The organism is Klenkia marina, assembly GCF_900101025.1.
Lineage (GTDB): Bacteria > Actinomycetota > Actinomycetes > Mycobacteriales > Geodermatophilaceae > Klenkia > Klenkia marina.
This window is the reverse complement of the sequence record NZ_FMUH01000004.1, coordinates 114,053-227,307: the sequence shown is the minus strand read 5'-3', so window position 1 is coordinate 227,307 and position 113,255 is coordinate 114,053. Positions and strand designations below refer to the sequence as shown.

Sequence of the window (113,255 nt, the reverse complement as noted above, 5' to 3'; positions counted from 1 at the left end):
CGGCCACGCGGTCCAGGGCCGGGTCGGCTACCCGGCCGACGACACGTCGATCAACGTCGAGACCCAGGCCGACTGCTTCGCCGGGGCCTGGACCCGCTGGGTGGCCGAGGGCAACGCCTCGCACGAGTCCATCCGGGCCCCCGAGCTCGACGGCCTGCTGGTCGGCTACTTCATCGTGCGCGACCCCCCCGGCACCGGCGCCGAGGAGGACCAGGCGCACGGCTCCTACTTCGACCGCGTCTCGGCCATCCAGGACGGCTACGACGGCGGCGCCGCGGCCTGCCGGGACAACTACGAGTCCGACCGTCGCTTCACCCAGGCTGAGTTCGACGACCAGGAGGACTTCGACAACGACGGCAACCTGCCGCTGGCCCAGGTCCCCGACCTCATCGCGCAGTCGCTTCCGGCCTACTACACGGACTCGTTCCCCGACGACCTCGGCGTCGACTTCACCGAGCCCGCCATCGAGACGTTCGACGGCACCGCCCCGACCTGTGACGGCATGAACGCCGACACCAACGCCGGCTTCTGCCGGGACCAGGACACCGTCTACTACGACCAGACCGACCTCGCCGAGCCCGCCTACGAGATCGGCGACTACGCGGTGCTCACCGCCGTGGCCATCCCCTACGGCATCGCGGCCCGCGACCAACTGGGCCTGTCCACCGAGGACGAGGACGCCATCCGCTCGGCGACGTGCCAGGCCGGCGCCTTCTCCGGCGCCGCGCTGAACCAGGAGGTCCCGACGATCTCCATCTCGCCCGGCGACTTCGACGAGGCCATCCAGTTCCTGCTCACCTACGGCAAGGACCCGACGGTCTTCCCCGACGTCGGCCTGTCGGGCTTCCAGCTGGTCGATGTGTTCCGGCAGGGCTACCTGTACGGGCTCACCGCCTGCGGCCTCGAGGCCTGATGAAGGACCCCCGTGCCCCCCACCACGAGCGAGCTCGCGGCGGGACCCTGCACGGGGGCCGTTCCAGGGCTCAGAAGAGGGCGGCGGACAGCTGACGGCGGGCGGCGCCGACCCGCGGGTCGTCGTCGCCGACCACGCCGAACAGCTCCACCAGGTGGACCCGGGCGGCGTCGCGGTCCGCGCCCGAGGTGCGCCGGACGACGTCGAGCAGGCGGGCGAACGCGCCATCCACGTCGCCGGTGCCGAGCAGGAAGTCCGCAGCCCGCGTCTGCGCCGCGACGTCGTCGGGGGCGGCGTCGGCGGTGTCCAGCGCGTTCGGGCCGGCCTCCTCGGCGCGACGGAAGAGCTGCACCTGCTTGATGGCCACCGAGGCGACCGGGTGGGCCGGCTCGACGTCGAGGATCTGCTGGTAGGCGGCCTCGGCCCCGGCCAGGTCACCGGCGTCGAGCGCGGCCTCGGCGGCGTCCAGCCGCGGGTCCTCGGGCTCCTGCGACTCGGCGTCGCCCTGGGCGCCGGGCACGGCGCCGCCGGTGGTGGCACCGACCAGCTCGGTGACGAACTGCCGGGCCTGCTCCTCGGGGATGGCACCGGTGAACTCGGCCACCAGCTGCCCCTGCCACACGGCCTTGACCGCGGGGATGCCCTGCACGCGCAGGCCCTGCGACAGGTTGGGGTTGGCGTCGACGTCGACCTTGGCCAGCACCCACGAGCCGCCACCCTCGGCGGCGAGCTTCTCCAACACCGGCGAGAGCTGCTTGCACGGCCCGCACCACTCGGCCCACAGGTCGAGCACGACGGGCACCTGGAACGACCGGTCGATGACCTCCGTCTGGAACGTGGCCTCGTCGACGTCCACCACCGCTGCGCCCGGCGCACCGGCCGGTGCACCCGGTGCCGGCGGCGGGGCCGCCGCTGCCCGGGCCGCAGCGTCCGAGCGCGCCTTGACCGCAGCCAGGTCGACCGCACCTGCCAGCGAGGCGGCCATCTGCGCCTGCTGCGCCGCGGCGCGGGGATCGGTGGGCTGACCGGGTCGAGCGGGGCGGTTCGGCTGCATGACGTCCATGATCCCACCGCCGGGAGCCGGTCGCCGCGCCGTCCTGCCCCACCCCGCCCACCGGCGTGACCCTGCTCACCACCTGTTGCATCCCCCCGCGGGGCCGTGCGTACGTTCGGGCGGTCCGGTCGACGGGGCCCCGCCCCGCCGACGACCTCCGCCGGGAGGGGCGCCGTCCGACGAGGACGGCGACCAGGGTCCGGCCGGGCAGTTCGGCCGGGACCGCGCGAGGCGGCCGGCCGATCCAGGATGCGCCGGAGCGCAGCTGCCCCCGACCCACCCGGTCCCCCGCCGCACCACGGCGTCGCGGGACCAGCACCCCGCCCGGCGACCGACTTGTCGAGAGGACGGCCTGCCACCCATGGCGACCAGCCCCCGCACGATCTCCAGCAGCACCACCACCAGCACCACCGCCGCCGTCGACCAGCCGGTCGGCCGTCTGCGCCGCCGCTTCGGCCAGGTCGTCGTCACCGGCGCGGCAGCCGCGCTCGCCGTCGGGTTCCTGCCCGGTGCCACGGGGACGGCGCAGGCCGCGCCCGCCGCCGTCACCGCGCCGGCCGCGGCGTCGTCGGGCATCGTCGCCCCGACCCCGGCCACCCAGGTCGCCGTCGACCACGCGATGGCCCAGGTGGGCAAGGGCTACGCGTACGGCGGCAACGGTCCCGACGCCTACGACTGCTCGGGGCTGACCACCCAGGCCTTCGCCGCCGCCGGTGTCGAGCTGCCCCGCCGCAGCGCCGACCAGGCCACCGTCGGCACCCCGGTCGACCGCGCCGCCCTGCAGCCCGGTGACCTCGTCTTCTACTACTCCCCGGTGAGCCACGTGGGCATCTACATCGGCAACGGCCAGATGGTGAACGCCCTCAACTCCGACACCGGTGTCGTGGTGAGCAGCGTCGACATGCCCGGCTACGCCGGCGCCTCCCGCGTCGCCTGAGGGCCTACTCCACCGGAGTCCGTCCTCCGCCACCGGATCCGGTGGCGGAGGACGGACGTCCCTGCACCCCCCTGATCCAGGCTGCGGGCGCCGGGGGTCAGGACGGCGGGGCGGGGCGGAGCGGGGGGACGTCCCGGACGCCGAACACCTTCCGCAGGGCGACCCGCGCCGCGTTGTCGCCGCACATGCCGTGCACGGCCGGGCCCGGCGGGGTGGCCGCCGACGCCAGGAAGACGTGGTCCATCGGCGTCGAGTAGGTGTTCCACCGCGGCACCGGACGGGCCAGCATCTGCCGCAGCGAGGCCTCGCCGTTGGAGATGTCGCCGCCGATGTTGTTGGGGTTCCACTCCTGCATCTGCGGCGCCGTCTTGGTCGCCCGCGCCAGCACCGTGTCGCGGAAGCCGGGGGCGAACCGCTCGATCTGCGCCTCGATCTGCTCGGTCATGTCGACCGTCGAGGCGTGCGGCACGTGCACGTAGGCCCAGAACACGTGCTTGCCCTCGGGCGCCCGCGTGGGGTCAACGACGGTGGGCTGCACCGCGAGCACGTAGGGCCGGTCGGTGAGCCGCCCCGCGGCCGGGGCGGCCTCGCCGGCGATGGTCTCGGCCAACGTGCCGGCCACGTGCACGGTGCCGGCCCGGCGGACGTCGGGGTTGGTCCACGGCACCGGGTCCGACAGCGCCCAGTCGATCTTGAAAACCCCGGGCCCGTGCTCGTACCGGTTCACCCAGCGCGCGTAGCCGCGGGGCAGCCGGTCGCCGGCCATCTGCACGAAGGCGTCGGGCGAGGTGTCCAGCAGCACCGCCGGGACGCCGTCGAACTCGCGCAGGTCGGTGACCTCGTGGTCGTACTCCACCTCGCCGCCCTGCTGCTCGAGGGCGGTGACCATGGCGTCGGCCATCCGCTGGGTGCCGCCCTCGGGCAGCGGCCAGCCCCGGTGGTGGGCCAGCATCGACAGCACCATGCCCAGGCCCGCGGTGAGCGGGCGCGTGAGGTCGAGCATCCCGTGCGCGGCGGCCCCGCCGATCAGCGCGCGGGCCTTCTCCCCGTCGAACGCCCTGTGCGCCAGCCACCGCACGTTGGGCAGCGCGTTGAGGGCGAACCGGGTGATCGCCGGGATGCTGCGGGTCGGCAGCCGGCGGAAGGCCGAGGACAGGAAGAAGTCGATGACGTCGTCGCCGTGCTCGACCAGCTGGGCGAACAGCATCCGGTAGGCATCGCCGTCCTCCCCCAGGCCCGCCGCGGTCTGCTCCAGCGACCGGAACGCCAGCGCGGCGTCGCCGCCGTCCAGCGGGTGGGCGTAGGCGATCTCGGGGTGCAGCATGCGCACCCCGCGCGAGGCCCAGTCGAACTCGCGGAAGAACGGCGACGCGACCCCCATCGGGTGCACCGCCGAGCAGATGTCGTGCGCGAAGCCCGGGAGCGTGACCTCCTCGGTGCGCATCCCGCCCCCGGGCCGCGACGCACGCTCGACGACCCGCACCCGCAGCCCGGCGGCCGACAGGCGCAGCGCGGCAGCCAGCCCGTTCGGTCCGGCTCCGACGACGACGGCATCCGGTTGCGAGCTCATACGGGCAGTCTCCCCCGAGGCCCCTCAGAGCCGCCCGACGAGCTCGTCGGCCGCGGCGTAGGGGTCGCACTCCCCCGCGACGACCCGCTCGGCGAGTGCGTCGATCGCCGCCGCGCCGCCGACGTCGCCCATCCGGCGGCGCAGCTCACCGACCGCGATCGCCTCGATCTCGCGGGCCGCCCGGACCCGTCGGCGCCGGTCGCCCTCGCCGGAGGACGCCAGCCAGCTGCGGTGCTCCTCGACCCGGGTGAGGACGTCGTCGACGCCCTCACCGGCCGAGGCGACGGTGCGGACGACGGGCGGCCGCCAGCCGGTGTCGGCGGCCATCGTGAGCATCGCCCGGAGCTCGCGAGCCGTGCGGTCGGCGCCCTCGCGGTCGGCCTTGTTGACCACGAAGACGTCGGCGACCTCGAGGATCCCGGCCTTGGCCGCCTGGATGCCGTCGCCCATGCCCGGCGCGACCAGCACGAGCGTGGTGTCGGCGAGCGACGCCACCTCGAGCTCGGACTGACCCACCCCGACGGTCTCCACGACCACGACGTCGCAGCCCGCCCCGTCGAGCACCCGCAGCGCCTGGGGGGTGGCCCACGACAGCCCGCCGAGGTGCCCGCGGGAGGCCATCGACCGGATGTAGACCCCCGGGTCGTCGGCGTGGTCGCCCATGCGCACCCGGTCGCCCAGCAGTGCGCCCCCGGAGAAGGGGGACGACGGGTCGACCGCGAGCACCCCCACCCGCAGGTCGCGGGCGCGCAGGCCGCGGACCAGGGCGGTGGTGGTGGTCGACTTGCCGACGCCGGGCGACCCGGTGATGCCCAGCACCTGCGCCCGGCCGGTGTGCGGCGCGAGCGCGGCGGCGACCTCGCGCAGCGCCGGGCTCTCCTGCTCCACGAGCGAGATCAGCCGGGCGACCGAGCGGGGGTCGCCGTACCGGGCGCCGGCGACCAGCGCGCCGACGTCCGGGGTGCGGCGACCCACGGTCAGGCGGCGGGCACGTGCACGACCAGGGCGTCGCCCTGGCCACCACCACCGCACAGCGCGGCGGCACCGGTGCCGCCGCCGCGGCGCTGCAGCTCCAGCGCCAGGTGCAGCACGATGCGGGCCCCGCTCATGCCGACCGGGTGGCCCAGCGCGATGGCGCCGCCGTTGACGTTGACCTTCTCGGGGTCGAGCCCGAGCTCGCGGGTGGAGACGATGCCGACCGCGGCGAAGGCCTCGTTGATCTCGACCAGGTCGAGGTCGGCGGGGGCGATGCCCTCCCGGGCGCAGGCTGCGGCGATGGCCCGGGAGGGCTGCTGCTGCAGGGTGGCGTCGGGACCGGCGACCACGCCGTGGGCGCCGATCTCGGCCAGCACGGTGCAGCCGAGCTCGGCGGCCTTGGCGGCGCTCATCACCACGACGGCGGCGGCGCCGTCGGAGATCTGCGAGGCGGTGCCGGCGGTGATCGTGCCGTCCTTGCTGAAGGCGGGCTTGAGCCGGCCCAGGGACTCGGTGGTGGTGTCGGCGCGGATGCCCTCGTCCTCGCGGAACTCGATCGGGTCGCCCTTGCGCTGCGGGATGGACACCGTGACGATCTCGTCGTCGAACAGGCCGTTCTTGTGCGCCGCGGCCGCGCGCTGGTGGCTGGCCGCGGCGAAGGCGTCCTGCTCCTCGCGGGTCAGCTCGTAGCGGCTGTTGGCCTGCTCGGTCAGCAGCCCCATGGCCACCTGGTCGAAGGTGTCGGTGAGCCCGTCGTGGTTCATCGAGTCGACCAGCGCGGTGTTGCCGAACTTGACGCCGGTGCGGCTGGTGGGCAGCAGGTGCGGCGCCTGGGTCATCGACTCCATGCCACCGGCGACGACCACGTCGAACTCCCCGGCCCGGATGAGCTGGTCGGCCAGCGCGATGGCGTCGATGCCCGACAGGCACACCTTGTTGAGGGTGAACGACGGCACGGTCATCGGGATGCCGCCGGCGACCGCGGCGGGGCGGGCCGGGTTCTGGCCGGCCCCGGCCTGGATGACCTGGCCCATGATCACGTACTCGACCTGGTCGCCGCTGATGCCGGCCTTCTCCAGGGCGCCCTTGATGGCCACGCCACCGAGGTCGGCGGCGGAGAAGTCCTTCAGCGAGCCGAGCAGCCGGCCCATCGGGGTGCGGGCGCCGCCGACGATCACGGAGCGGTTCGCGGCCGCGGGCTTGGTGGTCTGGGTCATGCGGGGCCTCCAGGGGCGCAGGCCACCACCGTTGGTGGCCGAGCAGACGGGCTGGCGCCGAGCTTAGGACGACGGTGGCCGACGCACCGGGGCCACGTGAGGCAGGTCACCACCCGGAACGGTGCACACCCCAGATGCATTGGGCACGACTGAACCTGCGCGAGCCCACGACCCCGAGCGACAGGAGAACGCACATGGCCACGGTCACCGTCGGCACCGAGAACTCCGCCCCGATCGAGCTGTACTACGAGGACCACGGCGCCGGCCGCCCGGTCGTGCTCATCCACGGCTGGCCGCTGTCGGGCAAGTCGTGGGAGGCCCAGGTGCCCGCGCTGGTCGAGGCCGGCCACCGCGTGGTCACCTACGACCGCCGCGGCTTCGGCGAGTCGTCCAAGCCCTTCGACGGCTACGACTACGACACCTTCGCCGCCGACCTCGACGCGCTGCTCACCCACCTCGACCTCACCGACGTCACCCTGGTCGGCTTCTCCATGGGCGGCGGCGAGGTCGTGCGCTACATCAGCCGCTACGGCACCGACCGCATCCGGTCGGCCGTGCTGGCCGCCGCGGTGCCGCCGTACCTGTACAAGAGCGACGACAACCCCGACGGCGGCCTCGACGACGCCACCATCGAGGCCTTCCAGACCGGCGTCCGCACCGACCGCCCGGCCTTCCTCGAGGACTTCACCGAGAACTTCTTCGCCGCCGGGGACAAGAACGACCTGGTCAGCAGCGCACAGAAGGCCTTCGCCCGGCAGATCGCCAACGTGGCGTCGCCGAAGGGCACCCTGGACTGCATCACCGCCTTCGGCCGCACCGACTTCCGCGACGACCTCACGAAGGTCACCGTCCCCACGCTGGTCATCCACGGCGACAGCGACGGCGTGGTGCCCTTCGAGGTGTCGGGCAAGCGCTCGGCCGAGTCGATCGAGGGCGCCGAGCTCGTGGTCGTCGAGGGCGGCCCGCACGGCGTCAACGCCAGCCACCCGCAGGAGTTCAACGCCGCCCTGCTCCAGTTCCTCGCGAAGTAGCGGACCCGACTGCCCCCCCCGCGCCACGCTGCGAGGCACGGGCTCCTGCAGCCGGGCCGTACCGGAGCCCGTCGTCCCCCAGGGACGGCGGGCTCCGCTGTGTCCAGCGTCACCCCCCTCCACCGGGTGCGCGGTACCGCGGGTAACGGCAACATGCCCGCATGAGCGTCGACGGAGCCGCACTGCCCACCGAGCTGTTCACCACCATCGACCACGTCGGGATCGCCGTACCCGACCTCGACGAGGCGATCGCCTTCTACGACCGCGCGTTCGGCATCACCTCGGTCCACGAGGAGACGAACGAGGAGCAGGGCGTCCGCGAGGCCATGCTCGCGGTCGGGTCGGGTGACACCCGCATCCAGCTGCTGGCCCCGCTGACGCCGGAGTCCACGATCGCGAAGTTCATCGGCCGGTCGGGCCCGGGCCTGCAGCAGCTTGCCTTCCGGGTGGTCGACGTCGAGGCGGTCAGCGCCACCCTGCGCGAGCGCGGCCTGCGACTGCTCTACGACGAGCCCCGCCGCGGCACCGCCGGCAGCCGGGTCAACTTCGTGCACCCCAAGGACGCCGGCGGCGTGCTCGTCGAGATCGTGGAACCGGCCACACAGCACTGACTTCCTGGCTACTGGCCAGTAACATCCTCACCCGCACTACCGAGCCAACGACGACCCGGGAGCACAGCGTGAACGAGATCAGGGACGCCATCCTGTCCGACCAGCTCAGCGACATCGGGGGGCTGGGCGTGCCCGACTCCTACCGCGCGGTGCTGGTGCGCAAGGACGAGCAGGACATGTTCGAGGGCCTGGCCACCAAGGACAAGGACCCCCGCAAGAGCCTGCACGTCGAGGAGGTGCCCACCCCCGAGCTCGGGCCGGGCGAGGCCATCGTGGCCGTGATGGCGTCGTCGGTGAACTACAACACCGTGTGGACGTCGATCTTCGAGCCGGTGAGCACGTTCGGGTTCCTGGAGCGCTACGGACGGCTGTCCGAGCTCACGAAGCGGCACGACCTGCCCTACCACGTGGTGGGCTCCGACCTGGCCGGCGTCGTCCTGGCCGTCGGGCCCGGCGTGAACAAGTGGAAGGCCGGCGACGAGGTCGTCGCGCACTGCCTGTCGGTGGAGCTCGAGGACCCGGCCGGCCACGACGACACGATGATGGACCCCCAGCAGCGCATCTGGGGCTTCGAGACCAACTTCGGCGGCCTGGCCGAGCTCGCCCTGGTCAAGAGCAACCAGCTGCTGCCCAAGCCGGCCCACCTCACGTGGGAGGAGGCCGCCGCGCCCGGACTTGTCAACGCCACCGCCTACCGGCAGCTGGTGAGCAAGAACGGCGCCAACATGAAGCAGGGCGACACCGTGCTCATCTGGGGCGCCTCGGGCGGGCTGGGCTCCTACGCCACCCAGATGGCCCTCAACGGCGGCGCCATCCCCGTCTGCGTGGTCTCCAGCCCCGAGAAGGCCGAGATCGTGCGGAGGATGGGCGCCGAGCTGGTCATCGACCGCTCCGCCGAGGGCTACAGGTTCTGGAAGGACGAGAAGACCCAGGACCCCAAGGAGTGGCAGCGCTTCGGCAAGAAGATCCGCGAGCTGACCGGCGGCGAGGACATCGACATCGTCTTCGAGCACCCCGGCCGCGAGACCTTCGGCGCCAGCGTCTACGTCGCCAAGAAGGGCGGCACGATCATCACGTGCGCCTCGACCTCCGGGTACATGCACGAGTACGACAACCGCTACCTGTGGATGAACCTGAAGAAGATCCTGAGCTCGCACTTCGCGAACTACAAGGAGGCGTACGAGGCCAACCGGCTGATCGACAAGGGCCTGATCCACCCGACGGTCTCGAAGGTCTACCCGATGGAGCAGGTCGGGCAGGCCGCCCGCGACGTCCAGACCAACACCCACCAGGGCAAGGTCGGCGTGCTCACCCTCGCCCCCGAGGAGGGCCTGGGCGTCCGCGACCAGGACAAGCGCGCCAAGCACCTCGACGCGATCAACCGTTTCCGCGGCCTGTGAGCATGCTGCGGACCGGCTCGTCACACCCGATCCGGTCCGCAGCTTCTGGAAGGATGGAGCCATGAGCGACCCCCACGCCGAACTGCTCCCGCTGCGCGAGGCCACCTACTCCTTCGAGGTGGTCCGCAAGGGCTACCACCGGGACCAGGTGGCCGAGGCCATCGAGCGGTTGGACGCGGATCTGCGGGTCACGATGGCCGACCGCGACGCCGCGGCGTCGCGCGCCTCCGACCTGGCCGCCCAGCTGTCGGCGCTGCACCAGGAGATGGAGAGCCTGCGCCGCAAGGCCGCCTCCGCCGGTGCGCCCACCTTCGAGAACATGGGCGAACGCATCTCGCACATGCTCCGGCTGGCCGAGGAGGAGGCCGCCGAGGTGCGCCGCAGGGCCGCCGAGGAGGCCGACGCGATCCGGCAGCGCATCACCGCCGAGGAGAACGCCTCGGTGCAGCGCCAGGCCCAGGCCGGCGCCGACGCCGAGCGGGTGCTCGCCGAGGCACGGCACGAGGCCGAGCAGATCGCCGCGAAGGCGCAGGCCCGGGCCGACGAGCTGGTCGCCAAGGCCCAGGAGCGGGTCGCCCAGCTCGACGCCGATTCGCAGGCCCGCCGCACCAAGATCGAGGAGGACTTCGAGATCGCCCAGCGGGCGCGGCGCACCGAGGCCGCCCGGCTCGAGGACGAGCGCGAGAAGAGCTCGGTCGCCGCCGCCCAGCAGCGGGTCGCCGCCGCCGAGCAGCGTGCCGCCGCCACGGTCTCGGCCGCCGAGGAGGAGGCCGCCGCCCTCCGGCGCACCCGTGACGAGCTGGCCACCCGCCTGCACGAGGTACGGCGCCTGCTCGGGCAGCTTCCCGACCTCGCCGACGCCCCGGCCACCGCCGCCCGTCCCGCCCAGGACCAGGACACCGCCGGCGACCGCGCGGTCGACGGCACGAGCGCCGACGAGGCTGCCGGGAAGGGTGCGGGGCAGGACCGGCCCCGGTCGTCCGGGACGGCCACCACCGCGGCCCCGACGACCGCCGCAGCCCCCGCGGCGCCCACGGCACCGGGTCGACCCTCGGGTGCTCCGCAGCCTCAGCCGGCCGCACCGCCGGCAGCCGCGCCCGCTGCTGCCCGGCCCGCAGGTGCCCAGCCGTCAGGTGCCCAGCCGTCAGGTGCCCAGCCGTCAGGTGCCCAGCCCGCAGGTGCTCAGCCCGCAGGTGCGCAGCCCGCAGGTGCTCAGTCCGCGGGCACCCGGCCCGCGAGCGACCCGCCGGCGGGCGAGCAGCCGGGCGGCTCCCCGCAGCCCGCGCGCCCGGCCCCCACCCAGGGTCCGGCCACCGCGGTGCAGCCCGCCGTCCGGTCGGTCCCCACCGGCAGCCAGCCGGCCCAGAAGGGCGGGGGCGCCGAGCCCCGCTGATCCTGCGCCGCCTCCCGAGGCGGTAACTGCCCGGCCGTGCTCCCGGGCGAACGCGGTGACTGGCCGGTCGTGACGGTGCGTGCCACAGTGCCCACCGGGGTGTGAGGTCGTTCCGTCGACGCTGGGGGGTGCCGCTGTGTCCGCGACCAGCAGCACCCGCGCCCGGCACTCCTCGGGGACGACCAGCCGGGTCCGCTGGTCGGTGCTCGCCCCGCTGGCCGCGCTCGCGCTGGCTGCGGCGGTGTCCGCCCGCGCCCTGCGCAGCACACCACTGGCCGACGACGGTGCCCTCACCGCGCCCGCCTGGGCCTGGGTCCAGGGCGGATCGGCACCGGACCCGCTCACCCCCGAGGGCCTGGCCGTCGTGCACACCGCGGGGTGGGCGTGGGTCACGCGGGCGTTCGAGCGGCACGGCGGCCTGGCCGCGGCGGGCCGGGAGCTGCTCTGGGTCGCCCTGCTGGTGTCGTGCCTGCTCCTGTGGCGGGTGGCGCGGCGGGCCCGGCTGGGTGACGCCGGGGCCTGCGTCGCCGTGCTCGTGCTCGGCGCCGTCCCGGGGCTCGTGCTCGTGCACGCCGTGAGCTCGCCGGCGGCGTGGGCGGTGCCCTGGATGCTGCTGGCAGCCTGGCTCGGGCTGGGCCGCCGCCGGCCGGTCGTGCGGGCCCTGGCCGTGCCCGCGCTCGTTCCGGCGGTCGTGCTCGCCCCCGACGTCGCCCTGCTGCTCCTGGCCGGCACGGCCGGCGCCCTGGCCACCGGACGACTGGGTCGACGGTGGTCGACCCGCACGCGCACGGTGCTCGCGGCCCTGCTGGCCCCGGTCTTCGTCGTGCTGGTGCTGCTGCTGCCGCGCTGGGATCCCCAACCCGACGTCCTGGCGCCCTGGGCGGCCGGCGAGGCCCGTTCGGTCCTGCTCACGGCCGGCCTGCTGGCGGTCGGGGCGCTCGCCGCGTGGGTGCTGCCCCGCTGGCGACCGCCGGCCGGCGCCCTGGCCGTGACCACCCTGGCCGCGATCGCCCCGCCCGGCCGGTTCTCCGCCCTCGTCGTCTGCCTGCCCCTCGGTGCGCTGCTGCTCGGGGCACTGGTGCAGGAGCTGGTGCGCCACCCGGCGACGCGGCCGCTGCGCCCGGCCCTGGCCACCGCCACGGCGGTCGCGCTGGTGGTCTCCCTGGGGGTCGGCGGGGCCGCGCTGGGCACCGCCCGGGCCGACGACTTCGGCGCCGCCGACCGCCGCGCCCTGGTCTCGTGGCTGACCGACCAGTTCCCCGCCGGCACCCCCGTGGCCGCCGACGGGCTGCTCGCCGAGGACCTGGAGCGGGCCGGTGTGCCGATCGAGCCGGGCGGGCTGCAGGTCAGCCGCGGCGAGCCCGCCGGCCCCGGGCCGGTGGTCGCGCGCTTCGGCGACGAGACCACCGGTCTGGCCGTCGTCGACCCCCGGTACCGCGCCCCCGACGCCGACGACCGCGCCCTGCGCCGACAGCTGGCCGGGGCCCTGCTCACCAACCCGACGACGGCCGACTCCGGCCAGGTGACGGGGGCGCTGCTCTCGGGCGACGTCGACCCGCGACTGCTCACGCTGCTGGCCGGCATCGCGGCGCAGTACGGCGTCGGGGTGACCGCGATGCCCACGGTCCCCGGCGAGGTGGGCACCGCCCTGCGCTACGCGGTCGTGGACTCCGTCGGCGGCACCCGGCTGGCCGACGACCCGGCGCTGGCGGACCAGGTGCAGGGCTGGCTGGTCGCGCAGCTGCCGCCCTACGCCCCGAGCACCGTGGAGGTGGTCGACGACGGCCTGCGCGTGGGCTTCGGCTACGCCCCCGCCCCCGACGAGCTCGTCGCCGCCTCGGCCGGGTGACCACCACCGGTCCGGGTGCCCGGCCCGTGACGGACCGGTACGGTTTGCCCGCAGTAGTCGTCCCGTCACCCAGGAGGCCAGCCGTGGCACACCGGCGCACCGCTCCGTCGCTGATCACCGGCCTCCTCACCGGCCTCGTCACCGGCATGGCCGTCCTGCTCGGTCTGCTGGCCCCGGGCATCGCCGGCGCCGCCGACACCGGCATGCTGCGGCTCGCGCACCTGAGCCCCGACACCCCCTCGGTCGACGTCTACGTCGACTCGGTGTCCTCCCCCGACACCGGCATCGTGCTCACCGGTGTCGGCTACGGCACCGTCTCGGACTACCAGTCCGTGCCGGCCGGCACGTACACCGTCTCCATGCGGTCGGCCGGTGCGCCCGCCACCTCGGCCCCGGTGCTCTCGACCACCGTGACGGTGGCCCCCGGCGACGCCTACACGGTGGCCGGTGTCGGCACCTTCGCGCAGCTGGGCCTGACGGTGCTCGACGACGACCTGTCGGCTCCCCCGGCCGGCGACGCCCGCGCCCGGGTCATCAACGCCTCGCAGACGCTGACGCCGGCCGCGGTCGCCCTGGCCGGCGGCCCGACGCTGTCCGGCGACCTGGCCTTCCCCGACCGCACCGACTACGTGGCGGTCCCCGGTGGCTCCACCACCCTGCAGGTGAGCGGCGCCGGCGGGACGCCCACCGACCTCCCCGTCGACCTGGCCGACGGCTCGTCCTACACCGTGCTGCTGCTCGACGGCGACTCCGGCGTGCGGGTGCAGACGGTGCTGGACGCCGCCAGCCCGGGCGTCGTGCCCGCCGGCGGGGTCGAGGCCGGTGGTGGTGGCGCGGCCGGGTCGTCCTCCCCGCTGCTGTACGTGCTGGGTGGCGTGTCGGTACTGGCGCTGGCCGGGGGCGTGCTCGCCTCGGGCCGCCGGCTGCCGCGGCGCGGGTCCGCACCCCGCCACGCCGCCTGACCCCCGGTGGCCGGTCACCGGCACCGCGCCCCGCACCGCGGACTGACCAGGCTGCGCTGGCTGCTGGCCGCCGTCGCCGTCGTCAGCGGTGCGGTCGCCGTCCTGGCGGGGAGTCCGCCCGCCCCCGCCGTGGCCGGTTCGCCACCGGCACCGGTGGTGCAGGCGGCCACGGACGAGCCCGTCGCCTCGGTGGCACCGGTGTCCGTAGCGGTGCCCAGCGTCGACCTGGCCAGCAGCCTGGTGCCGATCGGGGTCGACGGCAGCGGCGCCCTCGTGCCGCCGGCCGACTACGCGCAGGCCGGGTGGTTCGACGCCGGCGTGGCGCCCGGGCAGGTCGGCCCGGCGGTCCTGGCCGGCCACGTGGACTCCCGCTCGGGCCCGGCGGTCTTCTACCGGCTCGAGGAGGTCGCCGTCGGGGCCCAGGTGCTGGTCGGGCAGGCCGACGGCAGCACGCTCACCTTCGAGGTCACCCGGGTCGCCGAGTACCCGAAGTCGGCCTTCGCCACCGACGAGGTGTACGGCCCCACCGTCGACGCGCAGCTGAGGCTGATCACCTGCGGTGGCGAGTTCGACCGCTCGCGGCGCAGCTACGTCGACAACGTGGTGGTGTACGCGTCGCTGGTTCAGTGACGACGCGAGCGGGCGCGCCAGCACGCGGTGTGCCAGTGCCGGCGCAGGTCGATCGAGGACTCGGTGTCCCACGGGTCGAGGTCGGAGTCGCGGGCGTAGACCGGCCAGGCGACCACGTGCGGCGTGCCGGGGCGGATCTCCTGGTCGCAGCCCGGGCAGCGGTAGGCCCGGGTGCTGGCCGACCCGGTGACCGGGCGGACCACCCAGTCGCCGTCGTCGGCGGTCTCCACCGGTGGGGTGCGGGACAGCGGCGGGCGTGCACCTGCGTGCGGCCGCCGCCGTCCCCTGCCCATGACCCCGCCGAGGTTACCGGCGGGCGTGCTCCCGGAACCCGCGGCCGGTCTTGCGCCCGAGGTACCCGGCGGTGACCAGGTGCTCGAGCAGCGGTGCAGGGGCGAAGCCCGGCTCGCGGAACTCGGTGTACAGCTCGCGCTCGATGGCCAGCGAGACGTCCAGCCCGACGGTGTCCAGCAGCTCGAAGGGGCCCATCGGGTAGCCGCAGCCGACCTTCATGGCCGCGTCGATGTCGTCGGCGGTGGCGTAGTGCGCCTGCAGCATGCGCACCGCGTCGTTGAGGTAGGGGAACAGCAGGGCGTTGACGATGAAGCCCGAGCGGTCGGTGCAGGAGACCGCGTGCTTGCCCAGCTGCCCGCACACGGCGTGCGCGGTGGCCGCGACGTCGTCGGAGGTGGCGACGGTGGAGACCACCTCCACCAGCTTCATCACCGTGGCGGGGTTGAAGAAGTGCAGGCCCACGACGTCCCCGGGGCGGGCACTGGCCTTCGCGCACTCGATGACCGGTAGCGACGACGTCGTGGTGGCCAGCACCGCGCCCGGCTTGCAGATGCGCCCCAGCTCGGCGAACAGCTCCTGCTTGACCGCCAGGGACTCGACCACGGCCTCCACCACCAGGTCGACGTCGGCCAGGTCGGCCCGGTCGGTGGTGCCGGTGAGCCGGGCCAGGACGGCGGCCTTGCCGTCCTCGTCGAGCTTGCCGCGGGTGACCTGCTTGTCCAGGCTCTTGGTGATCGCGGCGAGCACCCCCTCGACCTTCTCGGGGGTGCGGGCGACGAACACGGTGTCGTACCCGCCCTTGGCGAACACCTCGATCATCCCGGTGGCCATCGTCCCCGAGCCGACCAGCCCGACCGTGTGCACCGGGCGGGCGCCCTCGGCGGCGCCGCCCGGGGTGGGGGTCTGCGCGTCCGCCACCACCTCGGCGGAGTCGCGGCCGGCGTAGGTGTAGAAGCCGCGGCCGGTCTTGCGGCCGAGCAGCCCGGCGGTCATCAGCTGCTTGATGATCGGGCTCGGGGCGTGCAGCCGGTCGCGCGACTGCTTGTACATCGTGTCGAGGATCTCGTAGGCGGTGTCGATGCCGATGAGGTCCATGAGGGCCAGCGGGCCCATCGGCAGGCCGCAGCCCAGCCGCATGGCCGCGTCGATGTCCTCGCGGCTGGCGTACTTGGCCTCGTACATCGAGACGGCGTGGTTGAGGTAGCCGAAGAGGAGGGCGTTGGCGATGAAGCCGGCCTTGTCGCCCACGGTCACGTCGGTCTTGCCCAGCCGCTCGGCCAGCGCCTCGACGTCGGCGATCACCGACGGCTCGGTGACCACGGTGCTGATGACCTCGACCAGCTTCATGACCGGCGCCGGGTTGAAGAAGTGCATGCCGATGACCTTGCTCGGCCGGCCGGTGGCCACCGACAGCTCGGTGACCGACAGGCTCGACGTGTTGGTCGCCAGGATCGTGTCCGGTGGGCAGATCTTGTCCAGCGCCGCGAAGACCTCGGTCTTGAGCTCCATGCGCTCGGGGATCGCCTCGACCACCAGCTCGGCCTCGGCGAGGTCGTCGAGCGAGGTCGACCAGCGGATGCGCCCGAGGATCGCGTCGCGGTCGGCGGCGTCGAGCTTGCCGCGCTGCACGGCCTTGTCGGTGGACTGCTCGAGGTGGCCGCGGCCGCGCTCGAGCGCCTCGGTCGAGACCTCCACGGCCGTCACGTCCAGGCCGGCCCGGGCGAGCACCTCGGTGATGCCCGCGCCCATGGTGCCGAGCCCGACGACCCCGACCTGGCTGAGTTCTCTGGCCACGTTGCCACTCCCTCGTCCCGGCGCGACCTCGTCGTCGCACCCTGGTCCGGCGAGTCTGCCAGAGCTGGTTACCCGCGGGTAACCACCGGCGGGCGTGAAGCAGGTCTCAGAACAGGCGCTGAGTGGGGTCGTCGGTGCCCTTGAGCACCGCGTAGTCCACCGTCACGCAGTCGATGCCGCGGTCGCGGGCCAGCACGCGGGCCTGCGGCTTGATCTCCTGGGCGGCGAACACGCCCTTGACCGGGGCCAGCAGGGGGTCGCGGTTGAGCAGCTCCAGGTAACGGGTCAGCTGCTCGACGCCGTCGATCTCCCCGCGGCGCTTGACCTCCACGGCCACCGTGGTGCCCCGCTCGTCGCGGCAGAGCAGGTCGACCGGGCCGATCGCGGTCGGGTACTCGCGGCGCACCAGCTGCCACCCGGCGCCGAAGGTCTCGACGTGCAGGGCCAGCAGACGCTGCAGCTCGGCCTCGACGCCGTCCTTCTGCAGGCCGGGGTCGACCCCGAGCTCGTGCCGCACGTCGTGGAACACCTCTTCGATGGTGATGACGAGCTGCTCACCGGCCTTGTTGGTGACCGTCCAGGTGCCCGATCCGTCGACGAGGGCGTCCTTGAGGGTGCAGGGCGGGGTCATCCAGTTCAGCGGCTTGTAGGCGCGGTCGTCGGCGTGCACCGACACCGAGCCGTCGGCCTTCACCAGCAGCAGCCGGGTGGCGGTGGGCAGGTGGGCGGTGAGCCGCCCGACGTAGTCGACGGAGCACGTCGCGATGACCAGGCGCACGGGCGCCGACGCTACCGCGCCGACGCCCGTGCCCGGCGACCGCGTCAGACGCGCTCGGGCTCGCGGGTCTCGCCGAGGGAGCGGATCGGGTCGACCGTGGTGGTCGAGTCGTAGCGCTCCTGGTCGAGGATGCCCTCGCGCTTGGCCACGATGGTCGGCACCAGCGCCTGGCCGGCGACGTTGGTCGCCGTCCGGCCCATGTCGAGGATCGGGTCGACGGCCAGCAGCAGGCCGACGCCGGCCAGCGGCAGGCCCAGCGTCGAGAGCGTCAGCGTGAGCATGACCACCGCGCCCGTGACGCCGGCGGTGGCGGCCGAGCCGACGACCGAGACCAGCGCGATGAGCAGGTAGTCGGTGATCGACAGGTCGACGCCGAAGAACTGCGCCACGAAGATCGCGGCCAGCGCCGGGTAGATCGCCGCGCAGCCGTCCATCTTGGTCGTCGCCCCCAGCGGGACGGCGAACGAGGCGTAGGACCGCGGGACACCCAGGTTGGCCTCGGTCACCCGCTCGGTCACCGGCAGCGTGCCGATCGAGGAGCGGGACACGAAGCCCAGCTGGATGGCCGGCCAGGCACCGGCGTAGAAGCGCTTGGGCGAGAGGCCGTGCAGCTTGAGCAGCACCGGGTAGACGACGCCGAGCACCAGCACGAGCCCGCCGTAGACGGCCGCGACGAAGACGCCGAGCGAGCCCAGGGACTCCCAGCCGTAGGCGGCGACGGCGTGCCCGATGAGGCCCAGCGTGCCCAGCGGCGAGAGCAGGATGACCCACCACAGCACCTTCTGGACGATCGCCAGCGCCGAGCGGGTGACGGTCAGGAACGGCTCGGCCGCCTCGCCGACCTTCAGCGCGGCGATGCCGACCGCGACCGAGACGACGATGAGCTGCAGCACGTTGAACGACAGCGAGCCGTCGGTCGAGCCCTCGAGGCCGAGGATGTTGCCGGGCACCAGGCCGGTGAGGAAGTCCCACCACGAGCCGCCGGTGCCGCTGTAGTCGGCGGCGGACTCCGCGACCGAGCTGTTGCGACCCGGCTGGGTGATCAGGCCCAGGCCGATGCCGATGGAGACCGCGATCAGCGCCGTGATCGCGAACCACAGCAGGGTCTGGCCGGCCAGCCGGGCGGCGTTGCCGACCTGCTTGAGGTTGGCGATGCTGACGATGATCGCGGTGACGATCAGCGGGATGACGATGACCCGCAGCAGCCCGACGAACGTCGAGCCGATGGTGTCCAGCGTCGAGGTCAGCCAGTTCTGGTCGGTGCCGGCGACGAGCTCGCCGTCGACGTAGCTGCCGGGGACGGTGCCGATGGCGCGGGCGACGAGCCCGAGGGCCACGCCCAGCACGAGGGCGATCAGCACCTGGGCCGCGAAGGGCACGCGGCGGAGGCGGGAGAGCACGGAGGAGGCCTTTCGCAGGAGGGAGGGACGGCGGGGCTGCGCCGTCGTCAACCCTCGGTGGTCGCCCGACCGAAGTCGACGACCCTCCGCTTGGTCAGCCACAGAGTGCGCACAGGAGTGCCAACCGTCCCCGTCCGCGCCTGTTCCCGGTGTGATGCGTCAGTCGGTCCAGACCGCCGGACGCTTGCCGAGGAAGGCGGCCACGCCCTCGCGCGCACCGTCGAGCTGCGACGCGGCGGCCATGGTCTGGACCGCCTGCAGGTAGGCGTCGGCCTCGGGCCGGTCCAGCTGGGCGTACATCGCCTGCTTGCCCCACGCCTTGGACGCCCGCGACCCCCGGGTCGCCCGCGCCACCAGGTCGGCGACCGCGTCGTCGAGCTCGGCATCGGGCACCACCCGGTTGACCAACCCCCAGTCCAGGGCGGTGCGGGCGTCGACGACGTCGCCGGTGAGGGCCAGCTCCATCGCCCGCTTGCGGCCGACGTTGCGCGCGATCGGCACCATCGGCGTGTGGCAGAACCAGCCACCCTTGCCCCCGGGCGCGGCGAACCCCGCGGACTCGCCGGCCACCGCGAGGTCGCAGGAGGCGACGAGCTGGGCGCCGGCCGCGGTGGCCAGGGCGTGCACCCGGGCGACGACGACCTGCGGCACCTGGTGCAGGGTCTGCATGAACTCGGTGCACAGGGTCAGCAGCGACCGGACCTCGGCCATCGGGGCCCCGTCCATGTCGGCGAAATCGTGCCCGGCGCTGAACACCGGGCCCTCGGCCGCGACGACGATCGCCGTGGCGTCGGTGGCCGCGATCTCCCGCACGGCGGCCAGCAGCTGGGTCAGGTGCTCCCGGGACAGTGCGTTGCGCCGGGAGGGCCGGCACATCGTGAGGGTGACGACGTCGTCGGTGCGCTCGACCCGGGGTGCTGCCAGCTCTGCCATGCACCCGACCCCACCACGCGCACGTCCCGGTGTCGAGGGACCCGACCCCGGGCATGCAGGGACCCGTGCACCCAGAACCGGTCACCCCCACCGCGCCGCGCCCGATCGGCGCCACGGTCTTCACCCAGGGCTGGGCGGACCTCGCCTTCCTGCACTGGGCCGTCGACCCGGCCCTGGTCGCCCCGCACCTGCCGCCGGGCACCCGCCCCGACACCCTGGACGGCGCGACCTACGTGGGGCTGATCCCGTTCCGGATGCGGCGCATCGGCTTCTTCGGCCTGCCCGGGCTGCCCTACCTCGGCTCGTTCGCCGAGACCAACGTGCGGCTGTACTCCGTCGACGAGCAGGGCCGTCGGGGAGTGGTGTTCTCCTCGCTGGAGGCCGACCGGCTGCTGCCGGTGCTGGCCGCCCGCTGGGTGGCCCGGCTGCCCTACACGTTCGCGAGGATGCGGGTGCGCCGCGACGGCGACGTGGTGACCTACACCTCGCGGCGGCGCTGGCCGGCGCCGCGCGGCGCGCACAGCCGGATCGCCGTGCAGGTCGGTGAGCGCATCGCCGACCCCGCGCCGCTGGACCGCTTCCTCACCTCGCGGTGGGGCCTGCACCGCGGGTTCCTCGGCCGCACCGCGTACTGGCCCAACGAGCACCCGGAGTGGCCGCTGCACCGGGCCTCGGTGGTCGAGCTGTCCGAGGACCTGACGGCCGCGGCGGGCGTGCCGGTCGCCGGGGAACCGAACAGCGTGCTGTGGTCCCCCGGCGTCCCGGTGCGCTTCGGCCCGTGGGTGAGATGACCCGCTGGAACGGCCCCCTCGCAGGGACCCACGGCGCGCGGAGCGCGTCGTGGGGGGCGTCGTGGGGGGCGAGGGGGTCCTCCTAGAGCGCGTTGGCCTCGCGGACGACGTCGACGATCTGGCCCATGATGTCGGTCATCCCGAAGTCCTTCGGGGTGAAGACCCGGGCCACGCCCTGCTCGCGCAGCCGCCGCGCGTCGGCGTCGGGCACGATGCCCCCGACCACCACGGGGACGTCGTCCAGGCCGGCGTCCTTCAACCCCTGCAGCACCGCGGGCACGACCTGCAGGTGCGAACCGGACAGCACCGACAGCCCGACGACGTGCACGTCCTCCTCGACCGCGGCCGACACGATCTGCGCCGGGGTGAGCCGGATGCCCTGGTAGACGACCTCGAACCCGGCGTCGCGGGCCCGGACGGCGATCTGCTCGGCGCCGTTGGAGTGCCCGTCGAGCCCGGGCTTGCCCACCAGCAGCCGCAGCCGCCCGCCGAGCTCCTCGCCGGTGGCGCGCACCCGCTCGCGCACCTCGGTGAGCGAGCCGTCGGCCTCACCGGTGCTGGCCGCCGAGACGCCGGTGGGCGCCCGGAACTCGCCGAACACCTCGCGCAGCGCGCCGGCCCACTCCCCCGTGGTGACCTTCGCCCGCGCGCACGCCAGCGTCGCGGCCATCAGGTTCTCGTCGGTGCCCGCGACCCGCTTGAGCTCCTCGAGGGCCTGCGCCACCGCGGCGTCGTCGCGGTCGGCACGCCAGGCCCGCACGGCCTCCTGGGCGGCGGACTCGACCGCCGGGTCGACGGTCTGGATCGCCGTGTCGAGGTCAGCGGTCAGCGGGTTGGGCTCGGTGGAGTCGAACTTGTTGACGCCGACGACGACGTCCTCACCGCTCTCCATCCGGCGCCGCCGCTCGGCCAGGGACCCGACCAGCTGACCCTTCATGTAGCCGGACTCGACGGCGGCCACCGCCCCGCCCATCTCGGCGACCCGCTCCATCTCGGCACGGGCCCCCTCGAGGAGCTCGGTGACCTTGGCCTCGACCACGGTGGAGCCGGCGAACAGGTCGTCGTACTCGAGCAGGTCGGTCTCGTAGGCCAGCACCTGCTGCAACCGCAGCGACCACTGCTGGTCCCAGGGCCGTGGCAGGCCCAGTGCCTCGTTCCAGGCCGGCAGCTGCACCGCGCGGGCGCGGGCGTCCTTGGACAGGGTGACCGCGAGCATCTCGAGCACGATGCGCTGCACGTTGTTCTCCGGCTGCGCCTCGGTGAGGCCCAGCGAGTTGACCTGCACGCCGTACCGGAAGCGGCGGTGCTTGGGGTCCTCGACGCCGTACCGCTCGCGGGTCAGCTCGTCCCAGAGCCGGGTGAACGCGCGCATCTTGCACATCTCCTCGACGAAGCGCACCCCAGCGTTGACGAAGAAGGACATGCGGGCCACGACCTCGCCGAAGCGCTCCTGGGGCACCTGCCCCGAGTCGCGCACCGAGTCCAGGACGGCGATCGCGGTGCTCATCGCGTAGGCGATCTCCTGCACCGGCGTGGCCCCGGCCTCCTGCAGGTGGTAGCTGCAGATGTTGATCGGGTTCCACTTCGGCATCGTCGTCACCGTGTAGGCGACCATGTCGGTGATCAGCCGCATGCTCGGCGCCGGCGGGAACACGTAGGTGCCCCGCGACAGGTACTCCTTGACGATGTCGTTCTGCGTCGTCCCGGCCAGCTTCGTGACGTCGTGGCCGTGCTCCTCGGCGACGGCCTGGTAGAGCGCCAGCAGCCACATCGCCGTGGCGTTGATGGTCATCGACGTGTTCATCTCGTCGAGCGGGATGCCGTCGAACAGCGCACGCATGTCGCCGATGTGGCTGACCGGCACCCCGACCTTGCCCACCTCGCCGGTGGCCAGCTCGTCGTCGGGGTCGTACCCGGTCTGGGTGGGCAGGTCGAAGGCCACCGACAGGCCGGTCTGGCCCTTGGCCAGGTTGCGGCGGTACAGGGCGTTGGACTCGGCCGGGGAGGAGTGGCCGGCGTAGGTGCGCATGACCCACGGGCGGTCCCGGTCCTTCGGCGCTGAAGGGAACGGCATGTCCGGGGAGTGTAGGGCTACCGGTCAGTAACCACAGTGTCGAACGCCTCACGCGGTGGCACACTCGGTTGCAGTCCGCACATCCTGGAGGAGCGCCCGTGCCGATCGACGCAGGCAGCCTGCACTACGCCGTGGGCCCGGCGATCGCCATGGCGATGCTGGCGATCCTCGCCGTCTTCCTGCGCTGGGCGTTCGCGTCGTCCGCGCCGAAGGCGACCAAGCGCCCGTCCGCCGAGGACGGCCTGCTCACCCGGGTCGCCACCCTCACCCGCAAGGACTCCGCGCTCGCCCTGCGGGCGGTGCTCTCCGACGCCGGCATCCGCTCGACCGTGCGCTTCCCGGCCCCGCACCGCGCCGACGTGCTGGTCTTCCCCGAGGACGCCGACCGGGCCCGCAGCCTGGCCGGGACGTTCAGTCCCTGATGCCCTCGCGGGTGGTGCGCTCGACGGTGGCGCCCAGCCCCCGCAGCTGCTCCACGAAGTCGGGGTAGCCGCGGTCGACGTGGTGCACGTCGGCCACCTCGGTGACACCGTCCGAGCACAGCCCGGCCAGCACCAGACCGGCCCCGGCCCGGATGTCGGTGGCCAGCACCGGAGCGCTCGACAGGCGCTCGCGCCCGCGGACGACGGCGTGGTGCCCGTCGATGCGGACGTCGGCACCCAGCCGCACGAGCTCGTTGACGAACATGAACCGGCCCTCGAACACGTTCTCGGTGATGAGCGCCGTGCCGGTGGAGACCGCGGCCAGCGCCACGGCCATCGGCTGCAGGTCGGTCGGGAACCCCGGGAACGGCAGCGTGACGACGTCGACGCCGGTGGGCCGCTCGGCCATCGCGACCCGCAGCCCGCCCTCGACCTGCTCGACGGTGGCCCCCGCCGTGCGCAGCTTGTCCAGCGCGACCGACAGGTGCTCGGGGGCCGCCCGCTCGACGACCACGTCGCCGCGGGTCATGACGGCACCGATCGCCCAGGTGCCGGCGACGATGCGGTCGGGCACGGTGGTGTGGGTGACCGGGTGCAGCTCGGTGACGCCCTCGACGGTGATGGTCGAGGAGCCCGCCCCGCTGATCCGGGCGCCCATCTCCGACAGCATGGTGCAGATGTCCACGATCTCGGGCTCGCGGGCGGCGTTGTCGACCACCGTGGTGCCCTCGGCGAGCACGGCCGCCATGACGAGGTTCTCGGTGGCACCCACCGACGGGAAGTCCAGCCAGATCGAGGTGCCCACCAGCCGCGGGGCGGTGGCGATGAGGAAGCCGTGCTCGCTGTGCACGGTGGCACCCAGCCGCTCCAGCCCGGCCACGTGCATGTCCAGCCCGCGTGACCCGATGGCGTCGCCGCCGGGCAGCGCCACCTTGGCCTGCCCGCACCGGGCGACCAGCGGGCCGAGCACGCTGATCGAGGCACGCATGCGGCGCACCAGGTCGTAGTCGGTCTCGCTGGAGGGCATGTCGGGCACGTCGACGACGACCCGCCCGCCCCCGCCGCCGCGGCCGTCGGTGTACTTCTCGAACTCCACGCCGCAGCCCAGCCGGCGCAGCACCTCGCTCATGATCGCGACGTCGAGGATGTCGGGGACCTCCTCGATGGTGGTGCGCCCGCTGGCCAGCAGCGCGGCCGCCATCAGCTTGAGCGCGCTGTTCTTGGCGCCGGTCACGCGCACCCGGCCGCGCAGCGACGTCCCGCCGATCACCTCGAAGCAGTCCACCCGGCTGACGGTACTTCGGCCGTAGGGTGCGGGCATGACGGTCCGGCTGACGCGCATCTACACCAAGACCGGCGACGCCGGGCAGACCCACCTCGGCGACATGAGCCGGGTGGCCAAGACCGACGTGCGGCTGGCCGCCTACGCCGACGTCGACGAGACCAACTCCGTCATCGGGGTCGCGCTGGCCCTGGGCGCGCCCTCCCCCGAGCTGCTCGAGCTGCTGCGCAGCGTGCAGAACGACCTCTTCGACATCGGCGCCGACCTCTGCAACCCGATCACCGAGGAGCCCGAGTTCCCGCCGCTGCGGGTGACCGCCGCCTACACCGAGCGGCTCGAGGCGGCCTGCGACGAGCACAACGCCCAGCTGCCGAAGCTGACCTCCTTCATCCTGCCCGGCGGCACGCCCCTGGCGGCGTTGCTGCACCAGGCCCGCACGGTGGCGCGGCGGGCCGAGCGCAGCGTCTGGGCCCTGCTGGAGGCCGACGCCGAGCACACGAACGAGGAGACGGCCAAGTACCTCAACCGGCTCTCGGACCTGCTGTTCATCCTGTCCCGGGCGGCCAACCCCGGCGGCGACGTGCTCTGGGAGCCCGGCGCGCACAGCGGTGTCCACGCCCAGCGGGCCGCGCGGGACAGCTCCAGCTGAGCGTGCGGCCCCGCTGCTAGCGGCCCAGCGGCGGGGCCGACTCGATCCAGGAGAGGAAGCCGGTCACGGTCGAGGAGTCCATGGCCAGCTCCTGCGGGCCGGCCCCGGTGCGGCAGATCAGCACCTGGCTGTCGGCGGGCACCGCGCCGTCCTCGGGCGTGGGGCGCCGGCGGCCCTCGACGTGGAACTCGGCGCGGCACAGTCGCTGGGTCGGGCGCACCGACAACGACAGCGCGCGGTACCAGAGCAGCTCACCGCCGGCGTACCAGGCCACGCCCACCGACCAGCGCGGAGCGCCGACCGGCCGCAACCACATGGTGACCGCGCCGAGCCCGGAGAGCAGGAAGTGCCGGCGGAGCAGGAAGGTGGCGACGAGGGCGACGAGCAGGACCGCGACGACGACCAGGACGGCGGTGCTCAACGTCTCACCCCCGCCCTCGTGGCCCCGCCTGGCTCAGGCGGCCTGGCCGGCGGCGCGGAGCCGGGACTGGGCGCGACGGGCGGCGGCGAGCGCCTCCTCGTCGTCGTCGGCGGCGGACTCGGCGCGGCGCAGGGACTCCCGGGCGCGCTCGACGTCGATCTCGGTCGAGATCTCGGCGGTCTCGGCGAGGATCGACACGCCGCGTTCGGTCACCGAGAGGAAGCCACCGTGGGCAGCCACGACGAGGTCCTCGCCGTCGGCCACGCGGATGGTGACGACGCCACCGGGCGCCAGCTCGCCGAGCAGCGGGGCGTGGCCGGGCAGGACGCCGAGCTCACCCTCGGTGGTGCGGGCGATGACCATCGAGGCCTCACCGGACCAGATCTTGCGCTCCACGGCCACGAGCTCGACCTGCAGGGTCGCCACGACACTCCTCGGGGTCCACCGGCGGGCCGGTGCTCAGGTCACCTGACGGCGACGGGTCCGTCCCACAATAACCGCAGCTGGGACGCCACCCCCGCCGCGGGTCGCTCAGCCCCGGCGGTAGAGCAGGGTCCAGCGGCCCATCCGGACGAGCGGACGCCGGACGACCGAGCTCGGCGCCCACTCCTCCAGGTCGAAGCGCGGCACGTCGGCCGGCGGCGGCGGGGCGTAGGGCGGCCAGCACCAGTCGGACTCGTCACCGGTGCCCGTGAGCGGCAGCGGGCCCGACGGGTGGTCCGCGGTCGGCTCACCGGTCGGGGTCAGCAACGGTGCGGCGCCGAGCACCGGAGCGGGTCCGGTCTGCTGGCTGTCGTCCACGCTGCTTCTCCCTGCCGTGCCCGGTGGGTCGTCCGGGCTCTCGCGGTGATCTTCGGCCCCGGCCGACCTCGGGGTGAGGTCGGGCGCCCACGACCACCCGAAAGGGTGGGGTGGTGGGGGACGGCCGGTTCGCAGCGCCGCGGCCCCGACCGCCCGCGATGCTATCGGGGGCCCTCGGGACCCCGCAGCGCGGACACCGACGCACGTGAGCCGATCCACTCGACCGTGCCGGCCAGCCCCTCGGCCAGGGGCACCTGCGGGGTCCAGCCCAGCACCGCCCGCGCCCGCCGGGCATCCAGCGCCGAGCGCTGCAGCTCCCCCGCCCGCGCCGCCGCGGTGGCCGGGCGGTCGGGGGCGTCGCAGAGCCCGGCCAGCAGCGTGTGCAGCTCGCGCACGGAGGTCTCGACGCCGGTGCCGATGTTGAGCCGGCAGTCCTCGGCCAGCTCGCCGGACGCGGCCCGGAACGCGGCCGCGACGTCGCCGACGTGGACGAAGTCGCGGGTCTGGCTGCCGTCCCCGTAGATCGTGGTCGACCGGCCGGCCAGCAGGGCGTCGGCGAACAGCGAGATGACCCCGGCCTCGCCCGCCGGGTCCTGCCGGGGTCCGTAGACGTTGGCCAGGGCCAGCGCGGTCCAGCGCAGCCCGTGTAGCCGGCGGAACGTCTGCAGCCACAGCTCGGCCGCCGCCTTGCTGGCCGCGTACGGCGACTCGGGGGCGATCTCGGCGTCCTCGGCCACCGGAGGCGGGGTGGCGGCGCCGTAGATGGAGCCGCCCGAGGAGGCGAAGACCACCTTGCCGACCCCTGCCGCGACGGCTGCCTGCAGCACGGCCACGGTGCCCACGACGTTGCGGGTGGCGTCGGCGACCGGGTCGGCGACCGAGGCCCGGACGTCGATGGCCGCGGCCAGGTGGCACACGACGCCGGCGCCCACCGAGCGCAGCACGTCGACCAGACCGGGGGCGGCGACGTCGGCGACCACGAGGTCGACCTCGGGCACGCCGACCAGGTTGTCGGCGGACCCGGTGGACAGGTCGTCGACGGCCACGACCCGGTGCCCGGCCTCGGCCAGGGCGGTGCAGACGTGCGACCCGATGAACCCCGCGCCACCGGTGACCACGACTGCGGGCAGTCCGCTCACGACGCCGCCCGCCCGACCAGCAGGTGGTGCGGGTGTGCCCGCCCGCGGTCCAGCCGCCGGCTGCGCACGTCGACCAGACCGGCCGCGACCAGCCAGCGGGCGCGCTCGTCGGGGGGCACGAAGTCGAAGTCGCGCGAGCCCTCGGTGATCCCCAGCAGCCGCACGGACACCGTCTCCTGCAGCGCGTTGACCCGGGCCTTCCAGAGCGGGGTCACCGCCATGTCCTTGACCACCAGCACCCCGCCGGGCGCCAGCCGCGCCGCGCACTCCTCGAGCAGGGCACGCTGGCCCGCGGCGTCGAGCAGGTACAGCACGTCGACCAGCACGACGGCGTCCCACGGACCCGCGGGCACCGCACCGGAGGGCGCGACGGCGAACGAGCGCCGGTCCCCCGGCCGGGTGCTGGCCGCGGCGACGGCGACCTTGTCCGCGTCGATGTCGACCCCGTGGACGGCGAGGCCCGGCGACCGCTCGGCCAGGTAGGTGCTGAACAGGCCGTGCCCGCACCCGACCTCCAGCACCCGGCCGTGGGTGGGCAGGACGTCGACGAGCGGGGCGAAGGGGCAGGTCACCCAGCGGACGAGCAGGTGCGCGCGGTGGCCGACCGGAGCGTTGCGGTAGGCCGCGAAGGCACGGCGGGCCGCCCGGTCGGGCAGCCGGCTCACGCCGCCACCAGGTCGGCGAAGGTGCCCAGCCGGAAACCGTGGGCGATCACCAGCCGGCGCGTCACCGGGTCGGTCAGCATGGTCGTCTCGTCCGCCCATCGGTAGTCCCAGTCGAACCGGGCCAGGTCGGGGTCGCCGGCCTCCCCGGGGTGCGCGTTGACCTCGAGCGACCCGACGTCGGCCCGCGCGGCCCGGCGCAGGGCCACGTCGAGCCCGCGGGCGTCGAGCCGGCCGGCCTCGTCGAGACCGGCGTAGGCCTCCGTCGTGGCGACCCCGGCCGAGGCCAGCCGCTGCCGCAACCGGCCGGCCAGCACCCGCACGCCGGCGCCCAGCGGGCCCCGCCGGGCGCTGCCGGGCAGCCGCACCGCCCCGATGCCGGCCTCCCCGGCGAGGTCGACCACCACGTCGGCGACCGCCGGCCACAGGTGGGTGTGCTGGTGGGTGTCCAGGTGGGTCACCGGACGGCCGATGCCCCGCACCCGCTCGATCTGGGCCCGGAACTCGCGAGCCACGTCGGCCGGGTCGATCCGCCCGGCCACCCCGCGGGCCACCACGGTGCGGTAGGACAGCGGGAACCTGCCCGAGCGGTCGACGAGGGTGGGCACCTCGCGTGCGGTGAGCAGCGGCGGGTCCTCCCCCACGATGGCCAGGTGCGCGCCGAGCCCGAGCTCCTCGTTGTCCTGCAGCACCGCGGCGGCGTCGTCGAACGCCCGACCCACGGCCAGCACCGACGTCGAGGTGACCACACCGTCGGTGTGCGCCAGCGCCACGGCACGGCAGACCCCGGCGGTCAGGCCGAGGTCGTCGGCGTTGACCACGAGCAGCCGGGTCACCGCTTCCTCGGGGCCAGTTGGTCGAGGTCGCTGCGGAGCTCGCGCATCTCGGTGAGCATGCGGCGGATGACCGCCGGCGAGCTCAGCGTGGACACCCCGCGGGTGCGGGGGAAGTAGTCGACGCCGATCTGCACGATGTGGAAGCCCAGCCGCTGGGCACGGATGACCAGCTCGGCATCGATGAAGGAGCCCTCGCTGACCGGCCGGGCGGCCTCGAGCACGCTGCGGCGCACCAGCTTGAACGCGAAGTTGATGTCGCGCACCCGGGTGCCGAACAGCCGGGCGATGAGCCCGTTGTAGACGAAGGAGTAGACCGCGCGGCGCGGGCCCTCGCCCGTGCGGTCGAGGCGGTAGGCGGAGACCATGTCGGCCTCGTAGTGCCGCAGCACCCGCAGCGCGCGGCCGAGCTCGAGCATCTCGAAGGGCAGGTCGGCGTCGGTGTAGAGCACCACGTCCCCGCGGACGGAGGCGAACCCGGTCTTGATGGCCCCGCCGAGCCCCCGGTTCACCGGGTGGTGCACGACCCGGACGCGCGGGTCTGCCGCAGCGAGGTCGTCGGCGATCTGCGGGGTGCCGTCGGTGGAGGCGTCGTCGATGATGACGAGCTCGTACTCGGCGATCTCGTCCAGGCCCTGCAGGCGCTGGCACTCCTCCTCGGCCGCGCGCACGGCCCGCTCGACGTACTCCTCCTCGTTCCACATGGGGAAGAAGACCGACAGCAGCTGGACAGGCGGTGCGCCCTTCACGAGACCTCCACCCCGTGAACATAGGCCACGGTGGCGATCACCAGACCGACCCCGAGCACGGCCAGCACCGCCGGAGCCAGCCACCGCGGACGGCGATCCCCGGTGAGGACGACGGCGGCCGCGGCGAGCAGCGGGAAGGCGGCCAGCACGTAGCGGCCACCGCCCATGAAGTCCTTCGTGCCGATGATCGGGATGGCGATGGAGACCACCGCGAAGGCGGTGTAGCCCCAGCCGAACCGCTTCCAGCAGGTGCGCACGAGCAGCACCGCCAGCCCGCACATGAGGGCCTGCGGCACGATCAGCACCAGGACGTCCCAGTCCAGGGACAGCACGCTGCCCACGAACGGTCCCTTGAACCAGGTGAAGGGCCCGCTCCCCTGGTTCCAGCCCGGGGCCCCCTGCACGGTGGCGAAGGCCAGCGGGTCGCCGAAGCGCTCGCCGAGGTAGACCATCCAGCCGACCAGACCGGCGACCGAGACCAGCAGGCTCACCTCGCGCCAGCCCACGTCGCGCAGCGCGGCCACCAGCGCGCGCAGCGGGACGGGCCGGCCCGGCGACCCGGCACCGGCCCGGTCGGGATCGGGGTCGGGGTCGGGGTCGTGCTGTGCCGTGCGGCGCTGGGCCAGCAGCTCCAGCGCGCGCACGGCCAGACCTGCGGTGACCGCGATGCCGATGGGGCGGCCCGCGGTGGCCAGGATGCCCACCAGCCCGGCCAGCACGTACTGCCGACGCTCCAGCAGGGCGAACGCCCCCAGCGCGGTCAGCAGGAACAGCGCGTCGCTGTAGCCGCTGCCGTAGAGGAAGAAGCTGTACGGGTAGAGCAGGAGCAGCCCGACCGCGACGACGGCCGTGCGGGGGGCGACCCGGGTGCGGATCCAGGACGCGAAGAGCACGGTGACCGCGCCGGCGAACACCAGGGTCAGCACGCCCGCCGCCGTGGAGAAGTCACCACCCATCAGCTCGCCCAGCAGGTGGACCGTGACGGGGTAGGCCGGGAAGAACGCGATCGGGGACTGCACACCCGGGGTGTAGGAGTACCCCTGCGACGCGATCGAGAAGTACCACCCCGAGTCGCCCTGGAACAGGGCGTCCAACCACCACGGCCCGTCGAGGCCGAGCTCCGGGCGGCCCGGGTAGGCCAGCGAGGCCACCACGCCCACGACGACCGCCAGCAGCAGGAAGGCGGCCAGCGCGAAGGCCGGCAGCCTCCGGACGACGAGGCCCTCGGCGCGGGCGGGTGCATCGATCACGGCAGGCACCCTAGGGGGCCGACCTGGCAGATCGGTGAACAGGCGCGTGTCGGTAGGGTCCCCGGGGCCCACGGGACGGACGTGACGTGCGTCGCCCCGCTCGCCGACCCCGGAGGTGCCCGTGCTGGTGTCCGCCCTCGCCCTCGTCGCCGCCGCGCTGTGCTCGGGGGCCGCGGCGGTGCTGCAGGCCTCGGCGGTCGGTCGGTCCTCGGCCGAGCGCGTCGCCGGCTTCCTGGGTGGCCTGGCCCGGGACCCGCGCTACCTGGTCGGCACCGCGCTCGTCGGGGTGTCGTTCCTGGCGTCCCTGGTCGCCGTCCGCGCGCTGCCGCTGTTCCTGGTGCAGGCCGGTCGCGCCAGCAGCCTGGGCGTGACCGCCGTGCTGGCCGCGGTGCTGCTCGGCTCGCGGTTGCGCGCCCGCGAGGTGGTCGCCCTGGTGGCGCTCGCCGGCGGCCTGGTGGGCGTCGCGGTGGCCGCGCAGCCGTCGGTGGCCGAGCAGGTGCCCACGTGGGTGTCCTGGTGCGCGCTGGCCGCGGCGGGCCTCAGCGCCGTCGCGGTGGCCGTGGGGACCCGCCTCGGGGCATCCGGCGCCGCGCTGGGCGTGCTGGCCGGGGTCGCGTTCGGGGTGCTGTCGCTGGCCGCCCGCGTGCTGGCGCCGGTGACCGTGCCCGGCGTCCTGGGCGACCCGGCCGCGTGGGCCGTGGGGGTGGCCGGCCTCACCGGGCTGGTGGCGGGCGCACTGGCCCTGCAGCGGGGCGCGGTCGTCGTGGTCACGGCGACGATGGTCGCCTCGGAGTCGGTGCTCGGCGCGGGGCTGGGCCTGGCGGTCGGCGACCAGACGGTGCCCGGCCTCGGGTGGCTGGCCGTGCTCGGCTTCGTCGTCACCGTCGGCGCCGCGATCTGCCTGGCCCGGTTCGGGGTGCCCACCGTCCCGGCCGACGAGCTGCTCGACGAGCACCACCGGCAGTAGGCACCCCGGCGCGCTGCCCGCACACGCCGGCGGCCGGCCACCCCGGGAGGGGTGACCGGCCGCCGGTCAGGTCGTGCTGCGGGTCAGCGCTTGAGCTTGGCCGCGTTCGCCTCGAGGTCCTCGAGGCCACCGCACATGAAGAAGGCCTGCTCGGGGACGTGGTCGTACTCGCCCTCGGTCAGCGCCTTGAACGCCTGCAGGGTCTCCGACAGCGGCACGAACGAGCCGGGCTGACCGGTGAAGGCCTCGGCCACGAACATGTTCTGGGACAGGAAGCGCTCGATGCGACGGGCCCGGTTCACGGTGACCTTGTCCTCCTCCCCGAGCTCGTCGATGCCGAGGATCGCGATGATGTCCTGCAGCTCCTGGTAGCGCTGCAGGATCCGCTTGACCTCCGACGCGATGTCGTAGTGCTCCTGGCCGACGTACTGGGCGTCGAGGATCCGGCTGGTGGAGTCCAGCGGGTCCACGGCCGGGTAGATGCCCTTCTCCGAGATCGGGCGCGACAGGTTGGTCGTCGCGTCGAGGTGGGCGAAGGTGGTGTGCGGTGCCGGGTCGGTGATGTCGTCGGCGGGCACGTAGATCGCCTGCAGCGAGGTGATCGACCGGCCACGGGTCGAGGTGATCCGCTCCTGCAGCTCGCCCATCTCGTCGGCGAGGGTCGGCTGGTACCCCACGGCGGAGGGCATGCGGCCCAGCAGCGTGGAGACCTCGGACCCGGCCTGCGTGAACCGGAAGATGTTGTCGATGAAGAGCAGGACGTCCTGGTCCTTCTCGTCGCGGAAGTACTCCGCCATCGTCAAGGCCGACAGCGCGACGCGCAGGCGGGTGCCCGGCGGCTCGTCCATCTGGCCGAAGACCAGCGCGGTCGAGTTGATGACGCCGGACTCGGTCATCTCGGTGATGAGGTCGTTGCCCTCGCGGGTGCGCTCGCCGACACCGGCGAACACCGACACGCCACCGAACTCCTGGGCGACGCGACGGATCATCTCCTGGATGAGGACCGTCTTGCCGACACCGGCACCGCCGAACAGACCGATCTTCCCGCCCTTGATGTAGGGCGTGAGCAGGTCGATGACCTTGATGCCGGTCTCCAGCATCTCGGTGCGACCCTCGAGCTGGTCGAACTTGGGGGCCTTGCGGTGGATGGTCCAGCGCTGGCCGCCGTCGCCGAAGCCGGGGTCGTCCAGGCACTCGCCGAGGGCGTTGAAGACGTGGCCGGTCACCTGGTCGCCCACGGGGACGGAGATGGCCGATCCGGTGTCGCGCACCTCGGCGCCACGGACCAGGCCGTCGGTGGGCGCCATCGAGATGGTGCGGACCACGTTGTCGCCCAGGTGCTGGGCGACCTCGAGGGTCAGCGTCTTGCCCAGGTCGGCGAGGGTGACGTCGACCTTGAGGGCGTTGAACAGCTCGGGCATCGAGTCACGGGGGAACTCGACGTCGACGACCGGGCCGGTGACCCGGACGACGCGGCCGGAGCCGGTGGTCTCGCTCGTGCTCGGACGGTCCTCGGTGAGGGTCATCGCTGGTTCTCCTGGCTGGTGTGGGACGCGTTCATGGTCAGATGTCCGAGCCGCTGGACACGAGGGCGGCGGCGCCGCCGACGATCTCGCTGATCTCCTGCGTGATGCCGGCCTGGCGGGCGGCGTTGGCCTGCCGGGACAGGTTCTTCGCCAGCTCCTCGGCGTTGTCCGAGGCCGACTTCATGGCCCGGCGGCGCGAAGCCGACTCCGACGCCGCCGACTCGAGCATGGCCGCGTAGATGCGGGTGCTGATGTACTTCGGCAGCAGGGCGTCGAGCAGGGCCTCGGCGGAGGGCTCGAACTCGTACGAGGTCGGCACGTCCGTGGACTTCTTGCCCGCGGCCGCATCCTCGCGCTCGTGCTCGAACTCCTCCACCTCCTCGACCTCCAGCGGCGCCATCCGCTTGGCGACCGGGACCTGCGAGAGCAGGGACCGGAACTCGGTGTAGACGATGTGCAGCTCGTCGACGCCCTCGATGCCGTCGGCGTTGCCCTGGTCGTCGTCCTCACCGGCGGTGAAGGCCTCGATCAGGGTGCTGCCGACGGCCTGCGCGTCGGAGTAGTTCGGCTGCTCCGAGAAGCCGGTCCAGGTCTGCTCGACCGGACGGTCGCGGAAGCGGTAGTACGTCTCGCCCTTGCGGCCGACGACGTACACGACCGGGTCCTTGCCCTCGCTGCGGAGCAGGCCGAGGAGCTCCTCGGTGCGCCGCAGCACGTTGACGTTGTAGGAGCCCGCGAAGCCGCGGTCGGAGGTGATGACGAGGACCCCCACCCGACCCGGCTTCTCCCGCTCGGTGAGCAGCGGGTGGTCCAGGCTCGCCGAGGACGCCAGCGCCGAGAGCACCTTGGTGATCTCCCGGGCGTAGGGCTTGGACGCCTCGACCCGGTTCTGCGCACGCACGATGCGGGCACCGGCGATCAGCTCCTGGGCCGAGAAGATCTTCTTCGTCGACCGCGTGGAGCGGATGCGGCGCCGCAGCGCGCGGAGGGAGGCAGCCACGGGTCAGGCCTTCTTCTTGACCTGGACGCGCTCCTGGCCACGCTGGGACGCGTCCATGGCCTCGACCTCGGGCTCGTTGACCTTCAGCGACTCGCCGTCGCTGGTGGTGAACTGGCCGTAGAAGGCCTCGACGGCCGACTCGAGCTTGCTGACGGTGTCGTCCTCGAGCTTGAGCGAGGTGCGGATGTCGTCGAGGGCGCCGGAGTCACCGCGCGACAGGTAGTCCAGGAACTCGCCCTCGAAGCGGCGGACGTCGGCCACCGGGACCAGGTCGAGCTTGCCGCGGGTACCCAGCCAGAGCGAGACGACCTCGCGCTCCAGGGAGAACGGGGCGTACTGACCCTGCTTGAGCAGCTCGACCAGGCGCTGGCCGCGCTCGAGGGTGGCCCGCGACGAGGCGTCGAGGTCCGAGGAGAAGGAGGCGAAGGCCTCCAGCTCGCGGAACTGGGCCAGGTCGAGGCGGAGGCGGCCGGCGACGGCCTTCATCGCCTTCGTCTGGGCCGAACCACCGACGCGGGACACCGAGATGCCGACGTTGATGGCCGGGCGCACACCGGAGTTGAACAGGTTCGACTCGAGGAAGATCTGCCCGTCGGTGATCGAGATGACGTTGGTCGGGATGTAGGCCGACACGTCGTTGCCCTTGGTCTCGATGATCGGCAGGCCCGTCTGGGAGCCGGCACCGAGCTCGTCGGACAGCTTCGCGCAGCGCTCCAGCAGGCGGGAGTGCAAGTAGAAGACGTCGCCGGGGTAGGCCTCGCGGCCCGGCGGGCGGCGCAGCAGCAGCGAGACGGCGCGGTAGGCCTCGGCCTGCTTGGACAGGTCGTCGAACACGATGAGGACGTGCTTGCCCTCGTACATCCAGTGCTGGCCGATGGCCGAGCCGGTGTAGGGGGCGATGTACTTGTACCCGGCCGAGTCCGAGGCGGGGGCGGCGACGATGGTCGTGTACTCCATCGCGCCGGCGTCCTCCAGCGCGGCCTTGACGCCGGCGATGGTGGAGCCCTTCTGGCCCACGGCGACGTAGATGCAGCGCACCTGCTGCTTCGGGTCGCCGGTGGCCCAGGCGGCCTTCTGGTTGATGATGGTGTCGATCGCGATCGCGGTCTTGCCGGTCTGGCGGTCGCCGATGATCAGCTGACGCTGGCCGCGGCCGATCGGGGTCATGGCGTCGATGGCCTTGATCCCGGTGGCCAGCGGCTCGCCGACCGACTGTCGCTGCACCACGGAGGGCGCCTGCAGCTCGAGGGCGCGGCGCTCGGTGGTCTCGATGTCGCCGCCGCCGTCGATGGGGGCACCCAGCGGGTCGACGACCCGGCCGAGGAAGCCGTCGCCGACCGGCACCGAGAGCACCTGACCGGTGCGGCGGACCGTCTGGCCCTCCTCGATCGCGGCGAAGTCACCCATGACCACGACGCCGACCTCGCGCACGTCGAGGTTCAGCGCCAGGCCGCGCACGCCGCCCTCGAACTCGAGGAGCTCGTTGGTCATGACCGAGGGCAGACCCTCGACCCGCGCGATGCCGTCGCCGGCCTCGGTGACGATGCCGACCTCCTCGCGGGAGACGTCGGTGTCGTAGTCGCTGACGTAGTTCTGGATCGCACTGCGGATCTCGTCCGCGGAGATCGTGAGCTCGGCCATGGCCCGGGTGTCCTCTTCCCTGCTCAGGTGCTGTCTGGGGTGGTGCTGGAGTGTTCGGGTCGGTCAGCCGACCGGGTCGACCAGCCGGCTCAGCCGGCGAAGCGGCGACCGGCTGCGGCCAACCGGTTCGCGATGCTGCCGTCGACGATCTCGTCGCCGACCCGGATGACCAGGCCTCCGACGATCGAGGGGTCGACCTGGACCTGCAGACCGATGGTCCGGCCGTAGGTCCGCTCGAGGATCCCCGTGAGCCGGCGGCGCTGCTCGTCGCTCAGCTCGACCGCGCTGACCACGTGCGCGACCGACTGGCCCCGGCGGGCCGAGGCGGCCTCGGAGATGCGCTCGACGGCGTTCGCGGCGTTGTGCACGTGCCGACTGGTCAGCGCGTTGCGCACCAGCCGCTCGGTGACGGGCGAGACCTTCCCGGCCAGGAGCCGGTCCAGCAGCGCGGTCTTGCCCGACCGGTCGGCACTCGGGTCACCGAGCAGCCGGGACAGGGCGGGGTCGCCGTCGATGATCCGGCCGAACCGGAACAGCTCGTCCTCGACCGCGTCGAGTTCGCCCCGCGCCTGCGCCGCCTCGAGGGCGGCATCGGTGGCGAGGGTCTCGACGGCCTCGACCAGGTCGAGGGGTCGCGACCAGCGCTGCCGGGCCACGGTCTGCACGACGTCGAGCGCGCCGTCGCCGACCTTGCCCGAGAGCAGCCGGCCGGCCAGCCCGGCCCGGTCGTCGGGGCGGACCGACGCGTCGGCCAGGGCCCGCCGGAGCGAGACCTGACCGTCGAGCAGGTGCGCCACGGCGAACAGGTCGTCGGCCAGGCCCAGCAGGGTCTGGCCGTCGGACCGGGCCCCCGAGGGGGACCCGGTCTGCTGGGCGAGGCGGTCGCGCGATGCGGTGAGCGCCTCCCGGCTGGCTGCCTGCATCAGCGGGTGCCCTCCGGCGAGTACGCCGAGCTGCCACCGGTGGGGCCGGTCGCGGTCGACGTCGACATCTGGTCCAGCTCGTCGAGGAAGCGGTCCACCGTCCCGCGGCGACGGGCGTCGTCCTCGAGGGACTCGCCCACCACGCGGCCGGCGAGCGTGACGGCCATGGAGCCGATCTGGCCGCGCAGCTCGTTGACCACCTGCTGGCGGGAGGCAGCGAGCTGCTCCTCGCCGCGGGCGACGATGCGGGCGGACTCCTCCTGGGCCTGGGTGCGCAGCTCCTCGAGGATCTGCTGGCCCTCGGCCCGGGCGGCGTCCCGGATCTGGGCGGCCTCCGTGCGGGCCTCGGCGAGCTGGGCGCGGTACTGCTCCAGCGCTGCCTTGGCCTCGGCCTGGGCGGCCTCGGCACGCTCGATGCCGCCCTCGATCGCGTTGCGCCGCTCCTGGAACGTCTTCTCGATGACCGGGAAGACGAACTTGATGACGACGAACGCCAGGATGGCGAACGTGATGAGGCCGACGATGATCTCGCCGACCGGGGGCAGCAGCGGATTGACCGACTCAGCAGCAGTCAGCTCCACGATGTCACTCCTCGTCCGTGCTCAGGTCAGACGTGCCGAACAGGGGCAGGGTCACTGACCGAAGATGAAGGGCACGACCAGGCCGATGAGCGCGAGCGCCTCGGACAGGGCGGCACCCAGGAACGCGTAGGTACGGGTCAGACCGGCCGACTCGGGCTGGCGGGCGGTCGCCTGGATGTAGGCGGCCCACACGATGCCCACACCGATGCCGGGGCCGATGGCGGCGAGGCCGTAGCCCACCGAACCGATGCTGCCGGTCAGCTCTGCCAGAACGTCCATTGCGGGGTGTTCCTCCTGTGTCGGTCACCCGGGGTGGTCCCGGGTGGCTGGCGGGGTGGTGCGTCTGGGGGTCGAACGCGACGGCGAGGGCCTCAGTGGGCCTTCTCGACCGCCCCGTTCAGGTAGGTGGCGGTGAGCACCGTGAAGACGTAGGCCTGCAGCACGATCACCAGCACCTCGAAGAAGGTCATGAACAGCGCCATGAGGAACGACAGCGGCGCGAAGATGAACGAGAAGTTCTCGCCGAACTTGCCCAGCAGGTAGACCGTGCCGAGGGAGAAGACAACCAGCAGCATGTGACCGGCGAACAGGTTGGCGAAGAGTCGGACGGCCAGCGTGAACGGCCGGATGACGAACATCTGCAGCAGCTCGATGGGCGTCACCAGGATCAGGAACGGGATGGGCACGCCGGGCGGGACAGCGACCTCCTTGAGGTAGCCACCCAGGCCCTTGTTCTTGATCGAGACGACGTTGTAGAGCACGTACACCAGCAGAGCGAGCACCAACGGGTACGCGAACTTGCTCATCGGCGAGATCTGGAAGAACGGGATGATGCTCATCGCGTTGTTCGCCAGGATGAAGAAGAACAGCGCACCCAGGAACGGGACGAACGGCTTGTAGCGGGGGCCGATGACGTCGCGACCGAGGTTGTCGCGGACGAGGCCGTAACCGCTCTCCATCAACCACTGCGCCTTGCGCGGCACCACCGTCATGCGGCGGGTGGCCAGCACCATGAACAGCAGGATGGCCGCGGTGGCGATCCACGAGATCACCGTGATGCGGGTGATCGAGAAATCGATGCCGAAGACCGAGAACTCGGCCAACGCCGGCGGGTAGAACTCCTGGATCGTCGGCGACACGAAGCCGCCGCCGGGGTCGCTCTCGACTGCGAGCACGCTCGCGAGCGCGGAGGCGCTGGAGGTCACCGGTGTCCCTTCTGCGTCATCTGCTGCGCCCGTGGCCGGCTCCGTCGTCCGCCCGGGGTCCTGCGGTAGGTCGTGTAGCTCTTGGAGCTGATCTTGCTGTAGCTGGTGGAGCTGATCGCGACCGGGGCGTCGGTGGCCCCGCCGTACTTCGTGACCACCAGGTAGATGGCCGAGGCGAGCCCGAGCAGCATGCCGATCACGACGAACACGCGGGTCTCCAGCCAGCGGTCGAGCAGCCAGCCGGCGCCACCCCACACGACCAGCCCGGACAACAAGGTCCCGGTGATCCCCCAGCCGACATCCGCACCGCTGGGGTGCGACTCGTCGGACGGGGTGGGGCGACGGCCGTGGCCACCGTTCTGCGTGGAGGCGCTGTCCATCGCTGCGGACACTATCAGCCGCCTGTGCGGCGCCCGCCAGGGTCTTCTACAGCTCGTCGCAGAACACCCTGATCGGATGACCCCGCAGGTGGAGCGGGCGGTGTCGTGTAGTAGAGCTGACGGGTCCACACCCACCGGGCCTGCACCCCGCTCCACAGCAGGGCGCCGGCTATCACCGCCCACGCAGCTGCTCGGCGGTCGGGGACGCCGTCGGCCGGCAACGACTGCAGCAGGGCGGAGAACCCGAGGATCTTGACGACGAACGCCCCGAGGGCCGCCGGCAGGGTGAACGAGTCGTCGATCTTGCCGGCCCAGGCGATGGCGAAGCCCGACAGGCAGAAGAACGCGGTCACGACGACCGCGCCGAGCACCACGCCGAGCGCCTCGGGCCAGCCGGCCAGCAGCCCCACCGCAGGGACGGCGACCACGGTGAGCACGGCGGTGACCAGGGCGCCCACCCGCAGGAACGAGAGGTCCCAGGGCCCGGCGGCGCTGCGCGGCGCCGGACGGGCAGGAGGTCGGGTCATCGGGGGGCTCCGGAGGTGTCGGGGGTGCGGCCGGACGACGGCGTTGCTGACCGTGACGGTACGGCGCCCCTCCCCCTGCAACCGCCGGCGCGGCGTCCCCACCAGCGGGCCGACCGCGCGGCCCGGGTCTCGGACTCCGCCACCGACTCGGCGGTGCGCTCGGGTCGGCGGGCGCGCGGGGCGAGCACGACCACCACGCCGACCACGACGAGGACCCCCACGAGGACCAGCACCTCGACCGTGCCACCCGAGATCGACAGGGCGATGACCCCGAAGCTCAGCAGCGCCGCCCAGAAGTACATGACCAGCACCGCACGGCGGTGGGAGTGCCCGATCGACAGGAGCCGGTGGTGCAGGTGCATCTTGTCCGGGCTGAACGGCGACTGACCCTTGCGCGTCCGCCGCAGCACGGCCAGCACCAGGTCGGTGAAGGGGATGAACAGCACGGCCAGCGGCACGAGCAGCGGCAGGGCCAAGGGCAGCACGCTGGCCGCCGAGTCGAAGCTCTGCGAGTCCACGCGCCCGGTCGCCGAGACGGCTGCGGCCGACAGCATCAGCCCGACCAGCATCGAGCCCGAGTCGCCCATGAAGATGCGGGCCGGGGAGAAGTTGTGCGGCAGGAACCCCAGGCAGGCCCCGGCGAGCACCGCGGTGATGAGCGCCGGCGCCGAGGCGGTGTCGTCGAAGCCGACGAGTCCGAGGTTGTAGCTGTAGGCGAACAGCGCCAGGGCCGCGATCGCGGACACCCCGGCGGCCAGGCCGTCGAGGCCGTCGATGAAGTTGAGCGCGTTCACCACGAGCACCGTGGTGAGGATGGTCAACGGCACCCCGCTGTCACCCAGGATCAGCGTGCCGATGTTGCCGAACGGCAGGAAGACGTACAGGAACTGCACCCCGAGCAGGACCATCACCCCGGCGCAGGCGATCTGGCCGGTCAGCTTGGTGAGGGCGTCGATCTCGAAGCGGTCGTCGAGCACGCCGAGCAGGCAGATCAGCCCGCCGGCCACCAGCACCGCGTACGTCTGCGAGTCGTCGAACGTGCGCTGCAGCGCCGGCAGCCGGCTGGCCACGAGCACGGCCGCGGCGACGCCGACGTACATCGCGACACCCCCGCCGCGCGGGGTGGGGATGACGTGCACGTCGCGCTCGCGGACCGCGGACATGACCTTCCACCGCATCGCCAGCACCCGCACCACCGGCGTGGTCAGGTAGGTGACCAGCGCCGCGGTGAGGCAGACGACGGCGTACTCGCGCACGGGCGGTCAAGCTCCAAGGGGTGGGTGAGGCCTCGACGGTAACGGCTCGACCGGCCCCGTCGCAGGGACCCGCGGCGTGCGCAGCGCGTCGTGGGGGGCGACCGGGTCCTTCCTCAATCCGTGAGCGAGGGCACGACCTCGCGCAGCCGGTCGACCTCGACCGCGCCCACCCGCAGGACCCGGGCGTGCTCACCCGTGCAGTCGACGATGGTGCTCGGCGCACCCACCTCGCGCGGACCGTCGTCCAGGATCACCGCGGCGTGCTCACCGAGCTGGTAGTCCGCCTGCTGCGCGGTGGTGGCCGCCGGGCGGCCGGAGCGGTTGGCGCTGGACACGGCGAGCGGTCCGGTGCGGCGCAGCAGCTCCCGGGTGACGTCGTCGTCGGGCAGCCGGACGGCGACGGTGCCCTCGGACTCGCCGAGGTCCCAGGTCAGGGTGGAGGTGTGCTCCAGCACGAGGGTGAGCCCGCCCGGCCAGAACTCCCGTGCCAGGACGTGCGCATCCGCCGGCACGGTGGTGACCAGACCGGCCAGCGTCGAGGCCTCGGCGATGAGCACGGGCACCGGCATGTTGCGACCGCGGTTCTTCGCGGCCAGCAGGCGGGCGACCGCGTCGGGGGTGAAGGCGTCGGCCGCCACCCCGTACACGGTGTCGGTGGGCAGGAGGACCAGCTCGCCCCGGGAGAGCGCAGCGGCGGCCGCAGCGATGCCCGCGGTGCGCTGCTCGTCGTCGGTGCAGTCGTAGACGTCGGCCACGGCTGGTCAGTGTCCCCCACCTAGGCTCGCGCCCGTGCGCCGGTCCCCCGCCCTCCTCCTGACGGTCGCCTCGCTCACCCTGTCCGCGTGCTCCCCCACCGCGTCCTCGGGGACGGCCGACGGGCCCGCCGACGGGCCGCCCTGGGGCCTGCACGTCGACTACCAGCTCGGCGGGGCCCACGACCCGGCCGACGGGGTCACCGGCGTCGTCCGCGACCGCACGGCCTCCCCCGCCCCCGGACTGTGGTCGGCCTGCTACGTCAACGCCTTCCAGACCCAGCCCGGGATCGACGAGGTGCCCGAGGACCTCCTGCTGCACGACGCCGCCGGGGCCCGGGTCGAGGACCCCGACTGGCCGGGCGAGTTCCTGCTCGACATCTCCACCGACGGCCAGCGGGCACGCGTCGCCGACCTCGTGGGCGGCTGGTTCGACGGGTGCGCCGCGGACGGTTTCGACGCCGTCGAGCCGGACAACCTCGACAGCTGGACCCGCTCGCACGGCCAGCTCACCGCCGACGACGCCGCCGCCCTGGCCAGCCTGCTGGTCGAGCGGGCGCACGACGCCGGGCTGGAGATCGCCCAGAAGAACACCGCCGACCTCGACGGCGCCGCGATCGGCTTCGACTACGCGGTCACCGAGCAGTGCCAGGTGTACGACGAGTGCGATGCCTACACCGCCGCCTACGGCAACCGGGTCGTCGAGGTCGAGTACACCGACGAGGCCTTCGAGGAGGCCTGCGCGGCCCGCGGCGACGAGGTCGCCGTCCAGCGGCGGGACCGCGACGTCTCGGTGCCGGGCACCGAGGGCTACGTGTCGCGCTTCTGCAGCTGAGCGGTGGTGTAGCGGGGCCGGCCGGCGAGGTCGGGGTGGTCGACGACGTCGGTGAACCCGCCGTGGGCGCGCACGAGCGCCGGCAGGGAGGTGCCCTGGACGTCGGCGTGCTCGATCGCCAACCACCCGCCGGGCCGGAGCAGGCGCGCGGCCGTGCGCAGCAGGCCACGCACGACGTCCAGGCCGTCGGGGCCGCCCCACAGCGCCAGGGGTGGGTCGTGGTCGGCCACCTCCTTCGGCAACCGGGCGTCGTCGGGCACGTAGGGCGGGTTGGAGACGACGACGTCCACCGTGCCGTCGAGGTCGACCAGCAGCCGGGGGTCGGTCATGTCCCCGGCGAGCACCGTGACCGGGGTGTCACCGGCCGCGGCACGGGCGTCGGCGTTCAGCCGGGTCCAGGCGATGGCGTCGGCGTCCCGCTCGACAGCAGTGACCTGGGCACCGGGGTGCTCGCCGGCCACCGACAGCGCGATGGCGCCCGATCCGGTGCCCAGGTCGACCACCACCGGGGCGCGGTCGCCGGCCACGCGCTCCAGCACCCAGCCGGCGATCTGCTCGGTCTCGGGACGCGGCACGAAGACCCCGGGACCGACCCGCAGCTCGAGGTGCCGGAAGGCCGCGACCCCGGTGAGGTGCTGCAGGGGCACCCGCGCCGCCCGCTGCTCGACCAGGTGCTCGAACCGGGCCGGGTCGGCGACGTCGCCGAGGGTGATGAGCCGGGCGCGCGGCACGCCGAGGGCGTGCGCGAGCAGCAGCTCGGCGTCCACCCGCGGCGACTCGACCCCCGCACCGGCGAGCCGGGCGGTGGCTGCGGTCAGCAGGGCGCGGGGGGTCAGCTGCCGGCCTCGAGCAGCTCGGCCGTGTGCGCGGTCACCAGCGCGTCGATCACGGCGTCGAGGTCGCCGTCGAGGACGGCGTCGAGGTTGTGCGCCTTGAACCCGACGCGGTGGTCGGAGATGCGGTTCTCCGGGAAGTTGTACGTGCGCACCCGCTCGCTGCGGTCGACGGTGCGCACCTGGCTGCGCCGGGCGTCCGACGCCGTCGCCGCTGCCTCCTCGCGGGCGGCGGCCAGCAGCCGCGAGCGCAGCACGCGCAGCGCCGACTCGCGGTTCTGCAGCTGGCTCTTCTCGTTCTGCGAGCTCACCACGGTGCCGGTGGGCAGGTGGGTGATCCGGACGGCGGAGTCGGTGGTGTTGACGCTCTGCCCACCGGGGCCGGACGAGCGGAAGACGTCGATGCGCAGGTCGTTGGGGTCGACGACGACGTCGACCTCCTCGGCCTCGGGCAGCACCAGGACGCCGACGGCGGAGGTGTGGATGCGGCCCTGGCTCTCGGTCACCGGCACGCGCTGCACCCGGTGCACGCCGCCCTCGAACTTCAGCCGCGACCAGATGCCCTCATCACCGCGCGCCTTCACGGCGACGGCGACGTCCTTGTAGCCGCCGAGCTCGGCGTCGACGGCGTCGAGCACCTGGGTGGCCCAGCCGCGACGCTCCGCGTAGCGCAGGTACATGCGCAGCAGGTCCCCGGCGAACAGGGCGGACTCCGCGCCGCCCTCGCCGGCCTTGATCTCGAGGATGACGTCCTTGTCGTCGTCGGGGTCCTTGGGCAGCAGCTGCTCGCGCAGCCGGCCCTGCAGCCGCTCGATCTCGACCTGCAGGCCCCCGGCCTCGGCGGCGAACGCCGGGTCCTCGTCGGCGAGCTCCTGGGCCGCACCGAGGTCGGCGCGCGCCGCCTCCAGCGCCCGGGAGGTCTCGACCAGCGGGGCCAGCGAGGCGTAGCGGCGCGCCAGGCGACGGGCGCGGGCCTGGTCTGCGTGCACGCCGGGGTCGGCGAGCTCGAGCTCGAGCGAGGCGTGCTCGGCCAGCAGATCGGCCAGGCCGCCGTCCGGTGTTCCGCTCACGGGTCCTCCTCGGGGAACGGGCTCACGACACGACGACGGCGCCCGCCCCGCTCCGTGTGGGAGCAGGACGGGCGCCGTCGGGCGTGCTACTTGCTGGCTGCGGTGTCGCGCTTGCCGAAGCGCTTCTCGAACCGGGCCACGCGGCCGCCGGTGTCGAGGACGCGCTGCTTGCCCGTGTAGAACGGGTGGCAGGCAGAGCACATCTCGACCGACAGCGTGCCGCCGGGGATGGTGCTGCGGGTGGTGAACGAGTTGCCACAACCGCAGGTCACGACGGTCTCGTGGTAGTCGGGGTGGATGTCGGCCTTCATGTCCCTGGCCCTCTCTCTAGGTCTGGCGGGCCTGGACCCGGCGGGGTCCTCGGCCTGTGCATGGTGGTGAACGTCGTCGGCGGGCAGGCTTGTTCCACGCCTGCGCCGGGGCTCGGTCGAGAAGTCTCCCACACGTCGCGACGTGCTGGAACGGCCCCCTCGCAGGGTCCCGACCCGGGCGTCAGCCCGGGTCGGGGGGCGAGGGGGTCCTTCTGTCATTCCCCCGGCGAGGTCTTCTGCACCTGCATGAGGAACTCGATGTTGTTGCGGGTCTTCTTGAGACGACCCAGCAGCAGCTCGAGGGCCTGCTGCGGCTCCAGGGCAGCGAGCACGCGGCGGAGCTTGATGACGATGGCCAGCTCGTCCGGGCTCATCAGCAGCTCCTCCTTGCGCGTGGAGGATGCGTTGACGTCGACGGCGGGGAAGACCCGCTTGTCGGCGAGCCGGCGGTCGAGCTTGACCTCGGCGTTCCCGGTGCCCTTGAACTCCTCGAAGATGACCGTGTCCATCGTCGAGCCGGTCTCCACCAGCGCCGAGGCGATGATCGTCAGCGAGCCACCGTTCTCGATGTTGCGGGCGGCACCGAGGAAGCGCTTGGGCGGGTACAGCGCCGTGGAGTCGACACCGCCGGAGAGGATGCGCCCGCTGGCGGGGGCCGCCAGGTTGTAGGCGCGGCCCAGCCGGGTGATCGAGTCCAGCAGGACGACGACGTCGTGGCCCATCTCGACCAGGCGCTTGGCCCGCTCGATCGACAGCTCGGCCACGGTGGTGTGGTCGGTCGCCGGGCGGTCGAAGGTCGAGGCGATGACCTCGCCCTTCACCGACCGCTGCATGTCGGTGACCTCCTCGGGCCGCTCGTCGACCAGCACGACCATGAGGTGGCACTCGGGGTTGTTGGTCGTGATCGCGTTGGCGATGGCCTGCAGCACCATCGTCTTGCCCGCCTTGGGCGGGGACACGATCAGCGCTCGCTGGCCCTTGCCGATGGGCATGACCAGGTCGAGCACGCGGGTGGTGAGCAGGTGCGGCTCGGTCTCCAGCCGCAGGCGGTCCTGCGGGTAGAGCGGCACGAGCTTGGTGAACTCGGGCCGGGTGCGGGCCTGCTCGGGGTCCAGACCGTTGACCGAGTCCAGCCGCACGAGCGCGTTGTACTTGTCCTTGCGCTCGCCCTCGCGGGGCTGGCGCACCGCACCGGTGATCGCGTCGCCGCGGCGCAGGCCGTAGCGACGCACCTGGGACAGGGAGACGTAGACGTCGTTGGGCCCGGTCAGGTAGCCCGACGTGCGCACGAACGCGTAGTTGTCGAGCACGTCGAGGATGCCGGCCACCGGCAGCAGGACGTCGTCCTCGCTGACGGTCGGCTCGCCCTGGTCGTAGCGGTCGCGGCCGCCGCCCTGGGTGCCGGTCGTGCCGCCGCGGCGGTTGCGGTCGCGGTAGCGACGCCCGCGGCGCCGGCCGCCGCCCTCGAGGTCGTCGTCGTCGTCCTCGTCGTTGCGGTGCTCACCCCGGGTGTCGGGCCGGTCCCCACGGTGGTCCTGGCGGTCCTGGCGGTCCCGGTTGCCGTCCTGACGGTCCCGGTTGCCGTCCTGCCGGTCCCGGTTGCCGTCCTGCCGGTCCCGGTTGCCGTCCTGCCGGGCGTCGCCGCGGCCGTTGCGGTTGCCCTGGCGGCCATCCTGCTGGTCGCGGTCGTCGTCCCGGTCGCGACCGGACTGGTCGCGACCGGACTGGTCGCGGCCGGACTGGTCGCGGCCGGACTGGTCGCGGCCGGACTGGTCGCGGCCACCCTGGTCACGGCCGGACTGGCTCCGGCCACCCTGGTCCCGGACCGACTGGTCGCGGGCACCCTGCTCGCGGTCGTCGCCCCGGTCGCCCCGGTCGTCCCGGTTGCGGTCGTCGCGGTTGCGCTCGTCCCGGACGTCGTCGCGGTTGCGGCTGCGGCCTCGGCTGCGCTCGGGCCGGTCGCCGGCGACACGGTCGCCGCCCTGGCCGGCATCACCGCGGGAGTCGTCCTCGTCCTGTCCGGCGTCGACCGGACGGTCGGCGCGCTCGGCCCGGCTGCGCTCGCGGGAGCGCGGTGGGCGGCGGTCGCCGCGGGCCTCGGTGGACCGGTCGCCGGACGGGTCGTCAGCGGCGGGTGCGGCGGACTCGTCGGTGCGGTCGGCCGGGGTCGCGGTGCGGTCGGCCGGGGCTGCGGTGCGGTCGGCCGGGGCTGCGGTGGGCTCGGCGGCCGGCTGCACCGGGGAGACCGCAGCGGCGTCGGGCGCGCCGGCGGGTCGGCTGGCTGCGCGGCGCCGACGGGTCGGTGCCGTCGCGACCGGCTCGCCGGGGGCGTCGCCGGCCGGCGCTGCGGTCTCGGCGACCGGGGCCGCGGGAGCGGCGTCGACGACCGGGACGGCCGACTCGGCGGGAGCCGGGGGCTCGGTGGCGACCGCGGGCTCGGCGGCCGTGCGGGGGGCGCCCACCTGCCGCTCGGAGATGGCGGCCACGAGGTCGCCCTTGCGCATGCGACCGGTGCCGGCGATGCCGAGCTCGGCGGCCAGGCGCTGGAGCTCGGGCAGGAGCATGCCCGACAGCCCGTTGCCGCGACGGCGCTTGCCGGCGGCTCCGGCCGCGGCGTCCTCGTTCGGGGCGCCGTCGACCGGGGTGGAGGTCTCGCTCACGTACAGGTCCTTCCCTGCGGTGACCTGCGCCTACTGGCGCAGGGGGTGACCGGTGGCCCTCTCGGGTTCGCCGCGGCGAGGCCGCGGCGGGACCGAGGAGGGGGTGGGTCTGTGGGAGCGGGACGGAGGACGGGACTCGCTCGTCGCCGTCGTCCCGCGGTGAGGCTCGCCCGAGGGCGGCTGTGCAACCAGCCTAGACACCGGGACGCGGTGCCGACGACGCCGGCTGCCCCCAGCGTCTACCCAGGCGGTCAGGACGATACAGCACCGTCTCCGTACCGGACGCGCGCTCCGCGTGCCTCGACGGCGAGGTCGAGCACCTCCCAGCCGTCGGGCACGACGGTGTGCACGAGCGAGCGGTCCTCCGGCCGCGGCACGAGCACCAGCACGCTGGGCCCGGCGCCGGAGACGACGGCCGCGTGGCCGGCGTCGCGCAGGTCGCCGACCAGCGCGGCGGTCGCCGGCATGGCCGGGCCCCGCTGGTCCTGGTGCAGCCGGTCGTCGGTGGCGTCCAGCAGCAGCTGCGGGGCGGCCGTCAGCGCGTGCACCAGCAGGGCCGAGCGCCCGGCGTTGAACACGGCGTCGGCGTGCGACACGGTCGGCGGCAGCAGACCGCGCGCGACGTGGGTGGACAGCGTGGTGGACGGCACGCAGAGCACCGGCGAGACCTCGGGCGCGACCTGCGTCGACACGGCGCGGACGCCCTCGGGGCCGGTCCACGACAGGGTGAGCCCACCGAGCAGGCAGGCCGCGACGTTGTCCGGGTGGCCCTCGATGTCGTCGGCGAGGGCCAGCACGCGCTCGTCGTCGATCCCCGTGACGGCGGGGCACAACGCCCAGGCGGCGAGGATGCCGCCGACCACCGCAGCTGCCGAGGACCCCATCCCCCGGCCCTGCGGGATGCCGTTGACCGAGCGCAGCGACAGGCCCGGGGGCACCCAGCCGAGGTCGACGCAGGCCGCGCGGAAGGCCCGCACGACCAGGTGCGACTCGTCGCGGGGCAGGGTGTCGGCACCGAAGCCCTCGACCTCGACGTGCAGGCCGTCGGCGACGGACACCTCGAGCTCGTCGTAGCGCGCCAGCGCCAGGCCGGCGCTGTCGAAGGCCGGGCCCAGGTTGGCGCTGGTGGCGGGCACGCGGATGCGCACCGCGCCGCCGTCGGCGGCGCTCACAGACCCAGCTCCGCGGCCGCGGCGGCCGCGTCGACGGGGATCGTCCGGGGCGCGGGGGCCCCGGAGATGGCCCACTCGGGGTCCTTGAGGCCGTTGCCGGTGACGGTGCAGACCACCCGCTGACCGGGTTCGAGCTCACCGGCCGCGGCGACCTGCAGCAGGCCGGCGACCGAGGCCGCAGACGCCGGCTCCACGAACACGGCCTCGTGCCGGGCCAGGAGCCGGTAGGCGGCCAGGATCGCGCGGTCGGTGACGGCGTCGATGCGCCCACCGGACTCGTCGCGGGCGGCCAGCGCCTTGGTCCAGGACGCCGGGTTGCCGATGCGGATGGCGGTGGCGATCGTGCTCGGGTTCTCCACCACCGACCCGCTGACGATGGGGGCGGCGCCCGCGGCCTGGAAGCCGAACATGCGCGGCCGCTTCGTCGCGGGCCCGCTCTCGTGGTACTCGCGGTAGCCCTGCCAGTAGGCGGTGATGTTGCCGGCGTTCCCGACCGGGAGGCAGTGGACGTCCGGGGCGTCGCCCAGCACGTCGACCACCTCGAACGAGGCCGTCTTCTGCCCCTCGATGCGGTACTGGTTGACGCTGTTGACCAGGCTCACCGGGTAGTCGATGGCCAGCTTGGAGGCCAGCGCCAGGCAGTCGTCGAAGTTGCCCTGCACCTGCAGCAGCGTGGCCCCGTGCACCAGCGCCTGGGCCAGCTTGCCGGTGGCGATCTTGCCCTGCGGCACGAGGACGGCGCAGACCAGGCCGGCGCGGGCGGCGTAGGCCGCGGCGCTGGCCGAGGTGTTGCCGGTGGAGGCGCAGATGACGGCCTGCGCGCCCTCCTCGACGGCCTTGGTGATGGCCATCGTCATGCCGCGGTCCTTGAACGAGCCGGTGGGGTTGGCCCCCTCGACCTTCAGGTACACGTCGCACCCGGTGCGGCGGGACAGCTCCGGGGCGGGCACCAGCGGGGTGGCGCCCTCCTGCAGCGTCACCACCGGGGTGGTCGCGCTGACCGGCAGGCGGTCGCGGTATGCCTCGATCAGGCCCGGCCAGAACGGCGAAGCGGCGGTCATGCCAGTCCCTCCACACGCAGCACGCTCGTCACGGCCCGGACGGCCGGCATCCCACGCAGCCGGGAGATCGTGGCAGACAGCGCCGAGTCCGGTGCCCGGTGGGTGACGATCACCAGGGTGGCGGCCTCGCCGGCGCCGTCCTGGCGGACGGTGGAGATGCTCACGCCGTGCGCGGCGAACTCCTGGGCGACGGTGGCCAGCACGCCCGGCTTGTCGGCCACGTCGAGGCTCACGTGGTACCGCGTCGGGGTGTCGGCCATCGGGGACACGGGCAGCCCGGCGTAGGCCGTCGTCCCGGGGCCGGCGACCCCGGCGACCCGGTTGCGCGCGACGGCGACGAGGTCGCCCAGCACGGCCGAGGCGGTGGGCTCACCGCCGGCGCCCTGGCCGTAGAACATCAGCTGACCGGCCGCCTCGGCCTCGACGAAGACGGCGTTGAACGCGCCGCCGACCGAGGCCAGGGGGTGCGTCGTCGGGATCATCGCCGGGTGCACGCGCACGGCGATCGCGTCGCCGTGCTCGCCGGTGACCTTCTCGCAGATCGCCAGCAGCTTGACCGTGCAGCCGATCTCGGCGGCCCGGGCGACGTCGGTGGCGCTGACCGCGGAGATGCCCTCGCGGTGCACGTCGGACGCCGCGACCGGCGAGTGGAACGCCAGCGAGGCCAGGATCGCGGCCTTGGCGGCCGCGTCGAAGCCGTCGACGTCGGCCGTGGGGTCGGCCTCGGCGTAGCCCAGCTCGGTGGCCTCGGCCAGCGCCTCGGCGAAGCCGGCCCCGGTCTCGGCCATGCGCGACAGGATGTAGTTCGTCGTCCCGTTGACGATGCCGACCACGCGGGTGAGCTGGTCCCCGGCCAGCGACTCGCGCAACGGGCGCAGCAGCGGGATGGCGCCGGCGACGGCGGCCTCGTAGTAGAGGTCGACGCCGGCCTCGGCGGCCGCGGCGTGCAGGGCGACGCCGTCGTCGGCGAGCAGGGCCTTGTTGGCGCTGACCACGCTCTTGCCGGCGGCGAAGGCGGCCAGCATCAGCTCGCGGGCCGGCTCGATGCCGCCGATGACCTCGACGACGAGGTCGACGTCGGGCCGGGTGACCAGGGCGCGCGCGTCGGTCGTGAGCAGGTCGGCGGGGACCTCGGGGTGCCGGTCGGGACGCCGGACGGCGACCCCGGCCACCTCGACCGGGCGCCCGACCCGGGCGGTGATGTCGGCGGCCTGGTCGGCCAGCAGCCGGAGCACGGAGGCGCCGACCGTGCCGCAGCCCAGCAGGGCGACCTTCAACGGTGCGCTCACGAACGGACCCCGATCGAGGGCTGGGACGGCGGGACGGCGAGCGCGGGGACGTCGGCGAGGACGGCGTCGAGGGCGAACACGTCGGACAGTGTCTGACGCCGCACGATCGTCGCCGACACCCCGTCCCGGACGGCGACCACCGGCGGCTTCAGCAGGTAGTTGTAGTTCGAGGCCATCGACCAGCAGTAGGCCCCCGTGGCGGCCACCGCGAGCAGGTCGCCGGGGACGACGTCGGAGGGCAGCCACAGGTCGCGGACCAGGACGTCGCCGCTCTCGCAGTGCTTGCCGACGACCCGGCACAGCGCCGGCGCGGCGCCGGAGACGCGGTTGGCCAGCACGCAGGTGTAGGCGGCGTCGTAGAGGGCGGTGCGGATGTTGTCGCTCATCCCGCCGTCCACCGAGACGTAGTTGCGCACACCGGGCGTGCCGGGGGCACCCGACGAGCCCAGGCGCACCGGCTTGATGGTGCCGATCTCGTAGAGGGTCACCGTGCCCGGGCCGGCGATGGCCCGACCGGGCTCGACGGCCAACTGCGGCACCGGCAGGTCGAGCGCCGCGCACTCGGCGGCCACCACGCGGCGCATGCGCTCGGCGACGTCGGCCGGGGCGATCGGGTCGTCGTCGGCGAGGTAGGCGATGCCGAACCCGCCGCCGAGGTTGAGCTGCTCCAGCACCACGCCGGTGGCCTGCTGCACCTGGGCCATGAGGCCGACCACGCGGTGCGCAGCGGCCTCGAAGCCCTGGGTGTCGAAGATCTGCGAGCCGATGTGGCTGTGCAGACCCGACAGCTCGAGCGCCGGCTCGCGGATCACCCGCACCGCGGCGGTGAGGGCGTCGCCGGTGGCCAGCGAGAAGCCGAACTTCTGGTCCTCGTGGGCGGTGGCGATGAACTCGTGGGTGTGCGCCTCGATGCCGACCGTGGTGCGCACGAGCACCGAGACCGGCGCCCCGCCGGCGGCCACCCGGGCGGCGGCCAGCGGCAGCAGCCGCTCGATCTCGTCGAAGGAGTCGAGCACGACGTGGCCCACGCCGGCGTCGACGGCCAGCGCCAGCTCGACGAGGGACTTGTTGTTGCCGTGCAGGGCGATGCGCTCGGCCGGGAAGCCGGCGGCCAGCGCCACCGAGAGCTCGTTGCCGCTGCAGACGTCGAGGTGCAGGCCGTCCTCGGCCACCCAGCGGGCCACCTGGCCGCACAGGAAGGCCTTGGAGGCGTAGTGCACGTCGGCGTCGGCGAAGGCGTCGCGGAAGTCCGCGGCCCGCCCGCGGAAGTCGTCCTCGTCGAGCACGAACAGCGGGCTGCCGTGCTCGCGCACGAGGTCGGTGACCGACCGGCCGGCCAGGTGCAGCTCCCCGTCGACCCGGGTGGCCCCGCGCGGCCAGACCCGTTCGTCGAGGTCGCCGAGGGACGCGGGCGGAGCACCGGCGGCCGTGGGCGGGGTGATGTTCCCGTGGAGGGGACCCGCCGGGTGCGCCCTCACATCCGCTCCGGGGCGTGCACGCCGAGCACGGCCAGGCCGTTGCGCAGCACCGTGCGGGTGGCCGAGCACAGCCACAGCCGGGCGACCGTGGTGGCCGTGGCCTCCTCGTCGCCGCGCGGCAGCACGCGGCAGGCGTCGTAGAACCGGTGGTAGGTCCCGGCCAGCTCCTCGAGGTAGCGGGCCACCCGGTGCGGGGCGCGCAGCTCGGCGGCCGCGGTGACCACCCGCGGGAACTCGGCGATCGCCCGGAGCAGGTCGACCTCGCGGGGGTGCGCGAGCTCGGTGGCCACCACGTCGGCCGCCGTCCCCAGCTCGATGCCCAGGTCGGCCGCGCCGCGCAGCAGCGAGGCGATGCGGGCGTGGGCGTACTGGACGTAGAAGACCGGGTTGTCGCTGGCCGCCCTGCTCCACAGGTCCAGGTCCAGGTCGATCTGCTGGTCGACCGAGGCCCGGGCCAGGGCGTAGCGGGCGGCGTCGGCGCCGACGGCCTCGACGAGGTCGGCGAGCGTGATGACCGTGCCGGCCCGCTTGCTCATGCGCAGGGGCTGGCCGTCGCGCACCAGGTTGACCAGCTGGCCGAGCAGGATCTCGAGGTTCTGCGCCGGGTCGTCGCCCAGGGCGCTGACCAGCGCCTTGTACCGCCCGACGTACCCGGCGTGGTCGGCGCCGAGCATGATCACGACCTTGTCGAAGCCCCGGTCGCGCTTGTCCTGGTAGTAGGCGCAGTCGGCCGCGAAGTACGTCCAGTCGCCGTCGCTCTTGATCAGCGGACGGTCCTTGTCGTCGCCGAAGTCGGTGGTGCGCAGCCAGGTGGCCCCGTCGGCCTCGTAGACGTGGCCGCGCTCGCGCAGGGTGCCGACGACCTTCTCCAGCGCACCGGAGGCGTGCAGGGTGGCCTCGGAGAAGTAGGTGTCGAACACGACGCCGAACTCGGCCAGCGACTGCTTGATCTCGGTGAACATGAGGTCGACGCCGTGCACCCGGAACCGCTCCTGCTCGGCCTCGGCCGGCAGGTCGGTCACCCCCGGCTCGGCGGCGACCACCGCGGCGGCGATCTCGCCGATGTAGTCCCCGGCGTAGCCGTCCTCCGGCGCCGGGCGGCCGTGGGCCGCGGCGACCAGGCTGCGGGCGAACCGGTCGATCTGGGAGCCGGCGTCGTTGAAGTAGTACTCGCGGCTGACGTCGGCACCGCTGGCGGTGAGCAGGCGACCCAGCGCGTCGCCGACCGCCGCCCACCGGGTGCCCCCGATGTGCACCGGGCCGGTCGGGTTGGCCGAGACGAACTCGAGGTTGATCCGCTGGCCGGCCAGCGCACCGGTGCGGCCGTAGGACTCCCCCGCGGTCACCGCGTCGAGGGCGATCTGGCCCAGCGCACCCTGCGCAAAGGTGACGTTGAGGAAGCCGGGGCCGGCGACGTCGACACGGGCGATGCCCGGCTGCTCGCGCAGCGCAGCGGCCAGCACCTCGGCGACCTCGCGCGGCGGGCGGCCGGCCTGCTTGGCCAGCTTGAGGGCCACGGTGGTGGCGTAGTCGCCGTGCTCGGGGTTGCGCGGACGCTCCACCACGACGTCGTCGGGGACGGCCACGGCGAGGTCGCCGCGCTCGACGGCCCCGGCGACGACGACGCGGACGAGGGCACTGAGCTGCTCGGGTGTCACCTGGTGATCGTAGAAGAACGGAACCACCGGGTTGCCTACGCCGTTGGTCCTGGTGGCCGACCCGTGGGCGGCGTCACAACCGCCGGTGCGCACAGGTGGCGCGCCTAGACTCGCGCGCTGGCCGCCCCGCTGCCCCGTCGGCGCACCGCCGTCGCGGCCGGCGTCCCCCGAACGGAACTGGAGAGGTCTTGCCCGAGGACCAGAAGCCCGAGAAGAACGCGCCCGCCCGGCGCACCCCCGGCAAGGGGGCCGGCGGACGCCAGGCCACCCCGGCGGGCAAGGGCCTCGGCGGCTCCAGCGCGGCCGGGAAGGGCGCGGGCAAGGGCCCCGGCGGCAAGGGTGGCCGCACCCGCCCGCAGCAGGCGGTCGTGGCCAAGCCCAAGCCGTGGGGCCTGATCGCGGCCGCGGTGGCGGTCGTGGTGTTCGCCGGCGCCGTCATCGGCTACGCCGTCTACGCGGTGAACAAGTCGAAGGCGGACGAGATCACCGCCGCCGACCAGATCCAGGGCGTGCAGGCGTTCGACTACGCCGCGGGCCAGGAGCACGTCACGACGAACGTGAGCTACACCGAGAACCCCCCGGTGGGTGGTCCGCACGACCCGTACTGGGCCGACTGCACCGGCACCGTCTACGACATCAACATCCGGCACGAGAACGCCGTCCACTCCCTGGAGCACGGCGCGGTGTGGATCACCTACGACCCCGACGTGGTCAGCAGCGACGACGTGCAGGAGCTCGCCGACGTGGTCGAGGGCAACTCGGGCCTCATGCTCTCGCCCTACACCGGGCTGGCCACCGCCTCGGACCTGAACACCCCGATCAGCCTCTCGTCGTGGAACCACCGCCTGGGCGTCGACTCGGCCGACGACCCCCGCATCCAGCAGTACGTCGACTTCTTCACCTACGGCTCGGACGCCGACGGCACGTCGCTGTACCCCGAGGTCGGCGCCAGCTGCCAGAACCCGGACTTCGCGGCGAACCCGCTGCCCGCCGACGCGACCAGCGCGCCGATCGGCGAGAGCGACGCCCCGACCACCGACTCCGCGGCCCCGGCCACCGAGGCGACCGAGCCCTCGACCGACCCCGCCGCCACCACGACGAACTGAGGTCCACCGTGCAGCCCGACGACGCCACCCCCAGGACCGGTGCGACGGGGGCCCCGACCGGCCGGCGATGGCTGGTCGGGGGCCTGGTGGCCGTCATCGCGGCCGGGCTGGTCGTGATCGGCGGCGCGCTCGCCGTCGGGCTGGGCATCGGGCGCACCGACTCCCCCGGCGCGGGCTCGGTGGACGCCGGGTTCTCGCTGGACATGAGCCACCACCACCTGCAGGCCGTCGAGATGGCGAACCTGGCCGCGGCGCGCAGCAGCGACCCGGAGGTGCAGTCGTTGGCCTTCGACATCTCCCAGACCCAGCTCAACCAGGTCGGCCGCATGCAGGGCTGGCTGACCCTCTGGGGCCTGCCGGTGACCGGCCGCAACGACATGTCCTGGATGGGCTCGTCGATGCACGACCACTCCTCCGGCGGGCTGATGCCGGGCATGGCCACCGAGGACGAGCTCGCGCAGCTGCGGGCGGCCACCGGCGAGGACTTCGACGTGCTGTTCCTCCAGCTGATGATCCGGCACCACCAGGGCGGTCTGGAGATGGCGGAGTACGGCGCCGCGCACGCCTCCGAGGCCGTCGTGCGGGGGCTGGCCCGGTCGATCGTGGAGACCCAGACCGCCGAGACCGGGACGATGGCGACGATGCTCGCCGCCCGTGGGGGGTCCCCGCTCCCTGCCCCCTGAGCGGCTGATAGCGTCCTGAGTCGCAACCCCACACACGAGCCCCCGTAGCTCAGGGGATAGAGCACTGCCCTCCGGAGGCAGGGGCGCAGGTTCGAATCCTGCCGGGGGCACGCACGCACCGGGCCGGATCCACCAGGATCCGGCCCGTCGTGCGTCCAGCACCGGACGACGGGGGTCCCGCATGGCTCGGCAGCGCACGGTCAGCGACTCGGTGCTCGCGGCCGCCACCCCGGCCGCGGTCTACGCGGTCGTCGCCGACCCGACCCGCACGCCCGAGTGGAGCCCGGAGAACCGCGGCGCCCGCACCGGCGGCGCGGGCCCGCTGCCGGTCGGCGCGGTGTTCACCGGCGCCAACGAGCGGCGCGGGTTCCGCTGGATCACCGAGTGCGTCGTGACCGCGGCCGAACCCGGCGAGCGCTTCGCCTTCCGGGTGCGGGCCATCGGCGGCGCCCGCCGCCGGCTGCGCACCCGCATCGCCACGTGGGAGCACCGCCTGGAGCCCGCCGAGCTGCCCGGCGGCGGCTCGGGCACCCGGGTCACCCAGACCTGGACCGACGACCGCACCATGCCCGACGCCGTCGCCCGGGTGTTCGACGCCGTCGCCACCCGCGGCCCGTTCGCCGACTTCCAGCGTCGCAACCTGGCCACGAGCCTGCAGCGCCTGAAGGCCGTGGTCGAGACCCCCACCCCGGCATGACCGCACCGGTCGCGGTCCGCCCGCGGGCGTGGGTGCCGGTGGCCCTGACCATGTTCGCCATCGGCTGGGGCGCCAACCAGTTCGTGAGCCTGCTGGTCGCCTACCGGCGCGACGAGGGGCTGTCCACGGTCGACGTCTCGGCCCTGGTGGGGGTCTACGCCCTGGGCCTCATCCCGGCCCTGCTCGTGCTGGGCCCGGTGTCCGACGCCCGCGGGCGCGGCCCGGTGCTGCGGGTCGCCGCCGTGGTCTCGGTCCTCGCGACGGCGGTGCTGCTGCTGGACCACCTGTGGGCCCTCTACGCCGGCCGGTTGCTCGCCGGTCTGGCCAGCGGCGCCGCGTTCGCCGCCGGGAGCGCCTGGGTGCGGGAGCTGTCGGGGCCGGCCTGGGACCCCACCACCGTGCCCGGCACCGGGGCGAAGCGGGCCGCGACCGCGCTGTCGGCCGGCTTCGGTCTCGGCCCGCTGGTCGCCGGCCTGGTGGCGCAGTGGGCGCCGCACCCGCTCACCGTCGCCTACCTCCCGCACCTCGTGCTCGCCCTCGCGGTGCTGGTGCCGCTCTGGCGGGCGCCGGAGACGGTGCCGCGGGCCGACACCGCCGTCCCCCTCCGCAGGGCCCTGCGGGTGTCCTCGGTGCGCGAGCCCCGCTTCCGGCGGCTGGTGTCCCCGGTCGCCCCCTGGGTGTTCACCGCGGCGACCGTCTCGCTGGCCGTGCTGCCCGGCCTGCTGGTGGGCGCCGGGGGTGCCGCCGCGGAGTACGCGGTCGCGGTGAACGCCGTGGTCGCCGGCCTCACCCTGGGCACCGGCGTGCTCGTGCAACCGCTGGCCCGCCGGTTGGCTGCGCACGACACCCGGCCGGCCGCCCGGGCGGGCACGGCGGCGGTGGCCGCCGGGCTGCTCGTCGCGGTCGGGTACGCCCTGTCCCCCACCCCGTGGTTGCTGCTGCCCACCGCGCTGCTGCTGGGCGCCGGCTACGGCTGCTGCCTGGTCGCCGGGCTGCTGGAGACCCAGCGGGTGGCCGCCCCGCACGAGCTCGCCGGGCTGACCGGGGTGTTCTACGCCCTCACCTACCTGGGCTTCGCCGCCCCGCTGGTGCTGGCGGCGCTGACCGCCGTCGCGCCCTACCCGGCGCTGCTGGGGGCGCTGGCCGCGCTGGCGGTGCTCACCCTCGCCTGGACGACGCTGGACCGCCGCACAGGTTGACCGGTCCCGGTCGTGTCGTGGTGGGACGGCGGTCACCCGCCGGCCACCTGCGCGGCCCACCGTGGCGGCATGAGCACCGGCCCCTGCTCGACCCACTGCCTCGCCGACGTCTCCCCCACCGCGCCGCCGGGCCTGCGCCGCCGCCGGGCCGTGGCGCTGGCCGCCGCGCTGGCCCGCGCCTCGGCCCGCCCGCCGGCCGGTGACGGACGGCGCCACGCCGTGTGCACCTCGGCCCGGTTGCTGACCGCCGCCGGGGTGCGGGTGGCCGTGCGACCAGCGGCCGTGGCGTGGCCGACCGGGCCGGTGCTGGTCGTGGCCAACCGCGTCTCCTGGGTCGACGACCTCGCGCTGCGCACCGCCGTGCCCGCCGTCCCCAGCCAGGAGGGCGCGGTCTGGCCCGGGCTGCCCACCGTGCGCACCGACCAGGTGACCGAGGCCCTGGCCGCCGGCCGCAGCGTGCTCGTCCGACCCGAGGCCGAGCCCAGCTGCGGCACCGAGCTCGGCCGCTTCCGCCCGGCCGCGGTCGCCCCGGCCCTGGCCGCCGGCGTGCCCGTCTGCCCGGTCGTCGTGCGCGCCCGGGCCGCCGACCGGCCGACCACCGTGACGGCGCACCTGACGGGCGAGTCGTGGTGGCGGAGCGCCGCCCGCGTGCTCGGCGCCACCGAGCTGGTCCTCGAGGTGCAGGCGCTGCCGGCCATCGACCCCCGCGGCGGCACCGCCGCCGAGGTGGCCGCGCTGGCCGAGTACGCCGTGGCCCAGGTGCTCGAGGCCGACCCGCCGCGGCCGATCAGCCACCCGCGCCGGCCACGCACCCACGCCGGGACCGACAGCTCGGCCGGCGTCAGCCCTCGGACACCCGCCCCCCGCTGACCGACAAGCGGCGGGTGACCGCCACCGCGTCGAGCATGCGGCGGTCGTGGGTGACCAGCAGCAGCGTGCCGGTGTAGTCGGCCAGCGCCTGCTCGAGCTGCTCGATGGCCGGCAGGTCGAGGTGGTTGGTGGGCTCGTCGAGCACCAGCACGTTCACCCCGCGGGCCTGCAGCAGCGCCAGCGCCGCCCGGGTGCGCTCCCCCGGGCTCAAGGAGCCCGCCGGGCGCACCACGTGGTCGGCCCGCAGGCCGAACTTCGCCAGCAGGGTGCGCACCTCGGCGTCGGGGAGGTCGGGCACCTCGGCACCGAAGGCGGCCGACAGCGGCAGGTCGCCCAGGAAGCTGCGGCGGGCCTGGTCGACCTCCCCGAGGCGCACACCCGACCCCAGCGACGCCGTCCCCTCCGCGAGCTCGGCCCGGCCGAGCAGCGCGGCCAGCAGCGTCGACTTGCCCGCGCCGTTGCCGCCGGTGATGGCCAGCCGGTCGCCCCAGTCGACCTGCAGGTCCACCGGACCGAGCTGGAAACCACCGCGCCGCACCACCGCGCCGCGCAGGGTGGCCACCACCGCGCCGGCCCGTGGCGCCGCGGCGATCTCCATGCGCAGCTCCCACTCCTTGCGGGGCTCCTCGACGACGTCGAGCCGCTCGATTATCCGCTGGGTCTGCTTGGCCTTCGCGGCCTGCTTCTCCGACGAGGCCCGCTGGGCGGCCTTGATGTGCTTGTCGCCGTCCTTGCTCTTCTTGATCGAGTCGCGGACGCCCTTGGCCATCCAGTTCTTCTGCATGCGGGCGCGCGCCTCGAGCCCGGCCTTGGTGTCGGCGAACTCCTCGTACTCCTCGCGGGCGTGCCGACGGGCGACCTCGCGCTCGACCAGGTACGCCTCGTAGCCGCCGTCGTGCACCCGCACCAGCTGCTGGGCGAGGTCGAGCTCGACCACCCGGGTGACCGTGCGGGCGAGGAACTCGCGGTCGTGGCTGACCAGCACGACCCCGGTGCGCAGGCCCCGCACGAAGGACTCGAGCTGGTCGAGCCCGGCCAGGTCCAGGTCGTTGGTGGGCTCGTCGAGCAGCAGGACGTCGTAGCGGGACAGCAGCAGCGCGGCCAGCCCCACCCGGGCCGCCTGCCCGCCGCTGAGCCCGGTCATCGGTGCATCCGCGGCGACGCCGGGGGCCACCGAGGCCAGCACCTCCGCGACGCGGTCGTCCAGGTCGGCGCCGCCCAGGGCCAGCCAGCGCTCGAGGGCGTCGGCATACCCGTCGTCGGGGGTGCCGGCGGTCAGGGCCGCCAGCGCGTCGTCCATCTCCCGCTGGGCCCGGGCGACCCCGGTGCGCCGGGCCAACGCCCCCAGCACGGTCTCGCCGTCGCGGCGCTCGTGCTCCTGCGGCAGGTACCCGACCGTCGCCGAGGGCGGGGACAGGCTGATCCCGCCCTCCTCGGCCGGGAGCAGGCCGGCCAGGGTGCGCAGCAGGGTCGACTTGCCCGCCCCGTTCACCCCGACCAGCCCGACGACGTCGCCGGGGGCCACGACCAGGTCGAGGCCGGCGAACAGGACCTTGGTGCCGTGCCCGGCGGCCAGGCCTCGGGCGACCAGCGTTGCGCTCACGGTGCACATTGTCGCGCTGCGCGCTCCGACCGCGGTCAGGTGCCGTCCCGGCTCCGCTGAGCCCACCCGCCCTTCCTCGGGGAGGCCTGCGGCCCCCCGCTCGTCAGGGACCCGTGGTCTCGCCGAGGACGTCGTCCGCGTAGTCGTCGAGGAAGTCCTCGAAGGGGCCGGTGTCCTCGCCGGGGGCCGGGGCACCGGGACGTCGGCGGACCAGCCAGGGCTGCAGGTGGTCGTAGCCGCGCACCGACACCCGGCGCAGCGGGCGGACGCGGTAGGGACGCAGCCCGCGCAGGGACCGGGCGAGGTCCTGGTCGACCAGCAGGGTGCCCGGCCGGGCCAGCGAGGTCAGCCGGCTGGCCAGGTTCACCACCGGCGAGTAGACGTCGCCCAGGCGGGTCAGCACCGGCCCGAAGGCCGCCCCCACCCGCAACGGCGGCCGGTCGGACGCGGCCCACTCGTCGGGCATGCGCAGCCCGATCTCGACGGCGTCGACCGCCGAGGTGCAGGTGAAGAGCACACCGTCGCCGACGGTCTTCACCACCCGGCCGTGGTGCCGGGCGACCAGGTCGGCGGCCAGCCCCTCGAAGTCCTCGACCATGGCGCCCAGCTCGCGCCCGCCCATCCCGCGGCTGCGGGAGGTGTAGCCGACCAGGTCGGCGAACCCGACGGCCAGCTCCCGCCGGTCGACCGCCGCCCCGGGGTCGGCCGCCAGCAACCGTTCGGCGTTGGCCGACAGGTGCCGACGCCACACGTAGTCCTGCACCTCCCGCAGCAGCGGCAGCAGCAGCTCGGCCGCCCGCACGGTGTCGACGGCGTCGTCGAGGCGGTCCCGCAGCAGCGCGGCGAGCATGTCGGTCTGCCAGTCGGCCAGCCGCGACAGCGACTGCCCGATCGCCCGGGCCACCGAGGCCTCGCTGTCCTGGTCGACGAAGCCCGAGTCGATCAGCGCCCCGAGGGTCGTGAGGGCCTCGACGTCGGCGTCGGTGAAGACCTCCTCGTCGTCGCCCACGTCGGCGAAGCCCAGGGCCCGCCACAGCCGCTGCGTGCGCTCGGGGTCCACCCCGGCCCGCTGGGCCACCTCCGCCCGCGTCCAGCGCCGCGGGCCGCCCAGCAGCAGGCGGTCCAGCGCCGCACGGGCGTCGGGGACGGCGTCCAGGGTCGGGTCCTGCGTCAGTCCGTGGTGTGCACGACGAGCACGTCCACCGACGACCGTCGCGTGGCGTCGGCCGGGACCGAGCCCAGCAGCCGCCCCTTGATGCCGGCCAACCCGCGGTTGCCGACGACCAGCAGGTCGGCGGACTCGCGCCGGACGACGTCGAGCAGCGCCTCGACCGGCGAGCCCACGACGGCGACGGTGCGCACGTCCCCGGCCCCGGCGGCCGAGGCCCGCTCGTACGCCGTGCGGACGGTCTCCTCGGCCGGGGAGGAGCCCATGACCTGGTAGGCCTCGTCCTTCAGGACGTCGGCGGCCCCGCGGACCTCGCGGTCGTCGGGGTCGGTGGGCAGGTAGGCGCAGGCGATGACCAGGGTGGCCCCGCACGCCCCCGCGAGGGCGCCGGCCCGGGTCACCGCGCGCAGCGAGGACTCCGAGCCGTCGGTGCCGACCACGACGGTGCGATAGGCAGTCACAGGCGGAACGTAGCGGACCGCGGCACGGCCCGCCCGCCAGGTGTGTCCGCCGGTCACAGGTGATTCCGGTACCGGCCGGTGCGGTTGGATGGGCACCGCCGGTCGGCGGCACCACCGAGGAGGCGTCATCAGCACCGAGACAGCACCGGACCCGGGTCGGGTGGAGGTCCGTGGCCTCACCAAGACCTTCGGCTCCGTGACCGCCGTGGACTCCCTGAGCTTCACCGTCGAGCCCGGCCAGGTCACCGGGTTCCTCGGCCCCAACGGCGCCGGGAAGACCACCACCCTGCGCATGGCGCTCGGGCTCATCACCCCCGACCGCGGCACCACCACGATCGGCGGCACGCCCTACGCTGCGCTGCGGCAGCCGGCACGCCACGTGGGCGCCGTCCTGGAGACCGCGTTCCACCCCGGCCGCAGCGGCCGCGACCACCTGCGCGTCTACTGCCGGGCCGCCGGCCTGCCGGCCAGCCGCGCCGACGAGGTGCTCGCCCGCGTCGGGCTGACCCCCGCCGCCCGCCGCAAGGCCGGCAACTACTCCCTGGGCATGCGCCAGCGGCTCGGGTTGGCCACCGCCCTGCTCGGCGACCCCCGGGTGCTGGTGCTCGACGAGCCGGCCAACGGCCTGGACCCCGAGGGCATCCAGTGGCTGCGCGGGTTCCTGCGGCACCTGGCCCACGACGAGGGCCGCACCGTGCTCATCTCCTCGCACCTGCTCTCCGAGGTCGAGCAGACCGCCGACCGCGTCGTGATCGTGGGCGCGGGCAAGCTGGTCCGCGAGGGCAGCCTGGACGAGCTGCGCCGGGAATCGGCCGGCACCGTCACCGTGCGCACCCCGCAGGCCGACGCCCTGGCCGCGGCCGTGGCCGGACCCGGGGTCGCGGTCACCACCGCCGGGCCCGGCGCCCTCCAGGTGTCCGGGCTGACCACCGACGAGATCGGCCACCGGGCCTTCGTCGCCGGGGTCGAGCTGCACGAGCTCTCCGCCCGCACCTCCGGCCTCGAAGAGGTCTACTTCCGGCTCACCGCCGGCGCCGAGCAGTACGCCGCCACCTCGGGGAGCGCCTCGTGAACGCCGCTGTCGACCTCGTCCGCGCCGAGTGGACCAAGCTGCTCAGCACCAAGGTCTTCTTCTGGCTCCTGCTGGTCGCCGCCCTCATGGGTGGTGGCTTCACCGCGCTGTTCACCGCGCTGGCCGGCGCCCAGAACGGCCTCCCGCCGGTGGGCTCCCCCGAGTTCACCGAGGTGGTCGCCGGCGTCCCCGCCCAGGTCGCGGTCATCCCGCTGGTGCTGGGCATCATCGGCATGACCCAGGAGTACCGGCACCGCACCGCGACCCCCACGTTCCTCGTCACGCCCCGGCGGGGCCGGGTCGTGGTGGCCAAGCTCCTGGCCTACGCGGTCGCCGGCGTCGCCGTCGCGGCCGTGGTCGTGGCCGTCACCGTGGCGGTCGCCTCCGGCTACGGCAGCGCCCGCGGCGCGGCCCCCGACTGGACGGCCGACACCCTGGGCACCCTGGGCCGGTCCGGCCTGGCGCTGGTCGTGTTCGCCGTCATCGGCGTCGGCGTCGGCGCCCTGGTGCGCAACCAGGTCGGCGCGGTCGTCGGTTCGCTGGTGTACCTGTTCGTCGTCGAGTCGATCATCGCCAGCATCCCGGCCACCGCCGACGCCTACCGCTTCCTCCCCGGCGGGGCGCTGGCCGCGATGACCGGCACGGGCGGTGGCGGTGGGATCGATCTCCTGACCGCCTGGCAGGGCGGGCTGCTGCTCCTCGGATACGGTCTGGTCGCCGCCGTGCTGGGGACCGTCCTGGCCGTGCGCCGCGACGTGGTCTGACCCCCGGGCCGGGCCACCGCGAGACCGCGAACGACGAGCGATGAGGGTGCACCGATGACCGAGCAGACGCCGACCACGGCCACCCCCGGCCCCAGCACCGGGGAGCTGCGGGCGCTGCGGATGACCGCCCAGCGGCTGGCCGGGCTGGTCGCGGCCGGCGACACCGAGGCCGTCCGCACCGCCGTGCGCGCCCAGCCGCGCCTGCTGTCGGCCACCGTCGAGCGGGCCGGCCAGGACGGCTGGACCCCGCTGCACGTCGCGGTGGCCGAGGGCCGCGGCGACGTCGTCGACGCCCTGCTGGAGGCCGGGGCCGACCTGGAGGCCCGCACCGAGCACGACCGCACCCCGCTGCACGTCGCCCTCGACCACGCCCCCGAGCTCGTGGACCCCCTGCTGGCCCGCGGCGCCCAGCCCGACGGCGCCGCCGCGGCCTACCTCGGCGACACCGCTCGGCTGGCCGCCCGGCTGGACTCCGGGGAGTCCTCGGTCCACGACGACGCCGAGACCTCGCTGCTGCAGTTCGCCGCCCTCGGCGGTTCCGCTTCCGCGGTGCAGCTGCTGCTCGACCGCGGTGCCGACCCCGACGACGGCGCGCTGCTGGCCGCAGCGCACGCCGGGCAGCCGGAGATCGTGCAGCAGCTGCTCACCGCCGGTGCCCGCGTCGACCGGCGCGACCCCGAGACCGGGCGCACCGCCCTGCACGCCGCCGTCGAGGTCGGCCACCTCGAGTCCGTACGGGCCCTGCTCGCCGCCGGCGCCGACCGGGAGGCCACCACCTCCGACGGCGCCACCGCGCTGGACATCGCCCGGGTGGCCGCGGCCCGCGACCGGGCGGCCGGCGACGGCACCCCCACCCCGCAGGACGCACTGGTCGACCTGCTGGAGCACTCCCCTGCCGATGACTAGCGCAGGACCCGGCCGTACGTGAGCCGGAGCACGTCAGCGGGATCACCTCGTTGACGGCCCCGGCCCGTTCCGGCCGGTAGCATCGACCACCGGTCCAACGACGTCCACAGACGAAGAAGGCACTCGACCCCGTGTCAAGCGTGAACTCATCCCAGTCCTCGGCGACGTCCTCCGCGGCGGCCGGATTCGGCACCAACGAGTGGCTGGTCGAGGAGATGTACCAGCAGTACCTCGCCGACCCGGGGAGCGTCGACCAGGCCTGGCACGACTTCTTCGACGACTACAAGCCGGCCGCCGACGTCGCACCGGCCGCCCAGCAGGCGGCCGCAGCGACGGCTCCTGCCCCGCAGGCCGCTGCCCCGCAAGCCCCAGTCCAGCAGGCCCCAGCCCAGCAGGCCCCGGCCCCCAAGGCCCCTGCACAGCAGGCCCCCGCGCAGCGGACCCCGGAGCCGGCAGCCCAGCCAGCCCCGGCAGCCCCCGCCGCCCCCGCCGCACCGGCTGCGCAGAAGCAGCCCGCCACCCCGGCGCCGTCTGCCCCCGCCGCCGCGCCGGCCCCCCAGGAGAAGCCCGTGAAGCCCGCCGAGAAGCCCGCCCCCGCCGCCTCCGAGGGCCCGCAGCGCACCGTCCTGCGCGGCGCCGCCGCCAGCGTCGTGAAGAACATGAACGCCTCGCTGACGGTGCCCACCGCCACCAGCGTGCGCGCCGTGCCGGCCAAGATGCTGGTCGACAACCGCATCGTGATCAACAACCACCTCGCCCGCTCCCGCGGGGGCAAGGTGTCCTTCACCCACCTCATCGGCTACGCCCTGGTGCGCGCGCTCGACGACTTCCCCGAGATGAACGCCGCGTTCGCCGAGGTCGACGGCAAGCCCCACGTCGTGCAGCCCGAGCACGTCAACTTCGGCCTGGCCATCGACCTCCCCAAGGCCGACGGCTCGCGCTCCCTCGTCGTGGCCAACATCAAGGCCGCCGAGGAGATGGACTTCGCCGCCTTCTGGGGCGCCTACGAGGACGTCATCCGGCGCGCCCGCGGCGGCAAGCTGACGATGGACGACTTCACCGGCACCACGGTCAGCCTGACCAACCCCGGCACGGTCGGCACCAACCGCTCGGTCCCCCGGTTGACCACCGGCCAGGGCACGATCGTCGGCGTCGGCGCGATGGACTACCCGGCCGAGTTCCAGGGCATGAGCCCCGAGACGCTCACCGACCTCGCGGTCGCCAAGACGATCACGCTGACCTCGACCTACGACCACCGGATCATCCAGGGCGCGCAGTCCGGGGACTTCCTGCGCCGGCTGCACGGGCTGCTGCTGGGCGAGGACGGCTTCTACGACGGCGTCTTCGCCTCGCTGCGCATCCCCTACGAGCCGGTCCGCTGGGTGCCCGACGTCACCGTCCGGCACGAGGGCCAGATCGACAAGGGTGCCCGGGTCGTCGAGCTCATCGAGGCCTACCGGCGCAACGGGCACCTCATGGCCGACACCGACCCCCTCGAGTTCAAGGTGCGCACGCACCCCGACCTCGACATCACCCGGCACGGCCTCACGCTGTGGGACCTCGACCGGCAGTTCCCGGTCGGCGGGTTCGCCGGCGAGAAGGTGATGCCGCTGCGCGACGTCCTCGGCGTCCTGCGCAACTCGTACTGCCGCACGGTCGGCATCGAGTACATGCACATCACCGACCCCGAGGAGCGCGAGTGGCTCCAGAAGCGCATCGAGGTCAAGCACGACGCCCCTGACCGGGCCAAGCAGAAGCACGTGCTGAGCCGGCTCAACGCCGCCGAGGCCTTCGAGACGTTCCTGCAGACCAAGTACGTCGGGCAGAAGCGGTTCTCCCTCGAGGGCGGCGAGTCGGTCATCCCGCTGCTCGACGAGGTGCTGGTCGCCTCCACCGAGTACGAGCTCGACGAGGTCGCCATCGGCATGCCGCACCGCGGCCGGCTGAACGTGCTGGCCAACGTGCTGCAGAAGCCCTACTCCAAGATCTTCGGCGAGTTCGAGGGCAACATCGACCCGGGCACGGTGCAGGGGTCCGGCGACGTCAAGTACCACCTCGGCGCCACCGGCCACTTCCAGCACCCCTCGCGCGATGCCGGCATCACCGTCTCGCTGACCTCCAACCCGAGCCACCTCGAGGCGGTCAACCCCGTGCTCGAGGGCATCGTGCGGGCGAAGCAGGACATGCTGGACAAGGGCAACGACGGCTTCACCGTGCTGCCCGTGCTGCTGCACGGCGACAGCGCGTTCGCCGGCCAGGGTGTGGTCGCCGAGACCCTCAACCTCTCGCAGCTGCGCGGCTACCGCACCGGCGGCACGGTGCACGTCGTGGTCAACAACCAGGTCGGCTTCACCACCAGCCCGGCCGCGGCCCGCTCCAGCCTCTACTCCACCGACGTCGCCCGGATGATCGGTGCTCCGGTCTTCCACGTGAACGGCGACGACCCCGAGGCGTGCGTCCGGGTCGCACGGCTGGCCGTCGACTACCGCCAGGCGTTCCGCAAGGACGTCGTCATCGACATGGTCTGCTACCGCCGCCGCGGCCACAACGAGGGCGACGACCCCTCGATGACCCAGCCGTTGATGTACGACATCATCGACCGCAAGCGCTCGGTCCGGAAGCTCTACACCGAGGCGCTGGTGGGTCGTGGCGACATCACCCTCGCCGAGGCCGAGGAGGCCCTGAAGGACTACCGCGGGCAGCTCGAGCGGGCCTTCGCCGAGACCCACGACGCGCAGGACTCCTCCAAGCAGGTGCGCCCGGTCGACCAGCGCCCCTCGGAGTCGGCCAAGACCGCGATCACCGCCGAGGTGCTCAAGGCCATCGGCGACGCCCACGTCTCGCTGCCGCAGGACTTCACCGTCCACCCCAAGCTGCAGAAGATGCTCGAGCGCCGGGCCGCCATGGTCAGCGAGGGCGGCATCGACTGGGCCATGGGCGAGCTGCTGGCCTTCGGTTCGCTGCTCATGCAGGGCGTGCCGGTCCGGCTGGCCGGGCAGGACTCCCGCCGCGGCACCTTCGTGCAGCGGCACTCGGTGCTCATCGACCGCGAGGACGCCAAGGAGTACACGCCGATCGCGAACCTCTCCGACGACCAGGCGCGCTTCTTCGTCTACGACTCGCTGCTCAGCGAGTACGCCGCGGTCGGGTTCGAGTACGGGTACTCCGTGGCCCGCCCCGAGGCGCTGGTGCTGTGGGAGGCCCAGTTCGGCGACTTCGTCGACGGTGCGCAGCTGATCATCGACGAGTTCATCTCCTCGGGCGAGGCCAAGTGGGGCCAGCGGTCGGGTGTCGTCCTGCTCCTCCCGCACGGCCTCGAGGGCCAGGGCCCCGACCACTCCAGCGGCCGGCCCGAGCGGTTCCTGCAGATGTGCGCCGAGAACAACATGACCGTCGCCAACTGCTCGACCCCGGCGAACTACTTCCACCTGCTGCGCCGCCAGGCGCTGTCGGAGACCCACCGCCCGCTGGTGGTCTTCACCCCCAAGTCGCTGCTGCGCGCCAAGGCCGCGGTCAGCGCGGTCGAGGACTTCACCGACGAGCGCTTCCGTCCCGTGCTGGGCGACCCGGGCGTGGGTGGGGAGCCGCTGGAGGACGCCGCCGTGCGCCGGGTGCTGCTGTGCAGCGGCAAGGTCGCCTACGACCTGCTCGCCGCCCGCGAGGCCGAGGGCACCGACGACGTCGCGGTCGTGCGGGTCGAGCAGCTCTACCCGCTGCCCACCAGCGAGCTGGTGCAGGCGCTGGAGCGGTACCCGAACGCCGCCGAGGTCGTGTGGGTGCAGGAGGAGCCGGCCAACATGGGTGCCTGGCAGTTCATGGCGGTCAACCTGCCCGCCGAGCTGCCGGCCGGGAAGACGCTGTCCGTGGTGAGCCGCAAGGCCTCCGCGAGCCCCGCGGTCGGTTCGGCCAAGGTGCACGAGGCCGAGCAGAAGGACCTGGTCCGCCGCGCCTTCGCGCAGTAGGTCGGGGTAGCAGCCGTGTACTTCACCGACCGCGGCATCGAGGAGCTGGTCACCCGCCGGGGCGAGGAGGAGGTCTCCCTCGCCTGGCTGGGTGACCAGCTGCAGGCCTTCGTCGACGAGTTCCCCGACTTCGAGGTACCCGTCGAGCGGCTGGCCACCTGGCTGGCCCGCGGCGGGACGGGCGACGACGACGAGGACTGAGCGTCGCGGGCCCCCCTGGTTGATCATGCAGTTCGGCACCGGTGGCGCGCCGGGCTCCGGCGTGTCGCCCGTGCGGTTCTGCATGATCAATGGGTGCAGTGCTGACCATGGGTAGGTGCTCGGTCACTCCCACGCCCTGTCCGGGCTCGCCGTCGGCGCGGCCACCCTCCCGGTCGCGCCCCTCTCGGGCACCGTCGCCCAGCTGAGCTGGGTGGCCGCCGTCGGCGGGATGGCGATGCTCCCGGACCTGGACCAGCGCGGATCGACCATCTCGCGCATGTGGGGACCGCTCACCGAGGTGCCCTCGGGCATCGTCGGGAAGCTGACCGGTGGGCACCGGCACGGCACCCACGACGCGGTGCTCGCCCCGCTGGCGTTCGGCGGGCTGGCACTGGCGGCCGCCCAGGTGTTCTGGGCCTCGATGCTGCTGCTCGCGCTGGCCATCGGCCTCGCGCTCCGGGCGCTGCACGTCGTCGTCCCCGGGCGGTTCGAGGAGACGGTGGTCGGCAACCTCGTGCTCTCGTGGGGCGGGGCCTGGCTGCTGCTGGCCCACAGCCCGAGCCCCATGTGGCTGCCGTGGGCGGTGGCGCTGGGCGTGCTGGTGCACATCGCCGGGGACTTCCTGACCTGCGGCGGGGTGCCGGTCCCGCTCGTGTGGCTGGTCCGCCCCCGCGCGAAGGTCGCGTTCTCCCCGATGGAGACCGGGGGCTTCACCGAGAAGGTGCTGCTCGTGCCGGCCTTCGTCGTGGCGACGGTGGTGCTGCTGTGGCTGAACATGCCGGCGGCGGCGGTCCTGGAGGGGTTCACCGCCGCCGGCTGAGGTCAGCTGCGCACGACCCCTTCGGCACGGGCGGCGTCGGCCACCGCCGCCGCGACGGCCTCGGCCACCCGGCGGTCCAGCGGCGAGGGCACGATGTAGTCCGGCCGGACGTCGGAGCCCACCACGTCGGCGATGGCGGTGGCCGCAGCCAGCTTCATGCCCTCGGTGATGGCCGTGGCGCCGGCGTCGATGGCCCCGCGGAACACCCCGGGGAAGGCCAGCACGTTGTTGATCTGGTTGGCCAGGTCGCTGCGCCCGGTGGCCACCACGGCGGCGTACTTCGCCGCCATCTGCGGGTCGACCTCGGGGGTGGGGTTGGCCAGCGAGAACACGATGCAGCCCGGGGCCATGGCCGCGATCGCCTCCTCGGCGACCGATCCGCCGGACAGGCCCAGGTACACGTCGGCGCCGGCGAGGGCGTCGACCATCGTGCCGGTGCGGCCGGTCGGGTTGGTGTGATCGACCAGCCACTGCTTGGTACCGGTCAGCCCCTCGCGGCCGGCGTGCAGCAGGCCCTTGGAGTCGGCGACGGCGATCTCGCCGATGCCTGCCTCGAGCAGGATCTTCGTGCAGGCCACCCCGGCCGCGCCGGCCCCGGAGACCACCACCCGCAGGTCGGCCAGCTGCCGGCCGGTGACCCGTGCGGCGTTGCGCAGCGCGGCGAGCACCACGATCGCCGTCCCGTGCTGGTCGTCGTGCATGACCGGGATGTGCAGCTGCTCCTTGAGCCGGGCCTCGACCTCGAAGCAGCGCGGCGCGCTGATGTCCTCGAGGTTGATCCCCCCGAACGAGGGCGCGATGGCCAGCACGGTGGCCACGATCTCGTCGACGTCGGTGGTCGAGAGCACGATCGGCACCGAGTCCAGGTCGCCGAACTCGCGGAACAGGCAGGCCTTGCCCTCCATCACCGGCAGCGCGGCGGCCGGCCCGATGTCACCCAGGCCGAGCACGGCGGTGCCGTCGGAGACGACGGCGACCACGCGGGGGGCCCAGGTGAACCGGCGGGCGAGCTCGGGCTCGGCGGCGATGGCACTGGAGACGCGGGCTACACCCGGGGTGTACGTGAGGGCGAGGTCGGCGATCGACGTGATGGCGCCCTTGGTGCGCACCGAGAGCTTGCCGCCCTCGTGCACCGCGAAGGCGGGGTCGTCGGCGAACCGGTCGGTGGAGCTGGTCATGACACTCTCCGTTGAGCCCATGGGTACGGGAGCGTAGGCCAGCAGCGGGGCCGCGGCGCCGGCTCACGGACGTGATCTGGGCAACCTCCCCGGCCGCGGCCACGTCCGCAGCAGCACCCGGCCCACCACCACCGCCGGCCCGAACGCGCGGCTGTCGTCGGTCACCAGAGGGTTGTCGCCCGCCACCCACCACCCGCCCTCGACCGGCCGGACCACCCGCTTGACCACCAGCAGCTCGGGCCGGGCCGGGAAGCGGGCCAGGACGACGTCCCCCGGCGCGGCGGTGGAGCTGCGGACCACCAGCAACCGGTCCCCGTGCTTCACCGTCGGCGACATCGACGGCCCGGTCACGCGGGCCACCGCCCAGCGGGTGGGCAGCGCACGGACGTCGCCCACCGGTCCCCCGCTCGACATGTCGGTCGTGATCGTCGCGAGTAGGGTCCCAGACGACCCATCCCACGAGCTTCTGGAGGGACACCCATGCGGCTGTTCAGCCTGTTCTCCGCCGTGGAGGCCACCGCGCACTGCGACCTCCCCTGCGGCGTGTACGACCCCGCCCAGGCCCGCATCGAGGCCGAGTCCGTCAAGGCCCTGCAGGAGAAGTACCAGGGCAGCGACGACGAGGTCTTCAAGACGCGTGCACTGATCATCAAGGAGCAGCGGGCCGACCTGGTCAAGCACCACCTGTGGGTGCTGTGGACCGACTACTTCAAGCCCCCGCACTTCGAGAAGTACCCGCAGCTGCACGAGCTGTTCAACAAGGCCACCAAGCAGGCCGGTGCTTCGGGTGCCAAGCAGTCGGTCGACCCGGCCGAGGGCCAGAAGCTCCTCGACTACATCGCCGAGATCGACAAGATCTTCTGGGAGACCAAGGCCGCGGCCTGATCCCCACCCCACCGACGACGCCGGGTCGCCCCTCGGGGCGGCCCGGCGTCGTCGTCCCCGAACGCGAGAGGTGAGCCCGTGGACGCAGCGGTGCCCTGGGACCTGCGGGGCCTGCTCGAGCGGGTCGAGGCCGCCGCTCCCGTCGACGCGGTCACGGTCGTGGCCGCCGAGCTGTCGGCCGCCGTCGCTGCCCGCGAGGTCTCCTTCCTCATCGCGGACTTCTCCGGGCACTCCCTCGTGCGGCTGGGCACCGTCGTCCCCGGTCGGGCCGCCACGCGGTCGGCAGGCACCGAGAGCGCCGACACCGTCGCGCTCGCCGGCAGCCGGCACGGCGAGGTGCTGCGCACGCAGCGCGCCGCGGTCGACCCGGTCGCCGGCGGGCACCGCGTGCTCGTCCCGGTGACCGACCGCGGTGACGCCCTCGGGGTGCTCGAGCTGGTGCTCGCCACCGAGCCCGACGCCGCGGTGCTCGGCGCAGTCGCCGCGGCCGGGCACGCACTGGCCTACGTGCTCATCGCCAACCGCCGGCACACCGACCTCTTCGAGTGGGGGCAGCGCACCACGCCCTTCTCGCTGGCCGCGGAGATCCAGCGGCGCCTGCTCCCGGCGTCGTTCACCTGCGAGGCCGGGCAGTTCACCGTGTCGGGCTGGCTGGAGCCGGCGGCCACGGTCGGCGGGGACACCTTCGACTGGTCCCTGGACCGGCACAGCCTGCAGGTCTCCATCACCGACGCGGTCGGCCACGACGTCGCCGCGGCCCTGCTGGCCACGCTCCTGGTCGGCAGCCTGCGCAACGAGCGCCGCCGCGGGGTCGACCTCGCAGCGCAGACCCGGGCGGCCAACGACGCCGTCGCCGAGCACGCCGCGCCCGGCCAGTTCGTCACCGGCCAACTGCTGCACGTCGACCTCACCACCGGCGCCGCCGTCCTGGTCAACGCGGGGCACCCCGCGCCGTTGCGGCTGCGCGACGGCGTCGTCACCGAGCTGGAGCCGGCCATCGACCTGCCCTTCGGGGTGGCACCGGGCCGGGACTTCCGGCTGCAGGAGTTCGAGCTGCTGCCCGGCGACCGGCTGGTCTTCCTCACCGACGGCATGCAGGAGCGCGACGCCGCCGCCGTCGACGTCGTCGCCGCCCTGGCCGCCAGCGCCGCCGACCACCCCCGGCAGGTCGTGCACGCCCTGGGGGCGGCCGTCGTCGCCGCCAGCGGGGCGCAGCTGGCCGATGACGCGACCGTCGTCTGCCTGGACTGGTACGGAGGCCGGCTGCGCCCGCGCACCAGCGACGGCGGAGCCAGCGCCGAGCACGCCTCGGCGTGAGGCGCGCCCGCACCACCGGACCCCGGTAGCCTCGGGTCCTGATGCGCATCGACCGGGCCGGCTGGCCCTTCATCACCGTCCCGCTGGCCCCGGCGGCGGCCCTCGCGGTGCTGGGGCGGCTCACCGGCCGGCGGGCCGCCCGCGCCGCGGCATGGCCCCTGGCCGGGCTGTCGGCCTACATGGCGCTGTTCTTCCGCGACCCCCAGCGGCGCTGCGACACCACCCCGCCCGGCCCCGACGACGTCCTCTCCCCCGCCGACGGCATGGTCATGGTCGCCGGCCCCGCGCAGGAGGGCGTCGCACCCGAGCCCGCGCCCCCCGGCGGCTGGCAGCAGGTGAGCATCTTCCTGTCCGTCGTCGACGTGCACGTCAACCGCTCGCCCTACCGGGGCACGGTGACCTCCTCCAGCTACACCCCCGGCAGCTTCCTGGCCGCCTACCGGGCCGAGAGCGCCCACCAGAACGAGCGCAGCGAGATCTGGCTGGCCGACGGCGACCGCACCGTGGTGTTCCGGCAGCTCGTCGGCGTGCTCGCCCGGCGCATCGTCACGCGCACCTCCGAGGGCGCCCGGCTGGCCGCCGGCGAGCGCATGGGCCTGATGAAGTTCGGCTCCCGCATGGACGTCTTCCTGCCCGCCGACGCCGAGCTGGCCGTCACCAAGGGCGAGCGCGTGCGCGGCGGCGAGACCGTCATCGCCCGCTTCCCCCGCGCGGCCGGGGGCGACCGGCGGTGACCCGACCGGCGAACCGGCGCACCCAGACCGTCGAGTTCGTGCGTGCGTCCTCCAAGCGCGGGCGCAGCCGGGCCCGCTCGTGGCTGCCCAGCATGTTCACCCTGGGCAACATGCTGTGCGGGTTCGCCGCGATCCTGGTCTCCTTCCGCGGGCAGTACGCCCTGGCCTGCGTGCTCATCGGCGCCTCGGTGGTCCTCGACATCGCCGACGGCGCCGTGGCCCGGCTGGTCGGCGCGGTGTCCCCGTTCGGGTTGCAGTTCGACTCGCTGGCCGACCTCGTGTCCTTCGGCCTGGCGCCCTCGCTGCTGACCTTCGCGCTCTTCTCCGCCGGCCGCGACGGCTTCGACCCGCTGGGGTGGATCGCGTGCTTCGTCTGGGTGGCCTGCGCGGCCATCCGGCTGGCCCGCTTCAACGTCACCATCGACCCCACCGCCGACAAGCGCTTCTTCATCGGCCTGCCCAGTCCGGGGGCCGCAGCCGTGGTGATGGCCAGCGTGTTCGCCTTCGCCGACGTGCTCGAGGGCCGTGACCGGCTGTGGGTGCTGCTCGTCGTCGTGGTGCCCGGGCTCCTCATGGTCTCCAACATCCGCTGGCGGTCCTTCCGCTCGTTGGTGAGCCCCAAGAGCCGCCGTCCCTACGGCCTGGTGGCCGCCGCGGTGCTCATCGCGGTCGGGCTGGCCACCGTGCCGGTGCTGACCTTCTGCGTGGTCGCCTACGGCTACCTGTTCTCCCCGCTGCTGGTGCCCGTGCTGTCCCCGCTGGGCCGGCTGGTGCCCGCCCGCGTCAAGGAGCTGCTGTCGTGAGCGTGCGCCCGGTCCGCCCCGAGGACGTCGACGTCGTCCTCGGTCTCGTGCGCGAGCTCGCCGACTACGAGAAGTGCCTCGACGAGGCCCGCATGACGCGGGAGCAGCTGCACGGGGCGCTCTTCGGCGACGCGCCGGCCCTGTTCGGCCACGTGGCCTGCGACGACGACGGCTCCGTCGTCGGGTTCGCGCTGTGGTTCCTGAACTTCTCCACCTGGCGCGGCACCCACGGGGTGTACCTGGAGGACCTCTACGTCTCCCCCGCCCACCGCGGCACCGGGCTGGGGCGCGAGCTGCTGCGCACGCTGGCCGCGGTGTGCGTCGAGCGCGGCTACGCCCGCCTCGAGTGGTCGGTGCTGGACTGGAACACCCCCTCGATCGAGTTCTACCGCGCCGCCGGTGCCCGGCCGCAGGACGGCTGGTCGGTCTTCCGGCTGACCGACGGCGCCCTGACCCAGTTCGCCCGTGGGAGGACGTCATGAGCGACCGCAGGCCCAGCGAGTGCTGGCTCACCGACATGGACGGCGTCCTGGTGCACGAGGGCCAGGCCCTGCCCGGCGCCGCGGACTTCCTGCAGCGGCTGGTCGACCGCGAGCGCCGGTTCCTGGTGCTGACCAACAACTCGATCTTCACCCCGCGCGACCTCGCCGCCCGGCTGGCCCGCTCGGGGCTGCAGGTGCCCGAGGAGGCCATCTGGACCTCGGCGCTGGCCACCGCCGACTTCCTGGCCGCTCAGCTGCCGGGCGGGTCGGCGTACGTGATCGGCGAGGCCGGGCTCACCACCGCGCTGCACGAGGCCGGGTACACGATCACCGACACCGACCCGGACTACGTGGTGCTCGGCGAGACCCGCACCTACAGCTTCGAGGCCATCACCCGGGCGATCCGCCTGGTCGAGGCCGGCGCCCGGTTCATCGCCACCAACCCCGACGTCACCGGCCCCTCGGCCGAGGGCTCGCTGCCGGCCACCGGCTCGGTCGCGGCGCTCATCACCAAGGCCACCGGCGCCGAGCCCTACTTCGTGGGCAAGCCCAACCCGATGATGTTCCGCTCGGCGCTCAACCGCATCGACGGGCACTCCGAGTCCACGACCATGGTCGGCGACCGCATGGACACCGACATCGTGGCCGGCATCGAGGCCGGGCTCGAGACGGTGCTGGTGCTCACCGGGTCGACCCGGGCCGCCGACGTCACCCGGTTCCCGTTCCGCCCCGGCCGGGTCGTCGACTCCATCGCCGACGTCATCGACCTGGTCTGAGGAAGGACCCCCTCGCCCCCCGGGACGTGCTCCGCACGACCCGGGGCCCTGCGAGGGGGCCGTCCCATCACCTCTCGGAGTAGGCCAACCGGGCCTCGGGGGTGGCCAGGAACCAGCAGACGCCGGCCACGCAGGCCAGCACGGGCAGCCCGATCAACGGGCGGCCCGCCTCGAAGGCCGTCGCGTAGCCGAGGGCACCCAGCAGCAGCTGGAGCACCACGACGGGGCCGCGGGCCCAGCCGGCGACCCGCCACAGCCCCCGGGCGACCACGGCGAGCGCCGCGGCCCCGACGAGGACGTAGACGACCTCGGCGAGGGCACGGCCCACGCTGTCGGGGGTGCTGGTGAGCGTCAGCCACAGCAGGACGGCCGCGACCGCGGACGCCGCGGCGGCCTCGACGCCGACGAGCAGGGCGGCCAGCCGCACCGAGCGGGGCGCGGCGGTCGTGGGCCCCGCGGGCCGGGGCGCGGACTCGCGCGCGGCCCCGCCCAGCAACCGCTCGGACCAGCAACGCCCGTCGGGCTCCTGCGATCGTGCCGGCACGGCCCCGAGGCTACGCGGGCCGCAACCGCAGGGCCGGCGAGCGCCCCCGCCCCGCTGGCTACTGTCGAGCCATGCGTGCGCTCCTGGTGGCCAACCCGGCGGCGACCACCACCACCGCCAAGGTCCGCGACGTGCTGGTCCGGGCGCTGTCCAGCGACCTCAAGGTGGACGTGGCCGAGACCACCCACCGCGGCCACGCCCGCGAGCTCGGCGAGCAGGCCACCGCCGACGGCATCGACGTCGTGGTCACCCTGGGCGGCGACGGCACGGTCAACGAGACCGTCGACGGCCTGCTGGCCGGCGGACCTGGCACGCACGTGCCGGCACTGGCCGTGGTGCCCGGCGGGTCCACCAACGTCTTCAGCCGCGCCCTGGGCCGCTCCCGCGACCCCGTGGAGGCCACCGCCGAGATCCTGGACTCGCTGCGGGCCGGCCGCACCCGCCGGGTGTCCCTGGGGACGGCCAGCGCCCAGGTGGCGGTGGGCACCGACATCGCCTGGGGCACCGGGTGGACCCCGCCGCGCTGGTTCGTCTTCTCCGCCGGGCTCGGGTTCGACGCCGACGTCATCCGGCGGGTCGAGGAGCAGCGGGCACGGGGGCGTCGATCCACCGGCGGCCTGTACGTGCGCGCCGGCACCCGGGCGTTCCTCACGGGGCCCGACCGCCGCCGTCCGGCGATGACCGTGCACGTGCCCGGTGAGCCCCCGCGCGAGGACCTCTTCCTCTGCCTGGTCTCCAACGTCAACCCGTGGACCTACCTCGGCCACCGCGCCATCGCCCCGAGCCCCGAGGCCGGCTTCGACAACGGCCTGGCGGTGTTCGGCCTGGGCCGGCTGGGAGCGGTGCGGATGATCTCGCACCTGCGCACGACGATGTCCGACCGCCCCGAGGTCCGCGGCCGCGCCGTCCACCGGCGCCACGACCTGGCGGAGCTCACCGTCACGGCGTCCCGGCCGCAGGGCTGGCAGCTCGACGGCGACCACCTGGGGCCGGCCACCGCCCTGCGCGTGCGCAGCGTGCCGTCGGCGCTGGAGGTCGTCGTCTGAGACCTCGTCCGGGTCGTCGCCGGGGTCGTCGTCCCAGCGTTCGGTTAGCTGGTCCCCAGCTCCCGGACAAGCTTCCGGAGTACCCGGTCACCCGTTGCGGTGGCACACCTGGTAGTGGCGTGGTGAGGTTGCTCATACGGAAGGACGGCGGACGGCTGAACTGCTTGACAGCCGCTCAGCGCGTGAAAGCATCGACCTCGAACGCAACCTGCTGGTAACACCAGCGTGCGGGTGCTGCCGGGCGACGATCCAGACGCCGCCGGCCGACCGTGACCCGGCCCACCGGCCGGAACCGGACAGGGCACACCGTAGACGACACCGAGGAGCACACCGACATGGACTGGCGCCACCGCGCCCTCTGCCGTGACGAGGACCCCGAACTCTTCTTCCCGATCGGGACGACGGGCCCTGCGGTCACCCAGATCGAGCAGGCCAAGGCCGTCTGCCAGCGCTGCCCGGTCGTGCAGTCCTGCCTCGAGTGGGCACTGACCTCCGGTCAGGACTCCGGTGTCTGGGGCGGCCTCTCCGAGGACGAGCGTCGCGCCCTCAAGCGCCGCACGCAGCGGGCCCGCGTCCGCACCTGAGGCACTCGGCAGCAGCACGCGCACAGGAGCCGGTCACCACGTCGTGGTGACCGGCTCCTGCCGCGTCAGCGGCGGGTGCGTCCCACCCCGGGCAGCTCGAGCTCGGCGACGGTGCCGGGTCCGTCCTCGGGTGCGCGCACCGTCAGCTGGCCGTGCAGCTCGCTGGTCACCAGCGTGCGCACGATCTGCAGTCCCAGCCCCTTGCTGGCCGCGACGTCGAAGCCCGGTGGCAGCCCCCGGCCGTCGTCGGCGATGGTGACCACCAGGTCGTGGCCCTCGCGCCGGGCGGTGAGCTCGATGCGCCCGGGCCGCCCCTCGGGGAAGGCGTGCTCGGCGGCGTTGTGCAGCAGCTCGGTGACCGCCATGACCAGGGGCGTGGCGCTGCCGGCGGGCAGCTCGCCGAACCGGCCGGTGCGCACGATCGCCGCAGCCGGCCCCACCGACGCGACGTCGCCCAGCATGGGGATCACCTGGTCCAGGACGTCGTCGACGTCCACGACGTCCTCGCGGCTGCCGGCCAGGGTGTCGTGCACGACCGCGATCGAGGCCACCCGGCGCACCGACTCCAGCAGCGCGTCCCGGGCAGCCGGCTCGGACACCCGGCGGGCCTGCAACCGCAGCAACGCCGCCACGGTCTGCAGGTTGTTCTTCACCCGGTGGTGGATCTCCCGGATGGTGGCGTCCTTGGTCATCAGCGCCCGGTCGCGTCGGCGCACGTCGGTGACGTCGCGCACCAGCACCAACGCCCCGTGCTCCCCTCCGGGGGCCTGCAGCGGCAGCGCACGGACGAGCAGCGTGGCCGACGCGCCCTCGACGTCGAGGGGGTCGGGGAAGCGACCGGCCACGGCCGCGGCGATGTGCGCGGCCACCACCTCACCGGTCACCCGGTCGCTGGCGGTGCCGCGGGTGAGCGCGGCGAGGTCGGCGCCCACCAGGTCGCCGGTGAGGCCCATCCGCCGGTAGGCCGACAGCGCGTTCGGGCTGGCGTAGACCGCCCGGCCCGCGCCGTCCAGCCGCACCAGGCCGTCGCCGACCCGCGGGCTCATCTCGGCGTCCTCGAGCATCCGCGGGGGGAAGGTGCCCGCGGAGACCATCTGCGAGAGCTCGGCGGCGATGTCGAGGTAGGTCAGCTCCAGCTCCGACGGCGGCCGGCTGGCGGAGATGCGGGCGTCGCGGGCCAGCACGGCCACGACGGACCCCTCGTGGCGCACCGGCAGCACCTCGCGCCGGCGGGGGAAGGCCCCGGTGCCGTCGGGTTCCTCGACGAGCGGTTCGCCGTCGCGGTGCACCCGCACGAACGACGCGGCCGCCTCGCCCTCGACCTCCACGCCCACGAGGTCCTCGGGCTGCGTGGTGGGTGCGGTGAGCGGGCGCACCTGCGCCACGCACCACCACGCACCCCCGGCCAGCGGCACCCACAGGGTGAGGTCGGCGAAGGAGAGGTCGGCCAGCAGCTGCCAGTCGGCCACGAGGCGTCGTGCGTGGTCGGCCTGGGACGGGCTGACCGCGGGGGCCCGCAGGAGCCGGTCGGACAGACCACTGCGGGAGGCGGTCACCTCAGCTGGTCACGGTCGCGATGAGGTCGCCCTCCTGGAGGACCTCGCCCTCGACCACGTGCAGCTCGGAGACCGTGCCGGCCCGCTCGGTGAGCACCGGGATCTCCATCTTCATCGACTCGAGGATGACCAGCGTGTCGCCGGCCGCCACCTCCGCGCCGGGGGCCACGAGGACCTTCCAGACGCTGGAGACCATCTCGGCGTGGATCTCCTCGACCGCCACCGGCGGACCTCCTCGTGCTGCGCGGGTACCGGCGACCATCCAACCACCTGCGCCGTGCCCACGGTCAGCCCTCGGTCAGCCCTCGGCCAGCCGGTGCAGGACCTCGCACACCGCGACGCCGTCGTGCGGCACCCCGGTGTCGGGCAGGTCGGTGAGCACCTCGGCGGTGCGCAGCGCGGCGGTCGCGGTGTCGGGCCCGGCGGCGCTGACCGTGGCCAGCAGCGCGTCGTACCAGCCGTCGAGCCGGTCGCCGGGCGCGTACCCGCCCACGGCCACGACGTCGGCGTCGGCAGGCGCCGCCACGTCGGGCAACCGGCCGGTGACCCGCCCGGCCGTGCCGGGAGGCAGCGTGGCCCGCAGCTGGGCGACCACCGCCGCCCGCGGCGCCGCGGTCGGCGGTGGGCGGAGGCGTCCCGAGGCGCAGCGCAGGGCGAGCTCGACCGCGTCGACGCCGTGCGCCCGCTCGAGCACGGCCAGGTCGAGCGAGAAGCCGGCGGCGACCTCGGCCAGCTCGCCGTCGGGGTCGATGCCCACCGTGACCAGGCCCCGCCAGCCGACCTCCGCGAGCCGGTGCGCGGCGCGCGGCAGCTCGGGACCGCCGCCGGCCGGCCAGCCCGCGGGGGTCCAGGACACCCGGGCCGTGCCGGCGTCCCGGTCGCGGCGCACCGGGGTCACGTGGCGCAGGCCCTCGGAGGTCACGACGGCGAGGAACCCCTGGGCGCTCGCGGGCTCGACCCCGTCACCCCCCAGCCGCTCCAGCACCCCGGCCGCCGGCCCCACCCAGGTCAGCCCGGACTCCACCACCGCGGCGGCCAGCTCCGCGTTGCCCGCGAGGGCCGGGGGCACCGGGAGCACCGCCTCGACCCCGCTGCGCCGGGCGGCCTCGACCAGCCGGGGCACCGACAGGTAGGACTCGGCGGCCGGCGCCGGACCCAGCAGGACCGAGTCGTCGGCCATCCGGACGTGCCGCGCACCGCGTTCGCTCGCCGAGTGCACCGCGACGGTCTTGACGCCCAGCGCCTCGGTGGCCCGCACGACGGCGCAGGCCGCTGGACCGCGCCCGGCCACCAGCACGCTCGAGATGCCGATGCCGCCGGTGTCCGCCACGTCGTCCCCCTGTACTGGTGCGCTGTGCTGGTGCGCTGTCGTGCCCTGCCGGGACAGCCTTGCCCAGGACGCGCGGCGGGGACACCCGGCACGCCCGCACGGGCTCGTGAGACCCTGGACGGCCGGAGCCCGAGGAGCTCGGGGACCCGTGATGAGAGGAGGGCAGCGATGTCCAAGCGTGGACGCAAGCGGCGCGCCCGCAAGAAGAACGGCGCCAACCACGGCAAGCGCCCCAACGCCTGAACGAGGCGAGCGCACGAGGGCCCGGACGACATCGGTCGTCCGGGCCCTCGGTCGTGCTGGGGTCTGCCCCGCGGATCAGTCCGCGGCGGACCGCTCCACGGTGACCTGCTCGACGCTCACGGTGGTGCCGTTCTCCTCGAAGGCGACCTGGGTGAGCTGCAGCTTGATGCGGTCCTTGAGGCCCAGCGGCGTCGGGTCGCCACCGCAGCGCTTGCGGACCAGGGCCTTGAACTCCTGCTCGATGCCGAACTCGCGCAGGCAGGGCGAGCAGTCCTCGAGGTGCTCGGCGATGACGGCCCGGCGCTCGTCGCCGGTCTCGTGGTCGAGGAACTCGAAGACGTGCGACAGGACGTCGTCGCAGCTGGCGATCTCGGTGCTCGGGTGGTCGCTCACGATGCCGATCCCTCCTCGGCGGCCCCGGCGCGGGCGAACCCGCGCTCACGGGCGTAGTCGGCGAGCAGCTTCTGCAGACCGCGACGCCCGCGGTGCAGCCGGGACATCACCGTGCCGATGGGCGTGCCCATGATCTCGGCGATCTCCTTGTAGGCGAACCCCTCGACGTCGGCGAGGTACACCGCCAGCCGGAAGTCCTCGGGCAGCTGCTGCAGCGCGTCCTTGATGTCGGAGTCGGGCAGGTGGTCCAACGCCTCCATCTCGGCCGACCGCAGACCGGTGGAGCTGTGCTCCTCGGCGGCGAACAGCTGCCAGTCCTGCACCTGCTCGGTGGGGTACTGCTGCGGCTGCCGCTGCTTCTTGCGGTAGTTGTTGATGTAGGTGTTGGTCAGGATCCGGTACAGCCACGCCTTGAGGTTCGTGCCCTCGGCGAACTGGTGGAAGGCGGAGTACGCCTTCACGAAGGTCTCCTGGACCAGGTCCTCGGCGTCGGCGGGGTTGCGGGTCATGCGCAACGCGGCCGGGTACAGCTGGTCGAGGAAGGGCAGGGCGTCGCGCTCGAAGCGGGCGTCGCGCTCGGCGCGCGACTCCGTCTGCTCGCTGCGGCTGCCGTCGGCCCGGGCCTCGGGGGTCTCGACGACCTGCGGGGGGGCTTCCGTGCTCTCGTCGGGCACCGACCGTCCTCTCTGCGGCACCCGCGAGGAGAGCACCACGTCGGTCGATGCTAGTCGGGCGGGCACGGCCCGGCCGGGCGGACGACGGACGACCACCGGGCCCACGGCGCGGTGGTCCCTGGTCGCTGCGGCTGTGCTGGTCACGGTGCGTGCAGCGCACGCGGGGCCCCGGGCATTCCCCGCTCCGGCGCTGCCGGGAGGGCCCCTAGGGTCACCCCATGGCGGCGACCCCTGCTGTGCGGGTGCTGGAGAAGGCCGGTGTGCGCTTCGAGCTGCGCAGCTACGACCCCGACGACCACGAGGACGGGCAGGGGTACGGCGAGGCCGCCGTCGCCGCCCTCGGCCAGGACCCCGAGCGCGTGCTCAAGACGCTGCTCGCCCGGGTGGACGGCACCCTGGTCGTGGCGGTCGTGCCGGTGGCCGGGCAGCTGGACCTCAAGGCGCTGGCCGCCGCGCTGGGTGGGCGCAGGGCCGCGATGGCCGACCCCGCCGACGCCGAGCGCAGCACCGGCTACGTGCGCGGCGGCATCAGCCCGCTGGGGCAGCGCAAGGCGCTGCCGACCGTCGTGGACTCCTCGACGCTGGACCTGCCCACCGTCTGCGTGAGCGGCGGGCGACGCGGTCTGCAGGTCGAGCTCACACCGGCCGACCTGGTCGCGCTGACCCGCGCCCGCACCGCACCGATCGGTCGGTGAGCCTCAGCCGTAGGGCGTGAGCAGCTGGTCGACCGGGGCGAAGTCGTCGGTGAGCACCGGCGCCCCGCCGACGAACGCCTCGAGGTCGTCGCCGGTGATCACCTGCCACGGCAGCAGCCGGCCGGCCAGCGCCGAGCTGATCGCCGCGGTGTCGATCGGCGAGCGCGAGGCGACCGCGACGACGTTGCCGCCGTCCTCGCCGGCCACGACCGGCGCCCGGGCCAGCAGCGCGACGTGCGGGAACACCTGCTGCATCGTGGCCAGCTCGGCGCGCAGGAACGACAGCGGCCCGTGGTCGATGAGGTTGACCGCGTAGACGCCGTCGTCGGCGAGCGCGCGGTCGACCAGCTGCAGCGCCTCGACGGTGGTCAGCTGCCACGGGACGGCGAGACCACCGAACGCGTCGCCCACCACGAGGTCACGGGCACCGGCGACCTCCCGGCCCAGACCGGTGCGGGCGTCGCCGACGTCGACCTGCAGGTCGGCCGAGGTCTGCAGGCCCAGCTCGGCGCGGTCCAGGGCGAGCACGCCGGCGTCGACCTCGAGCACCCGGCTCGTGGTGCCCGGGCGCACGTCGGCGAGGTAGCGGGGCAGCGTGAGCCCGCCCCCGCCCACGTGCAGCGCCGACAGCGCCTCACCGGGCACACCGAGGGTGTCGGTGACCGACGCGACGGCCTGCACGTACCCGAACTCGAGGTGCGTGGGGTCGGTCAGGTCGACGTAGGAGTGCCGCAGGGTGTCCAGCACCAGGGTGCGGCCGCCCTCGCGGGCGGGGTCGGCGACCACGCGGGCGCAGTGGTAGGTGGTCTCGACCTCGCACGGGTTCGGCGCGAGCACCGCCGCACCCGTGCCCACCAGCGCGGTGACCAGCAGTGCGCCGGGCAACCGGACGGCGGCGCGACGGCGCAGGGCGACCCACAGGACGACACCCGTGGCCACCACGACCAGGCCGGCGCCGACCAGGATGGCCGTGGTCGGCAGCAGGGCGACGAGCACGAACCCGGTGCCGAACGTCGCGGCGATGCCACCGAGGGTGCCGATGCCCGACAGCTTGCCCACCACCGAGCCGGTCCGGTCGAGGCTGCGCAGCTGCAGGGCCACCACCATGGGCGGGACGGCCGACAGCAGGGTCACCGGGACCACCACCGCCACGGCGGCCAGCAGCAGCACGTTGCCCGCCGCGGCGCCGGCCAGCAGGGCCCCGGCGAACCGGACCACCGGGGCCACGGCGACGAGCAGGGCGCCGCCGGCCACCAGGAGCGGGACCAGCAGACCGCGGGGGTCGCGGCGGTCGGCCACCGCTCCCCCGGCCCACGCCCCGACCGCGATCGCGGCCAGCGCGAAGCCGATGACGGCGGTGTTGGTCTGCAGCGTGATGCCCACGTAGGGGGCGATGAGCCGCAGGCCCGCGATCTCGAGGACCAGCACGGCGCCGGAGGACACGAACGTCACCACCGCGGCCAGCCACCCGGGCAGGGCCCGGGAACCGGGGTCGGGTGCGGTCACGTCAGAACAACGCCGGCTGGTCGGCCGGCCCGGCCGCCGACGCGGTCGACGGGTCGACCCGGGCGGTCAGCTGCTCGCCGCCGTGGGCCACGTTGCCCACCGCCGGGCCGACCGGACGGATCTCCAGGCCCGCCACCAGCTCCGCCGGGGTGGGCGCCGTGAGCGCCTCGACGTCGTCGCGGCCCAGGTCGAGCCAGTCGGCCCACCGGTCGCGCGGGAGCACCAGCGGCATGCGGTCGTGGATGCCCGCCAGCGCCCCGACCGCCGGGGCGGTGACCACGGTGCAGGAGTAGAGGCGGTCCTCGCCCCGGCCCCACACCTCCCACAGCCCGGCGAAGGCCAGCACCGAGCCGTCCTCGGGGGTGACGTACCAGGGCTGCTTGCCCGGGGCGTACTCACGCGGGGACCACTCGTACCAGCCGTCGGCGGGCACCAGGCAGCGCCGGGCGCGGGCCGCCTTGCTGAACGCAGGCTTGCTGGTGAGCGTCTCGACCCGGGCGTTGAGCATGCGGTTGCCCACCGAGACGTCCTTGGCCCACGAGGGCACCAGGCCCCACCGCACCACGCGCAGCTCGCGGTGGTCGCCACCGGTCGGGGCGCCCTCGGCGTCGCGCTCGCGCGCCTGCCGGACCACGTGCACGTCCTTGGTCGGGGCGACGTTCCAGTCCGGGCCCAGGAGGGGCTGGCCCTCGACCGGCACGGCCTCGAACTCGGCCGCGAGGTCCTCGGGACGGCGACTGCTGGCGTAGCGCCCGCACACGGGTGCCTCCTGGTGGGTCGGTGACTGCCACCGAGCGTAGGGGCGGGCACCGACACCGGTGTGCCGTCGCAGCCGTGGGGTAGGACTGGGCGGACCCACCCGCGACGAGAGGCACCCCGCACCGTGACGAGCACCGACACGAGCACCGACCGCGTCTACGCGACCGTGAACCCCTACACCGGGCAGACCGAGGCAGAGTTCGACGCCCTCACCCCCGACGAGGTCACCGCCGCCGTCGAGCGCGCCCACACCGCCCACCTCGAATGGCGCGGGCGCAGCGTGGCCGACCGCGCGGCCGTGGTCGGCCGGGCCGCCGACCTCATGCTCGAGCGCCAGGACGCGTTCGCCGCGCTGATCACCAAGGAGATGGGCAAGCGCATCCAGGAGGCCGCCGGCGAGGTGCAGCTGGCCGCCAGCATCCTGCGCTACTACGCCGACAACGCCGAGGAGTTCCTGGCGCCCCGGACCATCGAGGTGATGAAGGGCGAGGCCGTGGTGGTCAACGAGCCCACCGGCGTGCTGCTGGCCATCGAGCCGTGGAACTACCCGCTCTACCAGGTCGTGCGGGTCGCCGGCCCCAACCTCACGCTGGGCAACACCATCCTGCTCAAGCACGCCGAGAACAACCCGCAGTGCGCCCTGGCCCTCGAGGAGCTCTTCCGCGACGCCGGCGCCCCCGAGGGCGTCTACACCAACCTCTTCCTGCGGATCTCCGACACCGAGTCGGTCATCGCCCACCCGGCGGTGCAGGGCGTCACGCTCACCGGCAGCGAGAAGGCCGGCTCGTCGGTGGCGTCGCTGGCCGGCAAGCACCTGAAGAAGTCGGTGCTCGAGCTGGGCGGCAGCGACCCGTTCGTCGTCCTGGACACCCCCGACCTGGGCCGCACCGTGAAGGCCGCGACCATGGGCCGCATGGCCAACACCGGCCAGGCCTGCATCGCCGCCAAGCGGATCATCGTGCTGGCCGACGTCCACGACGAGTTCGTCGCCGGCATGCAGCAGGCCTTCGCCGGCTTCACCCCCGGCGACCCCGCCGACCCGGCCACCACCCTCGGCCCGCTGTCGACCGAGAAGGCCGCGCAGGAGCTGCACGCCCAGATCCAGGACGCCGTCGACAAGGGCGCCACCGTGCTGGCCGGCGGCGGGCGCCCCGACCACGACGGCGCCTTCGTCGAGGCCACCCTGCTCACCGGCGTCACGCCGGACATGCGCGCCTACTCCGAGGAGCTCTTCGGCCCGGCTGCGGTCGTCTACAAGGTCGACACCGAGGACGAGGCCGTGGCACTGGCCAACGACAGCAGCTACGGGTTGTCGGCGGTCGTCTACTCCGGGGACGCCGAGCGCGCCCGCGGCGTGGCCGACCGGCTGGAGTCGGGCATGGTGTGGATCAACCAGCCCTCCGGCTCCTCCCCCGAGCTGCCCTTCGGCGGCGTCAAGCGCTCGGGCTACGGCCGCGAGCTGTCCGAGCTGGGCATGTTCGAGTTCGCCAACCGCCGCCTGGTGCGCACCATGCCCGCGCCCAAGGCCAGCGCCCCGGCCGCCCCGGTCGTCGGGTGAGCGCCGGGCAGGGAGCGGCGGCGGGACGGCGGCGCCCGGGGCGCAGGGCAGGATGACCGGCATGCACAGCTGGTCGACGCCCTCCGCCCGGCGGCCGGTCGACGCCGTCGTCTCCCTGCCCGGGTCCAAGTCGATCACCGCTCGGGCGCTGGTCCTGGCCGCCCTGGCCGACGGGCCCTCGCGGCTGGTCCGGCCGCTGCGGGCCCGCGACACCGACCTCATGGCCGACGCCCTGCGGGCGATGGGGGTCGGCATCGCGGTCGACGGCAGCGGGCACGACACCGACTGGCTGGTCACCCCGGGGGCGCTGCGCGGTCCGGTCACGGTCGACGCCGGGCTGGCCGGCACGATCCTGCGCTTCCTGCCACCGGTGGCGGCCCTCGCCGACGGCCCGGTCACCGTCACCGGCGACCCCCGGCTGCACGAGCGCCCCAACGCCGGGCTCATCGAGGGCCTGCGCGGCTGCGGGGTGCAGGTCGAGGACGCCGGGCGCGGCAGGGCCCCGTTCACCGTGCACGGCACCGGCGCGGTGGCCGGCGGCGCCGTGACCGTCGACGCCAGCGAGTCCAGCCAGGTCGTCAGCGGCCTGCTGCTGGCCGCCGCGCGCTTCGACCGGGGCCTCGACCTGTCGCTGGCCGGCGGGGTGCCCTCCATGCCGCACGTGCAGATGACCGTCGAGGCCCTCGCCGAGCACGGGGTCCGCGTCGACCGCACCGCCACCGGCTGGCGCGTGCACCCGGGGCCGGTCGCACCGGTCGACCGGGTGGTCGAGCCCGACCTGTCGAACGCGGCGCCCTTCCTGGTGGCCGCGCTGGTCACCGGCGGCCGGGTCACCGTGCGCGACTGGCCGCACCGCACCACGCAGCCCGGCGCGCACCTCGAGCACCTGCTCCCGCGCATGGGCGCCGACGTGCAGCGCACGCCTTCGGGCCTGCAGGTCACCGGTGGCGCCCGCATCGCGCCGCTGGTGGCCGACCTGTCCGAGGTGGGCGAGCTGACCCCGGTGCTCGCGGCCCTCTGCGCGCTGGCCGACGGCCCCTCGCGGCTGACCGGCGTCGCGCACCTGCGCGGGCACGAGACCGACCGGCTGCAGGCCCTCGACGAGGTGCTCACCGCCACCGGAGCCACCGTCACCCAGCTGCCCGACGGCCTGGAGATCACCCCAGGCCCGCTGCGCCCGGCCGAGCTGGACTCCTACGCCGACCACCGCATGGTCATGGCCGCCGCGGTGCTGGGCCTGGCCGTCGACGGCGTCGTGGTGCGCGACCCGGGCACGGTGGCCAAGACGCTGCCCGACTTCGTGGACCGGTGGGCCGGGCTCCTCGGCGAGCACGCCGGAGCGGTCAGCTGACGGGCGCCCGCTGATGGCCGGCCGCACGTTCGACAGCCGCTCCGACGAGGACGACGTCCGGGTGCGCCCGGGCCGGCGCGGGTCCAGACCGCGCACGCGCACCCGGCCCAGCCACGACGACGCCGTCCCCGGGCTCGTGGTGGGTGTCGACCGCGGCCGCATGACCGTGCGCGTCGAGCACGCCGACGGCCCGGTCGAGGTCATCGCGATGCGGGCCCGCGAGCTGGGCAAGCACGGGGTGGTGACCGGCGACCGGGTGCGCCTGGTGGGCGACACGAGCGGGCGCACCGACACGCTCGCCCGCATCGTGGTGATCGAGCCGCGCAGCACGGTCCTGCGGCGCACCGCCGACGACACCGACCCCACCGAGCGGGTGGTGGTCGCCAACGCCGAGCAGCTGGTCGTGGTCACCGCGATCACCGACCCCGAACCGCACGTCGGTTTCCTCGACCGGTGCCTCGTGGCGGCGTTCTCCGGCGGGCTCACCCCGCTGCTGTGCCTGACCAAGGCCGACCTGGGCAGCCCCGACGCGCTGCTGGCCCGCTACGCCGGGCTCGAGGTGGAGGCCATCGCGGTCAGCCGCGACACCGACCTCGACGAGCTCTCGCCGCGGCTCGACGGCCGCATCTCGGTGTTCGTCGGCCAGTCCGGGGTCGGCAAGTCGACGCTGGTCAACCGGCTCGTGCCCGACGCCTACCGGGCCACCGGCGGGGTCAGCAAGGTGGGCAAGGGCCGGCACACGTCGTCCTCGGCGGTGCTGCTGGACCTGCCCGGCGGCGGCATGGTCATCGACACCCCGGGCATCCGCAGCTTCGGGCTGGCCGACACCGACCCGTCCGACGTCCTGGCCGCCTTCGACGACCTCGCCGAGGTCGCCCGCGACTGCCCGCCGCTGTGCGCGCACACGGCGTCGGACCCGGACTGCGCGCTCGACGACTGGGCCGCCGAGGGCCCGCCGGCCCGAGCCGAGCGGCTGGGCAGCTTCCGCCGCCTCGTCGAGGCGGTCACCCGCACCCCGGGCTACTGACCCCTCAGACCTCGACGGTGCCGCCGCTGCGCCAGTAGACGCCTGCCTCGCGGGAGAGCATGCCCTCGTCGACCAGGTACCGGCGCAGCGCGGCGGTGTCGGGGTGCCAGACGGCCAGCAGGGCGTTGACCTCGCGCTCGGGGTATCGCAGGCCGGGTTCGAAGACCCGCACCAGGTGGTCGAGCACGACCAGCCGCTTGGCCCGGTGGCTGGGGATCGACGTCAGCCGGCCGTCGGCCACGAACGCCTGCAGCACGGCGTCGGCCGCCGGGTCGTCCGAGAGCGGGTCGGGCGGGGGCCGGTGCTCGCCGGCGTCGCGCGCCGCGGCGGCGAACAGCTCGCGGCGCAGCTCGAGCTCGGCGCCGTCGCGGCGCACCAGGCCCCCGCGCCCCAGGCGCCGGGCGGCCAGGGCCACCTCGGTCTGCGAGCGACCGGTGGCCTCGGCGACCGAGGGGATGTCGGTCGCCCCGAGCGCCAGCGCGGCCACCACGGCCAACCGGGTGTCGTCGGCGAGCAGGCCCACCAGCTTGGCTGCGTCCGGGCCCGTGGTCATGCCCCCAGGCTAGGTTGCGGGGATGAGCGGACGCGGCTGGACCGAGGACATGCAGCTCGCCCACGTGCTGGCCGACCAGGCCGACGCGATCAGCATGGAGCGCTTCAAGGCCCAGGACCTCGTCGTCGACACCAAGCCCGACCTGACGCCGGTCACCGACGCCGACCGGGCGGTCGAGCAGCAGCTGCGGGCCTCGCTGGCGCGGGTGCGTACGCGGGACGCCGTGCAGGGCGAGGAGTTCGGCACGACCGGCCACGGGTCGCGGCGGTGGGTCATCGACCCGATCGACGGCACGAAGAACTTCGTCCGTGGCGTGCCGGTGTGGGCGACCCTGATCGCGCTGCTCGACGGCGACACCCCGGTGGTGGGCATGGTCAGCGCGCCGGCCCTGCACCGCCGGTGGTGGGCCGCGGCCGGCGTCGGCGCCTGGACCGGACGCCGGCTGGAGTCGGCCACCCGCTGCCGCGTCTCGGGGGTCACCGAGCTGGCCGACGCGTCGCTGTCGTACTCGTCGCTGTCGGGCTGGGAGGAGCGCGACCGGCTCGCCGGGTTCCTGGACCTGACCCGGTCGGTGTGGCGCACCCGGGCCTACGGGGACTTCTGGAGCTACACGATGGTCGCCGAGGGCGCGGTCGACGTGGCCTGCGAGCCCGAGGTCTCGCTGTGGGACCTCGCCGCCCTCGACGTCATCGTGCGCGAGGCCGGTGGCGCCTTCACCGACCTGGACGGAGGCGCCGGCCCGGGCGGCGGCAGCGCGGTGGCCAGCAACGGCCAGCTGCACCGCGACGTGCTGGCGGCGCTCACCCCGGGGTGAGCGCCACCGGCGGGCTCAGAGGCTGCGCCCGCCGGACCCGCCCCTGCCACCCTGCAGCTTCGCGCGCAGCTGGTCGATCTTGGCGCGGTTCTTCGGGTCCTTGGCGAACTGCTGGGCCTTGTCGGTCGCCTGCCGGATCGCCCGCTGGCCCTGGGGGCTCTTCGCGAACTGGGTGATCTTGTTGATCAGCGATGCCACGAGGGATCACCTTCCGTGTGCGGGGACCGGGGTGCCGGTCCGTCCGGGGGGCTCAACGGTGGCACGCCCCGGGCCGTTCCGCTCACCCGTGCAGGAAGCCGCCGGAACGTCCGTTGCGGTCGGCCAGCAACCCGGCCAGCGTCGAGATCGCGATCTCCACCGGCGCCCGCGACCCGATGTCCAGCCCGATCGGCCGGTGCACCCGGGCCACCTCCTCGGGCGGCACGCCGAGCGCGGCCAGCGCGGCCACGTGCGGCCCCTCGTGCCGGGGGTTGCCCATGAGGCCGATCCAGCGGGTGTCGGTGGCCAGCGCGTCGCGCAGCACCTCGCCCAGCTCGGGGCGGTGGTGGTCGCACACGACGACGTCGGCGTGCGGCTCGGCCGGCACCGCGCCCAGGCGGGTGGTGCCCGGCGGCAGGCCGTCGACCTCGCGGTCACCGGGCTCGACCAGCACGGCGGTGAACCCGCACTCGACGCCCAGGCGCAGCAGCGCCGCGGCCACCGGTGAGGCGAAGACCGCCACCAGGACCCGGTCGGTGACCGGCTCGGCGGCGTCGCCGTGCGCGACGCCGCAGGTGGCGTCGCTCATGCCGAGGTCCCGGGCACCGGGCTGTCCCCGTAGGCGTACTGGGCATTCGGGTAGCGGCCGCCCTCGGCCGCCCCGGGCGGGGCGATGCGCTCGAGGGCGGCGAGGTCGTCGGCGGTGAGCTCGACGTCGCACGCCCCGGCGTTCTCCTGCAGGTAGGCGACCCGCTTCGTGCCGGGGATCGGGACGACGTCGTCCCCCTGTGCCAGCACCCAGGCCAGCGCGAGCTGCCCGGCGGTGACGCCCTTGCTCTCGGCCAGCTCGCGGACGGCGTCGACCAGCCGCAGGTTCGCCGCGAAGGCCTCGCCCCGGAACCGGGGGTGGTCCTTGCGGAAGTCGTCGTCGCCGAAGTCGGCGGGGCTGGTGATCGCGCCGGTGAGGAAGCCGCGGCCCAGCGGCGAGAAGGGGACCAGACCGATGCCGTGCTCCCGGGCGACCGCGGCCACCCCGGAGGTCTCCAGGTCACGGGTCCACAGCGACCACTCGCTCTGCAGCGCGGTGACGGGGTGCACGGCGGCGGCCCGGCGGATCGACTCCGCCGAGGCCTCGCTCAGCCCGAGGTACCGCACCTTGCCGGCTTGCACGAGCTCGGCCATCGCGCCGACGGTGTCCTCGATCGGCACCCGGGAGTCGACGCGGTGCTGGTAGTAGAGGTCGATGGTGTCCACGCCGAGGCGGCGCAGGCTGGCCTCGCACCGGGCGCGCACGTTCTCGGGGCTGCCGTCGATCTGCATGCGGCCCTCGGCGTCGCGCGAGATCGAGAACTTCGTGGCCAGCTCGACGGCGTCGCGGCGACCGCGCAGCGACTCCCCCACCAGCTCCTCGTTGTGGCCGTCGCCGTAGACGTCGGAGGTGTCCCAGAACGTGATGCCGAGCTCGAGCGCCCGGTCGAGGGCCGCCAGGGACTCCCCGCGGTCCGCCGTCCCGTAGGACTGGCTCATGCCCATGCAGCCCAGCCCCTGCGCGGACACCTCGAGCTCGCCCAACCTGCGTCGTCCGACCGTCATGGCCCCATCCTGCGCCTGCGTGGGAAGGTGTGGCACGTGGAGTACGCAGAGTCCGTCGTGGACCTCATCGGGAACACCCCGCTGGTCAAGCTGAACAAGGTCACCGCTCACCTGGGCCCCGATGCCCCCCTGGTGCTGGCCAAGGTCGAGTACGTCAACCCGGGCGGGTCGGTGAAGGACCGCATCGCCGTGCGCATGGTCGACGCCGCCGAGAGATCGGGGGCGCTGAAGCCGGGCGGCACGATCGTGGAGCCCACCAGCGGCAACACCGGCGTCGGCCTGGCCATCGTCGCCCAGCAGCGCGGCTACAAGTGCATCTTCATCTGCCCCGACAAGGTCAGCGCCGACAAGGTCAACACGCTGCGCGCCTACGGTGCCGAGGTGGTCGTGTGCCCGACCGCCGTCGACCCGGCCGACCCGCGCTCGTACTACTCGGTCTCCGACCGGCTGGCCCGCGAGACCCCCGGCGGCTGGAAGCCCGACCAGTACTCCAACCCGGACAACCCGCGCAGCCACTACGAGACCACCGGCCCCGAGATCTGGCGGCAGACCGACGGCCGGGTCACGCACTTCGTCACCGGGGCCGGCACCGGCGGCACCATCTCCGGGGTCGGGCGCTACCTCAAGGAGGCCTCGGGCGGGAAGGTGCAGGTCATCGGCGCCGACCCCGAGGGCTCGGTCTACTCCGGCGGCACCGGGCGGCCCTACCTGGTCGAGGGTGTGGGTGAGGACTTCTGGCCCTCCACGTACGACCAGACGGTGGCCGACGAGATCGTCGCGGTCTCCGACGGCGACTCGTTCGCGATGACCCGGCGCATGGCCCGCGAGGAGGGCCTGCTCGTCGGCGGCTCCTGCGGGATGGCCGTGGTCGCCGCGCTGCGGGTGGCCGAGCGGCTGACCAAGGACGACGTGCTGGTGGTGCTGCTGCCCGACGGCGGCCGCGGGTACCTCAAGAAGATCTTCGACGACGAGTGGATGGCCGACTACGGCTTCGTCGAGGCCGCCGACGGCGAGACCGTCGGCGAGCTGCTGCGCACCAAGTCCGGCGACGGCGACGCGCTGCCGGCGCTGGTGCACACCCACCCCACCGAGACGGTGCGCGAGGCCATCGACATCCTGCGCGAGTACGGCGTGAGCCAGATGCCGGTCGTGCGCGCCGAGCCCCCGGTGACCGCCGGCGAGGTCGTCGGGTCTGTGGCCGAGAAGGCGCTGCTCGACGCGCTGTTCGCGGGCACCGCCGCCCTGTCGGACACCCTGGAGAAGCACATGAGCCCACCGCTGCCCATCATCGGCTCGGGCGAGCCGGTGTCGGCCGCCGTCACCGCGCTCGGCGACGCCGACGCGCTGCTGGTGCACGAGGACGGCAAGCCCGCCGGCGTGGTCACCCGCCAGGACGTCCTCGGCCACCTCGCCGGCGTGCCGGCCGGGAGCACGGCCGGCGTGCCGGCCGGGAGCACGGCCGGCGTGCCGGCCGGGGTGACCTCGTGAGCGGCTTCAGCACGCGGGCCATCCACGACGGCCAGGAGCCCGACCGGACCACCGGCGCCGTCGTCGTCCCGCTGCACCTGACCAGCACGTACAAGCAGGACGGCGTCGGCGGGCTGCGCGAGGGCTACGAGTACAGCCGCAGCGCGAACCCGACCCGCACCGCGCTCCAGCAGGCGCTGGCCTCGCTCGAGCAGGGGGCGACCGGGCTGGCCTTCGCCTCCGGGCTGGCCGCCGAGGACGCCCTGCTGCGCACGGTGCTGAACCCCGGCGACCACCTCGTGATCCCGATCGACGCCTACGGCGGCACGTTCCGGCTGATCAGCAAGGTGCTGCAGCGCTGGGGGGTCGACCACACCCCGGTCGACCTCGGCGACCTCGACGCCGTGCGGGCCGCCTTCCGGCCCAGCACCAAGCTCGTGTGGTGCGAGACGCCGACCAACCCGCTGCTGGGCATCGCCGACATCGCCGCGCTCGCGCAGCTGGCGCACGAGCACGGCGCACTGCTCGCCGTCGACAACACCTTCGCCTCGCCCTACCTGCAGCAGCCGCTGACCCTGGGCGCCGACGTCGTCGTGCACTCCACGACGAAGTACCTGGGCGGGCACTCCGACGTCGTGGGCGGCGCCCTGGTGGCCGCCGACGCCGGGCTGGGCGAGCAGCTGGCCTTCCACCAGAACGCGATGGGAGCGGTGGCCGGGCCCTTCGACGCATGGTTGGTGCTGCGCGGCATCAAGACCCTCGGCGTGCGCATGGACCGGCACCAGGCCAACGCAGCGAAGGTCGCCGAGTTCCTGACCTCGCACGCTGCGGTGTCCTCCGTGCTCTACCCCGGCCTGCCCGATCACCCCGGGCACGAGGTGGCCGCGAAGCAGATGTCCGGTTTCGGCGGGATGCTCTCGTTCCGGCTGCGGGCCGGCGAGGAGGCCGCGTTGGCGGTCTGCGAGCGGGCGCAGGTGTTCACCCTCGCCGAGTCGCTGGGCGGGGTCGAGTCGCTGGTCGAGCACCCGCACCGCATGACGCACGCGTCGGTGGCCGGCAGCGCGCTGGAGGTGCCGGCCGACCTGGTGCGTCTGAGCGTGGGCATCGAGGACGTCGAGGACCTCCTCGCCGACCTCGACCAGATGCTGGCGTAGTCCCCCCTGCTCCCGGGTCGTCTTGACGGCGGTGAGATGGTTGAACGCATGACCATCGACCTCACCGCCGTCGAGGCGACCCGGGCGCGGCTGCGCGAGACCTACCTGCGCCCGGCCGGCGAGCGCCCGGCCTCGACCGCGCGCGGGCTGCACCACACCGCGCTCGTCAGCAGCGACGTCGAGCGCACCATCGCCTTCTACCAGGGCGTGCTCGGCTTCCCGCTCACCGAGCTGATCGACAACCGCGACTACCCGGGCAGCTCGCACTTCTTCTTCGACATCGGCAACCAGAACCTGCTGGCGTTCTTCGACTTCCCCGGCCTGGACGTCGGCCCCTACGCCGAGGTGCTCGGCGGGCTGCACCACGTGGCCATCAGCGTCGAACCTGCCCGCTGGGAGGCCCTGGTGGCGAACCTGACCGAGGCCGGCGTCGCGCACGAGGTGCACTCGGGGGTGTCGGTCTACTTCCGCGACCCCGACGGTGCCCGCATCGAGCTCATCGCCGACCCGCTGGGTGAGATGTACGGGGAACACGTCCTCTAGCCAGGAGGTTGGTCGGCCCGTGACCCAGGCACCACGCCCCGGCCCGGCGCTGCGCGTCTCGGTCCCCACGCTGTCGCCGTCCTCGAGGCTCTACATGGGCACCGAGGCCGGCGGATCCGCCCTGCTGCTCGTCGGCACCCTGCTGGCGCTGGCGTGGGCGAACTCGCCGTGGGCCGCGGGCTACGAGTCGTTCTGGTCGACCAGCGCGAGCCTGGGCGTCGGCGACGCCGTGCTGTCGATGGACCTGCGGCACTGGGTCAACGACGGCGCGATGGCGCTGTTCTTCCTGGTCGTGGGCCTGGAGATCACCCGCGAGGTGGCCACCGGTGAGCTGCGCGACCGGCGGTCGGTCGCGGCCCCGGCGCTCGGCGCCCTGGGCGGGCTGGCCGTCCCCGCGCTGGTCTACCTGGCCTTCAACCCCAGCGGCGAGGCGGCCAGCGGCTGGGGCATCGTCATGAGCACCGACACCGCCTTCGTGCTCGGGGTGCTGGCCCTGTTCGGCCCGCGCTGCCCCGACCGGCTGCGGCTGTTCCTGCTGACCCTGGCGATCGTCGACGACATCGGCGCGATCGGCGTCATGGCCCTGTTCTACTCCGACGACATCGTGCTGCCGGCCCTCGCGGTGGCGGGCGCCCTCGTCGTCGTCCTGCTCGTGCTGAGGTGGATCGGCGTCTGGACGCTGACCCCCTACGTGCTCACCGGCATCGCGCTGTGGCTGGCCGTCCACGAGTCGGGCGTGCACGCGACGCTGGCCGGGGTGCTGGTCGGCCTGCTCCTGCCGGCTCGACCCCCCAGCCGCAAGGAGGTCGAGCGGACGGCAGCCTTCGGCCGCGCCCTGCGCGAGGACCCCGACGCCGCCAAGGCCCGCACCACCAAGCTCGCCGTCGCCTCCACCGTGCCGGCCAACGCCCGGCTGCAGGAGTCGCTGCACCGCTGGACGGCCTACCTCGTGGTGCCCGTCTTCGGCCTGGCCAACGCCGGCGTGGTGCTGGACGGCGAGACCCTGCGCGCGGCGGCGACGTCGACGGTCACCCTCGGCGTCGCCGTGGCACTGGTGGCCGGCAACGCGGTCGGCATCACGCTGGGCGCTTACGCGGCTCTGCGCACCGGGTGGGGGGTGCTGCCCGGTGGGGTGCGCTGGTCGCACCTGATGGCCGGGGCGACGCTGGCCGGCATCGGGTTCACCATCTCGCTGTTCATCACCGACCTGGCCTTCGACGACGCGCTGCTGCGCGAGCAGGCCAAGATCGGCATCCTGCTGGGGTCACTGACCGCAGCGGTGGTCGGGACCCTCCTGCTGCGCACCCTCGGCGAGCGGTTCCCGCTGTGCTCGCCGGCGTCCGAGGAACCCCCGTCGCTGCCGCCCCGCCCCTGGATCGCGCCCCGGGTCTGAGGCGGCCCCGATCACCCGGCGCAGGGCGGCCAGGTCGGGTCGACCGGTGAAGAGCTGGCCGTCGACGAAGATCGTCGGGGTGCCGGGCACCTCCAGCTGCACGCCGGAGGCGAAGTCGGCCTCCACCTTGTCGCCGTAGGGCTGGGCGGCCTCGCCGGTCATCGGCCCCGGGTCGAGGCCGAGCTCCTCGGCGTAGGACACGAGGTCGGCGTCGGTGAGCTGGTCCTGGCGGGCGTAGAGCAGGTGGTGCATCGGCCAGTACGCGCCTTGGTCGGCGGCTGCCTCGGCGGCCAGCGCCGCGGTGAGGGCGTAGGGGTGCACGTCGTGCAGCGGCCAGTGCCGGAACACCAACCGGACGCCGCCGTCGGACTCGTCGACCAGCGCGCGCAGCACCGGGGCGGCCGCGGCGCAGTAGGGGCACTGGTAGTCGCCGTACTCCAGGACGGTGACCGGCGCGTCCGGGTCCCCGTAGACGTGGTCGTCGGGCCGGACGGCGAAGGGATCGCTCACGCCCCCACCCAACCGGATGCCGCTCCCCCGCTGTTCCCGGGGCCGGGCAACCGCTGCCGGCTCCCCCGGGCCCGACATGACGAAGGCCCGGACTCCTCGGAGTCCGGGCCTTCGTGGTGGTAGCGGGGACAGGATTTGAACCTGTGACCTCTGGGTTATGAGCCCAGCGAGCTACCGAGCTGCTCCACCCCGCGTCGCAAGGACAACACTACCCCACGCTCCGCAGGCGCGTCGAACCGGCCGGGCGTGACCGTGCACACCCTGCGGCGCCTGGAGAACGACGAAGGCCCGGACTCCGAGGAGTCCGGGCCTTCGTGGTGGTAGCGGGGACAGGATTTGAACCTGTGACCTCTGGGTTATGAGCCCAGCGAGCTACCGAGCTGCTCCACCCCGCGTCGGTAGGACCACCCTAGCGCACCGGCCGGGGTGGTCCCACCGGGGGGTCAGCCCGTGGGGCTGGCCGGCGCGCTGCTGGCCGACGCGGACGCCGCGGACTGGGCGGCCTCGAAGGCGGCAGAGGCGTCGGCCAGGGCCTGCTGGGCCTGACCGATGGCGACGAAGTTGCCCGACTGGTTGGCCGCGGCCAGGTCCTGCAGCGCCTGCTGGATCGCCGCGATGGCCTGCGCGGTCGCCGAGTCGACCACCACGTCCCCGCCCCCGCCGGTGGGCGGTGCGGTGGTCGTCGGGGCCGACGTCGTCGGCGGGGTCGTGCTCCCGCCGCCGTCGGGCGCCGTGGTGCCCCCGTCGGGCACGGAGTCACCGACCCCGGCGCCGAACACCTGGTCGAGGGACTCGGCGAGGGTGTCGCCGTACCCGATCCGGCCCTGGTAGTTGACGATCACCTTCTGCAGCAGCGGGAACGAGTTCTCGGCCGCGCTCTGCACGTAGAGCGGCTCGACGTAGAGCAGCCCGGCGTCGCCGATGGGCAGCGTGAGCAGGTTGCCGAAGACCGCGCGGGAGTTGTCGCTGTCGAACAGCGTGAGGTCGGTGCGCACCTGGTTGTTCGACGTCATCGCGTTCTGCGCCTGACCCGGCCCCTGGTAGGGCGTGTTGCCCGGCAGCCGCAGCACCTGCAGCTCCCCGTACGTCGCCGGGTCGGCCGAGGCCGAGACGAACGCCGACAGGTTCTCCCGCTGGAAGGCGTTCAACGCACTCGTGAGCTGGAAGGTCGCCCCGCTGTCGCCGGGCCGCTGGCTGAGGATGTAGTACGGCGGCTGGGCGGCCGTCGTCCCGCCGATCGTCGGGTCGTCCGGGATCCGCCACCGGTCGTTCTGGTTGTAGAAGTCGCCGGCGTCGTCGACGTGGTACCGGGTGAGGATGTCGCGCTGCAGCTTGAACAGGTCCTCGGGGTAGCGCACGTGGGCGACCAGGTCGTCGGACATGTCCGACTTGGGCTCGATGATGCCCGGGAAGGCCTGCATGTACGTGCGCAGCACCGGGTCCTCGTCGTCCCAGGCGTACAGCGTGACCTGGCCGGTGTAGGCGTCGACGGTGGCCTTCACCGAGTTGCGCACGTAGTTGACCGTGTCGTTGGGCAGCGCGGTCGTGCCCGTGCCCGTGCCGGTCAGGGCGTCGGTCGTGGCCTCGCCCAGCTCCATCTGCTCGGCGTAGGGGAACGCGTCGGAGGTGGTGTAGCCGTCGAGGATCCAGGTGACCCGGCCGTCGACGACCGCCGGGTAGGGGTCGCCGTCGACGGTCAGGAAGGGCGCCGCCTTCTCGACGCGGTCAAGCGGGTCGCGGACGTACATCACCCGGGAGTTGTCGTTGACCGCACCGGAGAGGATGAAGTTGCGCTCGCGGTAGTAGATGGCGAACGTCAGCTGCCGGAAGAAGTTGCCGATCGACACCCCACCGCTGCCGTCGTAGGTGAAGTTGACCTGGTCCTGGTCGTCGTCGGACGAGCCGGACTCGGGCCGGTCGAACTCACGGGGACCCTCGCCGTCGGCGGCGCCGACCACCGAGTAGGTGTCGGTGCCGTTGTCGTTGAGCAGCTCGCCGTAGTAGATGCGCGCCTCGTCCACCGGGATGTTCCCGGTCGTGGGCAGGTTGCCGGTGGTGAAGTTGGGCTGGCCGCCCTCACCCGAGCCGCTGCTGACCTGGTTGGCCGGGGCGGCCACGAACCCGTTGCCGTGGGTGTAGACGGTGTGCCGGTTGATCCAGCTGCTCTGGTTGTCCGACAGGTTGGACTGGTCGAGCTCGCGGACGGCGACGACGTAGTCCTGGGTCACGCCGTCGACGCTGTAGCGGTCGACGTCGAGCCGGTCGGGGAAGCCGTACACGTTGCGGATCTGCTGCAGGGCGGTGAACGTCGGGGCCAGCACGTTCGGGTCGAGCAGCCGGATGTTCTCCACCGTCGGGGAGCCGGCCAGCTCCGCGGCCGCCTGCGCGGCGTCGGCGTCGCTGGCCGAGTCACCGGTCTGGTCCTGGGCGTAGTTCACGTACTGCACGTCGGCGATGTCGTAGGCCTGGCGCGTCGCGTCGATCGCCCGGGCGATGTAGGGCGCCTCGCGCTCGTCCGGGGTCGGGCGGACCACGAACTGCTGCACGATCGCCGGGTAGGCCACGCCGATCACCAGCGAGGACAGCATGAGCAGCACGAGCGACGCGGCCGGCAGCGCGAAGTTGCGCACCACGATGTTGGCGAAGAACGCGATGGCGCAGATGATCGCGACGAAGACCAGGATGGTCTTGGCCGGCAGCAGCGCGTTGACGTCGGTGTAGCTGGCGCCGGTGAACACCCCGCCGCGGTCGGAGTAGACGGTGCTGTACCGGTCGAGCCAGTAGGCCACCGCCTTGAGGGCGACGAAGACGCCCAGCAGCACCGACAGCTGCACCCGGGCCGCGCCCGACAGCTTCTGCCCCGGGGTCTGCAGCCGCAGGCCACCGAAGACGTAGTGCGTCAGCAGCGACCCGATCAGCGCCAGCACCGCGATGGCGAAGGCGAAGCCCAGGGCCAGGCGGTAGAAGGGCAGCTCGAAGACGAAGAACCCGTTGTCGAGCCCGAACTGCGGGTCGACGGTGCCGAAGTCGGTGGCGTTGCGGAACTGCAGCCAGGTCTCCCAGCTGCCCTGGGCGGTGAACCCGGCGAACAGGCCCAGCACGACGGCCACCGCGACCAGCACGAGCGTGCGACGGGGCTCGATCGACTGGCGGTAGCGCTCGAGGTTCTGCTGCTCCAGGCTCATCGGCCGGAAGGTGGGCCGGAAGCGGTAGGCGAGGTGGATCGCCAGCGCGACCAGCCCGCCGGTGGCGAGGCCAGCGACGGCGAACAGCAGCGCCCGGGTCTGGATCTCGGTCCAGAAGACCTCGGTGTAGCCGGTCTCGTCGAACCAGAGGTAGTCGACGTAGACGTTGGTGAGCGTGCCGATCACGGTGAACAGCACCAGCAGGACGGCGATGACGCCGATGACCAGCTTGGCGCGCCGGGACAGGGTCGGCACCGGCACGGGGGGCCGCATGGCCACGGGCGGGCTCCTTCAGTTGCGCGGGCTCGGCGTCGGGCGGCGCCCACCGGTCACAGCTGGACCCGTGGCGCCCGACAGCCGCCCGCCAGGTGCGGCGGGCAGCATCCGGGACAGGCGGGGGGACGCCTGCTCAACTGCCGCGGGCTCCCCCGGGTTCCCGGATGCCTGCAAGCACACCACGGGCACCCGACACGTGCGCCGCTGAGGTGCTCCCGGGGTCGCCGTGCGCTCAGTCGCCGTCGGTGCAGGGGGCCGGCGTGCCGCCGTCCCGGAAGGTGGCCAGCGCGGTCAGGGCGTCCTGCAGGGTGGCGACCCGGGCCATCGGCAGCCCCGGCTGCGCGTTGGCCAGCGCCTCCTGGCAGTTGTCGGCCGGCACCAGGAACAGCTCGGCGCCGATGTCGCGCGCGGCGACCATCTTCAGGGGGATGCCGCCGATCGGGCCGACCGTGCCGGCGGCGTCGATCGTGCCGGTACCCGCGATGACCGCGCCTTCGGTGAGGTCGGTGTCGCCGACGAGGTCGATGATCCCCAGGGTCAGCATCAACCCGGCCGAGGGCCCGCCGACGTCGTCGACCCGGATGGACACGGTGAACGGCGCCGACGGGGTCTGCAGGATGCCGACGCCCAGGAACGAGCCGTCCCGGGCGTCGCCCGAGGTCGTCGTGATCGTCGCCGTCCCGGCCTGGCCGAGCCGGGTGTAGCCCACCGTGACGGCGCTGCCGGCAGGGATGGCCGTCAGGGCTGCGTCGAGGCGGTCGGTGTCGGGCGTCGGGGTGCCGTCGACGCTCTCGATCGCGTCGCCCGGTTCCAGCCGACCCGCCGACGGCGAGTCGTCGGCGACCGCCTGGACCACGACCTTCTCCGGGTAGCCCAGCTGGCCCAGCGCAGCCGCGTTGGCCGACTGCTCGGAGGTGAGGAACGCCTGCCGGTTCTGCTGCTGGGTCTCCTCCACCGACTGGTCGGGCGGGTACACCGTGTCGCGGGGCACCACCGACACCTCGCCGTCGAACCAGCCCTGCACGGCCCCGACCAGCGTGAGCGGGCGCTGCGGCACCCCCACGGTGGTGAGGTTGAGGTTGCCGCTGACCTCGTTGCGGTCGCGGCCGGCGACGCTGATGATCGGCTCGCCGTCGAGCTCGCCCAACGTGTTGTAGGTCGGGCCCGGCACCTGCGCCACGTAGGGCACGGGCACCACGGAGCCCACCAGCCCGAACCCCAGCAGCAGCACCACACCCGCCACCAGGACGGTCACACGACGGCTCACAGCGGCCGACAGTAGGTGACCACCTGGTCGAGGGCCCGTTCCCCGGCGCGGGCAGGGTGTTCGCCCAGGGCTTCCTGTGACCCACCTCCGCGGCCCCGGGCGCGGCTACCGTGGTGACCATGAGCGACATCCCCTTCGGATTCGGCCCCTCCGACCGCGACCCGCAGCGCCGCGACGAGAACGGCCCCGGGGGTGGCGGCAACCCGGCCGACCCGTTCGGCTTCGGCGCGTTGTTCGGCGGCGCCGGGGGCGGATCGCCGGAGGACCTGCTCGGCAAGATGCCGCTGTTCGCCGAGCTGCAGAAGCTCATGACCTGGTCGGGCGGCCCGGTGAACTGGGACCTCGCCCGCCAGGGCGCGATCAGCCAGCTCGCGGCCGGTCACCAGCCCACCTCCGCCGCCGAGCGCAGCGAGGTGACCGAGGCCCTGCGGCTGGCCGACCTCTGGCTGGACCAGGTCACCGAGCTGCCCTCGGGCATCGAGCGCACCGCTGCCTGGTCGCGGGTCGACTGGCTGGAGCAGACGCTGCCCGCCTGGGGCGCCCTCATCGACCCGCTGGCCGAGCGGGTGGTGGCCGCGATGACCTCCGCGCTGCCGGCCGAGGCCGCCGCCGTGGCGGGCCCGCTGTCGGGCGTCATGGGCCAGATGGGCGGCGTCATGTTCGGCGCCCAGGTCGGGCAGGCCCTCGGCAAGCTGGCCGACGAGGTCGTCACCAGCACCGACGTGGGTCTCCCGCTCGCCCCGGCCGGCACCGCCGCACTGGTGCCGCAGAACGTCGACGCCTTCCGCGAGGGCCTGGACCGGCCCGAGGAGGAGGTGCGGCTGTTCCTCGCCCTGCGCGAGGCCGCCCACCAGCGCCTGTTCGCCCACGTCCCGTGGCTGCGGCAGCAGCTGGCCGACGCCGTCCACGCCTACGCGCGCGGCATCCACGTCGACGCCGACGCCATCCAGCGCGGGCTCGAGGACGCGATGGGCGGCATGGAGGGCGGCTTCGACCCCCAGGACCCCGAGAAGCTGCAGCAGCTGCTGGGCAGCGGGGTGCTCGAGCCCGCCGAGACCGAGGAGCAGCAGCGCGCCCTGCGTCGGCTGGAGACCCTGCTGGCCCTGGTCGAGGGCTGGGTCGACGTCGTGGTCGCCGAGGCCGCCGGGCAGCGGCTGCCCGGCCACGGCGCGCTGGCCGAGACCATGCGCCGCCGGCGCGCCTCGGGCGGGCCCGCCGAGCAGACCTTCGCCACGCTGGTCGGCCTCCAGCTGCGGCCCCGGCGGCTGCGCGACGCGGCGACGGTCTGGGGGGCCATGGCCGCCCAGCACGGCAGCGAGGCCCGTGACCAGCTGTGGTCGCACCCCGACCTGCTGCCCACCGCCGAGGACCTCGACGAGCCCCTGGACTTCGTCGGCCGGCAGTCCCGCCCCTCGGCCGCCGACGCCGCAGCCGAGCAGGACGAGTTCGACCGGCTCACCGCCGGCCTGGACCTCGGCGACCCCGACGACGCCCCGGGCACCGACGGGGACACCGGCTCCGGGGACACCGGCTCCGGGGACACCGGGTCCGCCCCGCGCTGATCAGGCGGGGTCGATCCCGGTGCGCGCCTCCACGCCCTCCAGGTAGCCCAGGGCGCGCTCGGCGCGCGGATAGCGGCCCACCAGCGCCCAGAACGCGGCGTCGTGGGCAGGCTCGAGCAGGTGGGCGAGCTCGTGCACCAGCACGTAGTCCACGACGTACTCGGGCATGCCGCGCAGGCGGCTGGACAGCCGGATCGTGCCGTCGGCCGGGGTGCACGAGCCCCACCGCCGGTGCTGGTTGTCCACCCACCGGACGCTGCTCGGCAGCACCCCGCCCAGGTGGGCCTCCGAGAGCGCCCGCGCCCGCACCATCAGCTCGTCGTCGGTGCCCGACCGACGCCGCCCCCGGCTCTCGCGGGTCTCGAGCTTGGCGACCATGCGGTCGACCCAGGAGCGCTCCTCCGAGCGGCTGAAGGAGGCCGGGATGAGGACGACGGTGCGACCGTCCTGCCGGTAGGCGGTGACGGTGCGGCGACGGCGCGTGCTCCGGCGGACCTCGACGGCCCCGGGCGTCGAGGTCGGTGCTCCGGTGGGGGCGGAGCGGGGTGGGGTCGGGGACTGCACGCACGCACCGTAACCACGTCGGGCCGGCAACCCCACCCGTCGACACCCGGTCGGGTGCAGGTGCACACCGTCGGTGGACCCCACCCGTCGTCCACACCCCTCCGCGCCCCGGACGGGGTGACGGGCACCTCGGCGGACGCGTCGTCCCCCGCGCGTCCCCCGGCCGTGCACAGCGCCACGCCGAGTGCTCAACACGTGCTCCACACCCTTGTCCACAGGGTGTGGGAACCGTGCACCGCCGGACCGGTCCTGCTGCCACCCTCTGGCCCGTGACCGAGAGCCACCGACCGTTCCTGCCGCGGACCACCCCGCTGCTCCGGCTCGGCCCGGCGACCCTGCAGGTCGGCGGTGTCGACGGCGACCCCGGCGTACGGCTGGGGCCACTGGCACCCGGCCTCCCGGCCGTGCTGGTCGCGCTGCTGCGCGGGCTCGACGGCGGTCGGTCGGCGCGGGTCGTGCTGGCCGAGGCCGTCGCCGCGGGTCTCGACCCCGATGCCGTCGACGACGTCCTGCGGGCGCTGCAGCGCTGCGGGCGGCTGCTGGAGGTCTCCCCCGAGGACCTGCTGGCCGCCGCGCACACGCCCGCCGTCCGGGCGCGGGCCGACCTCGAGCTGCCGGCCGCCCTCGCCGCTGCCGGCCCGGGCTCGTGGCGGCTCCGGCGGGCCTCGACCGTGGTCGTGGAGGGGGCCACACGGGTCGGCGTCCCGCTGGCGGCCATGCTGGCGGCCAGCGGCGTCGGCCGCGTCCACGTGCGCGACCGGGGCACCGTGACCGCGGCCGACACCGTGGTGGGGGGCCTCACCGCCGCCGACGAGGGCCGCCCCCGCTCGCTGGCGGCCGCCGATGCGGTGCGACGGGTCGCCCCCGAGGCCGACCTCCGCCCCCCACCACCGGGGACCGCACCGCACCTGCTGGTGCTCACCCGGCCCTGGGCGGCGCTGGACCCCGTCCACGCCGGTCTGCACGGCGCACGGGTGCCGCACCTGGTGGCGACCGTGCGCGGCGAGGTCGGGGTGGTCGGCCCGCTCGTCGTCCCCGGGCGCACCGGCTGCCTGCGCTGCGGCGAGATGACCCGCACCGCAGCGGACCCGGGGTGGCCCGAGCTCTCCGCGCAGCTGCACGAGCCGCCGGCGGCCCGCAGCGGGCCGCCGGCGGCGCCGGCGACCGGCAGCACCGGGGTCTGCACGGCCACCGCCGTCACCGCGCTCACCCAGGCACTGGCCCACCTGGACGGGCAGGCCTCGCCCACCTGCACCGACGCCGTCCTCGAGCTGCGGGTCCCCGACCTGCTGCCCGTGCGACGGACCTGGCCGGCGCACCCCGGATGCAGCTGCGGGGTGCTCCCCGCCGGCGTCCCGGGCCCGTCCCGGCACGACCGGCGTGCACCAGGGACACTGGAGGGGTGACGGACACCGGTCGGGGAATCCCACGCGGGAGCGTGTCCCGCACCGCTCGCCTGGCATCGCTGCCGCTGGGGGCTGCGGGGCGGGCCACCCTCGGCATCGGCCGCCGGCTCACGGGCCAGTCGGCCGAGCAGGTCTCCGCCGACCTGCAGCAGCGCACGGCCGAGCAGCTGTTCGCCGTGCTCGGCCAGCTCAAGGGCGGCGCCATGAAGCTGGGCCAGACGCTGTCGGTGTTCGAGGCAGCAGTGCCCGAGGAGCTCGCCGCCCCCTACCGCGAGGCGCTGGTCAAGCTGCAGGAGGAGGCCCCTCCGATGCCCGTGCGCACCGTGCACGCGGTGCTCGCCCAGCAGCTCGGCGGCACGTGGCGCACGCGCTTCAGCTCCTTCGACGACGAACCGGCCGCGGCGGCCAGCATCGGCCAGGTGCACCGTGCGGTCTGGCGCGACGGCCGCGACGTTGCGGTCAAGATCCAGTACCCCGGGGCCGGGCCGGCGCTGATGGCCGACCTGAACCAGCTCGCCCGCTTCGCCCGCATGTTCGCCGTCCTCTTCCCGGGCATGGACGTCAAGCCGCTGATCACCGAGCTGAAGGCCCGCGTCGCCGAGGAGCTCGACTACGCGATGGAGGCCGACTCCCAGCGGGCCTTCGCCGCTGCCTACGCCGGCGACCCCGACATCGCCGTGCCCCGCATCGTGGCCAGCGCACCCAAGGTCATCGTGTCGGAGTGGATGGAGGGCACCCCGCTCTCCCGGATCATCACCGGCGGCACCCGCGAGCAGCGCGACCGGGCCGGCCTGCTGATGTCCACCCTGCACTTCGGCGGGCCCACCCGGGCCGGCCTGCTGCACGCCGACCCGCACCCGGGCAACTTCCGGCTGCTGCCCGACGGCCGGCTCGGCGTCATCGACTTCGGGGCGGTCGCCCGCCTGCCCGGCGGCTACCCCGAACCCATCGGCCGGCTGGTGCGGTGGGCGCTGGAGGGCCGCGCCGAGGACGTGCTGGCCGACCTGCGCACCGAGGGCTTCGTCAAGCCCGAGGTCGAGGTCGACGCCCAGGCGGTGCTGGACTACCTGCTCCCGCTGCTCGAACCGGTGGCGAGCGACCGGTTCCGGTTCACCCGGGCCTGGATGCAGGAGCAGGCCACCCGCGTCGGCGACCCGCGCAGCGAGGCCAGCCGGCTGGGCCGCCAGCTCAACCTGCCCCCCGCCTACCTGCTCATCCACCGCGTGACGATCGGGTCCATCGGGGTGCTCTGCCAGCTCGACGCCGAGGCCGACTTCCGCTCGGTCATCGCCCGCTGGCTGCCCGGCTTCGTCGACTGACGCCGCGCTGGCCGACGGCGACCGGGTACCCGGTCGTCGTCGGCCAGCGCATCGAGCGGCTCACCGGACGGCGGCGCTGGCGCGGGCGGCCCGGCGCGTGGCCCGCTCGGCCCGTCGGGCCCAGCGCCGCGCGGCGACGATCCGCCGGGCCCGGGCAGACGCGTCGGCGTCGGCCAGCAGGTCGGCCTGCCGGATGCGCGCCAGGGTCAACTCGTTGCGGTAGAGGTCCATCACTCCCCCTCTCGGGGTCTCGTGCTCGGTTCTCGGGTGGGTGGTGTCGCTCATGCGGCGACCTTGCGGGGGCGGCCCCGGGGACGCTTGCGGGCGATCACGACCCCGTGGTCGAAGATCTGCCCGCCCCAGACGCCCCACGGCTCGCCGCGGTCCAGTGCGCCGGCCAGGCAGGAGGCCTGCAGCGGGCAGGCCCCGCAGAACTCCTTGGCCTGCTCCAGCTGGGCCGGCGCCTCTGCGAACCACAGGTCGGCGTCCTGCGTGCGACAGGGCAGCGCCGTCCGCGGGGTCCGTTCGAGCTCGGCGCGCGGCAGGGACACCGGTCGCTCGATCGTGTGCTGCACGGTCGGTCCTCTCTCCTCGTCGTGCAACCGACGGCGGAGGGCCCGCCGACGGGTGGTCGGTGGGATCGACGGCACATGGAGAAGGCCGCGGATCCCGGTTCTGTCCGGGTTCCGCGGCCTCGAGGAGGACCGACCTGAGCGCTAGCTCAGGGGGTCTCTCGGGGGCAGGTCACCCGGGGTGTCGCTGTTCAGCTGGACGTCGCCGCCGATGGCGTCGACGGGCCGGACGGTCATGGGGACGCCGGCCGGGCGGAGCCGCAGTCCGGCGCCGACGGGCAGACCGGTGCCACGGAACGGAGCGGCGGTGTGCGCCACCGAGGCGCCCTCGACGGCTCGGCCGCACGCGACGAAGACCCCGACGCGGGACGGGGCCTTCGCGTAGATGGCGGTGCTGCCCAAGGTGACCCCTCCTTCCGGGGTTCGGGGACCGGCCGGTGGGCCGGTCCCGCGGTGCGGACGTGCTGCTCGTCCTCGTGCGCCGTGCTGGTGTGCTCCGTCACCGGAGCGCGTGCAGCAGAGGCTAGGGGACCCCTGCTGAGGCGGTCAACGCAATTAGACGGAGGAGTTCTCGTCGACGGCCGCCAGGACGTCGGCGCCGTACATCTCCAGCTTGCGGGCGCCGATGCCCGGGAGGGCCGACAGCTCGGTGAGCGAGGCCGGCCGGGACTCGGCGATGGCCTGGAGGGTGGCGTCGTTGAGCACCACGTAGGCCGGCACCGACGCGGCCGACGCGGTGGCCGCCCGCCAGGCGCGGAGCCGCTCGAACCGCTCGCCGGCCGCGCCGTCGAGCTGCACCTCCGCCCGCCGGGCCGGCGACCGACGAGCGCGGGCCCGTTGCTCGGCGGTGTCGGGGGCCAGGCCGTCGAGGAAGCGGCTGCGGGGGCGGGACCGCTTGCCGCCGGGTTGCCGGGACAGCGACCACGACAGGGTGAGCTGCTCGCGGGCGCGGGTGACCGCGACGTACAGCAGCCGCCGCTCCTCCTCGACCGCGGCGGGACGGGCCAGCGACTGCGCGATGGGGACGACGCCGTCGACCAGGCCGACCACGAACACCGCGTCCCACTCGAGGCCCTTGGCCGCGTGCATGGAGGCCAGGGTGACGCCCTGCACGGTGGGGGCGTGCTGGGCGTTGGCGCGCTCGGCCAGGTGGGCCACGAAGCCGGCCAGGGTGAGGTCGGGCTGCTCGGCGACCAGGTCGACGGCGAGGTCGACCAGCGCCGAGAGCGACTGCCACCGGTCCCGGGCCGCACCCCCGGGCGGCGGACGGTGCTCGACCCAGCCGACCGAGGCCAGGACGTCGCGCACGGCCGGCACCAGCGGACCGCCGTCGTCGCGCCCGGCGGCCGCGCCGCGCAGCAGCAGCACCGCCTCGCGCACCTCGGGCCGCTCGAAGAACCGTTCGCCGCCCTTGAGCACGTACGGCACGCCCAGGTCGGCGAGGGCGGACTCGTAGACCTGGGACTGGGCGTTGATCCGGAACAGCACGGCGATCTCGGCCGCCGGCAGGCCGGAGTCGACCAGCGCACGGCACATGGCGGCCACCGCGGCCGCCTCGGTGGGTTCGTCGGGGTGCTCGACGAACCGCGGCTCGGGACCGGCGGCCCGCTGGCCCAGCAGCCGCAGCCCGGGCAACCCGGTGCGCCGGGGGGCCATGCCGATGAGCCGGTTGGCCAGCCCGACCACCTCGGGGGTGGAGCGGTAGTCGCGCTCGAGCTTGACCACCTCGGCGTCGGGGTAGCGGTCGGCGAAGCCGAGCAGGTAGTCGGGGTCGGCGCCGGTGAAGGAGTAGATCGTCTGGTGCGGGTCGCCGACGACGCACAGCTCGGCCCGGCCGCCCAGCCAGGCGTCGAGCAGCCGCTGCTGGAGCGGGTTGACGTCCTGGTACTCGTCGACCACGAAGTGCCGGTACTGCCCGCGCACCTCCTGGGCGACGTCGCGGTGCTCCTCGAGGGCGTAGGCGGTGACCAGGAGAAGGTCCTCGAAGTCCAGCGCGCCCTCGCGCTGCTTGGCCTGCTCGTAGGAGGCGTAGACCGCGGCGACGGCAGCCGCCTCGAACGGTGCCTCGCGACCGGCGGCCCGGGCCCGGGCCGGGTACTCGTCGGGGGTGGCCAGGGTGGTCTTGGCCCACTCGATCTCGCCGGCGAGGTCGCGCAGGCTGGCCCGGTCGGTGGTCAACCGGTGCCGGGTGGCCGCCCCGGCCACCACCCGCAGCTTGTTCTCGACCAGCTCGGGCATCGGGCCGCCGAGCACGCGGGGGGCGAAGTACCGCAGTTGCCGCATGGCCGCCGCATGGAAGGTGCGGGCCTGCACACCCCCCACACCCAGCGCCGACAGGCGCCCGCGCAGCTCGCCCGCGGCCCGTGCGGTGAAGGTGACGGCCAGGACCTGCTCGGGCACGTACACCCCGGCGTGCACCCCGTAGGCGATGCGGTGGGTGATGGTGCGGGTCTTGCCCGTGCCGGCACCGGCGAGGATGCACACCGGGCCCCGGACGGCGGCCGCCGCGGCCCGCTGCTGCTCGTCGAGCCCGGCCAGCACCGCCTCCGCGCCCTGCACTCCCCCGGTCATCCCCCGAGTCTGGCAGCCGGGTCCGACAGTCCGGGGAGCAGTCCGGGGAAGCATCCCCGGACCGGCGGCGTTGGTCCTCCCGACGAGCCGGGGCCACCAGGTCACCGGCGCCACCCTCGACGGAGGTCCCACCGCATGAGCGCCCCCACCGCCCCCGTGACCATGTACACCACCAGCTGGTGCGGCTACTGCGTGCGCCTGAAGAAGCTCATGCAGCGCGAGGGCATCGAGTGGGCCGAGGTCAACATCGAGACCGACGAGGCCGCCGCCGACCTGGTCATGAAGGCCAACGGCGGGAACCAGACCGTGCCCACGCTGATCTTCGCCGACGGCACCGCGCTGACCAACCCCACCATCGAGCAGGTGAAGAGCCAGCTGGCCTCCTCCGGCGCGTGATCCCCCACCCACGGCCCTCGACGGTCCATGATCACGGTGGTGCTGGCTGCGGGGGGCCCGTACCGTCCCGGCCACCGTGGTCAGGAGGACCGAGGGAGGACAGGGCCGTGGATGGCGTCGCCGACACCCCCGTGAGCAGTCCGACGCCCGACGACGTCGTGCGCACCGGCACCGGTGAGGCAGCGTTCGTGATCACCCGCACCACCCGGGGGTGGGCGGTGCTGACGCCGGCCGGCACCGAGCAGGCCCCCGACCTGGTCGAGGCCATGAGCCTGGCCGACCTCATCGCCGAGGACCTCGGGGCCTCCCCCGAGCCCGGCCGCGACGTCCGCCGGGCCGCCCGGGGCCCCGCGGCCCCGGAGCCCGGTGCCGACGACCCCCGTGACCAGGAGCTCGCCGCACTGCGGCGCACCGTCGGTCAGCTCGAGCACGCCCTGGCCACCCGCGTCTCCACCGAGCGCGCGATCGGTGTCCTGGCCGCTGTGCACGCCACGACGCCGCGCGCGGCCTTCGAGCAGCTGCGGCGCGACGCCCGCGCCAGCGGTCGACCGGTGCACGACCTCGCGCGCGAGGTGCTCGACGGCCTGGTGTGCGCGCCCGCTGCCGTCACCCCGACCCCGGCGCCCGACGTGCCCCCGCCGGCCCCGGCGCCCTCGGTCGAGTCGGTCGCCGACGCCGACCGTCCGACCCGTCGCCGGGTCGAGCGCGGTCACCGTCGCCCGGCGCTGGTCGAGGGCGACCGCTGAGCGCTCCGCTCCCGCTGTCCCCGGACGCGCTGGCCGACCGGCTGGCGGCGCTGCTGGCCGCCACCCCACCCGAGGCGGGGGCGACGGCGGTGCGCGTGGCCCTCGACGGCCCCGACGTCGCCGCACCCGAGCGGCTGGCCGCGCAGGTCGCCGACCGGTTGCCGGCGCTGGGCCGGTCGACCCTCGTCGTCCCGGCCGTCGGGTTCCTGCGCCCGGCCTCGGTGCGCCTCGAGCACGGACGCACCGATCCCGACGCCCGCTACACCGACTGGCTCGACGTCGCGGGCCTGGGCCGCGAGGTGCTCGACCGGGTCGGCCCGGGTGGCCCGGGCGACGTGCTGCCGCAGCTGTGGGACGTCGAGCGGGACCGGGCCACCCGGGCTGCCCGGGTGCCGGCCGCCGCGGTCGTGCTGGTGCCCGGTGCGCTGCTGCAGGGCGTGGGGTTGGCCTTCGACGTCGTCGTCCACCTGCGGGTGAGCGGCCCCGCCCGGCGTCGGCGGTTCCCCGCGGAGCAGCAGTGGGAGCTGCCCGCGTTCGACCGCTACGACGACGAGGTCGACCCGGCGGCGCTGGCCGACCTCGTCGTGCTGGCCGACCACGCCGACCGCCCCGCCCTGGTCGTGCAGGGCCGCTACGCCTGAGGGTCCCCGGCCAGCCAGGTGTCGATGATGTGGCGGGCGATGGACACCGGCGGCGGCAGCGCGGCCGGGCCGGCGCCAGAGCGCAGCTCGTCGCGGCTGAACCAGCGCGCCTCCTCGATCTCGTCGTGGTCGACGTGCAGGTCCGTGCCCACCGCCCGGGCGGTGAAGCCCAGCATCAGCGACTGCGGGAACGGCCACGGCTGGCTCGAGACGTAGCGGACGTCGGTGACCTCCACGCCGACCTCCTCGGCGACCTCGCGGGCCACGGCGGCCTCGGCGCTCTCGCCCGGCTCGACGAACCCGGCCAGGATCGAGAACCGCCCCGGCGGCCAGACGGCCTGCCGGCCCAGCAGGACCCGGTCGCCGCCGTCGTGCACCAGCATGATCACGGCCGGGTCGGTGCGCGGGAAAACCTCCTGCCCGGTGGTGGGGTCGCGCTGGGTCCAACCCGACTTCTCGACGACGGTGGCCGCGCCGGTGTACGGGCTGAACCGGTTGCGCTCGTGCCACTCGACGATGCCCACGGCCTGGGCCAGCAGGCCGGCGTCGCGCGCACCGAGGTCGGACCCGACCTCGCGCAGGCCGCTCCACCCGTCGACCGGTGTGCCGCTGATGGTCAGCGAACGCTCACCGCGGACGACGGCGTAGGCGACGTCCTCGGCGTGCCCGAGGTAGATGCCACCGGCGGGGAACTCGACCCGCTCGTCCCACAGCAGCTCGGGGCCGGTGGCCGTCTCGCGCAGCGGGACCTGGCGCTGGGCGTCGATGGTGAGCACCCGCACCGGCCGGCCGCGGGCCGGGTCGTCGAGGGTCCGGTCGAGGTGGCCGCGGTCGTGGCCGACCCGGGACAGCACGGGGACGTCGTCCGTGGTGGGTCCGCTGTGCTCGGGCCAGACGGCGACGTCGACCGGCAGCTCGGACGGCGGCGGGTTGTCGGCCGGGCCGGATCCCCCCGGCGGGGCCGCGGCGGGGTCGACGGGCGGGACGCTCACCGCTCCACCGGGCCCAGGGCCGCCAGCTGGTCGCCGGCCTGCGCGGCGTCGCCGACCACGACGGTGGTGAGCCCCGCCGGGTGCAGCCAGCGCCGGGCCGCCGCGGTGACCTCGTCGAGGGTGACCGCGGCCAGCGCGGCCTGGTGGTCGGCCAGCCAGCCGGCCGGCAGCCCGGACCCCACGAGGGCGGACAGCGTGCTGGCCAGGCCGGCGTGCGTCGCCGTCGCCAGGGCCGTGCTGCCCAGCACGTAGCGACGCGCGGCGTCGAGCTCGGCCTCGGTGACCGGCAGCAGCGCGATGCGGCCCAGCTCGTAGACCGTCTCCAGCAGCGCCGGCCCGGTGACCTCGGTGGCGACGTCGGCCTCCACGAGGAACGAGGACCCGGCCTGCAGGTGGTCCACCGCGCTGCGCGGGCTGTACGTGTAGCCGCGGCGCTCGCGGATGTTCTCGACCAGCCGGGAGGAGAAGTAGCCCCCGTAGACCATGCTGGCCAGCCGCACGGCGGGCAACTCGGGGTCGCGGCGGCCCGGGGCGGGGCCGCCGATGCGGATGTTGGACTGCACGGCGCCGGGCCGGTCCACCAGCAGCAGGGGCCCGGGCGGGGCCGGGGTGAGCGGCGGGGCGTCGACGGCGGTGCCGGT

The 113,255-nt window shown here is 74.2% G+C and carries 114 protein-coding genes, 3 tRNA genes and 1 pseudogene (2 of these 118 running past the window's edge); 50 read left to right on the top strand and 68 right to left on the bottom strand.

The features are described from left to right. Positions 1-913, top strand: the 3' portion of a protein-coding gene (locus BLP29_RS13565) for a neutral zinc metallopeptidase (protein WP_092805314.1). The gene continues 494 nt to the left of window position 1, outside the view; the window shows 913 of its 1,407 coding nt (coding positions 495-1,407); its start codon lies off the left edge, out of view; it ends in the stop codon at positions 911-913. Positions 914-983: 70 nt separating this feature from the next. Here the strand turns inward: BLP29_RS13565 and BLP29_RS13560 are convergent, their stop codons facing one another. Next, on the bottom strand, positions 984-1,967 hold the full coding sequence (locus BLP29_RS13560; RefSeq protein ID WP_092805638.1) for a tetratricopeptide repeat protein: 984 nt from the start codon (positions 1,965-1,967) through the stop codon (positions 984-986). Between the two features lie 361 nt (positions 1,968-2,328). Between BLP29_RS13560 and BLP29_RS21610 the strand changes: the two genes are divergently transcribed. Further along, on the top strand, positions 2,329-2,904 hold the full coding sequence (locus tag BLP29_RS21610) for a C40 family peptidase (RefSeq protein ID WP_092805312.1): 576 nt from the start codon (positions 2,329-2,331) through the stop codon (positions 2,902-2,904). 97 nt (positions 2,905-3,001) lie between these two features. Here BLP29_RS21610 and BLP29_RS13550 read toward each other — a convergent pair whose 3' ends face one another. The 3 genes from BLP29_RS13550 to BLP29_RS13540 are packed head-to-tail and all read right to left on the bottom strand — an operon-like array spanning position 3,002 to position 6,666. Then, the gene (locus tag BLP29_RS13550; RefSeq protein ID WP_092805310.1) at positions 3,002-4,474 is read right to left on the bottom strand and encodes a phytoene desaturase family protein; all 1,473 of its coding nucleotides are present in this window, start codon (positions 4,472-4,474) and stop codon (positions 3,002-3,004) included. A 24-nt stretch (positions 4,475-4,498) separates the two neighbouring features. Next, the gene (gene meaB, locus BLP29_RS13545) at positions 4,499-5,449 is read right to left on the bottom strand and encodes a methylmalonyl Co-A mutase-associated GTPase MeaB (RefSeq protein ID WP_092805308.1); all 951 of its coding nucleotides are present in this window, start codon (positions 5,447-5,449) and stop codon (positions 4,499-4,501) included. A 2-nt stretch (positions 5,450-5,451) separates the two neighbouring features. Beyond that, positions 5,452-6,666: an acetyl-CoA C-acetyltransferase gene (locus tag BLP29_RS13540; protein WP_092805306.1), complete on the bottom strand. Its 1,215-nt coding sequence runs from the start codon at positions 6,664-6,666 to the stop codon at positions 5,452-5,454. A 194-nt stretch (positions 6,667-6,860) separates the two neighbouring features. Here BLP29_RS13540 and BLP29_RS13535 point away from each other — a divergent pair, with 194 nt between their 5' ends. From BLP29_RS13535 to BLP29_RS13505, 7 genes are all read left to right on the top strand, one after another. Next, positions 6,861-7,697: an alpha/beta fold hydrolase gene (locus tag BLP29_RS13535; RefSeq protein ID WP_092805304.1), complete on the top strand. Its 837-nt coding sequence runs from the start codon at positions 6,861-6,863 to the stop codon at positions 7,695-7,697. A gap of 161 nt (positions 7,698-7,858) precedes the next feature. Then, complete coding sequence (gene mce / locus BLP29_RS13530) at positions 7,859-8,308, top strand: methylmalonyl-CoA epimerase (protein WP_092805301.1); 450 nt, start codon at positions 7,859-7,861, stop codon at positions 8,306-8,308. 68 nt (positions 8,309-8,376) lie between these two features. Beyond that, on the top strand, positions 8,377-9,708 hold the full coding sequence (gene ccrA, locus BLP29_RS13525) for a crotonyl-CoA carboxylase/reductase (protein WP_092805299.1): 1,332 nt from the start codon (positions 8,377-8,379) through the stop codon (positions 9,706-9,708). A 61-nt stretch (positions 9,709-9,769) separates the two neighbouring features. Further along, on the top strand, positions 9,770-11,101 hold the full coding sequence (locus tag BLP29_RS13520; protein WP_092805297.1) for a coiled-coil domain-containing protein: 1,332 nt from the start codon (positions 9,770-9,772) through the stop codon (positions 11,099-11,101). A 136-nt stretch (positions 11,102-11,237) separates the two neighbouring features. Continuing rightward, positions 11,238-12,950 (top strand): hypothetical protein, encoded by a 1,713-nt coding sequence (locus tag BLP29_RS13515; protein WP_092805295.1) that lies wholly within the window; start codon positions 11,238-11,240, stop codon positions 12,948-12,950. A gap of 83 nt (positions 12,951-13,033) precedes the next feature. Further along, positions 13,034-13,912 carry a DUF4397 domain-containing protein gene (locus tag BLP29_RS13510; RefSeq protein ID WP_243469951.1) on the top strand — a complete coding sequence of 293 codons (879 nt, stop codon included), beginning with the start codon at positions 13,034-13,036 and terminating at the stop codon, positions 13,910-13,912. Positions 13,913-13,918: 6 nt separating this feature from the next. After that, positions 13,919-14,542, top strand: coding sequence for a class F sortase (locus tag BLP29_RS13505; RefSeq protein WP_092805293.1), 624 nt, complete (start codon positions 13,919-13,921; stop codon positions 14,540-14,542). Here the strand turns inward: BLP29_RS13505 and BLP29_RS13500 are convergent. The 5 genes from BLP29_RS13500 to BLP29_RS13480 form a co-directional block, all read right to left on the bottom strand. Beyond that, a complete protein-coding gene (locus BLP29_RS13500) occupies positions 14,536-14,772 on the bottom strand; it encodes a hypothetical protein (RefSeq protein ID WP_243469950.1) in 237 nt (78 codons plus the stop codon). The genes BLP29_RS13505 and BLP29_RS13500 overlap by 7 nt on opposite strands. A gap of 76 nt (positions 14,773-14,848) precedes the next feature. Continuing rightward, the gene (locus tag BLP29_RS13495) at positions 14,849-16,630 is read right to left on the bottom strand and encodes a 3-hydroxyacyl-CoA dehydrogenase family protein (RefSeq protein WP_092805291.1); all 1,782 of its coding nucleotides are present in this window, start codon (positions 16,628-16,630) and stop codon (positions 14,849-14,851) included. Positions 16,631-16,736: 106 nt separating this feature from the next. Further along, positions 16,737-17,408: an endonuclease NucS gene (nucS, locus tag BLP29_RS13490; RefSeq protein WP_092805288.1), complete on the bottom strand. Its 672-nt coding sequence runs from the start codon at positions 17,406-17,408 to the stop codon at positions 16,737-16,739. A gap of 44 nt (positions 17,409-17,452) precedes the next feature. Continuing rightward, positions 17,453-18,808, bottom strand: coding sequence for a dicarboxylate/amino acid:cation symporter (locus BLP29_RS13485; RefSeq protein WP_092805286.1), 1,356 nt, complete (start codon positions 18,806-18,808; stop codon positions 17,453-17,455). 159 nt (positions 18,809-18,967) lie between these two features. Next, on the bottom strand, positions 18,968-19,741 hold the full coding sequence (locus BLP29_RS13480; RefSeq protein ID WP_092805284.1) for an enoyl-CoA hydratase-related protein: 774 nt from the start codon (positions 19,739-19,741) through the stop codon (positions 18,968-18,970). 65 nt (positions 19,742-19,806) lie between these two features. On the opposite strand from BLP29_RS13480, the gene BLP29_RS13475 reads away from it, so the two are divergent. After that, positions 19,807-20,532, top strand: a complete 726-nt coding sequence (locus BLP29_RS13475; protein ID WP_207798489.1) for a YqjF family protein — start codon at positions 19,807-19,809, stop codon at positions 20,530-20,532. A gap of 82 nt (positions 20,533-20,614) precedes the next feature. Here BLP29_RS13475 and BLP29_RS13470 read toward each other — a convergent pair whose 3' ends face one another. Then, positions 20,615-22,606: a methylmalonyl-CoA mutase family protein gene (locus tag BLP29_RS13470; RefSeq protein ID WP_092805280.1), complete on the bottom strand. Its 1,992-nt coding sequence runs from the start codon at positions 22,604-22,606 to the stop codon at positions 20,615-20,617. A 98-nt stretch (positions 22,607-22,704) separates the two neighbouring features. Between BLP29_RS13470 and BLP29_RS13465 the strand changes: the two genes are divergently transcribed. Beyond that, on the top strand, positions 22,705-23,028 hold the full coding sequence (locus BLP29_RS13465) for a hypothetical protein (RefSeq protein WP_092805278.1): 324 nt from the start codon (positions 22,705-22,707) through the stop codon (positions 23,026-23,028). On the opposite strand, the gene murA is transcribed toward BLP29_RS13465, so the two are convergent. After that, positions 23,018-24,313, bottom strand: a complete 1,296-nt coding sequence (gene murA, locus BLP29_RS13460; RefSeq protein ID WP_243469949.1) for a UDP-N-acetylglucosamine 1-carboxyvinyltransferase — start codon at positions 24,311-24,313, stop codon at positions 23,018-23,020. The genes BLP29_RS13465 and murA overlap by 11 nt on opposite strands. A gap of 34 nt (positions 24,314-24,347) precedes the next feature. On the opposite strand from murA, the gene BLP29_RS13455 reads away from it, so the two are divergent. Beyond that, the gene (locus BLP29_RS13455) at positions 24,348-24,959 is read left to right on the top strand and encodes a cob(I)yrinic acid a,c-diamide adenosyltransferase (protein ID WP_092805274.1); all 612 of its coding nucleotides are present in this window, start codon (positions 24,348-24,350) and stop codon (positions 24,957-24,959) included. Positions 24,960-24,975: 16 nt separating this feature from the next. Here the strand turns inward: BLP29_RS13455 and BLP29_RS13450 are convergent, their stop codons facing one another. From BLP29_RS13450 to BLP29_RS13415, 8 genes are all read right to left on the bottom strand, one after another. Beyond that, complete coding sequence (locus BLP29_RS13450; protein ID WP_092805272.1) at positions 24,976-25,380, bottom strand: DUF2550 domain-containing protein; 405 nt, start codon at positions 25,378-25,380, stop codon at positions 24,976-24,978. Positions 25,381-25,413: 33 nt separating this feature from the next. Beyond that, entirely contained in the window at positions 25,414-25,806 is a 393-nt protein-coding gene (locus BLP29_RS13445) for a F0F1 ATP synthase subunit epsilon (RefSeq protein WP_092805270.1), read from the bottom strand. 105 nt (positions 25,807-25,911) lie between these two features. After that, the gene (locus BLP29_RS13440; RefSeq protein ID WP_092805268.1) at positions 25,912-26,181 is read right to left on the bottom strand and encodes a hypothetical protein; all 270 of its coding nucleotides are present in this window, start codon (positions 26,179-26,181) and stop codon (positions 25,912-25,914) included. Between the two features lie 161 nt (positions 26,182-26,342). Continuing rightward, complete coding sequence (locus tag BLP29_RS13435; protein WP_092805266.1) at positions 26,343-27,320, bottom strand: NAD-dependent epimerase/dehydratase family protein; 978 nt, start codon at positions 27,318-27,320, stop codon at positions 26,343-26,345. After that, complete coding sequence (locus BLP29_RS13430) at positions 27,317-27,985, bottom strand: class I SAM-dependent methyltransferase (protein ID WP_092805264.1); 669 nt, start codon at positions 27,983-27,985, stop codon at positions 27,317-27,319. The genes BLP29_RS13435 and BLP29_RS13430 overlap by 4 nt, the downstream gene beginning before the upstream one ends. Next, positions 27,982-28,818 (bottom strand): ChbG/HpnK family deacetylase, encoded by an 837-nt coding sequence (locus BLP29_RS13425; RefSeq protein WP_092805262.1) that lies wholly within the window; start codon positions 28,816-28,818, stop codon positions 27,982-27,984. Before BLP29_RS13425 ends, BLP29_RS13430 begins: the two co-directional genes overlap by 4 nt. Beyond that, on the bottom strand, positions 28,815-29,564 hold the full coding sequence (locus BLP29_RS13420; protein ID WP_207798487.1) for a glycosyltransferase family 2 protein: 750 nt from the start codon (positions 29,562-29,564) through the stop codon (positions 28,815-28,817). The genes BLP29_RS13425 and BLP29_RS13420 overlap by 4 nt, the downstream gene beginning before the upstream one ends. Beyond that, on the bottom strand, positions 29,561-30,814 hold the full coding sequence (locus BLP29_RS13415; RefSeq protein ID WP_092805260.1) for a hypothetical protein: 1,254 nt from the start codon (positions 30,812-30,814) through the stop codon (positions 29,561-29,563). Before BLP29_RS13415 ends, BLP29_RS13420 begins: the two co-directional genes overlap by 4 nt. A 127-nt stretch (positions 30,815-30,941) precedes the next feature. Between BLP29_RS13415 and BLP29_RS13410 the strand changes: the two genes are divergently transcribed. Next, the gene (locus tag BLP29_RS13410; protein WP_133379163.1) at positions 30,942-31,781 is read left to right on the top strand and encodes a hypothetical protein; all 840 of its coding nucleotides are present in this window, start codon (positions 30,942-30,944) and stop codon (positions 31,779-31,781) included. A gap of 83 nt (positions 31,782-31,864) precedes the next feature. Here the strand turns inward: BLP29_RS13410 and atpD are convergent, their stop codons facing one another. The 11 genes from atpD to BLP29_RS13355 form a co-directional block, all read right to left on the bottom strand. Then, on the bottom strand, positions 31,865-33,307 hold the full coding sequence (gene atpD / locus BLP29_RS13405; RefSeq protein WP_092805256.1) for a F0F1 ATP synthase subunit beta: 1,443 nt from the start codon (positions 33,305-33,307) through the stop codon (positions 31,865-31,867). A 37-nt stretch (positions 33,308-33,344) separates the two neighbouring features. Further along, positions 33,345-34,307, bottom strand: coding sequence for a F0F1 ATP synthase subunit gamma (locus BLP29_RS13400; RefSeq protein WP_092805254.1), 963 nt, complete (start codon positions 34,305-34,307; stop codon positions 33,345-33,347). Positions 34,308-34,310: 3 nt separating this feature from the next. After that, positions 34,311-35,948: a F0F1 ATP synthase subunit alpha gene (atpA, locus tag BLP29_RS13395; RefSeq protein WP_092805252.1), complete on the bottom strand. Its 1,638-nt coding sequence runs from the start codon at positions 35,946-35,948 to the stop codon at positions 34,311-34,313. 89 nt (positions 35,949-36,037) lie between these two features. Then, positions 36,038-36,871, bottom strand: a complete 834-nt coding sequence (locus BLP29_RS13390; RefSeq protein WP_092805250.1) for a F0F1 ATP synthase subunit delta — start codon at positions 36,869-36,871, stop codon at positions 36,038-36,040. Then, positions 36,871-37,452 carry a F0F1 ATP synthase subunit B gene (locus BLP29_RS13385; RefSeq protein ID WP_092805248.1) on the bottom strand — a complete coding sequence of 194 codons (582 nt, stop codon included), beginning with the start codon at positions 37,450-37,452 and terminating at the stop codon, positions 36,871-36,873. The genes BLP29_RS13390 and BLP29_RS13385 overlap by 1 nt, the downstream gene beginning before the upstream one ends. Before the next feature lie 51 nt (positions 37,453-37,503). Then, positions 37,504-37,731 carry an ATP synthase F0 subunit C gene (gene atpE, locus BLP29_RS13380; RefSeq protein ID WP_056288464.1) on the bottom strand — a complete coding sequence of 76 codons (228 nt, stop codon included), beginning with the start codon at positions 37,729-37,731 and terminating at the stop codon, positions 37,504-37,506. 92 nt (positions 37,732-37,823) lie between these two features. Continuing rightward, positions 37,824-38,627, bottom strand: a complete 804-nt coding sequence (gene atpB, locus BLP29_RS13375) for a F0F1 ATP synthase subunit A (protein ID WP_243469948.1) — start codon at positions 38,625-38,627, stop codon at positions 37,824-37,826. 26 nt (positions 38,628-38,653) lie between these two features. Continuing rightward, entirely contained in the window at positions 38,654-39,037 is a 384-nt protein-coding gene (locus BLP29_RS21285) for an AtpZ/AtpI family protein (RefSeq protein WP_207798486.1), read from the bottom strand. Between the two features lie 14 nt (positions 39,038-39,051). Then, positions 39,052-39,564: a hypothetical protein gene (locus tag BLP29_RS13365; protein ID WP_092805244.1), complete on the bottom strand. Its 513-nt coding sequence runs from the start codon at positions 39,562-39,564 to the stop codon at positions 39,052-39,054. After that, positions 39,561-40,820 carry a glycosyltransferase family 4 protein gene (locus tag BLP29_RS13360; RefSeq protein WP_092805242.1) on the bottom strand — a complete coding sequence of 420 codons (1,260 nt, stop codon included), beginning with the start codon at positions 40,818-40,820 and terminating at the stop codon, positions 39,561-39,563. The genes BLP29_RS13365 and BLP29_RS13360 overlap by 4 nt, the downstream gene beginning before the upstream one ends. 113 nt (positions 40,821-40,933) lie before the next feature. Continuing rightward, the gene (locus BLP29_RS13355) at positions 40,934-41,575 is read right to left on the bottom strand and encodes an L-threonylcarbamoyladenylate synthase (RefSeq protein WP_092805240.1); all 642 of its coding nucleotides are present in this window, start codon (positions 41,573-41,575) and stop codon (positions 40,934-40,936) included. Positions 41,576-41,609: 34 nt separating this feature from the next. Between BLP29_RS13355 and BLP29_RS13350 the strand changes: the two genes are divergently transcribed. Continuing rightward, positions 41,610-42,407, top strand: coding sequence for an endo alpha-1,4 polygalactosaminidase (locus tag BLP29_RS13350; protein ID WP_092805238.1), 798 nt, complete (start codon positions 41,610-41,612; stop codon positions 42,405-42,407). Here BLP29_RS13350 and prmC read toward each other — a convergent pair. From prmC to argS, 9 genes are all read right to left on the bottom strand, one after another. Then, positions 42,383-43,225, bottom strand: coding sequence for a peptide chain release factor N(5)-glutamine methyltransferase (gene prmC / locus BLP29_RS13345; RefSeq protein WP_279385452.1), 843 nt, complete (start codon positions 43,223-43,225; stop codon positions 42,383-42,385). The genes BLP29_RS13350 and prmC overlap by 25 nt on opposite strands. Before the next feature lie 14 nt (positions 43,226-43,239). Beyond that, positions 43,240-44,310: a peptide chain release factor 1 gene (prfA, locus tag BLP29_RS13340; RefSeq protein ID WP_243469946.1), complete on the bottom strand. Its 1,071-nt coding sequence runs from the start codon at positions 44,308-44,310 to the stop codon at positions 43,240-43,242. An 86-nt stretch (positions 44,311-44,396) separates the two neighbouring features. Beyond that, a complete protein-coding gene (gene rpmE, locus BLP29_RS13335; RefSeq protein ID WP_092805234.1) occupies positions 44,397-44,621 on the bottom strand; it encodes a 50S ribosomal protein L31 in 225 nt (74 codons plus the stop codon). A gap of 215 nt (positions 44,622-44,836) precedes the next feature. Next, positions 44,837-47,281, bottom strand: a complete 2,445-nt coding sequence (rho, locus tag BLP29_RS13330) for a transcription termination factor Rho (RefSeq protein WP_243469945.1) — start codon at positions 47,279-47,281, stop codon at positions 44,837-44,839. Between the two features lie 251 nt (positions 47,282-47,532). Continuing rightward, positions 47,533-48,453: a homoserine kinase gene (thrB, locus tag BLP29_RS13325; protein WP_092805232.1), complete on the bottom strand. Its 921-nt coding sequence runs from the start codon at positions 48,451-48,453 to the stop codon at positions 47,533-47,535. Then, the gene (gene thrC / locus BLP29_RS13320) at positions 48,450-49,514 is read right to left on the bottom strand and encodes a threonine synthase (protein WP_092805230.1); all 1,065 of its coding nucleotides are present in this window, start codon (positions 49,512-49,514) and stop codon (positions 48,450-48,452) included. The genes thrB and thrC overlap by 4 nt, the downstream gene beginning before the upstream one ends. Next, positions 49,511-50,803: a homoserine dehydrogenase gene (locus tag BLP29_RS13315; RefSeq protein ID WP_092805228.1), complete on the bottom strand. Its 1,293-nt coding sequence runs from the start codon at positions 50,801-50,803 to the stop codon at positions 49,511-49,513. The genes thrC and BLP29_RS13315 overlap by 4 nt, the downstream gene beginning before the upstream one ends. Beyond that, positions 50,800-52,281: a diaminopimelate decarboxylase gene (gene lysA, locus BLP29_RS13310; RefSeq protein ID WP_092805226.1), complete on the bottom strand. Its 1,482-nt coding sequence runs from the start codon at positions 52,279-52,281 to the stop codon at positions 50,800-50,802. Before lysA ends, BLP29_RS13315 begins: the two co-directional genes overlap by 4 nt. Next, entirely contained in the window at positions 52,278-53,939 is a 1,662-nt protein-coding gene (argS, locus tag BLP29_RS13305; RefSeq protein WP_092805626.1) for an arginine--tRNA ligase, read from the bottom strand. The genes lysA and argS overlap by 4 nt, the downstream gene beginning before the upstream one ends. Positions 53,940-54,127: 188 nt before the next feature. Here argS and BLP29_RS13300 point away from each other — a divergent pair, with 188 nt between their 5' ends. The 6 genes from BLP29_RS13300 (at position 54,128) to BLP29_RS13275 (ending at position 58,494) form a co-directional block, all read left to right on the top strand. Continuing rightward, positions 54,128-55,045: a DUF3105 domain-containing protein gene (locus BLP29_RS13300; protein WP_092805225.1), complete on the top strand. Its 918-nt coding sequence runs from the start codon at positions 54,128-54,130 to the stop codon at positions 55,043-55,045. Positions 55,046-55,053: 8 nt separating this feature from the next. Then, a complete protein-coding gene (locus BLP29_RS13295; RefSeq protein ID WP_092805224.1) occupies positions 55,054-55,728 on the top strand; it encodes a DUF305 domain-containing protein in 675 nt (224 codons plus the stop codon). Between the two features lie 38 nt (positions 55,729-55,766). Beyond that, positions 55,767-55,838, top strand: a tRNA-Arg gene (locus tag BLP29_RS13290). A gap of 71 nt (positions 55,839-55,909) precedes the next feature. After that, positions 55,910-56,425 (top strand): SRPBCC family protein, encoded by a 516-nt coding sequence (locus BLP29_RS13285; RefSeq protein WP_092805222.1) that lies wholly within the window; start codon positions 55,910-55,912, stop codon positions 56,423-56,425. Then, complete coding sequence (locus BLP29_RS13280; RefSeq protein ID WP_092805220.1) at positions 56,422-57,624, top strand: MFS transporter; 1,203 nt, start codon at positions 56,422-56,424, stop codon at positions 57,622-57,624. The genes BLP29_RS13285 and BLP29_RS13280 overlap by 4 nt, the downstream gene beginning before the upstream one ends. 69 nt (positions 57,625-57,693) lie before the next feature. Beyond that, on the top strand, positions 57,694-58,494 hold the full coding sequence (locus tag BLP29_RS13275) for a 1-acyl-sn-glycerol-3-phosphate acyltransferase (RefSeq protein WP_133379161.1): 801 nt from the start codon (positions 57,694-57,696) through the stop codon (positions 58,492-58,494). Here BLP29_RS13275 and BLP29_RS13270 read toward each other — a convergent pair. The 3 genes from BLP29_RS13270 to BLP29_RS13260 all read right to left on the bottom strand — a co-directional run bounded on the left by BLP29_RS13270 (position 58,466) and on the right by BLP29_RS13260 (position 61,726). Continuing rightward, the gene (locus BLP29_RS13270) at positions 58,466-60,106 is read right to left on the bottom strand and encodes an ABC-F family ATP-binding cassette domain-containing protein (RefSeq protein WP_243469944.1); all 1,641 of its coding nucleotides are present in this window, start codon (positions 60,104-60,106) and stop codon (positions 58,466-58,468) included. The two genes, BLP29_RS13275 and BLP29_RS13270, sit on opposite strands and share 29 nt — an antisense overlap. A gap of 94 nt (positions 60,107-60,200) precedes the next feature. After that, the gene (locus BLP29_RS13265; protein ID WP_243469943.1) at positions 60,201-61,175 is read right to left on the bottom strand and encodes an adenylate/guanylate cyclase domain-containing protein; all 975 of its coding nucleotides are present in this window, start codon (positions 61,173-61,175) and stop codon (positions 60,201-60,203) included. A 92-nt stretch (positions 61,176-61,267) separates the two neighbouring features. Next, the gene (locus BLP29_RS13260; protein WP_092805216.1) at positions 61,268-61,726 is read right to left on the bottom strand and encodes a universal stress protein; all 459 of its coding nucleotides are present in this window, start codon (positions 61,724-61,726) and stop codon (positions 61,268-61,270) included. Positions 61,727-61,922: 196 nt separating this feature from the next. On the opposite strand from BLP29_RS13260, the gene BLP29_RS13255 reads away from it, so the two are divergent. The 6 genes from BLP29_RS13255 to BLP29_RS13230 all read left to right on the top strand — a co-directional run bounded on the left by BLP29_RS13255 (position 61,923) and on the right by BLP29_RS13230 (position 69,451). Then, the gene (locus BLP29_RS13255) at positions 61,923-62,798 is read left to right on the top strand and encodes an ABC transporter ATP-binding protein (RefSeq protein ID WP_243469942.1); all 876 of its coding nucleotides are present in this window, start codon (positions 61,923-61,925) and stop codon (positions 62,796-62,798) included. Continuing rightward, complete coding sequence (locus BLP29_RS13250) at positions 62,795-63,562, top strand: ABC transporter permease (RefSeq protein ID WP_092805212.1); 768 nt, start codon at positions 62,795-62,797, stop codon at positions 63,560-63,562. Before BLP29_RS13255 ends, BLP29_RS13250 begins: the two co-directional genes overlap by 4 nt. Before the next feature lie 54 nt (positions 63,563-63,616). Continuing rightward, positions 63,617-64,468, top strand: coding sequence for an ankyrin repeat domain-containing protein (locus BLP29_RS13245; protein WP_092805210.1), 852 nt, complete (start codon positions 63,617-63,619; stop codon positions 64,466-64,468). Between the two features lie 140 nt (positions 64,469-64,608). Beyond that, positions 64,609-68,430, top strand: coding sequence for a multifunctional oxoglutarate decarboxylase/oxoglutarate dehydrogenase thiamine pyrophosphate-binding subunit/dihydrolipoyllysine-residue succinyltransferase subunit (locus BLP29_RS13240; RefSeq protein ID WP_243469941.1), 3,822 nt, complete (start codon positions 64,609-64,611; stop codon positions 68,428-68,430). A 15-nt stretch (positions 68,431-68,445) separates the two neighbouring features. Further along, positions 68,446-68,631 (top strand): DUF6104 family protein, encoded by a 186-nt coding sequence (locus BLP29_RS13235; RefSeq protein WP_092805206.1) that lies wholly within the window; start codon positions 68,446-68,448, stop codon positions 68,629-68,631. Positions 68,632-68,746: 115 nt separating this feature from the next. Next, positions 68,747-69,451 carry a metal-dependent hydrolase gene (locus BLP29_RS13230; RefSeq protein WP_092805204.1) on the top strand — a complete coding sequence of 235 codons (705 nt, stop codon included), beginning with the start codon at positions 68,747-68,749 and terminating at the stop codon, positions 69,449-69,451. 2 nt (positions 69,452-69,453) lie between these two features. Here BLP29_RS13230 and BLP29_RS13225 read toward each other — a convergent pair whose 3' ends face one another. Both BLP29_RS13225 and BLP29_RS13220 read right to left on the bottom strand, forming a co-directional pair. Further along, positions 69,454-70,629, bottom strand: a complete 1,176-nt coding sequence (locus tag BLP29_RS13225; RefSeq protein ID WP_207798485.1) for an NAD(P)-dependent malic enzyme — start codon at positions 70,627-70,629, stop codon at positions 69,454-69,456. A 63-nt stretch (positions 70,630-70,692) separates the two neighbouring features. Further along, on the bottom strand, positions 70,693-71,043 hold the full coding sequence (locus BLP29_RS13220; protein WP_092805200.1) for a S26 family signal peptidase: 351 nt from the start codon (positions 71,041-71,043) through the stop codon (positions 70,693-70,695). A gap of 66 nt (positions 71,044-71,109) precedes the next feature. On the opposite strand from BLP29_RS13220, the gene sodN reads away from it, so the two are divergent. The 6 genes from sodN (at position 71,110) to BLP29_RS13190 (ending at position 75,626) form a co-directional block, all read left to right on the top strand. Further along, positions 71,110-71,514: a superoxide dismutase, Ni gene (gene sodN, locus BLP29_RS13215; protein WP_056288542.1), complete on the top strand. Its 405-nt coding sequence runs from the start codon at positions 71,110-71,112 to the stop codon at positions 71,512-71,514. Positions 71,515-71,592: 78 nt separating this feature from the next. After that, complete coding sequence (locus BLP29_RS13210) at positions 71,593-72,831, top strand: PP2C family protein-serine/threonine phosphatase (protein ID WP_165839381.1); 1,239 nt, start codon at positions 71,593-71,595, stop codon at positions 72,829-72,831. Positions 72,832-72,872: 41 nt separating this feature from the next. After that, on the top strand, positions 72,873-73,565 hold the full coding sequence (locus BLP29_RS13205; RefSeq protein ID WP_092805198.1) for a phosphatidylserine decarboxylase: 693 nt from the start codon (positions 72,873-72,875) through the stop codon (positions 73,563-73,565). Continuing rightward, a complete protein-coding gene (gene pssA / locus BLP29_RS13200) occupies positions 73,562-74,368 on the top strand; it encodes a CDP-diacylglycerol--serine O-phosphatidyltransferase (protein ID WP_092805196.1) in 807 nt (268 codons plus the stop codon). Before BLP29_RS13205 ends, pssA begins: the two co-directional genes overlap by 4 nt. Then, complete coding sequence (locus BLP29_RS13195; RefSeq protein ID WP_207798484.1) at positions 74,365-74,850, top strand: GNAT family N-acetyltransferase; 486 nt, start codon at positions 74,365-74,367, stop codon at positions 74,848-74,850. The genes pssA and BLP29_RS13195 overlap by 4 nt, the downstream gene beginning before the upstream one ends. Then, positions 74,847-75,626, top strand: coding sequence for an HAD-IIA family hydrolase (locus BLP29_RS13190; RefSeq protein WP_092805194.1), 780 nt, complete (start codon positions 74,847-74,849; stop codon positions 75,624-75,626). The genes BLP29_RS13195 and BLP29_RS13190 overlap by 4 nt, the downstream gene beginning before the upstream one ends. Before the next feature lie 67 nt (positions 75,627-75,693). Here the strand turns inward: BLP29_RS13190 and BLP29_RS13185 are convergent, their stop codons facing one another. Then, on the bottom strand, positions 75,694-76,170 hold the full coding sequence (locus BLP29_RS13185; protein WP_133379159.1) for a hypothetical protein: 477 nt from the start codon (positions 76,168-76,170) through the stop codon (positions 75,694-75,696). A 71-nt stretch (positions 76,171-76,241) separates the two neighbouring features. Between BLP29_RS13185 and BLP29_RS13180 the strand changes: the two genes are divergently transcribed. Both BLP29_RS13180 and BLP29_RS13175 read left to right on the top strand, forming a co-directional pair. Then, the gene (locus tag BLP29_RS13180; RefSeq protein WP_092805192.1) at positions 76,242-77,216 is read left to right on the top strand and encodes a diacylglycerol/lipid kinase family protein; all 975 of its coding nucleotides are present in this window, start codon (positions 76,242-76,244) and stop codon (positions 77,214-77,216) included. Positions 77,217-77,551: 335 nt separating this feature from the next. Beyond that, positions 77,552-77,800, top strand: a complete 249-nt coding sequence (locus BLP29_RS13175) for a WhiB family transcriptional regulator (protein WP_092805614.1) — start codon at positions 77,552-77,554, stop codon at positions 77,798-77,800. 65 nt (positions 77,801-77,865) lie between these two features. Here BLP29_RS13175 and BLP29_RS13170 read toward each other — a convergent pair whose 3' ends face one another. From BLP29_RS13170 to BLP29_RS13160, 3 genes are all read right to left on the bottom strand, one after another. Next, on the bottom strand, positions 77,866-79,356 hold the full coding sequence (locus BLP29_RS13170) for a sensor histidine kinase (RefSeq protein WP_092805190.1): 1,491 nt from the start codon (positions 79,354-79,356) through the stop codon (positions 77,866-77,868). Position 79,357: 1 nt separating this feature from the next. Further along, a complete protein-coding gene (locus tag BLP29_RS13165) occupies positions 79,358-79,579 on the bottom strand; it encodes a biotin/lipoyl-binding carrier protein (RefSeq protein WP_092805188.1) in 222 nt (73 codons plus the stop codon). A gap of 75 nt (positions 79,580-79,654) precedes the next feature. Then, positions 79,655-80,686, bottom strand: coding sequence for a biotin carboxylase N-terminal domain-containing protein (locus tag BLP29_RS13160; protein WP_243469940.1), 1,032 nt, complete (start codon positions 80,684-80,686; stop codon positions 79,655-79,657). A 168-nt stretch (positions 80,687-80,854) separates the two neighbouring features. On the opposite strand from BLP29_RS13160, the gene BLP29_RS21955 reads away from it, so the two are divergent. Further along, on the top strand, positions 80,855-80,929 hold the full coding sequence (locus BLP29_RS21955; protein WP_369299104.1) for a 50S ribosomal protein bL37: 75 nt from the start codon (positions 80,855-80,857) through the stop codon (positions 80,927-80,929). A gap of 75 nt (positions 80,930-81,004) precedes the next feature. On the opposite strand, the gene rsrA is transcribed toward BLP29_RS21955, so the two are convergent. After that, entirely contained in the window at positions 81,005-81,322 is a 318-nt protein-coding gene (gene rsrA / locus BLP29_RS13155) for a mycothiol system anti-sigma-R factor (RefSeq protein WP_243469939.1), read from the bottom strand. Beyond that, positions 81,319-82,140 (bottom strand): sigma-70 family RNA polymerase sigma factor, encoded by an 822-nt coding sequence (locus BLP29_RS13150; RefSeq protein ID WP_279385450.1) that lies wholly within the window; start codon positions 82,138-82,140, stop codon positions 81,319-81,321. Before BLP29_RS13150 ends, rsrA begins: the two co-directional genes overlap by 4 nt. 74 nt (positions 82,141-82,214) lie before the next feature. On the opposite strand from BLP29_RS13150, the gene ybaK reads away from it, so the two are divergent. Continuing rightward, positions 82,215-82,691, top strand: a complete 477-nt coding sequence (gene ybaK / locus BLP29_RS13145) for a Cys-tRNA(Pro) deacylase (protein ID WP_092805182.1) — start codon at positions 82,215-82,217, stop codon at positions 82,689-82,691. Positions 82,692-82,694: 3 nt separating this feature from the next. Here the strand turns inward: ybaK and BLP29_RS13140 are convergent, their stop codons facing one another. Next, the gene (locus BLP29_RS13140; RefSeq protein WP_092805180.1) at positions 82,695-84,197 is read right to left on the bottom strand and encodes a fused MFS/spermidine synthase; all 1,503 of its coding nucleotides are present in this window, start codon (positions 84,195-84,197) and stop codon (positions 82,695-82,697) included. A gap of 1 nt (position 84,198) precedes the next feature. Further along, positions 84,199-84,957 (bottom strand): SOS response-associated peptidase, encoded by a 759-nt coding sequence (locus tag BLP29_RS13135; RefSeq protein WP_092805178.1) that lies wholly within the window; start codon positions 84,955-84,957, stop codon positions 84,199-84,201. A gap of 123 nt (positions 84,958-85,080) precedes the next feature. Here BLP29_RS13135 and BLP29_RS13130 point away from each other — a divergent pair, with 123 nt between their 5' ends. From BLP29_RS13130 to rsgA, 3 genes are all read left to right on the top strand, one after another. Beyond that, positions 85,081-86,514 carry an NAD-dependent succinate-semialdehyde dehydrogenase gene (locus tag BLP29_RS13130; protein WP_092805176.1) on the top strand — a complete coding sequence of 478 codons (1,434 nt, stop codon included), beginning with the start codon at positions 85,081-85,083 and terminating at the stop codon, positions 86,512-86,514. Between the two features lie 61 nt (positions 86,515-86,575). Then, positions 86,576-87,865 (top strand): 3-phosphoshikimate 1-carboxyvinyltransferase, encoded by a 1,290-nt coding sequence (gene aroA, locus BLP29_RS13125; RefSeq protein WP_243469938.1) that lies wholly within the window; start codon positions 86,576-86,578, stop codon positions 87,863-87,865. Between the two features lie 13 nt (positions 87,866-87,878). After that, the gene (gene rsgA / locus BLP29_RS13120) at positions 87,879-88,892 is read left to right on the top strand and encodes a ribosome small subunit-dependent GTPase A (protein WP_092805172.1); all 1,014 of its coding nucleotides are present in this window, start codon (positions 87,879-87,881) and stop codon (positions 88,890-88,892) included. A gap of 4 nt (positions 88,893-88,896) precedes the next feature. On the opposite strand, the gene BLP29_RS13115 is transcribed toward rsgA, so the two are convergent. Beyond that, positions 88,897-89,445 (bottom strand): DUF2087 domain-containing protein, encoded by a 549-nt coding sequence (locus BLP29_RS13115; protein WP_092805170.1) that lies wholly within the window; start codon positions 89,443-89,445, stop codon positions 88,897-88,899. Positions 89,446-89,467: 22 nt separating this feature from the next. Here BLP29_RS13115 and hisN point away from each other — a divergent pair, with 22 nt between their 5' ends. Then, positions 89,468-90,259, top strand: coding sequence for a histidinol-phosphatase (hisN, locus tag BLP29_RS13110; RefSeq protein ID WP_092805168.1), 792 nt, complete (start codon positions 89,468-89,470; stop codon positions 90,257-90,259). Positions 90,260-90,274: 15 nt separating this feature from the next. Here the strand turns inward: hisN and BLP29_RS13105 are convergent, their stop codons facing one another. The 3 genes from BLP29_RS13105 to BLP29_RS13095 form a co-directional block, all read right to left on the bottom strand. After that, positions 90,275-90,457 carry a hypothetical protein gene (locus BLP29_RS13105; protein ID WP_092805166.1) on the bottom strand — a complete coding sequence of 61 codons (183 nt, stop codon included), beginning with the start codon at positions 90,455-90,457 and terminating at the stop codon, positions 90,275-90,277. An 82-nt stretch (positions 90,458-90,539) separates the two neighbouring features. Continuing rightward, on the bottom strand, positions 90,540-91,046 hold the full coding sequence (locus BLP29_RS13100; RefSeq protein ID WP_092805164.1) for an XdhC family protein: 507 nt from the start codon (positions 91,044-91,046) through the stop codon (positions 90,540-90,542). Beyond that, entirely contained in the window at positions 91,043-92,050 is a 1,008-nt protein-coding gene (locus BLP29_RS13095) for an aldo/keto reductase (RefSeq protein ID WP_092805162.1), read from the bottom strand. Before BLP29_RS13095 ends, BLP29_RS13100 begins: the two co-directional genes overlap by 4 nt. Before the next feature lie 36 nt (positions 92,051-92,086). Between BLP29_RS13095 and BLP29_RS13090 the strand changes: the two genes are divergently transcribed. The 4 genes from BLP29_RS13090 to nhaA are packed head-to-tail and all read left to right on the top strand — an operon-like array spanning position 92,087 to position 96,607. After that, on the top strand, positions 92,087-93,538 hold the full coding sequence (locus BLP29_RS13090; protein ID WP_092805160.1) for a cystathionine beta-synthase: 1,452 nt from the start codon (positions 92,087-92,089) through the stop codon (positions 93,536-93,538). Continuing rightward, complete coding sequence (locus BLP29_RS13085; RefSeq protein ID WP_092805158.1) at positions 93,535-94,671, top strand: cystathionine gamma-synthase; 1,137 nt, start codon at positions 93,535-93,537, stop codon at positions 94,669-94,671. The genes BLP29_RS13090 and BLP29_RS13085 overlap by 4 nt, the downstream gene beginning before the upstream one ends. Positions 94,672-94,719: 48 nt before the next feature. Continuing rightward, positions 94,720-95,214, top strand: a complete 495-nt coding sequence (locus tag BLP29_RS13080) for a VOC family protein (RefSeq protein ID WP_092805156.1) — start codon at positions 94,720-94,722, stop codon at positions 95,212-95,214. A gap of 19 nt (positions 95,215-95,233) precedes the next feature. Continuing rightward, positions 95,234-96,607, top strand: coding sequence for a Na+/H+ antiporter NhaA (nhaA, locus tag BLP29_RS13075; RefSeq protein WP_092805153.1), 1,374 nt, complete (start codon positions 95,234-95,236; stop codon positions 96,605-96,607). A 21-nt stretch (positions 96,608-96,628) separates the two neighbouring features. Here the strand turns inward: nhaA and BLP29_RS21605 are convergent. The 5 genes and pseudogenes from BLP29_RS21605 to BLP29_RS13050 all read right to left on the bottom strand — a co-directional run. Then, positions 96,629-97,195 (bottom strand): annotated as a pseudogene (locus BLP29_RS21605) (DsbA family protein); the annotation flags it as partial. A gap of 39 nt (positions 97,196-97,234) precedes the next feature. Continuing rightward, positions 97,235-97,311: transfer RNA gene (locus BLP29_RS13065), tRNA-Met, on the bottom strand. Positions 97,312-97,435: 124 nt separating this feature from the next. Then, a tRNA-Met gene (locus BLP29_RS13060) sits at positions 97,436-97,512 on the bottom strand. Between the two features lie 48 nt (positions 97,513-97,560). Further along, positions 97,561-100,575, bottom strand: a complete 3,015-nt coding sequence (locus tag BLP29_RS13055) for a UPF0182 family membrane protein (protein ID WP_243469977.1) — start codon at positions 100,573-100,575, stop codon at positions 97,561-97,563. A 235-nt stretch (positions 100,576-100,810) separates the two neighbouring features. Next, on the bottom strand, positions 100,811-101,845 hold the full coding sequence (locus BLP29_RS13050) for a YlbL family protein (RefSeq protein ID WP_207798483.1): 1,035 nt from the start codon (positions 101,843-101,845) through the stop codon (positions 100,811-100,813). A gap of 119 nt (positions 101,846-101,964) precedes the next feature. Between BLP29_RS13050 and BLP29_RS13045 the strand changes: the two genes are divergently transcribed. Beyond that, complete coding sequence (locus BLP29_RS13045) at positions 101,965-103,407, top strand: zinc-dependent metalloprotease (protein WP_092805147.1); 1,443 nt, start codon at positions 101,965-101,967, stop codon at positions 103,405-103,407. Here BLP29_RS13045 and BLP29_RS13040 read toward each other — a convergent pair whose 3' ends face one another. Continuing rightward, complete coding sequence (locus BLP29_RS13040; protein ID WP_092805145.1) at positions 103,408-103,971, bottom strand: M48 metallopeptidase family protein; 564 nt, start codon at positions 103,969-103,971, stop codon at positions 103,408-103,410. A 269-nt stretch (positions 103,972-104,240) separates the two neighbouring features. Between BLP29_RS13040 and BLP29_RS13035 the strand changes: the two genes are divergently transcribed. Both BLP29_RS13035 and BLP29_RS13030 read left to right on the top strand, forming a co-directional pair. Further along, positions 104,241-105,377 carry a ThiF family adenylyltransferase gene (locus BLP29_RS13035; RefSeq protein ID WP_092805143.1) on the top strand — a complete coding sequence of 379 codons (1,137 nt, stop codon included), beginning with the start codon at positions 104,241-104,243 and terminating at the stop codon, positions 105,375-105,377. A 32-nt stretch (positions 105,378-105,409) separates the two neighbouring features. Further along, a complete protein-coding gene (locus tag BLP29_RS13030; RefSeq protein ID WP_243469937.1) occupies positions 105,410-106,696 on the top strand; it encodes an ABC1 kinase family protein in 1,287 nt (428 codons plus the stop codon). A 60-nt stretch (positions 106,697-106,756) separates the two neighbouring features. Here BLP29_RS13030 and BLP29_RS20675 read toward each other — a convergent pair whose 3' ends face one another. From BLP29_RS20675 to BLP29_RS13015, 4 genes are all read right to left on the bottom strand, one after another. Further along, positions 106,757-106,981: a hypothetical protein gene (locus BLP29_RS20675; protein WP_133379155.1), complete on the bottom strand. Its 225-nt coding sequence runs from the start codon at positions 106,979-106,981 to the stop codon at positions 106,757-106,759. Further along, positions 106,978-107,271: a WhiB family transcriptional regulator gene (locus BLP29_RS13025; protein ID WP_207798481.1), complete on the bottom strand. Its 294-nt coding sequence runs from the start codon at positions 107,269-107,271 to the stop codon at positions 106,978-106,980. The genes BLP29_RS20675 and BLP29_RS13025 overlap by 4 nt, the downstream gene beginning before the upstream one ends. 141 nt (positions 107,272-107,412) lie before the next feature. Next, a complete protein-coding gene (locus BLP29_RS13020) occupies positions 107,413-107,670 on the bottom strand; it encodes a hypothetical protein (RefSeq protein ID WP_092805139.1) in 258 nt (85 codons plus the stop codon). A gap of 153 nt (positions 107,671-107,823) precedes the next feature. Then, positions 107,824-109,839: an ATP-dependent DNA helicase UvrD2 gene (locus tag BLP29_RS13015; protein WP_092805137.1), complete on the bottom strand. Its 2,016-nt coding sequence runs from the start codon at positions 109,837-109,839 to the stop codon at positions 107,824-107,826. 135 nt (positions 109,840-109,974) lie between these two features. On the opposite strand from BLP29_RS13015, the gene BLP29_RS13010 reads away from it, so the two are divergent. The 3 genes from BLP29_RS13010 to BLP29_RS13000 all read left to right on the top strand — a co-directional run bounded on the left by BLP29_RS13010 (position 109,975) and on the right by BLP29_RS13000 (position 111,622). After that, positions 109,975-110,235, top strand: a complete 261-nt coding sequence (locus BLP29_RS13010) for a mycoredoxin (RefSeq protein WP_092805135.1) — start codon at positions 109,975-109,977, stop codon at positions 110,233-110,235. Between the two features lie 131 nt (positions 110,236-110,366). Beyond that, the gene (locus BLP29_RS13005) at positions 110,367-110,981 is read left to right on the top strand and encodes an ANTAR domain-containing protein (RefSeq protein WP_243469936.1); all 615 of its coding nucleotides are present in this window, start codon (positions 110,367-110,369) and stop codon (positions 110,979-110,981) included. A 95-nt stretch (positions 110,982-111,076) separates the two neighbouring features. Then, the gene (locus BLP29_RS13000) at positions 111,077-111,622 is read left to right on the top strand and encodes a nucleoside/nucleotide kinase family protein (protein WP_243469935.1); all 546 of its coding nucleotides are present in this window, start codon (positions 111,077-111,079) and stop codon (positions 111,620-111,622) included. Here the strand turns inward: BLP29_RS13000 and nudC are convergent. Then, positions 111,613-112,614 carry an NAD(+) diphosphatase gene (gene nudC / locus BLP29_RS12995; RefSeq protein WP_092805133.1) on the bottom strand — a complete coding sequence of 334 codons (1,002 nt, stop codon included), beginning with the start codon at positions 112,612-112,614 and terminating at the stop codon, positions 111,613-111,615. The two genes, BLP29_RS13000 and nudC, sit on opposite strands and share 10 nt — an antisense overlap. After that, positions 112,611-113,255, bottom strand: partial view of a M16 family metallopeptidase gene (locus BLP29_RS12990; RefSeq protein WP_092805131.1) — the 3' portion only. Its footprint extends 702 nt past the window's final position; the window shows 645 of its 1,347 coding nt (coding positions 703-1,347); its start codon lies beyond the right edge, outside the window; it ends in the stop codon at positions 112,611-112,613. Before BLP29_RS12990 ends, nudC begins: the two co-directional genes overlap by 4 nt.

Bases quoted from the DNA above. Each gene is read 5' to 3' on its own strand.
- BLP29_RS13205 (WP_092805198.1), top strand. From the start codon at position 72,873: ATGCGCATCGACCGGGCCGGCTGGCCCTTCATCACCGTCCCGCTGGCC.
- ybaK (WP_092805182.1), top strand. From the start codon at position 82,215: ATGGCGGCGACCCCTGCTGTGCGGGTGCTGGAGAAGGCCGGTGTGCGC.
- sodN (WP_056288542.1), top strand. From the start codon at position 71,110: ATGCGGCTGTTCAGCCTGTTCTCCGCCGTGGAGGCCACCGCGCACTGC.
- BLP29_RS13480 (WP_092805284.1), bottom strand. From the start codon at position 19,741: ATGGCAGAGCTGGCAGCACCCCGGGTCGAGCGCACCGACGACGTCGTC.
- atpD (WP_092805256.1), bottom strand. From the start codon at position 33,307: ATGACCCTCACCGAGGACCGTCCGAGCACGAGCGAGACCACCGGCTCC.
- BLP29_RS13100 (WP_092805164.1), bottom strand. From the start codon at position 91,046: ATGAGCGACGCCACCTGCGGCGTCGCGCACGGCGACGCCGCCGAGCCG.
- BLP29_RS13540 (WP_092805306.1), bottom strand. From the start codon at position 6,666: ATGACCCAGACCACCAAGCCCGCGGCCGCGAACCGCTCCGTGATCGTC.
- BLP29_RS13520 (WP_092805297.1), top strand. From the start codon at position 9,770: ATGAGCGACCCCCACGCCGAACTGCTCCCGCTGCGCGAGGCCACCTAC.
- BLP29_RS13220 (WP_092805200.1), bottom strand. From the start codon at position 71,043: ATGTCGAGCGGGGGACCGGTGGGCGACGTCCGTGCGCTGCCCACCCGC.
- atpE (WP_056288464.1), bottom strand. From the start codon at position 37,731: ATGGACGTTCTGGCAGAGCTGACCGGCAGCATCGGTTCGGTGGGCTAC.
- BLP29_RS13190 (WP_092805194.1), top strand. From the start codon at position 74,847: ATGAGCGACCGCAGGCCCAGCGAGTGCTGGCTCACCGACATGGACGGC.
- BLP29_RS13550 (WP_092805310.1), bottom strand. From the start codon at position 4,474: ATGAGCTCGCAACCGGATGCCGTCGTCGTCGGAGCCGGACCGAACGGG.
- BLP29_RS13560 (WP_092805638.1), bottom strand. From the start codon at position 1,967: ATGCAGCCGAACCGCCCCGCTCGACCCGGTCAGCCCACCGATCCCCGC.
- BLP29_RS13285 (WP_092805222.1), top strand. From the start codon at position 55,910: ATGGCTCGGCAGCGCACGGTCAGCGACTCGGTGCTCGCGGCCGCCACC.
- BLP29_RS13180 (WP_092805192.1), top strand. From the start codon at position 76,242: ATGCGTGCGCTCCTGGTGGCCAACCCGGCGGCGACCACCACCACCGCC.
- BLP29_RS21610 (WP_092805312.1), top strand. From the start codon at position 2,329: ATGGCGACCAGCCCCCGCACGATCTCCAGCAGCACCACCACCAGCACC.
- BLP29_RS13535 (WP_092805304.1), top strand. From the start codon at position 6,861: ATGGCCACGGTCACCGTCGGCACCGAGAACTCCGCCCCGATCGAGCTG.
- rsgA (WP_092805172.1), top strand. From the start codon at position 87,879: ATGGCCGGCCGCACGTTCGACAGCCGCTCCGACGAGGACGACGTCCGG.
- BLP29_RS21285 (WP_207798486.1), bottom strand. From the start codon at position 39,037: ATGGACAGCGCCTCCACGCAGAACGGTGGCCACGGCCGTCGCCCCACC.
- BLP29_RS13045 (WP_092805147.1), top strand. From the start codon at position 101,965: ATGAGCGACATCCCCTTCGGATTCGGCCCCTCCGACCGCGACCCGCAG.
- BLP29_RS13115 (WP_092805170.1), bottom strand. From the start codon at position 89,445: ATGACCACGGGCCCGGACGCAGCCAAGCTGGTGGGCCTGCTCGCCGAC.
- BLP29_RS13390 (WP_092805250.1), bottom strand. From the start codon at position 36,871: ATGCAGGCAGCCAGCCGGGAGGCGCTCACCGCATCGCGCGACCGCCTC.
- BLP29_RS13245 (WP_092805210.1), top strand. From the start codon at position 63,617: ATGACCGAGCAGACGCCGACCACGGCCACCCCCGGCCCCAGCACCGGG.
- thrC (WP_092805230.1), bottom strand. From the start codon at position 49,514: ATGACCGCCGCTTCGCCGTTCTGGCCGGGCCTGATCGAGGCATACCGC.
- BLP29_RS13095 (WP_092805162.1), bottom strand. From the start codon at position 92,050: ATGACGGTCGGACGACGCAGGTTGGGCGAGCTCGAGGTGTCCGCGCAG.
- BLP29_RS13455 (WP_092805274.1), top strand. From the start codon at position 24,348: ATGACGGTCCGGCTGACGCGCATCTACACCAAGACCGGCGACGCCGGG.
- BLP29_RS13225 (WP_207798485.1), bottom strand. From the start codon at position 70,629: ATGACCAGCTCCACCGACCGGTTCGCCGACGACCCCGCCTTCGCGGTG.
- mce (WP_092805301.1), top strand. From the start codon at position 7,859: ATGAGCGTCGACGGAGCCGCACTGCCCACCGAGCTGTTCACCACCATC.
- atpA (WP_092805252.1), bottom strand. From the start codon at position 35,948: ATGGCCGAGCTCACGATCTCCGCGGACGAGATCCGCAGTGCGATCCAG.
- BLP29_RS13270 (WP_243469944.1), bottom strand. From the start codon at position 60,106: ATGTGCACCGTGAGCGCAACGCTGGTCGCCCGAGGCCTGGCCGCCGGG.
- BLP29_RS13365 (WP_092805244.1), bottom strand. From the start codon at position 39,564: ATGACCCGACCTCCTGCCCGTCCGGCGCCGCGCAGCGCCGCCGGGCCC.
- BLP29_RS13010 (WP_092805135.1), top strand. From the start codon at position 109,975: ATGAGCGCCCCCACCGCCCCCGTGACCATGTACACCACCAGCTGGTGC.
- hisN (WP_092805168.1), top strand. From the start codon at position 89,468: ATGAGCGGACGCGGCTGGACCGAGGACATGCAGCTCGCCCACGTGCTG.
- BLP29_RS13175 (WP_092805614.1), top strand. From the start codon at position 77,552: ATGGACTGGCGCCACCGCGCCCTCTGCCGTGACGAGGACCCCGAACTC.
- BLP29_RS13280 (WP_092805220.1), top strand. From the start codon at position 56,422: ATGACCGCACCGGTCGCGGTCCGCCCGCGGGCGTGGGTGCCGGTGGCC.
- BLP29_RS13015 (WP_092805137.1), bottom strand. From the start codon at position 109,839: ATGACCGGGGGAGTGCAGGGCGCGGAGGCGGTGCTGGCCGGGCTCGAC.
- BLP29_RS13055 (WP_243469977.1), bottom strand. From the start codon at position 100,575: ATGCGGCCCCCCGTGCCGGTGCCGACCCTGTCCCGGCGCGCCAAGCTG.
- BLP29_RS13080 (WP_092805156.1), top strand. From the start codon at position 94,720: ATGACCATCGACCTCACCGCCGTCGAGGCGACCCGGGCGCGGCTGCGC.
- BLP29_RS13470 (WP_092805280.1), bottom strand. From the start codon at position 22,606: ATGCCGTTCCCTTCAGCGCCGAAGGACCGGGACCGCCCGTGGGTCATG.
- BLP29_RS13275 (WP_133379161.1), top strand. From the start codon at position 57,694: ATGAGCACCGGCCCCTGCTCGACCCACTGCCTCGCCGACGTCTCCCCC.
- aroA (WP_243469938.1), top strand. From the start codon at position 86,576: ATGCACAGCTGGTCGACGCCCTCCGCCCGGCGGCCGGTCGACGCCGTC.
- rpmE (WP_092805234.1), bottom strand. From the start codon at position 44,621: ATGAAGGCCGACATCCACCCCGACTACCACGAGACCGTCGTGACCTGC.
- BLP29_RS20675 (WP_133379155.1), bottom strand. From the start codon at position 106,981: ATGAGCGACACCACCCACCCGAGAACCGAGCACGAGACCCCGAGAGGG.